Annotated in this window: 125 protein-coding genes and 1 tRNA gene (2 of these 126 running past the window's edge); 52 read left to right on the top strand and 74 right to left on the bottom strand. The window is 56.9% G+C overall.

Annotated elements, in window-relative coordinates:
• Positions 1–514: the 3' end of a carbamoyl-phosphate synthase large subunit gene (gene carB / locus ERE07_RS02905; protein WP_130007298.1), read on the top strand. The gene continues 2,729 nt to the left of window position 1, outside the view; only the last 514 of its 3,243 coding nucleotides appear in the window; the start codon falls outside the window, past its left edge; its stop codon occupies positions 512–514.
• A gap of 13 nt (positions 515–527) precedes the next feature.
• Positions 528–1,313: an SDR family oxidoreductase gene (locus ERE07_RS02900; protein WP_130007297.1), complete on the top strand. Its 786-nt coding sequence runs from the start codon at positions 528–530 to the stop codon at positions 1,311–1,313.
• A gap of 57 nt (positions 1,314–1,370) precedes the next feature.
• Here ERE07_RS02900 and ERE07_RS02895 read toward each other — a convergent pair whose 3' ends face one another.
• The 8 genes from ERE07_RS02895 to ERE07_RS02860 all read right to left on the bottom strand — a co-directional run bounded on the left by ERE07_RS02895 (position 1,371) and on the right by ERE07_RS02860 (position 9,752).
• A complete protein-coding gene (locus tag ERE07_RS02895; RefSeq protein WP_130007296.1) occupies positions 1,371–2,885 on the bottom strand; it encodes a M81 family metallopeptidase in 1,515 nt (504 codons plus the stop codon).
• Positions 2,882–4,156: a Zn-dependent hydrolase gene (locus ERE07_RS02890; protein WP_130007295.1), complete on the bottom strand. Its 1,275-nt coding sequence runs from the start codon at positions 4,154–4,156 to the stop codon at positions 2,882–2,884. Before ERE07_RS02890 ends, ERE07_RS02895 begins: the two co-directional genes overlap by 4 nt.
• A gap of 24 nt (positions 4,157–4,180) precedes the next feature.
• On the bottom strand, positions 4,181–4,885 hold the full coding sequence (locus tag ERE07_RS02885; RefSeq protein WP_130007294.1) for an ABC transporter ATP-binding protein: 705 nt from the start codon (positions 4,883–4,885) through the stop codon (positions 4,181–4,183).
• The gene (locus ERE07_RS02880) at positions 4,885–5,649 is read right to left on the bottom strand and encodes an ABC transporter ATP-binding protein (protein ID WP_130007293.1); all 765 of its coding nucleotides are present in this window, start codon (positions 5,647–5,649) and stop codon (positions 4,885–4,887) included. The genes ERE07_RS02885 and ERE07_RS02880 overlap by 1 nt, the downstream gene beginning before the upstream one ends.
• Positions 5,646–6,635 (bottom strand): branched-chain amino acid ABC transporter permease, encoded by a 990-nt coding sequence (locus ERE07_RS02875; protein ID WP_130007292.1) that lies wholly within the window; start codon positions 6,633–6,635, stop codon positions 5,646–5,648. Before ERE07_RS02875 ends, ERE07_RS02880 begins: the two co-directional genes overlap by 4 nt.
• The gene (locus ERE07_RS02870) at positions 6,632–7,492 is read right to left on the bottom strand and encodes a branched-chain amino acid ABC transporter permease (RefSeq protein ID WP_130007291.1); all 861 of its coding nucleotides are present in this window, start codon (positions 7,490–7,492) and stop codon (positions 6,632–6,634) included. Before ERE07_RS02870 ends, ERE07_RS02875 begins: the two co-directional genes overlap by 4 nt.
• A gap of 112 nt (positions 7,493–7,604) precedes the next feature.
• Positions 7,605–8,807, bottom strand: coding sequence for an ABC transporter substrate-binding protein (locus tag ERE07_RS02865; RefSeq protein WP_130007290.1), 1,203 nt, complete (start codon positions 8,805–8,807; stop codon positions 7,605–7,607).
• Between the two features lie 303 nt (positions 8,808–9,110).
• Positions 9,111–9,752, bottom strand: a complete 642-nt coding sequence (locus tag ERE07_RS02860; RefSeq protein WP_130007289.1) for a histidine phosphatase family protein — start codon at positions 9,750–9,752, stop codon at positions 9,111–9,113.
• 245 nt (positions 9,753–9,997) lie between these two features.
• Here ERE07_RS02860 and ERE07_RS02855 point away from each other — a divergent pair, with 245 nt between their 5' ends.
• Positions 9,998–11,320, top strand: a complete 1,323-nt coding sequence (locus ERE07_RS02855) for a solute carrier family 23 protein (RefSeq protein ID WP_130007288.1) — start codon at positions 9,998–10,000, stop codon at positions 11,318–11,320.
• A 266-nt stretch (positions 11,321–11,586) separates the two neighbouring features.
• A complete protein-coding gene (greA, locus tag ERE07_RS02850) occupies positions 11,587–12,063 on the top strand; it encodes a transcription elongation factor GreA (protein WP_130007287.1) in 477 nt (158 codons plus the stop codon).
• A 164-nt stretch (positions 12,064–12,227) separates the two neighbouring features.
• Here the strand turns inward: greA and ERE07_RS02845 are convergent, their stop codons facing one another.
• Positions 12,228–12,803: a YhbY family RNA-binding protein gene (locus ERE07_RS02845; protein ID WP_130007286.1), complete on the bottom strand. Its 576-nt coding sequence runs from the start codon at positions 12,801–12,803 to the stop codon at positions 12,228–12,230.
• A 17-nt stretch (positions 12,804–12,820) separates the two neighbouring features.
• On the opposite strand from ERE07_RS02845, the gene ERE07_RS02840 reads away from it, so the two are divergent.
• From ERE07_RS02840 to ERE07_RS02820, 5 genes are all read left to right on the top strand, one after another.
• The gene (locus ERE07_RS02840) at positions 12,821–13,456 is read left to right on the top strand and encodes an RlmE family RNA methyltransferase (RefSeq protein ID WP_130007285.1); all 636 of its coding nucleotides are present in this window, start codon (positions 12,821–12,823) and stop codon (positions 13,454–13,456) included.
• A 125-nt stretch (positions 13,457–13,581) separates the two neighbouring features.
• The gene (gene ftsH, locus ERE07_RS02835) at positions 13,582–15,477 is read left to right on the top strand and encodes an ATP-dependent zinc metalloprotease FtsH (protein ID WP_130007284.1); all 1,896 of its coding nucleotides are present in this window, start codon (positions 13,582–13,584) and stop codon (positions 15,475–15,477) included.
• Positions 15,478–15,496: 19 nt separating this feature from the next.
• Positions 15,497–16,336 carry a dihydropteroate synthase gene (folP, locus tag ERE07_RS02830; protein ID WP_130007283.1) on the top strand — a complete coding sequence of 280 codons (840 nt, stop codon included), beginning with the start codon at positions 15,497–15,499 and terminating at the stop codon, positions 16,334–16,336.
• Positions 16,333–17,682 (top strand): phosphoglucosamine mutase, encoded by a 1,350-nt coding sequence (glmM, locus tag ERE07_RS02825; RefSeq protein WP_130007282.1) that lies wholly within the window; start codon positions 16,333–16,335, stop codon positions 17,680–17,682. The genes folP and glmM overlap by 4 nt, the downstream gene beginning before the upstream one ends.
• Before the next feature lie 65 nt (positions 17,683–17,747).
• Positions 17,748–18,539, top strand: a complete 792-nt coding sequence (locus tag ERE07_RS02820; protein ID WP_130007281.1) for a GNAT family N-acetyltransferase — start codon at positions 17,748–17,750, stop codon at positions 18,537–18,539.
• Here ERE07_RS02820 and ERE07_RS02815 read toward each other — a convergent pair.
• Positions 18,536–20,026, bottom strand: a complete 1,491-nt coding sequence (locus tag ERE07_RS02815) for a Ppx/GppA phosphatase family protein (RefSeq protein WP_130007280.1) — start codon at positions 20,024–20,026, stop codon at positions 18,536–18,538. The genes ERE07_RS02820 and ERE07_RS02815 overlap by 4 nt on opposite strands.
• A gap of 205 nt (positions 20,027–20,231) precedes the next feature.
• On the opposite strand from ERE07_RS02815, the gene ppk1 reads away from it, so the two are divergent.
• The 5 genes from ppk1 to pstB all read left to right on the top strand — a co-directional run bounded on the left by ppk1 (position 20,232) and on the right by pstB (position 26,292).
• On the top strand, positions 20,232–22,301 hold the full coding sequence (gene ppk1, locus ERE07_RS02810; RefSeq protein ID WP_130007279.1) for a polyphosphate kinase 1: 2,070 nt from the start codon (positions 20,232–20,234) through the stop codon (positions 22,299–22,301).
• A 167-nt stretch (positions 22,302–22,468) separates the two neighbouring features.
• Entirely contained in the window at positions 22,469–23,512 is a 1,044-nt protein-coding gene (pstS, locus tag ERE07_RS02805; RefSeq protein ID WP_130007278.1) for a phosphate ABC transporter substrate-binding protein PstS, read from the top strand.
• A gap of 149 nt (positions 23,513–23,661) precedes the next feature.
• Positions 23,662–24,600, top strand: a complete 939-nt coding sequence (gene pstC / locus ERE07_RS02800; protein ID WP_130007277.1) for a phosphate ABC transporter permease subunit PstC — start codon at positions 23,662–23,664, stop codon at positions 24,598–24,600.
• 15 nt (positions 24,601–24,615) lie between these two features.
• Positions 24,616–25,476 carry a phosphate ABC transporter permease PstA gene (gene pstA, locus ERE07_RS02795; protein WP_130007276.1) on the top strand — a complete coding sequence of 287 codons (861 nt, stop codon included), beginning with the start codon at positions 24,616–24,618 and terminating at the stop codon, positions 25,474–25,476.
• A gap of 39 nt (positions 25,477–25,515) precedes the next feature.
• Positions 25,516–26,292: a phosphate ABC transporter ATP-binding protein PstB gene (gene pstB, locus ERE07_RS02790; RefSeq protein WP_130007275.1), complete on the top strand. Its 777-nt coding sequence runs from the start codon at positions 25,516–25,518 to the stop codon at positions 26,290–26,292.
• A gap of 76 nt (positions 26,293–26,368) precedes the next feature.
• Here pstB and ERE07_RS02785 read toward each other — a convergent pair whose 3' ends face one another.
• The 7 genes from ERE07_RS02785 to ERE07_RS02755 form a co-directional block, all read right to left on the bottom strand.
• On the bottom strand, positions 26,369–28,168 hold the full coding sequence (locus ERE07_RS02785) for a gamma-glutamyltransferase family protein (protein ID WP_130007274.1): 1,800 nt from the start codon (positions 28,166–28,168) through the stop codon (positions 26,369–26,371).
• A complete protein-coding gene (locus ERE07_RS02780) occupies positions 28,168–29,670 on the bottom strand; it encodes an ABC transporter substrate-binding protein (RefSeq protein ID WP_130007273.1) in 1,503 nt (500 codons plus the stop codon). The genes ERE07_RS02785 and ERE07_RS02780 overlap by 1 nt, the downstream gene beginning before the upstream one ends.
• Before the next feature lie 63 nt (positions 29,671–29,733).
• Complete coding sequence (locus tag ERE07_RS02775) at positions 29,734–31,674, bottom strand: dipeptide ABC transporter ATP-binding protein (protein WP_425330953.1); 1,941 nt, start codon at positions 31,672–31,674, stop codon at positions 29,734–29,736.
• A 13-nt stretch (positions 31,675–31,687) separates the two neighbouring features.
• A complete protein-coding gene (locus tag ERE07_RS02770; RefSeq protein ID WP_130007272.1) occupies positions 31,688–32,566 on the bottom strand; it encodes an ABC transporter permease in 879 nt (292 codons plus the stop codon).
• Positions 32,563–33,507: an ABC transporter permease gene (locus ERE07_RS02765; RefSeq protein WP_130007271.1), complete on the bottom strand. Its 945-nt coding sequence runs from the start codon at positions 33,505–33,507 to the stop codon at positions 32,563–32,565. The genes ERE07_RS02770 and ERE07_RS02765 overlap by 4 nt, the downstream gene beginning before the upstream one ends.
• Before the next feature lie 28 nt (positions 33,508–33,535).
• Positions 33,536–35,044 carry an ABC transporter substrate-binding protein gene (locus ERE07_RS02760; protein ID WP_130007270.1) on the bottom strand — a complete coding sequence of 503 codons (1,509 nt, stop codon included), beginning with the start codon at positions 35,042–35,044 and terminating at the stop codon, positions 33,536–33,538.
• A gap of 24 nt (positions 35,045–35,068) precedes the next feature.
• Complete coding sequence (locus tag ERE07_RS02755; protein ID WP_130007269.1) at positions 35,069–36,697, bottom strand: gamma-glutamyltransferase family protein; 1,629 nt, start codon at positions 36,695–36,697, stop codon at positions 35,069–35,071.
• A gap of 94 nt (positions 36,698–36,791) precedes the next feature.
• Between ERE07_RS02755 and ERE07_RS02750 the strand changes: the two genes are divergently transcribed.
• Positions 36,792–37,688: a LysR substrate-binding domain-containing protein gene (locus ERE07_RS02750; protein WP_130007268.1), complete on the top strand. Its 897-nt coding sequence runs from the start codon at positions 36,792–36,794 to the stop codon at positions 37,686–37,688.
• 118 nt (positions 37,689–37,806) lie between these two features.
• Here ERE07_RS02750 and ERE07_RS02745 read toward each other — a convergent pair whose 3' ends face one another.
• From ERE07_RS02745 to ERE07_RS02735, 3 genes are all read right to left on the bottom strand, one after another.
• Positions 37,807–38,217: a DoxX family protein gene (locus tag ERE07_RS02745; protein ID WP_130007267.1), complete on the bottom strand. Its 411-nt coding sequence runs from the start codon at positions 38,215–38,217 to the stop codon at positions 37,807–37,809.
• 34 nt (positions 38,218–38,251) lie between these two features.
• Positions 38,252–38,680, bottom strand: a complete 429-nt coding sequence (locus tag ERE07_RS02740; RefSeq protein ID WP_130007266.1) for an AMP-binding protein — start codon at positions 38,678–38,680, stop codon at positions 38,252–38,254.
• A gap of 100 nt (positions 38,681–38,780) precedes the next feature.
• Entirely contained in the window at positions 38,781–39,212 is a 432-nt protein-coding gene (locus tag ERE07_RS02735) for a hypothetical protein (RefSeq protein WP_130007265.1), read from the bottom strand.
• 47 nt (positions 39,213–39,259) lie between these two features.
• On the opposite strand from ERE07_RS02735, the gene ERE07_RS02730 reads away from it, so the two are divergent.
• Genes ERE07_RS02730 through ERE07_RS02720 form a run of 3 tightly spaced genes read left to right on the top strand, consistent with a single transcriptional unit; the run spans position 39,260 to position 42,654 of the window.
• A complete protein-coding gene (locus ERE07_RS02730) occupies positions 39,260–40,183 on the top strand; it encodes a LysR substrate-binding domain-containing protein (RefSeq protein ID WP_130007264.1) in 924 nt (307 codons plus the stop codon).
• Positions 40,183–40,953, top strand: coding sequence for a 5'-methylthioadenosine/adenosylhomocysteine nucleosidase (locus tag ERE07_RS02725; protein ID WP_130007263.1), 771 nt, complete (start codon positions 40,183–40,185; stop codon positions 40,951–40,953). The genes ERE07_RS02730 and ERE07_RS02725 overlap by 1 nt, the downstream gene beginning before the upstream one ends.
• A 51-nt stretch (positions 40,954–41,004) precedes the next feature.
• Positions 41,005–42,654, top strand: a complete 1,650-nt coding sequence (locus ERE07_RS02720; protein WP_130007262.1) for an acyl-CoA synthetase — start codon at positions 41,005–41,007, stop codon at positions 42,652–42,654.
• A gap of 21 nt (positions 42,655–42,675) precedes the next feature.
• Here the strand turns inward: ERE07_RS02720 and ERE07_RS02715 are convergent, their stop codons facing one another.
• From ERE07_RS02715 to ERE07_RS02705, 3 genes are read right to left on the bottom strand one after another with little or no spacing between them, the layout of a single operon-like run.
• Complete coding sequence (locus ERE07_RS02715) at positions 42,676–43,680, bottom strand: extracellular solute-binding protein (protein WP_130007261.1); 1,005 nt, start codon at positions 43,678–43,680, stop codon at positions 42,676–42,678.
• A 23-nt stretch (positions 43,681–43,703) separates the two neighbouring features.
• Positions 43,704–45,365, bottom strand: a complete 1,662-nt coding sequence (locus ERE07_RS02710) for an ABC transporter permease (RefSeq protein ID WP_130007260.1) — start codon at positions 45,363–45,365, stop codon at positions 43,704–43,706.
• Positions 45,366–45,379: 14 nt separating this feature from the next.
• Entirely contained in the window at positions 45,380–46,462 is a 1,083-nt protein-coding gene (locus tag ERE07_RS02705; RefSeq protein WP_130007259.1) for an ABC transporter ATP-binding protein, read from the bottom strand.
• A gap of 322 nt (positions 46,463–46,784) precedes the next feature.
• On the opposite strand from ERE07_RS02705, the gene ERE07_RS02700 reads away from it, so the two are divergent.
• The 5 genes from ERE07_RS02700 (at position 46,785) to ERE07_RS02680 (ending at position 51,428) form a co-directional block, all read left to right on the top strand.
• Complete coding sequence (locus tag ERE07_RS02700) at positions 46,785–48,047, top strand: ABC transporter substrate-binding protein (RefSeq protein ID WP_130007258.1); 1,263 nt, start codon at positions 46,785–46,787, stop codon at positions 48,045–48,047.
• 93 nt (positions 48,048–48,140) lie between these two features.
• Positions 48,141–49,010, top strand: a complete 870-nt coding sequence (locus ERE07_RS02695; protein WP_130007257.1) for a branched-chain amino acid ABC transporter permease — start codon at positions 48,141–48,143, stop codon at positions 49,008–49,010.
• A 56-nt stretch (positions 49,011–49,066) separates the two neighbouring features.
• Positions 49,067–49,957 (top strand): branched-chain amino acid ABC transporter permease, encoded by an 891-nt coding sequence (locus ERE07_RS02690; protein WP_130007679.1) that lies wholly within the window; start codon positions 49,067–49,069, stop codon positions 49,955–49,957.
• Complete coding sequence (locus ERE07_RS02685) at positions 49,954–50,703, top strand: ABC transporter ATP-binding protein (RefSeq protein WP_130007256.1); 750 nt, start codon at positions 49,954–49,956, stop codon at positions 50,701–50,703. Before ERE07_RS02690 ends, ERE07_RS02685 begins: the two co-directional genes overlap by 4 nt.
• A complete protein-coding gene (locus tag ERE07_RS02680; protein WP_130007255.1) occupies positions 50,700–51,428 on the top strand; it encodes an ABC transporter ATP-binding protein in 729 nt (242 codons plus the stop codon). The genes ERE07_RS02685 and ERE07_RS02680 overlap by 4 nt, the downstream gene beginning before the upstream one ends.
• Here ERE07_RS02680 and ERE07_RS02675 read toward each other — a convergent pair.
• The 3 genes from ERE07_RS02675 to ERE07_RS02665 form a co-directional block, all read right to left on the bottom strand.
• Complete coding sequence (locus ERE07_RS02675) at positions 51,425–51,631, bottom strand: hypothetical protein (RefSeq protein WP_130007254.1); 207 nt, start codon at positions 51,629–51,631, stop codon at positions 51,425–51,427. The two genes, ERE07_RS02680 and ERE07_RS02675, sit on opposite strands and share 4 nt — an antisense overlap.
• 224 nt (positions 51,632–51,855) lie before the next feature.
• Complete coding sequence (locus ERE07_RS02670) at positions 51,856–53,172, bottom strand: MFS transporter (RefSeq protein ID WP_130007253.1); 1,317 nt, start codon at positions 53,170–53,172, stop codon at positions 51,856–51,858.
• A 164-nt stretch (positions 53,173–53,336) separates the two neighbouring features.
• Positions 53,337–54,992, bottom strand: a complete 1,656-nt coding sequence (locus ERE07_RS02665; RefSeq protein WP_130007678.1) for a GMC family oxidoreductase — start codon at positions 54,990–54,992, stop codon at positions 53,337–53,339.
• A 157-nt stretch (positions 54,993–55,149) separates the two neighbouring features.
• On the opposite strand from ERE07_RS02665, the gene ERE07_RS02660 reads away from it, so the two are divergent.
• Positions 55,150–55,929: an IclR family transcriptional regulator gene (locus ERE07_RS02660; protein ID WP_130007252.1), complete on the top strand. Its 780-nt coding sequence runs from the start codon at positions 55,150–55,152 to the stop codon at positions 55,927–55,929.
• Here ERE07_RS02660 and ERE07_RS02655 read toward each other — a convergent pair.
• Complete coding sequence (locus ERE07_RS02655; RefSeq protein ID WP_130007251.1) at positions 55,926–56,561, bottom strand: LysE/ArgO family amino acid transporter; 636 nt, start codon at positions 56,559–56,561, stop codon at positions 55,926–55,928. The two genes, ERE07_RS02660 and ERE07_RS02655, sit on opposite strands and share 4 nt — an antisense overlap.
• A gap of 194 nt (positions 56,562–56,755) precedes the next feature.
• On the opposite strand from ERE07_RS02655, the gene ERE07_RS02650 reads away from it, so the two are divergent.
• A complete protein-coding gene (locus ERE07_RS02650) occupies positions 56,756–57,655 on the top strand; it encodes a LysR family transcriptional regulator ArgP (RefSeq protein WP_130007250.1) in 900 nt (299 codons plus the stop codon).
• On the opposite strand, the gene ERE07_RS02645 is transcribed toward ERE07_RS02650, so the two are convergent.
• On the bottom strand, positions 57,652–57,882 hold the full coding sequence (locus ERE07_RS02645) for a hypothetical protein (protein ID WP_130007249.1): 231 nt from the start codon (positions 57,880–57,882) through the stop codon (positions 57,652–57,654). The genes ERE07_RS02650 and ERE07_RS02645 overlap by 4 nt on opposite strands.
• A 360-nt stretch (positions 57,883–58,242) precedes the next feature.
• On the opposite strand from ERE07_RS02645, the gene ERE07_RS02640 reads away from it, so the two are divergent.
• Positions 58,243–58,686: a hemerythrin domain-containing protein gene (locus ERE07_RS02640; RefSeq protein WP_130007248.1), complete on the top strand. Its 444-nt coding sequence runs from the start codon at positions 58,243–58,245 to the stop codon at positions 58,684–58,686.
• Between the two features lie 84 nt (positions 58,687–58,770).
• Here ERE07_RS02640 and ERE07_RS02635 read toward each other — a convergent pair whose 3' ends face one another.
• Complete coding sequence (locus tag ERE07_RS02635) at positions 58,771–58,998, bottom strand: hypothetical protein (protein WP_130007247.1); 228 nt, start codon at positions 58,996–58,998, stop codon at positions 58,771–58,773.
• A 402-nt stretch (positions 58,999–59,400) separates the two neighbouring features.
• Here ERE07_RS02635 and ERE07_RS02630 point away from each other — a divergent pair, with 402 nt between their 5' ends.
• From ERE07_RS02630 to ERE07_RS02620, 3 genes are all read left to right on the top strand, one after another.
• A complete protein-coding gene (locus ERE07_RS02630; protein WP_209021065.1) occupies positions 59,401–59,553 on the top strand; it encodes a hypothetical protein in 153 nt (50 codons plus the stop codon).
• Between the two features lie 19 nt (positions 59,554–59,572).
• A complete protein-coding gene (locus ERE07_RS02625; protein WP_130007246.1) occupies positions 59,573–60,019 on the top strand; it encodes a hypothetical protein in 447 nt (148 codons plus the stop codon).
• A gap of 418 nt (positions 60,020–60,437) precedes the next feature.
• Positions 60,438–61,292, top strand: coding sequence for a hypothetical protein (locus ERE07_RS02620; protein ID WP_130007245.1), 855 nt, complete (start codon positions 60,438–60,440; stop codon positions 61,290–61,292).
• Between the two features lie 132 nt (positions 61,293–61,424).
• Here the strand turns inward: ERE07_RS02620 and ERE07_RS02615 are convergent, their stop codons facing one another.
• The 30 genes from ERE07_RS02615 to ERE07_RS22155 all read right to left on the bottom strand — a co-directional run bounded on the left by ERE07_RS02615 (position 61,425) and on the right by ERE07_RS22155 (position 85,533).
• On the bottom strand, positions 61,425–61,691 hold the full coding sequence (locus ERE07_RS02615; protein WP_130007244.1) for a hypothetical protein: 267 nt from the start codon (positions 61,689–61,691) through the stop codon (positions 61,425–61,427).
• Positions 61,672–62,250, bottom strand: a complete 579-nt coding sequence (locus ERE07_RS02610; RefSeq protein ID WP_342366232.1) for a glycoside hydrolase family 108 protein — start codon at positions 62,248–62,250, stop codon at positions 61,672–61,674. The genes ERE07_RS02615 and ERE07_RS02610 overlap by 20 nt, the downstream gene beginning before the upstream one ends.
• Positions 62,247–62,510: a phage holin family protein gene (locus ERE07_RS02605; protein ID WP_130007242.1), complete on the bottom strand. Its 264-nt coding sequence runs from the start codon at positions 62,508–62,510 to the stop codon at positions 62,247–62,249. Before ERE07_RS02605 ends, ERE07_RS02610 begins: the two co-directional genes overlap by 4 nt.
• Before the next feature lie 5 nt (positions 62,511–62,515).
• Positions 62,516–62,860 carry a putative holin gene (locus ERE07_RS02600; RefSeq protein WP_130007241.1) on the bottom strand — a complete coding sequence of 115 codons (345 nt, stop codon included), beginning with the start codon at positions 62,858–62,860 and terminating at the stop codon, positions 62,516–62,518.
• A gap of 238 nt (positions 62,861–63,098) precedes the next feature.
• A complete protein-coding gene (locus tag ERE07_RS02595) occupies positions 63,099–66,851 on the bottom strand; it encodes a hypothetical protein (protein WP_130007240.1) in 3,753 nt (1,250 codons plus the stop codon).
• A 24-nt stretch (positions 66,852–66,875) separates the two neighbouring features.
• Positions 66,876–67,070, bottom strand: coding sequence for a hypothetical protein (locus tag ERE07_RS02590; protein ID WP_130007239.1), 195 nt, complete (start codon positions 67,068–67,070; stop codon positions 66,876–66,878).
• Entirely contained in the window at positions 67,051–67,416 is a 366-nt protein-coding gene (locus ERE07_RS02585) for a hypothetical protein (RefSeq protein ID WP_130007238.1), read from the bottom strand. The genes ERE07_RS02590 and ERE07_RS02585 overlap by 20 nt, the downstream gene beginning before the upstream one ends.
• Positions 67,417–67,418: 2 nt before the next feature.
• The gene (locus ERE07_RS02580) at positions 67,419–71,120 is read right to left on the bottom strand and encodes a TipJ family phage tail tip protein (protein ID WP_130007237.1); all 3,702 of its coding nucleotides are present in this window, start codon (positions 71,118–71,120) and stop codon (positions 67,419–67,421) included.
• Entirely contained in the window at positions 71,120–71,779 is a 660-nt protein-coding gene (locus tag ERE07_RS02575) for a tail assembly protein (RefSeq protein ID WP_245153364.1), read from the bottom strand. Before ERE07_RS02575 ends, ERE07_RS02580 begins: the two co-directional genes overlap by 1 nt.
• Positions 71,776–72,546, bottom strand: a complete 771-nt coding sequence (locus tag ERE07_RS02570) for a C40 family peptidase (protein WP_130007236.1) — start codon at positions 72,544–72,546, stop codon at positions 71,776–71,778. Before ERE07_RS02570 ends, ERE07_RS02575 begins: the two co-directional genes overlap by 4 nt.
• Positions 72,546–73,277 carry a phage minor tail protein L gene (locus ERE07_RS02565; RefSeq protein WP_130007235.1) on the bottom strand — a complete coding sequence of 244 codons (732 nt, stop codon included), beginning with the start codon at positions 73,275–73,277 and terminating at the stop codon, positions 72,546–72,548. The genes ERE07_RS02570 and ERE07_RS02565 overlap by 1 nt, the downstream gene beginning before the upstream one ends.
• Positions 73,274–73,609, bottom strand: coding sequence for a phage tail protein (locus tag ERE07_RS02560; RefSeq protein ID WP_130007234.1), 336 nt, complete (start codon positions 73,607–73,609; stop codon positions 73,274–73,276). The genes ERE07_RS02565 and ERE07_RS02560 overlap by 4 nt, the downstream gene beginning before the upstream one ends.
• Positions 73,609–75,708: a phage tail length tape measure family protein gene (locus tag ERE07_RS02555; protein ID WP_209021064.1), complete on the bottom strand. Its 2,100-nt coding sequence runs from the start codon at positions 75,706–75,708 to the stop codon at positions 73,609–73,611. Before ERE07_RS02555 ends, ERE07_RS02560 begins: the two co-directional genes overlap by 1 nt.
• 33 nt (positions 75,709–75,741) lie before the next feature.
• Positions 75,742–76,137, bottom strand: coding sequence for a hypothetical protein (locus ERE07_RS02550; RefSeq protein ID WP_130007233.1), 396 nt, complete (start codon positions 76,135–76,137; stop codon positions 75,742–75,744).
• A 43-nt stretch (positions 76,138–76,180) separates the two neighbouring features.
• Entirely contained in the window at positions 76,181–76,438 is a 258-nt protein-coding gene (locus ERE07_RS02545; protein ID WP_130007232.1) for a phage tail assembly protein T, read from the bottom strand.
• Positions 76,439–76,455: 17 nt separating this feature from the next.
• Positions 76,456–76,752, bottom strand: a complete 297-nt coding sequence (locus ERE07_RS02540; protein ID WP_130007231.1) for a hypothetical protein — start codon at positions 76,750–76,752, stop codon at positions 76,456–76,458.
• Between the two features lie 9 nt (positions 76,753–76,761).
• The gene (locus ERE07_RS02535) at positions 76,762–77,421 is read right to left on the bottom strand and encodes a hypothetical protein (protein ID WP_130007230.1); all 660 of its coding nucleotides are present in this window, start codon (positions 77,419–77,421) and stop codon (positions 76,762–76,764) included.
• 45 nt (positions 77,422–77,466) lie between these two features.
• Positions 77,467–77,841, bottom strand: a complete 375-nt coding sequence (gene gp17, locus ERE07_RS02530) for a tail completion protein gp17 (protein ID WP_130007229.1) — start codon at positions 77,839–77,841, stop codon at positions 77,467–77,469.
• Positions 77,838–78,350: an HK97-gp10 family putative phage morphogenesis protein gene (locus ERE07_RS02525; RefSeq protein ID WP_130007228.1), complete on the bottom strand. Its 513-nt coding sequence runs from the start codon at positions 78,348–78,350 to the stop codon at positions 77,838–77,840. The genes gp17 and ERE07_RS02525 overlap by 4 nt, the downstream gene beginning before the upstream one ends.
• Positions 78,347–78,676 carry a phage head closure protein gene (locus ERE07_RS02520; protein ID WP_130007227.1) on the bottom strand — a complete coding sequence of 110 codons (330 nt, stop codon included), beginning with the start codon at positions 78,674–78,676 and terminating at the stop codon, positions 78,347–78,349. Before ERE07_RS02520 ends, ERE07_RS02525 begins: the two co-directional genes overlap by 4 nt.
• Positions 78,673–79,152 carry a head-tail connector protein gene (locus ERE07_RS02515; protein WP_130007226.1) on the bottom strand — a complete coding sequence of 160 codons (480 nt, stop codon included), beginning with the start codon at positions 79,150–79,152 and terminating at the stop codon, positions 78,673–78,675. Before ERE07_RS02515 ends, ERE07_RS02520 begins: the two co-directional genes overlap by 4 nt.
• Positions 79,133–79,306 (bottom strand): hypothetical protein, encoded by a 174-nt coding sequence (locus ERE07_RS21605; protein ID WP_167670706.1) that lies wholly within the window; start codon positions 79,304–79,306, stop codon positions 79,133–79,135. The genes ERE07_RS02515 and ERE07_RS21605 overlap by 20 nt, the downstream gene beginning before the upstream one ends.
• A gap of 43 nt (positions 79,307–79,349) precedes the next feature.
• A complete protein-coding gene (locus ERE07_RS02510) occupies positions 79,350–80,570 on the bottom strand; it encodes a phage major capsid protein (protein ID WP_130007225.1) in 1,221 nt (406 codons plus the stop codon).
• Position 80,571: 1 nt separating this feature from the next.
• Positions 80,572–81,411 (bottom strand): head maturation protease, ClpP-related, encoded by an 840-nt coding sequence (locus ERE07_RS02505; RefSeq protein WP_130007224.1) that lies wholly within the window; start codon positions 81,409–81,411, stop codon positions 80,572–80,574.
• Positions 81,383–82,624, bottom strand: coding sequence for a phage portal protein (locus ERE07_RS02500; RefSeq protein WP_130007223.1), 1,242 nt, complete (start codon positions 82,622–82,624; stop codon positions 81,383–81,385). The genes ERE07_RS02505 and ERE07_RS02500 overlap by 29 nt, the downstream gene beginning before the upstream one ends.
• Positions 82,625–82,631: 7 nt before the next feature.
• On the bottom strand, positions 82,632–84,308 hold the full coding sequence (locus ERE07_RS02495) for a terminase large subunit (RefSeq protein WP_130007222.1): 1,677 nt from the start codon (positions 84,306–84,308) through the stop codon (positions 82,632–82,634).
• 3 nt (positions 84,309–84,311) lie between these two features.
• The gene (locus ERE07_RS02490; RefSeq protein WP_130007221.1) at positions 84,312–84,812 is read right to left on the bottom strand and encodes a terminase small subunit; all 501 of its coding nucleotides are present in this window, start codon (positions 84,810–84,812) and stop codon (positions 84,312–84,314) included.
• 108 nt (positions 84,813–84,920) lie between these two features.
• Entirely contained in the window at positions 84,921–85,070 is a 150-nt protein-coding gene (locus tag ERE07_RS21600) for a hypothetical protein (RefSeq protein ID WP_167670682.1), read from the bottom strand.
• Positions 85,071–85,084: 14 nt separating this feature from the next.
• A complete protein-coding gene (locus tag ERE07_RS02485) occupies positions 85,085–85,411 on the bottom strand; it encodes an HNH endonuclease signature motif containing protein (protein ID WP_130007220.1) in 327 nt (108 codons plus the stop codon).
• Positions 85,411–85,533, bottom strand: a complete 123-nt coding sequence (locus tag ERE07_RS22155; protein ID WP_280634347.1) for a hypothetical protein — start codon at positions 85,531–85,533, stop codon at positions 85,411–85,413. Before ERE07_RS22155 ends, ERE07_RS02485 begins: the two co-directional genes overlap by 1 nt.
• Before the next feature lie 143 nt (positions 85,534–85,676).
• Between ERE07_RS22155 and ERE07_RS02480 the strand changes: the two genes are divergently transcribed.
• Positions 85,677–85,928 (top strand): hypothetical protein, encoded by a 252-nt coding sequence (locus ERE07_RS02480; protein WP_130007219.1) that lies wholly within the window; start codon positions 85,677–85,679, stop codon positions 85,926–85,928.
• Positions 85,929–86,051: 123 nt separating this feature from the next.
• Here the strand turns inward: ERE07_RS02480 and ERE07_RS02475 are convergent, their stop codons facing one another.
• From ERE07_RS02475 to ERE07_RS02430, 10 genes are all read right to left on the bottom strand, one after another.
• Positions 86,052–86,375: a hypothetical protein gene (locus tag ERE07_RS02475; RefSeq protein WP_130007218.1), complete on the bottom strand. Its 324-nt coding sequence runs from the start codon at positions 86,373–86,375 to the stop codon at positions 86,052–86,054.
• Between the two features lie 299 nt (positions 86,376–86,674).
• Positions 86,675–87,067, bottom strand: a complete 393-nt coding sequence (locus ERE07_RS02470; RefSeq protein WP_130007217.1) for a hypothetical protein — start codon at positions 87,065–87,067, stop codon at positions 86,675–86,677.
• Positions 87,068–87,084: 17 nt separating this feature from the next.
• Entirely contained in the window at positions 87,085–87,459 is a 375-nt protein-coding gene (locus ERE07_RS02465; protein WP_245153362.1) for a DUF1064 domain-containing protein, read from the bottom strand.
• Complete coding sequence (locus ERE07_RS02460; RefSeq protein WP_130007216.1) at positions 87,452–87,688, bottom strand: hypothetical protein; 237 nt, start codon at positions 87,686–87,688, stop codon at positions 87,452–87,454. The genes ERE07_RS02465 and ERE07_RS02460 overlap by 8 nt, the downstream gene beginning before the upstream one ends.
• A complete protein-coding gene (locus ERE07_RS02455; RefSeq protein WP_245153360.1) occupies positions 87,685–88,356 on the bottom strand; it encodes an ATP-binding protein in 672 nt (223 codons plus the stop codon). Before ERE07_RS02455 ends, ERE07_RS02460 begins: the two co-directional genes overlap by 4 nt.
• Position 88,357: 1 nt before the next feature.
• Positions 88,358–89,203, bottom strand: coding sequence for a hypothetical protein (locus ERE07_RS21795; RefSeq protein WP_209021063.1), 846 nt, complete (start codon positions 89,201–89,203; stop codon positions 88,358–88,360).
• Entirely contained in the window at positions 89,200–89,934 is a 735-nt protein-coding gene (locus ERE07_RS02445) for a phage antirepressor KilAC domain-containing protein (protein ID WP_245153359.1), read from the bottom strand. Before ERE07_RS02445 ends, ERE07_RS21795 begins: the two co-directional genes overlap by 4 nt.
• 13 nt (positions 89,935–89,947) lie before the next feature.
• Complete coding sequence (locus ERE07_RS02440; protein WP_130007214.1) at positions 89,948–90,337, bottom strand: DUF4406 domain-containing protein; 390 nt, start codon at positions 90,335–90,337, stop codon at positions 89,948–89,950.
• On the bottom strand, positions 90,334–90,699 hold the full coding sequence (locus ERE07_RS02435) for a Ref family recombination enhancement nuclease (protein ID WP_130007213.1): 366 nt from the start codon (positions 90,697–90,699) through the stop codon (positions 90,334–90,336). Before ERE07_RS02435 ends, ERE07_RS02440 begins: the two co-directional genes overlap by 4 nt.
• A complete protein-coding gene (locus ERE07_RS02430; RefSeq protein WP_130007212.1) occupies positions 90,696–91,268 on the bottom strand; it encodes a hypothetical protein in 573 nt (190 codons plus the stop codon). The genes ERE07_RS02435 and ERE07_RS02430 overlap by 4 nt, the downstream gene beginning before the upstream one ends.
• 34 nt (positions 91,269–91,302) lie before the next feature.
• Between ERE07_RS02430 and ERE07_RS02425 the strand changes: the two genes are divergently transcribed.
• Positions 91,303–91,509, top strand: a complete 207-nt coding sequence (locus tag ERE07_RS02425) for a hypothetical protein (protein ID WP_130007211.1) — start codon at positions 91,303–91,305, stop codon at positions 91,507–91,509.
• Between the two features lie 130 nt (positions 91,510–91,639).
• Positions 91,640–91,861: a hypothetical protein gene (locus tag ERE07_RS02420; protein WP_167670705.1), complete on the top strand. Its 222-nt coding sequence runs from the start codon at positions 91,640–91,642 to the stop codon at positions 91,859–91,861.
• Positions 91,862–91,887: 26 nt separating this feature from the next.
• On the opposite strand, the gene ERE07_RS02415 is transcribed toward ERE07_RS02420, so the two are convergent.
• Positions 91,888–92,121 carry a transcriptional regulator gene (locus tag ERE07_RS02415; protein ID WP_130007209.1) on the bottom strand — a complete coding sequence of 78 codons (234 nt, stop codon included), beginning with the start codon at positions 92,119–92,121 and terminating at the stop codon, positions 91,888–91,890.
• Positions 92,122–92,208: 87 nt separating this feature from the next.
• Between ERE07_RS02415 and ERE07_RS02410 the strand changes: the two genes are divergently transcribed.
• From ERE07_RS02410 to ERE07_RS02330, 18 genes are all read left to right on the top strand, one after another.
• The gene (locus ERE07_RS02410; protein ID WP_130007208.1) at positions 92,209–92,607 is read left to right on the top strand and encodes a hypothetical protein; all 399 of its coding nucleotides are present in this window, start codon (positions 92,209–92,211) and stop codon (positions 92,605–92,607) included.
• A gap of 94 nt (positions 92,608–92,701) precedes the next feature.
• Positions 92,702–93,370 carry a BRCT domain-containing protein gene (locus ERE07_RS02405; protein ID WP_130007207.1) on the top strand — a complete coding sequence of 223 codons (669 nt, stop codon included), beginning with the start codon at positions 92,702–92,704 and terminating at the stop codon, positions 93,368–93,370.
• Positions 93,371–93,374: 4 nt separating this feature from the next.
• Positions 93,375–93,734, top strand: a complete 360-nt coding sequence (locus ERE07_RS02400) for a hypothetical protein (protein WP_130007206.1) — start codon at positions 93,375–93,377, stop codon at positions 93,732–93,734.
• 198 nt (positions 93,735–93,932) lie between these two features.
• Positions 93,933–94,367: a superinfection immunity protein gene (locus ERE07_RS02395; RefSeq protein ID WP_130007205.1), complete on the top strand. Its 435-nt coding sequence runs from the start codon at positions 93,933–93,935 to the stop codon at positions 94,365–94,367.
• 103 nt (positions 94,368–94,470) lie between these two features.
• Positions 94,471–94,968 carry a GNAT family N-acetyltransferase gene (locus ERE07_RS02390; RefSeq protein WP_130007204.1) on the top strand — a complete coding sequence of 166 codons (498 nt, stop codon included), beginning with the start codon at positions 94,471–94,473 and terminating at the stop codon, positions 94,966–94,968.
• 137 nt (positions 94,969–95,105) lie between these two features.
• Complete coding sequence (locus tag ERE07_RS02385; RefSeq protein ID WP_130007203.1) at positions 95,106–95,330, top strand: hypothetical protein; 225 nt, start codon at positions 95,106–95,108, stop codon at positions 95,328–95,330.
• Positions 95,331–95,932: 602 nt separating this feature from the next.
• The gene (locus ERE07_RS02380) at positions 95,933–96,115 is read left to right on the top strand and encodes a hypothetical protein (protein ID WP_130007202.1); all 183 of its coding nucleotides are present in this window, start codon (positions 95,933–95,935) and stop codon (positions 96,113–96,115) included.
• A 1,393-nt stretch (positions 96,116–97,508) separates the two neighbouring features.
• Positions 97,509–97,748 carry a hypothetical protein gene (locus tag ERE07_RS02375; protein ID WP_130007201.1) on the top strand — a complete coding sequence of 80 codons (240 nt, stop codon included), beginning with the start codon at positions 97,509–97,511 and terminating at the stop codon, positions 97,746–97,748.
• Positions 97,749–97,828: 80 nt separating this feature from the next.
• On the top strand, positions 97,829–98,035 hold the full coding sequence (locus tag ERE07_RS02370; protein ID WP_130007200.1) for a hypothetical protein: 207 nt from the start codon (positions 97,829–97,831) through the stop codon (positions 98,033–98,035).
• A gap of 174 nt (positions 98,036–98,209) precedes the next feature.
• Positions 98,210–99,100: a recombination-associated protein RdgC gene (locus ERE07_RS02365; protein WP_130007199.1), complete on the top strand. Its 891-nt coding sequence runs from the start codon at positions 98,210–98,212 to the stop codon at positions 99,098–99,100.
• 144 nt (positions 99,101–99,244) lie between these two features.
• On the top strand, positions 99,245–99,415 hold the full coding sequence (locus ERE07_RS21595) for a hypothetical protein (protein WP_167670704.1): 171 nt from the start codon (positions 99,245–99,247) through the stop codon (positions 99,413–99,415).
• Between the two features lie 22 nt (positions 99,416–99,437).
• Positions 99,438–100,097 carry a DNA polymerase III subunit beta family protein gene (locus tag ERE07_RS02360; protein ID WP_130007198.1) on the top strand — a complete coding sequence of 220 codons (660 nt, stop codon included), beginning with the start codon at positions 99,438–99,440 and terminating at the stop codon, positions 100,095–100,097.
• Positions 100,098–100,176: 79 nt separating this feature from the next.
• Entirely contained in the window at positions 100,177–100,455 is a 279-nt protein-coding gene (locus tag ERE07_RS02355) for a hypothetical protein (RefSeq protein WP_130007197.1), read from the top strand.
• 51 nt (positions 100,456–100,506) lie between these two features.
• Positions 100,507–100,914, top strand: a complete 408-nt coding sequence (locus tag ERE07_RS02350) for a hypothetical protein (protein WP_130007196.1) — start codon at positions 100,507–100,509, stop codon at positions 100,912–100,914.
• Positions 100,907–101,290 carry a hypothetical protein gene (locus ERE07_RS02345; RefSeq protein ID WP_130007195.1) on the top strand — a complete coding sequence of 128 codons (384 nt, stop codon included), beginning with the start codon at positions 100,907–100,909 and terminating at the stop codon, positions 101,288–101,290. Before ERE07_RS02350 ends, ERE07_RS02345 begins: the two co-directional genes overlap by 8 nt.
• Positions 101,287–102,486, top strand: a complete 1,200-nt coding sequence (locus ERE07_RS02340; RefSeq protein WP_130007194.1) for a hypothetical protein — start codon at positions 101,287–101,289, stop codon at positions 102,484–102,486. The genes ERE07_RS02345 and ERE07_RS02340 overlap by 4 nt, the downstream gene beginning before the upstream one ends.
• Positions 102,483–102,692 carry a hypothetical protein gene (locus ERE07_RS02335; RefSeq protein WP_130007193.1) on the top strand — a complete coding sequence of 70 codons (210 nt, stop codon included), beginning with the start codon at positions 102,483–102,485 and terminating at the stop codon, positions 102,690–102,692. The genes ERE07_RS02340 and ERE07_RS02335 overlap by 4 nt, the downstream gene beginning before the upstream one ends.
• Before the next feature lie 352 nt (positions 102,693–103,044).
• Positions 103,045–104,226 (top strand): tyrosine-type recombinase/integrase, encoded by a 1,182-nt coding sequence (locus ERE07_RS02330; protein ID WP_130007192.1) that lies wholly within the window; start codon positions 103,045–103,047, stop codon positions 104,224–104,226.
• 34 nt (positions 104,227–104,260) lie between these two features.
• Here ERE07_RS02330 and ERE07_RS02325 read toward each other — a convergent pair.
• The 4 genes from ERE07_RS02325 to ERE07_RS02310 all read right to left on the bottom strand — a co-directional run bounded on the left by ERE07_RS02325 (position 104,261) and on the right by ERE07_RS02310 (position 109,071).
• Positions 104,261–104,337 (bottom strand) — tRNA-Pro (locus tag ERE07_RS02325).
• Positions 104,338–104,436: 99 nt separating this feature from the next.
• Complete coding sequence (locus tag ERE07_RS02320; protein WP_130007191.1) at positions 104,437–105,444, bottom strand: MBL fold metallo-hydrolase; 1,008 nt, start codon at positions 105,442–105,444, stop codon at positions 104,437–104,439.
• Positions 105,444–107,015, bottom strand: coding sequence for a TerC family protein (locus tag ERE07_RS02315; protein WP_130007190.1), 1,572 nt, complete (start codon positions 107,013–107,015; stop codon positions 105,444–105,446). Before ERE07_RS02315 ends, ERE07_RS02320 begins: the two co-directional genes overlap by 1 nt.
• Before the next feature lie 172 nt (positions 107,016–107,187).
• The gene (locus tag ERE07_RS02310; protein WP_130007189.1) at positions 107,188–109,071 is read right to left on the bottom strand and encodes an LTA synthase family protein; all 1,884 of its coding nucleotides are present in this window, start codon (positions 109,069–109,071) and stop codon (positions 107,188–107,190) included.
• 168 nt (positions 109,072–109,239) lie between these two features.
• Between ERE07_RS02310 and ERE07_RS02305 the strand changes: the two genes are divergently transcribed.
• Positions 109,240–110,451 (top strand): ABC transporter substrate-binding protein, encoded by a 1,212-nt coding sequence (locus ERE07_RS02305; protein WP_130007188.1) that lies wholly within the window; start codon positions 109,240–109,242, stop codon positions 110,449–110,451.
• Between the two features lie 95 nt (positions 110,452–110,546).
• Positions 110,547–110,691 carry the 5' end (the start) of an ABC transporter permease gene (locus ERE07_RS02300; protein ID WP_130007187.1) on the top strand. The gene runs 1,736 nt beyond the window's last position, so 145 of the gene's 1,881 nt are visible here — the first part of the coding sequence; it begins with the start codon at positions 110,547–110,549; its stop codon lies beyond the right edge, outside the window.

Here is a 110,691-nt window from a genome sequence, read left to right as displayed (position 1 = left end):
AGAGATGAAGTCCACTGGGGAAGTCATGGGCGTGGGCGAAAGCTTTGGCGAAGCCTTCGTCAAGTCGCAGATCGCTGCTGGCGCCTGGCTGCCTGAGTCAGGCACCGCCTTTATCAGCGTGCGCGGGCAAGATAAGCCGCGTGCGGTGGAGGTGGCGCGCGGCTTGAGCTCCCTGGGCTACAAGATCATCGCCACGCGCGGCACGGCAGCGGCCATTCAGGCTGCCGGCCTTGAGGTGCAGGTGGTCAACAAAGTGACAGAAGGGCGTCCGCATATCGTCGACATGATCAAGAACGGCGAAATATCGCTGGTCATCAATACGGTCGAAGAGCGCCGCAATGCGATTGCCGACTCGCGCACCATACGCACGAACTCCCTGCAAGGGCGGGTCACTTTCTTTACGACCATTGCTGGCGCAAGCGCGGCCGTCGAAGGGCTGCAGTACCTGCGTCATGGCGGCGGCCTGAAGGTATATTCGCTGCAAGACTTGCACGCATCGTTGCCCGTGCAATAAGCGCGGCGCGTCGATGCAACGCGTTTTCATTACCGGAGCGAGCAGCGGCATAGGCGCCGCGCTTGCTCTTTTTTATGCGCGCCAGGGGGCGCAGGTGGCGCTGGTGGGGCGTCGCGAAGACGCTTTGCGGGCGGTTATGCAAAGCCTGCCGCCGCTAGCGGGTCAGGCATCATCAGGCGCCGGACATCGTCTGTATGTGGCCGACGTGCGCGACAGGCAGGCTCTGCATCGCGCAGCGGCCGATTTTATTGAAAGCGGGTCGGTGGATATTGTGATTGCCAGTGCAGGCATCAGCGTGGGCACGCTGACCGAAGCGCTGGAAGATTTCGATGTGTTCAGTGCCGTGCTGGCCACCAATGTGAATGGCACTGTGGCTACCTTTGAACCTTTCATCGCTTCGATGAAACAGCGCGGGCAGGGCACGCTGGTGGGCATCGCCAGCGTTGCGGGCGTGCGAGGCCTGCCGGGCGCGGGTGCCTACAGCGCCTCCAAGGCGGCGGTGCGCTGCTATTGCGAAAGCCTGCGTGTCGAGCTGAAGGGCACTGGCGTCAAGGTGGTGACGATTGCTCCAGGCTTTATCCAGACGCCGATGACGGCGCGCAACCCCTACAAAATGCCATTTCTCATGCCCGTGGAGCGCTTTGCCGATCGTGCGGGCCTGGCGATCAGTCGAGGTGCCAGCTATACCGTCATCCCATGGCAAATGGGTATTGTGGCCAAGCTGCTGCGCCTTGTGCCCAATCGGCTTTATGATTTTTTTGCGGCGGGGCGTAAGCGTAAGCCGAGGCAGATGCCGTAAGGCCCTGGCAACCGGTGGCATCCACGGTGTGCTTGATGGACTATTTTCACGGGCCGCCTAACGCCTTGCGGTGTCTTTGTCCAGGGGGTATACAGGGCGATCCAGGTTCTGGAACGGAAACAGATCATAGTTTGAGCTGGTAGCCCCCACGCTGTCGCACTCCACATAACCTTTTGCGATCGGAAAGAACACTGGCCGACAGTACATTCTGGATTTCAGCAGGACATAGTCGAAGGAGGCCGGATCAAGTCCGACACACGTGAACACACCCAGATCCCACGGCTCATGTGTTCTTTCTGCGACCACAATGCTGACGCCATTAAAAGTCAATAGCGCGGTTCGGCCCATGCTGCATTTCATTCCGTGATATGTCGGGCCAGTGATTACGTATTCTCCAGGACTCAAGCGCATGACGGTGCCGGTTACTTCCATGGGCGTTTTGTGAACACCCATGCTTGCGAGTTCCTTCTTGTTTCCCAGCGGAAGCGTGATCGTGGCACCTTCGCCGGCTTCAAACATTTCGGCTACCGATTCAGGGTCACAGAGTGGACCGGCGACGATATTGGACAGCCCTTGGGCGAGTGCTTCCTGCAATACATCCATGGTGTCACACGTGCCGCCGGACATGCAGTTGTCACTGTGATCCAGCAGCAGTATTGGCCCATCTCGATCGCCACAGCTCGGATGTGCAATGCCCTTTTCTCGGGCCATTTCCTTGGCTTTGGCGATCGACGAATTCAGCGGTTCGCTGACATAAACAAAGCCTTCTCGATTGGACCAGATCTCATCGGCCAATGTATCTGCGGCAGCCTGTGCGGACTGTTGATTCCTGCCGACGACGATGACGCTCAAGCAGGGTGCTGGTATGTCTGCCAACGAAAAACCGGCCATGATGGTTGCAGCATGCACATCTCCGCTTTGCTCCAGCTGAATCGCCTGATTGATGGCGGTCTGCATCGAAGGAGATTGCGTGGCGCTTTTCAATGTGTGTGTCATCAATGGCAAAGGCCGCCACGCCAACGCAACAGTTGTGTCGCCGTTGAGCGTTTCACGCAGAATACGGCCCGCAAGCTCGCCTGCCTCATACATATCTATATGCGGGTAGGTCTTGAAGCCAACCATGATGTCCGCGTTGTCGATCATCTTTTGTGTGACATTGCCATGAAGATCGAGGGCGACAGCAATAGGCACGTGCGGACATTGCGCTTTGAGCCGCTCCAGCAAATCGCCCTCGCCGTCATTTGAATCTTCTACCACCATGGCGCCGTGCAGATCGAGCATGATGGCGTCGCAACCCACGGCCTTATCGAGTATATGCTGGGTCATGATGCGATAGGCCTGCGCATCGACCGGCCCGCTGGGATTGGCTGTTGCAGATAGCGGCGTGACAATTTCCGCACCCATTTGCTCAGCCAGATCGATAAAGGCGCCCATTGCCGTCTTTGCACCTTTGTTGGCTTGATAGGCGTTTTGATCGTAATCAGGTCCGTTTATGCCGAATGCTTCAATAGGCGTGGGAACCGGGGAAAACGTATTGGTCTCGTGATTCAGACGTGCGATCAGAATTTTCATGCCTGCTGCCCATTTCTTGCGTGACCGGCCTGTTCGAGCATCGCTCGCAGCAATACATTACAGCCCGCCTCAATATGTTCTGGCCGGGCATCCTCGATTTCGTTATGGCTAATGCCATCTTTGCAAGGAATGAAAATCATTGCAGTCGGTGTGACGCGGGCGAGGTATACCGCGTCGTGCCCCGCGCCGCTGACGATGTCCAGGGTTGGCAGGCCAAGCGCTTTGCCGGCTCCGCGAACCGAGTCTATCAAGTCGTTGTTGAACGGTTGCGGGGGAAAATAGACAACCTGCTTGATTTCCACGCCGACACGGCCTTCGTCCTGTAACTGCTCCCCAGCGGTTTTCAGCGAGCTATCCATGGTGGTCAGCACTTCATCATCAGCGGCTCTCAAATCTACGCTTAGTCTTACCGTGCCGGGAATGACATTGCGCGAATTGGGAAAACACGCTATCCACCCCACTGTTGCTCTTGCGTGAGGAGCATGATTGAGCGCGATCTCATTCACCCTGGAAATAAGCTGAGCGGCGGCGAGCAGGGCATCTTTGCGCAGCTCCATCGGCGTAGGGCCCGCATGCGCTTCCATTCCGCTGATCACGACGTCGTACCATCGTTGTCCCAACGCACCGGTCACTGCGCCGATGACGGTATCCTTGGCCTCGAGAATGGGCCCTTGCTCTATATGGGCTTCAAAATACGCCTTTATCGGAAAGCTTGAGGCCGGTGTCGTGCCTGCATAGCCAATCCGGCGCAGTTCATCCCCAACGGTTTTGCCATCAATGTCAGTCTGCGCAAGCGTTTCATCGAGTGGAAATGCATTGGCAAAAACCCCAGATCCCATCATCACGGGCACAAAACGCGAGCCTTCTTCATTCGTCCAGACAACGACTTCGATGGGGGCTTGTGTCTGAATTCCTTGATCGTTCAGGCTGCGTACGACCTCAAGACCGGCCAGTACGCCAAAGTTACCGTCAAATTTGCCGCCTGTAGGCTGAGTATCGATATGACTGCCAGTCAACACAGGTGGCAGCGAGTTGTCCAGGCCAGGTCGGCGTGCAAATATATTGCCGATTTCGTCTATCCGTACTTCGCATCCGGCCTCTTTGGCCCATTGAACGAAAAGATCGCGTCCTTGCTTGTCCAGGTCGGTTAATGCCAACCGGCAAACGCCGCCTTTTGGCGTGGCGCCAATCTTCGCCAGGGACATCAACGAGTCCCACAAGCGCTGAGCATTGATGCTTGCCGTGTTTTCCTTGTTAATTACCGCAGCCATGATTAGTCTCCCTCATCTTTGATTCTATTCAACAACGCCCACGCCAAGGTACTTGTCCTTTACATAGGAATCCGCCGTAAAGGCGGCATTGTCATTCTGGTAAACAATTCTTCCACTTTCCAGGATGTAATGCCTGTCGGCCAACTGTGTACATACTTCGAGGTTTTGCTCCACTAGCAGGATGGAAATACCGCTTTGCTTGATCAGTTTGAGCCGTTCTACGATTTCTTCCACAATGACTGGTGCGAGCCCTTCTACAGGCTCGTCCAGGATCAGCAGCTCGGGCGCGTTCATCAGCGCCCGACCAATCGCCAGCATTTGCTGTTCCCCGCCTGACAGCTGCGCCCCGCCATTGCGTCGACGTTCTTTCAGGCGCGGGAATATGTCGTAGATATCGGCCAATGACCACTGCGAAGAAGGATGCGCTGCCAGTTTCAGGTTTTCTTCGACGGTCAGTACACGAAATATCCCGCGATGTTCTGGAACGAAACACAGGTTCCGATTGGATATTCTGTGCGTACGCAAATGGGTAATATCATCGCCCTTGAACGTGATGCTGCCTTTCTGGGCCGGTACTATGCCCATAATACATTTGAGCGTGGTGGACTTGCCTGCCCCGTTTCGACCAAGCAGACAGACCAGCTCGCCGTCTCCGACGTTCATGCTCACATCCTGCAAAATATGGCTTTGCCCGTAATAGGCGTTCACGCCCTCGAGACTGAGCAGCATTAGCCACCTCCTGTAATCATATTACCCAGATAGGCTTGGCGCACGGCGGGATCCGCCTTTACCTCATTTGGCTGTCCTTCAGATAACACCTTGCCCAAATGCATAACAGTGATCGTGTCGGAGATGTCCATGACGATGTCCATGTTGTGTTCTATGAGCACGACAGTCAGTTCGTCACGCAGGCTGCGAACAATATTTTTCATGCCTCCAATATCGTTGATGCCCATCCCCGAGGTAGGTTCATCCAAAAAGATAATGGTCGGTCGCGCTGCAAGTGCCATTCCTACCTCTAACCGCCGCTGCTGTCCGTGTGACAATTGCGCACTGGTTCGGTCCAGAAGGTGATCCAGCTCCACGCGTCGCGCTACCGCGAGAATCACGTCTTCATGGGCGTCTTGCAGCAACGCTTTGGACCAGAAATGCAAGGCTTGCCCAGGCTGTACGCCCTGTGCAGCGATTCTCAGGTTCTCCCGCACTGTCAGGGTAGGGAACAAAGACGTTACCTGAAATGATCTGGCCATGCCTAGCTGCACACGCTGATAGTCCGCCAGCGCGCCAATCTCTCTTCCATCCAGCAGGACGGAGCCGGAGGTCAGAGGCACTGTGCCCGTCAGAGAGTGAAAAAGGGTTGTCTTGCCGGCGCCGTTCGGACCAATAACAGAGTGTATGGTGTTGGGTTGAACGCTCAGGCTTACATCCGATACCGCCCTGAACTTGCCGTAGCACTTGACGATATTTTTCGCATGAAGAATAGGCGGCTTCATAAGGGCTCCTTGCGTACCTGGGCGGAGCGTTTGCCAGACCGGAAAATCCTGCGGCCGATAATGCGGCAAGCGCCCCACAGACCGCCTTGCATATACAGGCTGATGCCCATTAACAGCAATCCAAACAGCAATAGCCACCGCGGCCACAGATCTGACAGCCAGTCAGAGACAATGACGTAGAATGCGGCACCCAGCACGGATGCGATGAGTTTGCCAGTGCCTCCCAGCACCGTCACAAGCAGAATGATTTCGCTCATGTGGTAGTTGATGCTGGTCAGTGGGGCAATATTGGTCATCATGGCGTAAAGCGCACCTGCCAGCGCCGTGACGGCGCCCGATAACATGAATACAACGAGCTTGAAGTGGATGATGTTGTAGCCCAGCGCTGTTGCCCTTGCAGCGTTATCCCTGATTGCCAGCAGTGTCCGGCCGAAAACAGACTCGACCACCCGTTGCAGCGCGCAATACACCAGTAGAAAAATAACAGCAACGAAGCTGTAGTACTGCCAGGCAGACTGGTTGGGAAACACGGTAAAACCGAACACCGTCAGGGGCAGTGTGGGAATATCGAGCAGGCCATTGTCTCCACCTGTCCATTGAGGCGTTGAATAGGCCAGAAAATAAAACATTTGAGTGAGCGCAAGCGTAAGCATCACGAAATAGACGCCTTTCTGCCGGATGGCGAGCCAGCCAACAATGCCGGCCACGAGCGCGCCGAGTACACTTGCCGCCGCCAGGACAACGGGCATGGGCAAGCCGGTACGCGTGAGCAGGATGCCAAGCGCATAACTGCCTACGCCGAAGAATATGCCTTGCCCAAACGAAAGCAGGCCAGCATAGCCGAGCAATAAATTGCACCCAAGTGCGGCGAGCGCGAAAATCAGAACCTCGGACGCCAGCGAGCCTGAATCCAGAATCAAAGGCAATATCAGCACAGCCCCCAGTGCTGCCAGAAAATATCCATGTCTTCTGAGAAAGGTGCTCATTGGCTTCTCCCCATCAACCCATCGGGCCGAAGCAACAGCACCAGCGCCATGGCAACGTAAATCATCAGACTGGCACCCTGCGGCCAAAGCGTGCTCATCACGCTTTGCACAATGCCAACGAGCAGACCCGCCAGCAGCGCTCCGCTGAAGCTCCCCATGCCGCCGACGACCACAACCACGAATGCCACGGCCAGCGCCTCAATCCCCATAAATGGCTCGACCCCGCGCAATGGCGCGGCAAGCACCCCGGCAAGTCCTGCGGTGGCGGCGCCGAGCGCAAACGTCAGGCCGAAGATTCTGTACACATTGATTCGCAGCAAGGTGACCATTTCGGCAGATTCGCTGCCTGCCCGGATGATGCTGCCCAGTCTCGTGCGCTCCAGCAATAGCCACAGCGCGAGCGCCAGGACCATGGAGAAAGCGATCAGAAAAAGCCGGTACTTGGGATAGATGAAGGCGCCCCACATGACAACGCCTTTGAGCGAATCGGGTGGCGCCACATTCACCCCGACGGGGCCCCAGTAAATAATGACCAGCTCCTGGATGGCCCAGGCAAGGCCCAGCGTGAACAGAATGTGAAATTCGTGGGGCAGGTCATACATACGGCGCAATAGCAGCCGTTCTATCAGCCAGGCGCAAAAGCCGACCACGATCGGCCCGATGAGGAGGGCCATCCAAAAGTTGATTCCAAGCTGGATCAACTGGTAACACGCATAGGCGCCAATCAGATAAAAAGCGCCATGAGCGAAGTTCACGAAACGCAGCAGGCCAAACACAATAGACAGGCCGACGGCAAGAAGGAAATAGATCATTCCTATTCCGATGCCGTTGATGACCTGCAATAGGTATAAATTCATATCGTCGGGAACCCTTCAGGGATTGGCGGCGGCGCATACCCGAACCAATCGCAAGCAATTCTGCAGGAATACAAACAGGTGCCGCAGGCCCGGGGGACGGGCCTGCATAGGGTCAGGAGAGTGCCTTACAACCAGCCGCTTCAGGCGTCAGGAAGGATTGCCCGCCTTGAATGATGTCCGCGTAATCATCGGCGTCCTTCATATCTGCCTTTGCTTTGCCTTTCAGCAAATAGTAGTTCTTGATAACCTGGTGGTCTTCCTTACGGATAGTTTCTTTGCCGGTGAGCCCGTCGTATTCCGTGCCCTCCATGGCGGCGATTACCTTGTCAGGGTCTATGGATTTGGCCTTGACGATGCCATCGGCAATCATTTTGGTGATGATGTAGGCGCCCGCGAGGCTATAGTTGGGATTGATGTTGTACTTCGCTTTTGTTTGTTCGACCAACTGATGATTGAGCGGGGAGTCGATGGTGTGCCAATACTGAACGCCGAAGTAAACATCTGCGCATAGATCTGCGCCCAGTGACTCAAACTGTTCAAGCCCGGACGCCCACGCCATCAAAATGATGGTATTGCTCTTCATGCCGAAACTGACTGCCTGGCGTAATGCTTCGGAGCTTTGCGAGCCAAAATTCAGCAACACCAGAACATCAGGCTTTGAGGCCATGGCATTTGTCAGATAGCCGCTGAACTCGCGCTCATCAAGCGAGTGGTAGCTGTTGCCGACGTGCTCGAGCCCATTCTCCTTCAGAATGTCTTTGGTGGCATTCAGCAAACCTTCGCCGAAAACATATTGAGGGGTGATGGTGTACCAGCGCTTGGCGTCGGGATGCAGTTTGATCAATGGGGCAATGGTTTCCCGCACCGCGCCATAAGTAGGGACTGACCACCGGAACATTGCCCGATTGCAATCAGAGCCTGTAATCTCGTCTGCCCCGGCGGTGGTAACCAGAATGCCACCCAGCTTATCCAGGCTTTTTCCCATGGCAAGCGCCTCGGAGGACAATATGCCGCCAACAAAGAAACGGGCCTTTTTTTGCTCAAACAGGTCCTGAACCTGGCGGATTGCAGTAGCCGGCTTGCCTTGCGTATCGATCACGCTATAAGCAAGGGGTTGATCCAGCAATTGCTTGGTTTCTTCTACAAATAGCCGAACGCCCATTTCGGCAAATTTACCGTTCGCGGCAAAAGGGCCAGACATCGGGTTGGGTACGCCAAACAGTATGGAATCCTGTGCCGCAAAGGCCGAACGTACAGGTAAGGTCATGGAGAGGGCAGAAAAGCCCCCCAGCTTGAGCAAATTTCTTCTATTCATAATGTCTCCGTGTCTCCGCATCTAGTTCTGGTGGGTTTTTATATCTCTATGGGTAAGCGGAACCCGTTGGTCGCCCATTTTTGGCCGATTACAAAAATGCTATCAGAAGCGCTCACGAAAAAACCGATACAGGTGGATTTAAATTTCCAACTGTACAGGTGTATGGTGGGGATACTGTACTGTATCAAGATGCTGAGAATGAGAGGGCCGCCCAAAAGATGAGAGAGGCCGCGGCGGCGCCATAGACAGTTTTGCGGCCAGCCGCTGCTGTGAAAGCAAATGGGTACCGAACGCATAAGGAGACTAAATCACATCATCCAGCGCCGTTTCATCCAGATGGGCGCACCGGCCCCAGTCCAGCAATGTCCAGCGCCCCTGGCCATCGATGCAGAACTGGTTGACACTGGTATTGAGGATGGGGCCGGGGCGGGGCACTTCCAGTCCGACACCGCTGGCTTTGCGCCAGGCCATATCAATGACTCCGCCATGTGAGAAGGCCAGTACGTTCTTGCCTGTATAACGCTGCGCTAGTTCTATGAATGCCTGTTCAATGCGCTGTTGAAACTGAGCCAGGGACTCGCCCTGGTCAATCTGCCAGTCTGCCGCATCAAAATCCACCTTGGCGCCCTTGTCGTTCTCGAGCTTTGCCCAATCTTCGCCTTCGTAAATACCGTAGTTGCGCTCGCGCAGCGAGGCAAAGGTTTCAATCGGCTTTCTGAAGTGTTCGGCTGCGATGCGCGCCGTGTCCGCCGCACGGCTCAAGTCGCTGCTGAGGATAATGTCGATGTCTGCGTCAAAATGCGGGGGCCGCAGTATGGATGCCAGCAGATGGGCCTGCCGCAGGCCAGTTTCATTGAGGGGGATGTCGCGCCAGCCTTGCAGCCGTCTGTCGGCATTCCATTGTGTTTCGCCATGGCGTATCAGCCAGAAGCAGGTTGTACTCATGAGACTCTGTTTTCCATTGAATTCATTGGGTTAACGCGAGTCTATTCTAGCAGCGAGCTTCGTCAGGTTAGGGAAGAGGCAGCATGCAGCCTGTACCACCGAAGCAACCGATCGGGTTATTTCGCCTTTATTTCTCCTTGCCGCCCGCCGCCCGACCGCCGTACACTCTCGCCTCAGGAAATTCCGCAATCCTCCGCATTACGGCAGTTCTCCCGCAGATCAATAACGATAAAGGTTGGTTTCCGATGTCCGATTCTTATTTTCCCCGATGGCGCCGCGTGCCGGCTGGCGCCAATGGCGTGGTTGTGCAGCCCGATGAGCGCATGGGCTGGCCCCAGAACATCGCCATGGGTGCGCAGCACGTGGTGGCCATGTTCGGGTCCACCATTCTGGCGCCGATTCTCATGGGCTTTGATCCCAACGTTGCCATTTTGATGTCGGGCATAGGCACGCTGATTTTCTTTTTCTTTGTGGGCGGCAGGGTGCCCAGCTATTTGGGTTCCAGCTTTGCCTTTATCGGTGGCGTGATTGCGGTGACCGGCTACGCGGGCCCGGGCATGAATGCCAACATCGGCGTCGCGCTCGGCGCCATCATTATCTGCGGGCTGGTCTATACGCTGATCGGTTTGGTGGTGTGGTGGATGGATGCGCGCTCGGGTGGGGCGGCCGTGCGCATCAATGCGCTGATGCCGCCAGTGGTAACGGGCGCGATCGTGGCCGTGATCGGGCTGAATCTGGCGCCTATTGCTGCCAAGGGCGCCATGGGCGGCACCACCTTCGAAGCGCTGATGGCACTCATGACGATACTGAGCGTCGGGGGCATTGCCGTGTATACGCGCGGCGCAGTCCAGCGCCTGCTGATCCTGGTGGGCTTGCTGCTGGCCTGCATCATTTACGGCGTGCTGACCAATGGGCTGGGCTTGGGTACGCCCATCGATTTCAGCGCCGTATCCCAGGCGCCTTGGCTCGGCCTGCCGCATTTTCACGCGCCTGTGTTTGAGTTGCATGCGATCAGCGTCATTGCGCCCGTTGCAATTATTCTCGTTGCGGAAAACCTGGGCCACATCAAGGCGGTGAGCGCCATGACCGGCCGAAATCTGGATATCTACCTTGGCCGGGCGTTTGTGGGCGATGGCGTGGCGACCATGGTCTCGGGGGCGGTGGGCGGCACAGGCGTCACAACGTATGCCGAAAACATTGGCGTGATGACGGTAACCCGTATTTATTCCACACTGGTTTTTGTCATCGCCGCATTCATAGCCATTTTGCTGGGCTTTTCGCCCAAGTTCGGCGCAGTCATCCAGGCGATTCCCGGCCCGGTGCTGGGCGGCATGTCGGTGGTGGTGTTCGGCCTGATTGCGGTGGCGGGTGCGCGAATCTGGGTCGTGAATCAGGTGGATTTCAGCGACAACCGCAATCTGATCGTCGCGGCGGTGACGCTGGTGCTGGGTGCGGGTAATTTCTCCATCCAGATGGGCGCATTCAAGCTTGATGGCATTGGCACCGCCACATTTGGGGCCATACTGCTTTACGCAGCACTTAGTTGTTTTGGCAAAAAAACGGTTTAATTTCAACTTATTGCAAGTGTCTACATGGTTAACCCGCGCCAGTTGGGCGGGGGGCTTGCAATTTTTGCCAAGTTTGCCGACAATGACTACATATCCCCGGTGCACATCCAGGCCGGGGTTTTATTTTGAGCTAAACCCGCTTTGCTAAAGCCATAAAAATCAGCAAGCTCTTTAGTTCGTATCTCAGGGCGGTTTCAGCCCTAGCTACTTGATTGTTCAGGCGCTCCTGCACTGGAGCGTCTTTTTACTTTTGATTCAGGAAAATTATGTCTGCGATACCGTTGACAGCTCGCGGCGCTGAGCGTCTGCAAGCCGAACTACACCGTCTGAAGACGGTCGAGCGACCCGAAATTATCAATGCGATCGCGGAGGCGCGCGCGCAGGGAGACCTCTCCGAAAACGCGGAGTACGACGCCGCGCGCGAGCGTCAGGCTTTTGTGGAAGGGCGCATTCGCGAACTCGAAGGCACGCTCTCCAATGCCCAGATCATAGATCCCAAGACGCTGGACGTTGATGGCAAGGCCGTGTTTGGCGCCACCGTTGAAATCGAAGATCTGGAGTCGGGTGAACGCGTCACGTATCAGATCGTGGGCGACGTAGAAGCCGATATCCGTTCCAATTTGATCTCGGTGTCGAGCCCGGTTGCGCGCGCCCTGATCGGAAAAGCGCAGGGTGATGTGGTCGAGGTCAAAGCGCCGGCCGGTATCCGCGAGTTCGAAGTGCTCAATATCAGCTATCAATAAAGGCTGGCGGCCAGTACCTGTGAGCTCCGCGCGTTGGCGCGGCCTCGGGTCGGAAGCCTCTGCAATGCAAGCCCTGGGTGCGCCCACCAAGATGTGGCGGCTTAGCCCCAGGGCCGTATTTTTTTGTGGCCTGGCGTCAGACAGGCTTTATACTAGCGAGTTGATCAGCGTTTTGTGGATCGCACGCCACGCCGGGCACCGGCACGCAGCGACATCGCGCTGCCCGTACGGCGCGGTATGCCATGTGCCGGGCGTTCTGCGGCTGCGCTGGTACGGCGCGCACGCGGGGCAGCGGCGTCGGGGGCGGGCGCCTTTTCGGCGATGCGGGCTGCCCGGCTGGCTTTTTCGGCCTTGCGGTTGCGGGTAATGCCCTGTGCGGCCTGTTTTTTTGGGGTATGCGGCTCTGAGGGCTTGCGTACCGCGCGAGTAGAGTATTCGGCTTGGGCGCGAGCGCGTTCGGCGGTTTCGTCCGGGCGGTACAGGATCAGCGTTTTGCCCAGATGGTTGACCAGTGCGCACGATAGCGCATCGCAGATGGTTTCCATCATGGCAATGCGGGCTTGGCGATCATCGCCGGCGATGCGCACCTTGATCAGCTGGTGCGCGTTCAGGTTGAGGTCTATTTCTTTTAGCACAGCGTCTGTCAGGCCTCGGTCGCCGATAAGGACCACCGGGCGCAGCGGATGTGCGGTAGCACGCAGGGAACTGCGTTGCTGGGATGTAATGTCGAGTTTAGGCATGGTGGAATTGTACGGGAATGGCCAAGAAAAAATTCTCAAAAGATTGGATTCAGCAACATATTAATGACCCCTACGTCAAAATGGCGCAACAGAAGGGGTATCGTGCCCGTGCAGCCTTCAAGCTGTCCGAAATACTGGATTCCGAAAAACTCATGAAACCGGGCGATGTGGTGGTGGATTTGGGCTCGGCGCCGGGCAGTTGGTCGCAAGTTGCGCGCGAACGCCTGGTTGGACCGGGCGGCGTGGTGCGTGGGCGCATTATTGCGCTGGATCTCCTGCCTATGGAACCTATCGCTGGCGTAGAGTTTCTGCAGGGCGATTTTCGCGAAGAAGACGTACTGCGTCAGCTAGAGGCGACGCTCGATGGCCAGAAAGTTGATCTTGTCATTTCGGACATGGCCCCCAATCTGTCAGGGGTGGAATCAGCGGATTCCGCTAGAATTCAGCATGTTTGTGATCTGGCGCTTGAATTTTCTTGCGAACACCTGAAACCTGAGGGCGCACTCATTGTCAAAGCATTTCACGGCAGTGGGTTTTCGCAGATCGTCGAGACATTTAAACGCCATTTCCAGCGGGTTGTCGAGCGCAAGCCCAAGGCGTCGCGCAACAAGTCGTCGGAAACATTCCTCGTTGCGCAGCGCCTAAAGTCCTAAAAGGCGCCGGGTTGTTACAAAACACGATTCCTTCTATCAGGTAGAATGATTTTATTGACATACTTGTTCAGCTGCCGTATCGCGCGGGGGTTAGGCAAGCCGGGATTACAAGTAGGAGATTGGCTTTGAACAACTCTTTTTCGAAGGTTGCGATCTGGATGGTGATCGCACTCGTTCTTTTTACTGTTTTCAAACAGTTTGACGGACGTGCCGCGACCTCAGACAGCGTTACCTATACACAGTTCATGAACGATGCGCAGGCGGGCCGCATCAACAAAGTGGACATCCAGGGCGATACTTTATACGTCACGCCTGATAGTGGTCGCCCCTATAGCCTGACATCGCCTGGCGATCTCTGGATGGTGCCGGAGCTGGTCAAGTCCGGCGTACAGGTATCGGGCAAGGCGCGCGAAGAGCCTTCCTTCCTGACCAGCCTGTTCATCTCCTGGTTCCCCATGCTGCTGTTGATCGGCGTGTGGATTTTCTTCATGCGGCAAATGCAGGGCGGCGGCAAGGGCGGGGCGTTCAGTTTCGGCAAGTCGCGCGCGCGCATGCTGGATGAGAACACCAACAGCATTACGTTTGCGGATGTGGCAGGTTGCGACGAAGCCAAAGAAGACGTCCAGGAGCTGGTCGACTTCCTGCGCGATCCCACCAAGTTTCAGCGTCTGGGCGGCCGCATTCCCCGCGGTGTCTTGATGGTGGGTTCCCCGGGTACCGGTAAAACCTTGCTGGCCAAAGCCATCGCCGGCGAAGCCAAGGTGCCGTTCTTCAGCATTTCGGGCTCCGACTTTGTCGAAATGTTCGTCGGCGTGGGCGCTGCCCGTGTGCGCGACATGTTCGAAAACGCCAAGAAGCAGGCGCCCTGCATAATCTTCATCGACGAAATCGACGCTGTGGGCCGCCAGCGTGGCGCAGGCCTGGGCGGCGGTAACGACGAGCGCGAGCAAACGCTCAACCAGTTGCTGGTCGAAATGGACGGCTTCGAAACCGGGCAGGGCGTGCTTGTCATCGCCGCCACCAACCGTCCCGATGTGCTCGATCCTGCGCTGCTGCGTCCGGGGCGCTTCGACCGTCAGGTGGTTGTTTCGCTGCCAGATATTCGTGGCCGGGAGCAGATTCTCAAGGTGCATATGCGCAAGGTGCCGCTGGCGACCAACGTCGATCCCTTGGTGCTGGCTCGCGGCACGCCAGGCTTTTCAGGTGCCGATCTGGCCAACCTGGTGAACGAGGCGGCGCTGTTTGCCGCGCGTCGCAGCGGTCGCACCGTGGACATGAGCGACTTCGAAAAGGCCAAGGACAAGATCATCATGGGTGCGGAGCGCCGCTCCATCGTCATGCCCGAAGAAGAGCGTCGCAACACGGCTTACCACGAGTCTGGCCACGCCTTGGTCGCACGCATGCTGCCCAAGACAGATCCGGTACACAAGGTCACCATCATCCCGCGCGGCCGTGCGCTGGGCGTCACGATGCAGCTGCCTGAAGGCGACCGCTACAGCATGGACAAAGAGCGCTTGCTCAACACCATTGCGGTATTGTTCGGCGGCCGTATCGCCGAAGAAGTCTTCATGAACCAGATGACCACGGGGGCCTCGAACGACTTTGAGCGCGCCACGGCCATTGCCCGCGATATCGTCACCCGTTACGGCATGACAGACTCACTCGGCCCTGTGGTGTATGCCGAGAACGAGGGAGAAGTATTCCTGGGCCGCAGCGTCACCAAGACAACGCACGTTTCCGAAGCCACCATGCAAAAGGTGGATCACGAAATCCGCAGCATTATTGATGAGCAGTACACGGTTGCGCGTAACATCATCGAGCAGAATCGCGACAAGATGCACGCCATGGCCAATGCGCTGCTCGAGTGGGAAACCATCGATGCGGATCAAATCCAGGACATCATGGAGGGTCGTCCTCCGCGAGCTCCCCAACCGCCTTCCTCGGGCAACGATACAACAGACAAAACCCCTCCAGCAGGGTTGACGTCTGCGGGCGGCGACGCGGCGGCGACACCCGTCTAAAAAAGCCAATCTGCACCGAATGAGCAACACCGTGCTTTGTGGGCGCTTCGAGCTTGACCTCGGGCGCCCTTTGCTTATGGGGATCGTGAACGTCACTCCCGATTCCTTTTCCGACGGCAACGCCCATGCCGACCCCGACTCTGCCGTCCGCCATGCCCGCGATCTGCTTTCGCAAGGTGCGGACATACTTGATATTGGCGGTGAATCTACCCGCCCCGGTGCCGATCCCGTATCCATCCACGACGAACTTGCGCGCATACTGCCCGTGATCGAGGCCATGCGCGATTGCGGTGTGCCGCTGTCCGTGGATACCTTCAAGCCCGAGGTCATGCGGGCTGCGCTGGATGCCGGCGCCGACATGATTAACGATGTCTACGGTTTTCGCCAACCCGGCGCCCTGGATGCCGTGGCTGCCTCGCGTTGTGGGCTGTGCGTGATGCACATGCAGGGTGAGCCCAAGACCATGCAGCAGGCGCCGCAGTACGGCGACGTGGTGGGCGAGGTGCGGGCGTTTTTGCTTGCGCGCGCGCAGGCTTTGATGGCGTCGGGTGTGGATCGCCATCGTATCGTGCTCGACCCGGGCTTTGGGTTCGGCAAAACCGTTGAACAGAATTACTTGCTGTTGCGCCGGTTGGGCGAGATCGATGTCGAGGGATTCCCCTGGCTGATCGGCCTATCGCGCAAATCCATGATTGGTCACATAGTGGGGCGCGAGCCGCCCGGACGCGTGGCCGGAAGCATTGCCGCGGCGCTTGCAGGCCTTGCGCGCGGCGCAAACATACTTCGCGTTCATGACGTTGCCGCTACTGTCGATGCGGTCAAGGTCTGGCGCACTATCGAATCCGGAGATTCCAGATGACACAGCGTAAATATTTTGGCACCGACGGGGTGCGCGGCGAAGTGGGTGGGGCAACCATCAACGCGGAGTTTGCCCTCAAGCTTGGTTACGCGGCGGGCCGCGTTTTCGCCAAAAATCACCAGAGCGGTCGCGGTCGCCCCGCATTGGTCATCGGCAAGGATACGCGTATCTCCGGTTATATGCTTGAGTCGGCCCTGGAGGCCGGCCTGTCCGCCGCCGGGGTGGATGTCTTGTTGGCTGGTGTGGTGCCTACGCCGGCTGTCGCCTATCTTACGCGTGCGTTGCGTCTGGCGGCCGGTATCGTGATCAGTGCTTCGCACAATCCCTTTCAGGATAACGGTATCAAGTTTTTCTCCGCGCAGGGCATGAAGTTGCCCGATGACATAGAGGCCGACATCGAGAAAGCCATCGACGGGCCGCTCGATTGCGTGGGTTCGGCGGCATTGGGCCGGGCGCGGCGGCTGGAAGATTCCACTGGCCGCTACATCGAGTTCTGCAAGAGCACCTTCCCCAATGAGCTGGACCTTTCCGGGCTGTCCATTGTGGTGGATGGCGCGAATGGCGCGGCCTATCACATTGTGCCGCACGTATTCCGTGAGCTCGGCGCCGAGGTGCATGCCATTGGCTGCCAGCCTGATGGCTTCAATATCAATGATGGCGTGGGCGCCATGCACCCCGAACACCTGGCCGAGGAAGTCAAGGCGCGCGGGGCGGATCTCGGCATTGCGCTGGACGGTGATGCCGATCGGCTGCAAATGGTTGACGACAAGGGGCGTATCTACAACGGAGATGAGTTGCTGTATGTGATCGTGCGCGACCGCATGACGCAGCAGCCGGTTGAAGGCGTGGTGGGTACCCTGATGACCAATTTTGGTTTTGAGAGGCAAATGAAGGCGCTGGGGGTGGGATTCGAGCGCGCCAAAGTGGGCGACCGCTATGTGCTCGAAGGGCTGCAGAGCCGTGGCTGGCTTTATGGCGGCGAGAGTTCCGGCCATCTGCTGTGCATGGATCGCCACACCACCGGAGACGGCATCATCGCCGCCCTGCAGGTGCTGACGGCCATGGCGCGCAGCGGCAAGCGTCTGGATGAACTGCTCGAGGGGCTCAAAATGTATCCCCAGAAAATGGTCAATGTGCCGCTATTGCCGGGGATAGACTGGGAGCATCACGCAGGTTTGCAGGAAGCCCGCCGCAAGGTAGAGCAGCAGTTGGGCGATCGTGGCAGGGTGTTGATACGCGCCTCGGGCACCGAACCCAAGTTGCGGCTTATGGTCGAGGCCGAAGATCGGGCGCTGGCCGAAGATGGGGTACAACAGCTGGTTGCCGTCGATTTAGCAAAGACATAACAAAAGCGACAAATACCTGCAATATAGGGTGTGCACACTGAGGCTCTCATCATGGAGCTTCCAGTATGCTAGAACTTGCTCGTATTTCGTCCAGTACGCCGCGCAGCGCGGCATGGCCCAGCCCCGCTCCGGCGGGCTTGTCGATGGGGCTGGCCCGTAGCCCCGAAGAGCTGGAAGCCATACAGCGCTTGCGCTTTCAGATCTTTACCGAAGAAATGAACGCCGTCTTTCCCGATGCCGTCGATGGGTTGGATGCGGATCGCTATGATCCATGGTGCGAGCATTTCATGGTCAAAGACCTTGCCAGCGATCGGATCGTAGGCACGTACCGCCTGCTCACACCCGCCAATGCCGTCAAAGCGGGCAATTATTACTCTGAATCAGAATTCGATCTGTCCGGTCTGGAGGATATTCGCCAGAACCTGGTCGAGGTCGGGCGATCCTGCATTCATCCTGATTTCCGTACAGGTGCGGTCATTATGCTGCTGTGGTCGGGAATCGCCTGTGTGATGCGAGAAGCGGGGTATCGCTACGCGCTCGGTTGCGCCAGCGTCAGCCTGCGCGACGATGGCGCCACGGCAGCTGAGGTCTGGCGGCGCGCCATGCAAAGCCTGGCGGCGCAGCCTGCGTTGCAGCGCGTGACGCCCCACCATCCCTATCCTGTGGAACGAGCAGGCCAGGCGCTGCCCGCGCGGATGCCGCCACTGATCAAGGGTTATCTCAAGCTGGGCGCTGATATCTGCGGAAAACCAGCCTGGGATCCGGATTTCAATACGGCGGATTTTCCGGTATTGCTCGATATTGAGCGCATGGACGACCGGTACCGCCGGCATTTTGGCATGCAAAGGCCGGTTTAAACCGGCAGCAGTTCGAACCTGAAGCCGATCTTGCCCCACTCTTTTTCCTCGGCATGCAGGGAATATTCAGTCAGGGGCCTGCTGGCGAGCCAGGCTTTGTCCACCTGTACGCGCAGGTGCCTGCCTTTGATCATCAGCCTGACAGGCACGGCCTCCTGGGTTTCACGGCGCCGTGACAGCAGCACAGCCAGGCGCAGGCAGAGCAGTGTCAGCCATTTTGCGCGCGTGGGATCAAGATTGCGCAGTTTCGCCAGCTTGCCTTGGTGTCCCAGCGCCAGGTGGGCCAGCAAGGTCTGATCATCGTTGGAAAACCCCGGCATGTCGGCATGTTCGAGCATGTACGCGCTATGTTTGTGGTAGTCGGCGTGTGTGATACTGATGCCGATCTCATGCAGGTCTGCGGCCCAGGCAAGCGAGCGTTCGAGATCCTGGTTGTCGGGGGTGTCTTCCAGCTTGAGCTGCTTGAAGAAGCTGAGCGCCAGGGCCTTGACGCGTTCGGACTGGCGGGTATCCACATGGTAGCGCTTGATGAATTGGCGCACGGTTTCGTGACGCTTGTCGTGACGGGAATCGCGCCCCAGCAGATCATAGAGCACGCCGACGCGCAGTGCGCCTTCTCCTGGCGCCATGCACTTGATCTTGAGTTCCTGAAATGCCGCCAGCATGATCGCCAGGCCGCCCGCCAGTACAAGCGAACGGTCTGGTTTCAGGCCGGGCAGCTCACTCATGATGACTTTGCCGTCGTGGATCAGTTTGGCTTTGAGCAGCTCAAGCCCTTCGAGCGTGATGCCTTTGCGCGACATTCCGCCTTCCTGCAAGACAGCGATCAAGCCTTTTGCCGTGCCGGATGAGCCGTAGGCCTCCTGCCAGCCGGTGTGGCGGTAGAGCCGCGAAATACGCTCCAGCTCGCGACGGGCTGCCAGTTGCGCCTGCTCCATGCGGTTAGCGGTAATGCACCCGTCTGGAAAGAACTCGCGGGTAAAGCTGACACAGCCCATATACAGAGAAGACAGATGCAGCGGCTGGAAACCCTTGCCGATTATGACTTCGGTGGAGCCGCCGCCGATATCGATCATCAAACGGCGGTTCTCCGAGGGGGGCAGTTCGTTGCTGATGCCCGAGAAAATCAGGCGGGCCTCTTCCTGGCCGGAGATGATCTCGATGGGAAAGCCCAGCGCATCCTGACAGGCTTGCACGACATCGGCAGCGTTGCGGGCGATGCGAAAAGTATTGGTGGCGACGGCGCGCACCCGATTCGGATGAAAGCCCGCCAGCAGTTCGCCAAAGCGCTTTAGCACCGTGACGGCGCGCTCTATGGCAGCGTCATCGAGATTTTTGCGGTCATCCAGCCCGGCGGCCAGCCGGACTGACTCCTTGAGCCTGTCTACGGCGTAGATTTGCGCGGCGCCGTCCTGTTGTACGACTCGTCCTATCGATAACCTGAAACTGTTTGAACCCAGGTCGATGGCGGCAAGTAGTTGGTCCATCCGGTATGGCCTTGAATAAATACCCGGTGATTATAGTTTCAGTTTTGGTCACAATTTGGTGACAGGGGTGGCGCAAGTGACCGTCTGTGGCGAAAAGGTGTGCATTTATATAGTATGAGGTGAAAAACAATCATTCTTGCGCGCTGTCATTTAACTGTCACAAGTTTGCAGTAAAAACAACCGCCTGTCGTGAAACGGAATATATATGTCTGCCGAGTTGCCGGATCCGCTCTTGCTCAATCGTGAATTGTCTCTGCTCAAGTTCAATGAGCGCGTGCTGGCCATGGCCGAAAATCCGGCCACGCCGCTGCTGGAGCGTTTGCGCTATCTTTGTATTGTCAGTTCCAACCTGGACGAGTTCTTCGAAATTCGTATTTCAAGCCTGAAGGAGCAGCAGCGCCAGTCGCCAAATGTGATCGGACAGGATGGCTATACGCCGGGCGAAGCGTTTGAGTGCGTGCAACGTGCCGCCCATGAACTGATCGACCGGCAGAACAGCTTGCTGACCAACGAAGTCTTGCCCAAGCTGCGGACGCAGGGCATCGATCTCATGGAGCCCGCCACCTGGAGCGAAGATCTCTACGAGTGGGCACATGGGCAGTTCAATCGGGAGGTGATGCCTATGCTCACGCCCATTGGACTGGATCCGGCGCATCCGTTTCCGCGGGTGTATAACAAAAGCCTGAACTTTATTGTGTCGCTGGCGGGCCAGGATGCATTCGGCCGTCATGCGGCAATTGCCATCGTGCAGGCGCCAAGAGCGCTGCCACGCTTGATGAAAGTGCCCAACGAAGTCTCGGGCATTCCCCATGGCTATATTCTGCTGTCGGCGCTGATCAACGCGTTTGTTGGCGATATTTTTCCCGGGCTGGATGTCAAGGGTGTATATCAGTGGCGGGTAACACGCAACAGCGACCTGTTCGTGGACGAAGAAGAAATCACCAATCTGCGCCAGGCCTTGCAAGGCGAGCTGTCACAGCGCAATTTCGGGGCTGCGGTGCGGTTGGAAATCGATCACACCATGCCACCCAAGCTCGAGGCTTTCCTGCAACAGGAGTTTCTGCTTCAGCCCCAGGACACCTATCGCGTGAGCGGCCCGGTCAATTTGTCGCGGCTGATGCAGCTGTGCAATGTTGTGGATCGCGCTGAGCTGCTGTTTTCCGATCACAGGCCCGCCATGCCCGCGCCATTTGATCATGCGCTGGACAAGCCTGACGAGCTGTTCGCCGCGATCGCGGAAAAGGATCGCCTGCTGCATCATCCTTACCAGTCCTTCCAGCCCGTGCTCAATTTTCTCACAGCGGCAGCCATGGACCCGTCCGTGGTTGCCATCAAACAGACGATTTATCGTACCGGCGAAGATTCCGAGCTGATGACGCTGTTGCTGGCGGCTGCACGAGCGGGCAAAGAGGTGACGGTGGTCGTGGAGCTGATGGCCCGCTTCGATGAGCAAACCAATATCAACTGGGCGGCTCGCCTTGAAGAGGTGGGGGCGCATGTCAGCTATGGTGTGGTTGGGCACAAGACTCACGCCAAAATGGCGCTGGTGCTTCGGCGCGAAAAAGGATTGATTCGACGCTATGGCCATTTGGGTACGGGCAACTACCATCCGCGCACAGCCAGGCTGTATACCGATTTTGGCTTGCTGACGGCCGAGCCCCAGTTGTGCGCGGATATGGATAAACTGTTTTCGCTGCTGACCGGGCTGGGGGCGAGACGCTCGCTGAAGATGCTGCTTCAGTCGCCTTTCACCTTGCATGAAACCATGATGGCGCTGATTGCCACTGAAGCGGCCAATGCCCAGGCGGGCCGCAAAGCGCGCATTATGGCCAAGATGAACTCGCTGCTCGAACCCGAGATTATCGATGCGTTATACAAGGCCAGCCAGGCGGGCGTGAAGATCGATCTGGTGATACGCGGCGCGTGCGCCCTGCGGGCCAAAGTGCCTGGTCTATCGGACAATATCCGGGTGCGTTCCATTATTGGGCGTTTTCTGGAGCACTCTCGCGTGTTTTACTTTTACGCGGGCGGCGAAGAAAAAGTGTATCTGTCGTCGGCCGACTGGATGGATCGCAACTTCTTCAGGCGTGTTGAGGTTGCTTTCCCGATACTCGATAACGTATTGAAAAAACGGGTTATTTCCGAGTCGTTCACGATGGCGCTGCGGGATAACCAGCTTGCATGGCGGGCGCTGCCCGATGGCACCTATGTAAAGGTCAGCGGTCGGGCCCGTCCGTTCAATCTGCACACAGAACTGGTCAGGAAGCTGGGATAGCAGGCGCTGCGTTGCAAGGTCTTATTTTGGCCAGTGGCCAGGCCGCGATAAACTGTCACGAACATGTCATATTGAATGTCACGAACATGTCATATTCGGCCTTTACTATTTCGTCTGAGCAGGGATAAACCTGTAACAATCAGTTTCCAGTCCAAGAGGATTCCTCCATGTTTAGACGAGTTTTTGTACAAATTTCTGTCGGGATCGCCTTTGGTGCGGCCTCGCTGGCAGCACATGCTGCCGATATCACCGGCGCGGGGGCCTCATTTCCTTACCCCATCTATGCGAAATGGGCGGCCCAATATCAAAAGGATACGGGCCATCGCATCAATTACCAATCCATCGGATCGGGGGGCGGTCAGCAGCAGATCATCGCCAGGACGGTTGATTTTGGCGCATCGGATGATCCCATGAAGGGTGAGGCGCTGGACAAGAATGGTTTGTTCCAGTTTCCGGCCATCATCGGTGGCACGGTGCCGGTGATCAACGTGGCGGGCATCGAGCCGGGCAAGCTCAAGCTGTCAGGCGAGGTGCTGGCGGATATCTTTATGGGCAAGATCACCAAGTGGGACGACAAAGCCATCAAGGCCATGAACCCCGACCAGAATCTGCCTGGCGCTTCGATCATCGTCGTTCATCGCTCGGATGGTTCGGGCACCACGTTCGGATGGACCAACTATCTGTCCAAGGTTTCTTCGTCCTGGAAAGAAAAGGTCGGTGAAGGCAAGGCGGTAAAATGGCCCACCGGTCAAGGTGGCAAGGGCAACGAAGGTGTTGCCGCGTATGTTCGCCAGCTCAAGAATTCCATCGGCTACGTAGAGTACGCTTACGCCAAGCAGAACAATCTGGCCTGGACGCAGCTCCAGAACCTGGATGGCAAGTTTGTGCAGCCTTCGCAAGAAGCTTTTGCCGCCGCGGCTGCCAACGCAGACTGGAAGAGTGTGCCAGGCATGGGTGTGGTGCTGACCAATGAGCCGGGTGCGGAGTCCTGGCCTGTGACGTCGGCCAGCTTCATCCTGGTCCACAAAACACAGGACAAGCCTGAATCGGCGATCGAGGTTCTGAAGTTCTTTGACTGGGCCTTCAAGAATGGTGACAAGATGGCTCAGGAGCTTGATTACGTGCCTATGCCGGATAACGTAACAGCTCAGATCACCGAAGGCTGGAAGCAGGAAATCAAGGCAGCCGACGGCGCCGCGATCTGGAAGTAAACAGGCCGGGCGGCCTTGGGGCCGCCGGTCTCCTGGCGACGGCGCCGCGAACACGGCGCCGTTGTTGTTGTGTGACAATGCGACAGGTTGCCGTAAGGCCGGGGCAACCTGTTTTATAGTAGTGGCCCCTGCGAAAACCAGAAATCCACATGAAAAATGACAGCAACGCGTTCATGGACGCTGTGTTCAGAAACCTGACGCGCACCTTTGCGTTCCTTGTTTTCATCCTGCTGGGTGCGATCATGGTGTCGCTGATATATGGCAGTCGCGAGTCCATCGCTGCCCATGGCCTGGCTTTCCTCTGGACCAATGAATGGGATCCGGTCCAGAATGTATATGGTGCCCTGGTGCCTGTGGTGGGCACGCTGCTTACCTCGGCCATTGCCTTGGTGATCGCGGTGCCGGTCTCGTTCGGCATTGCCATGTTCCTCACCGAGCTCTCTCCCACCTGGCTGCGCCGCCCGCTGGGTACTGCCATCGAGATGCTTGCCGCGATTCCCTCCATTATCTACGGTATGTGGGGGCTGTTTGTCTTTGTGCCGCTGTTCCAGGAATACGTGCAGCCTGGCCTGATCGATCTCTTCGAGGGCGTGCCGGTGCTGGGCACCATTTTTGCCGGCCCTCCGTTTGGCATTGGCGTGTTCACGGCGGGCCTGATTCTGTCCATCATGATCATCCCCTTTATCGCAGCGGTGATGCGCGATGTGTTCGAGCTGGTTCCGTCCATGCTCAAGGAGTCCGCTTACGGCTTGGGCAGCACAACCTGGGAAGTCGTCTGGAAGGTGGTGTTACCTTTCACCAAATCCGGTGTCATTGGGGGCATCATGCTGGGCCTGGGGCGTGCGCTGGGCGAGACCATGGCGGTTACCTTTGTGATCGGCAACGCGTTCAATCTGCCGAATTCCATTTTTTCGCCCTCCAACTCTATTGCGTCCGCCCTGGCCAATGAATTCAATGAAGCGGGCGGCATGCAAAAATCCGCGCTGCTGGAATTGGGCCTGATTCTGTTCCTGATTACCACCGTCGTTCTGGCGCTGTCCAAGCTGTTGCTGCTTAGACTGGGCAAGGGCGAGGGCACAAAAACCTAGACGGAGATTCTGACAATGTTTAATTCCGATTCCGTCGTCAGTCTGCGCAATCCGATCTACCGGCGCCGGCTACGGTTTAACCGCGTGATGCTGGCACTCTCCGGTGGAACCGTGGTGTTCGGTCTGTTCTGGCTGTGCTGGATCATTCTTACGCTGCTGCTCAAGGGGGGCGGGGCATTGTCCCTGACCTTGCTGACAGAAAGCACGCCGCCGCCGGGTGCTGATGGCGGTTTGTTGAATGCCATTTTGGGCAGCATCATGATCGCTGCGATGGGTACGGTCATCGGCACGCCTATCGGCGTGCTGGCGGGCACGTATCTGGCCGAATACGGCCAGCGTGGCTGGCTGGCGCCGGCCACACGATTTCTTAACGACGTGCTGTTGTCGGCGCCGTCCATTGTCATCGGTCTGTTCATCTATGCGGTATATGTGGCGCAGGTTGAGCACTACTCGGGGTGGGCGGGTGCGTTCGCGCTGGCGATACTGGTTATTCCGGTGGTGGTGCGGGCAACCGACAATATGCTTTTGCTGGTGCCCAACAGCCTGCGCGAAGCGGCTGCGGCGCTGGGCTGCCCGCAATGGCGGGTGATCATGTTCATCTGCTACCGTGCCGCACGCTCCGGCATTATCACAGGCATTCTGCTGGCCGTGGCGCGTATTTCGGGTGAAACCGCGCCGCTGCTGTTCACTGCGCTGAACAACCAGTTCATGTCTATGAACATGAACGCACCGCTGGCCAATTTGCCGGTGGTTATTTTCCAGTACGCTGCCAGCCCCTTCGAAGACTGGAACCGCCTGGCGTGGGCAGGCGCCGTGCTGATTACCCTGCTTGTGCTGGGCATCAATATCGCCGCCCGCAGCCTTTTCCGAAAATAAACGCTTAGGCCAAAGCCTAGCTTTGGCCAGGAACCGATCATGCAAACGACTCCTACCGCCGCCCGCAGCAAAATCGAAGTCCGGAACCTCAATTTCTACTATGGCAAGTTTCACGCAATCAAAGATGTGAACCTGTCTATCCAGGAAAACAAGGTCACGGCCTTTATCGGGCCCTCCGGCTGCGGCAAGTCCACCCTGTTGCGTACCTTCAATCGTATGTTCGAGCTATACCCGGGGCAGCGGGCCGAAGGCGAAATCAATCTGGATGGCGAGAACCTGCTGTCATCCAAAATGGATATTTCGCTGATCCGCGCCAAGGTGGGCATGGTCTTTCAGAAGCCCACGCCTTTTCCCATGAGCATCTACGACAACATTGCCTTCGGCGTTCGCCTGTTCGAGCGTCTGAGCAAGGGCGAGATGGACGAGCGGGTCGAATGGGCGCTGAGCAAAGCGGCGTTGTGGAACGAGGTCAAGGACAAGCTCAACCAGAGCGGCAACGGCCTTTCGGGCGGGCAGCAACAGCGTCTTTGCATTGCACGCGGCGTGGCGATCAAGCCAGAAGTGCTGCTGCTCGATGAACCTTGTTCGGCGCTGGATCCGATTTCGACCGCCAAGATCGAAGAGCTGATCGCCGAACTGAAATCCGAGTACACGGTCGTGATCGTGACGCACAACATGCAACAGGCGGCACGCTGTTCTGATTACACCGCCTATATGTACCTGGGCGAACTGATGGAGTTTGGGGAAACGGATCAGATTTTCGTAAAACCCGCGCGCAAGGAAACCGAAGACTACATTACGGGCCGTTTCGGCTGATAGTGTGCGAACAGCAGGCCGCCGACAGCCTTGTTTTGCACAAGGCTGGTTCGGCGGCCTTTTTATTGCGGTGTGATCAGCGGCCCACCGCGTAGGCCTGCAACAGGCGCGGCGAGGCGGCGGCATGCAAGAGGCCATCGGGATCGCGCGATGCCGCCGTCAGACGGCCGATCGTCCACTCGGGGGATTCCTCAATGTCGTGGCCGCGATTGCGCAAGTCCTTGATGACATCCTGGCCGACGGTTGTTTCGATGGTGATGTTGGCCGGCTTGCGGGCCCGCGGATAGAACGAGCTTGGAAAGTGTTGGGTATGGAACAATGGCATATCAATGGCTTCCTGCAGATTCATGCCTTGGTGAAGATGCCGCAAGAACAGGACGAGCTGCCATTGTTCTTGCTGATCGCCGCCCGGCGTGCCAAATACCATATAGGGGTGTTCATCCTTGAACAGAAAGGTGGGGCTGAGGGTGGTGCGAGGCCGTTTGTTCGGTGCCAGCGTGCCAGGCAGGCCTTCTTCCAGCCAGAACATCTGCGCGCGCGTATTCAGCCCGAACCCCAGTTCGGGTATGACAGGCGAAGACTGCAGCCACCCGCCCGACGGCGTCACCGAAATCATATTGCCCCAGCGATCAATGGCGTCTATGTGCGTGGTATCGCCACGTTTTGCGGACAGCAGCGGATTGGAAGTGTCCATTGCGGAGCGCGGCGTGTCCTCCGGGGTTTGCGGTGACAGCCGCTGTAGTACATCCATGATGCGTGCGATCTGCGCTTCGTAGCCGGGCAGGGTGCCGGGACGCAGATCACGAGACGCCTCTTCTCCAATGAGGTGGCTGCGCGTCTGGTTGTAGTCATCGGATAGCAGCGCTTGTATGGGCACGTCGACAAATGCCGGATCGCCGTAATAAGCCTCGCGATCGGCGAAAGCCAGCTTCATGGCTTCGACCAGGAGGTGAATGAAGCGCGGATCGCCAGGCGCAAGACTGGCAATGTCGGTGTGTTTGAGCAAGGCCAGCGTCTGCAGGAAGACCGGGCCCTGGCTCCATGGGCCTGTCTTGGCCACGGTGATGTTGCCGTATTGATAGGTCAGTGGTGTTTCGTAGCTGGCAGACCAGCGCGACAAGTCGTCGCCTGTGACGACTCCCTTGTTGGTCCTGCCGCTTTCGTCCATGACTTCGTTCTGCGCCACAAAACGATCGATCGCTTCGGCGACGAAGCCGGTGTAGAACACCTTTCTGGCCTTTTCGATCTGCTGTTCGCGGTTACTTCCTGCGGACTCCGCTTCGGCCAGGACACGGCGCCAGCAATCGGCCAGGACAGGGTTGCAGAACAGCTTGCCGGCTTGGGGCGCTGCGCCGTCGGGCAGATAGACTTTGGCCGAAGTGGGCCAGTGCGTTTCAAAGAAATCCTTGAGATTGGCAATGGTGTTTGCGACGCGCGGCAGCATGGGATGGCCGTGCGCCGCATAATGGATGGCGGGTTCCAGGACTTCTCTCAGGGTTTTGCTGCCATGGTCGCGCAGCAATATCATCCAGGCATCGAATGCCCCCGGCACGACGGTGGCCAGCAGACCATTGCCGGGGATGAGCGTGAGGCCTTGCGCGCGGTAGTGCGCCAGGGTTGCGCCGGCGGGCGTCGTGCCCTGGCCGCACAGCACTTCTGTGCGGCCGGTTTTTGCAGAATAGAAAATACCGGGCACTTCGCCCGCGGGGCCGACCAGGTGCGGCTCGACCACGTGCAGCATAAAGGCGCTGGCCACGCAGGCGTCGAACGCGTTGCCGCCGCGCTCCAGCATCGCCATGCCAACCGTCGAGGCCAGCCAGTGCGTCGACGTGACGACGCCAAAGGTTCCGGTAATTTCAGGTCGGGTGGTGAACATTACTTTCCTTTGAGGGTAAGGTTTTTTAGGCGAACCAGACCATCGGGATAAGGGATGAAGCCTTCCACGTTTTTTTGAATGCCAAAGGTCCAGGGCAGATAGTAGGTATAGAAAATCGGATGCTTGACCTGCATCTGTGCCATGAACTGGCTATACAACTGCTGGCGCTTGTCGACGTCGAGCTCCTGTCGCGCCTCATTCAGCAAGGTATCCATGTCTTTGTCGCAGAATTTGCCGTCGTTCAGGCTGCCCTTGCATGATACATACTGGAATACATTGCCGCTGGGATCCACGCGGCCCGACCATCCGGCTTGCGCCAATTCGAAATCACCGCGCGCCAGGGTGGACTGCAGTGCCGCGAATTCCATGGGGCGCAGGCTGATATCAAAACCCACTTCGCTGCCCATGGCTTGTATCAGCTCGAACACTTGCTGCATGATGGTGTTGTTGCCATAGGAAATCTCGACTTTCACGCGATCAAGGCCGGCCTCTTTGAGCAACGCACGTGCTTTCTCCACATCGCGTCCTTTACGCTCCACGGACGTGTCGTAGGCAAAACTGGCTGGCGGAAAGGGCTGAAAGGCGGGCTGGTACAGGCCCATGCCGACGATCTGGTTGATGGCATCGCGATCGATGGCCAGGTCGAATGCCTGGCGTACGCGCTCGTCCTTGGCAAGGGGATTGTCTGCGCGTGGGCCATTGGCAAAGTTGACGGAGATTGCCTGAAAGCCCAGGCCGGTGACCGGCATGAACTCAAGATTGGGATCCTCTTTGACGGTTTGCGCATCGCTCGGTGCAATGCGCTCCGCAATATCCAGGTCGCCGGCGCGCAGGCTGTTCAGCCGCACGGTTGCGTCAGGCACAGGCTTGAACACCACTGTGTCAAAGTGATAGCTATCGGCATCCCAGTAGTCGGCAAATTTTTCAAGCGTGATATGGTCGTTCTGAACGCGGTTCGCAAATTGATAGGGGCCCGAACAGACGGGATTTTTGCCCGGATCGCTGTCGAAACTGGCAGGCGATTGCATCATACCGGCGCGATCCGATAGCTGCGACAGCAGAGAGGCATCAGGTTCGCTCAGGTGCAGCACCACCGTAGTGCTATCGGGGGCATCGACGCTTTCGAGCGTTGCCAGTTCACTTTTGCGATTGCTGTCGGGCAGCGTTTTGGCGCGTTCCAGATTGGCCTTGACGGACGCGGCGTCGATGGGCGTGCCGTCGTGATAGACAGCGCCTTCGCGTAGCGTCATTTTTAATGTTTTATTGTCTTCCCACTCCCAGGCGGTGGCCAACTGCGGCGTAAATTCAAGATCTGGCGTAATGTCGACCAGCTTGTCGCACAGCGACGCAAAGACGATTCTGCCCACAAAGGTTCTGGATCGGGCCGGATCCATCTGGTCCGGGTCGTCCTGCAGGCCGATGCGCAAGGTGGTTTGCGCCAATGCGGTGCTGGAGAGCAGCAGGCTCGCCACCAGGGCCAGTTTGAATGCGTGTTTATGCATGAGAGGTCTCCGGTTTGGAAAAACGGTATGCGTATCTGTGAACGGCCCTGCCACGACCTGGGGTCAGTACGCGCCAATAGCGTGTCGGGCGACGAAATGTCCTTCACTGACCTGCACCAAGGGCTGAACCACCGGTTGGTCGTCAACGCTTCTGACAGCGCTTGGAATTTCGTCCACCATCAGCGAGTGTGCGCGGTGGCGATAGCTGGGGTCAGCCACCGGCACGGCGGCCATGAGCCGTTTTGTATAGGGGTGCTGCGGGTTCTCAAAAATAGCGCGACGCGGTCCGATTTCAACCACCTGGCCCAGATACATGACAACAACCCGATGACTGATGCGTTCGACAACGGCCATGTCGTGCGAGATGAACAGAATGGATAGACCCAGTTCGCGCTGAAGGTCCAGCAGCAGGTTGACGATCTGTGCCTGTATGGAGACATCGAGCGCGGAAACGGATTCGTCTGCGATGACGACTTGCGGATTCAGTGCCAGTGCGCGCGCGATACATACGCGCTGACGCTGTCCACCTGAAAACTCATGCGGATAGCGGTCGGCCATTTCTGGCGTGAGACCACACTTGTCCATGAGCCAGTGCACCCGTTCCATGGCCTTTTTGCCTTTGGCCACGCCGTGGATCAGCAGCGGCTCCATGATGGAGTAGCCCACCGTGACGCGAGGGTCGAGCGAGGCGAAGGGATCCTGGAAAATGAACTGAATATGCTTGCGCAGAGCCTGTTTCTGGCTGCGCGACAACTGGCGGAAGTCTTGCCCGCGGAAGGTCACCTTGCCTTCCCGTATGGATTCCAGCTGCGCCAGGGAGCGGCCGGTTGTCGTCTTGCCGCAGCCGGATTCGCCAACAATCGCCAGCGTTTCGCCGGGGTACAGGTCGAAGCTGACTTGCTCGACGGCGTGTATGCGATGGCGAACGCGGCCGAAGATGCCGCTGGCAATATCAAAGCGCGTGACCAGTTTTTCCACCTGCAGGACAGGCGGTTCATCGTAGCGCGCAGTGCTGGCGGTGTGTTCGGCGCCTGCACGCTGAGTTTGTACGCCAGCCGGGGCGGGGTCGGACGGAACAGGGGAAGGGGATATCGTTGACGAAGATGGTGAAGCTGCCGTCAGGGGGGCTTCCAGCGCGTGTTGGCCGGCGTCAATCAGCTGAAACGGCGCGGGCTCGCTGGTGTTCTTCATTGAGCCCAGCTTGGGGACCGCCGCCAGCAGGGCCCGTGTATAGGGATGGCGGGGATTGTTGAATACGGCGTCGGCGTCGTTCTCTTCAACCTTATCGCCCTTGAGCATGACCATAACCCGATCGGCGACTTCCGCCACGACGCCCATATCGTGTGTGATGAAGATTACACCCATCTCCATGTCTTGCTGCAACTGGCGTATGAGTTGCAGGATCTGAGCCTGGATGGTGACGTCGAGCGCGGTTGTTGGCTCATCGGCAATCAGGACCTGAGGCTTGCAGGACAATGCCATGGCGATCATGATGCGCTGGCGCATGCCGCCCGATAACTGATGGGGATAGCGGCTCAGCACGGCACGGGCGTCGGGAATACGCACGACTTCCAGCAGGCGCAGGGCTTCTGCGTTGGCGGCATGATTGTCCATCCCCTGGTGCAACTGCAGGGCTTCGGCAATCTGTCGTCCTGCGGTGAAGCTGGGATTCAGCGATGTCATGGGCTCCTGGAAGATCATGGCAATATCGGCGCCCCGGATTTTGCGCATTTCCAGTTCTGTCGCCTTGGCCAGATCCATCAGCGTGCCGTTGCGTCGGCGCAGCAGCATTTCACCCTGTGCAATATGGCCGCCGCCGAATTCCACCAACCGCATCAGCGAAAGCGATGTGACGGATTTTCCTGAGCCGGACTCTCCCACAATGGCCAGTGTCTCGCCTTTGCTGACATGAAAGGAGAGATTCTTGACGGCCTGCACGGTATGCTCCGGCGTGCTGAATGCAACGCTCAGATTTGAGACCTGGATAACATGTTCGTCTTGCATCGTCTGCATATCGTCAGTGGTCTTGGCGTGGATCCAGCGCATCGCGCAGGCCATCGCCCAACAAGTTGAATCCGAACACTGCGAAAAATATCGCACCGCCGGGAAAAATAGACATCCACGGCGCCTGTGTCATGAAGTTCTTGGCGGTATTGAGCATGGAGCCCCAGGACGGGTTGGGCGGCTGCAGGCCCAGACCCAGAAAGGACAGGCTGGCTTCAGCAATGATGGCGCTGGCGATCATGATGGTCGCCTGCACAATGAGGGCGGGCATAACATTAGGCAGGATGTGGCGCAGGATGATGCGCGTATTGGATGCGCCGAGCGAGCGCGTGCTTTGCACATAGTCTTCGTTCTTGATGGCCAGTACCTGGCCGCGCGACAGCCGTATGAACAGCGGCGCCGCTGACACCCCGATGGCAATCATGGCATTGGTCAGGCTGGGGCCAAGAAAGGCGGCGAGCGCGATGGCCAGAATCAGAAAGGGAATAGACAGCAGCGCTTCGGTGGCACGCGAAATGCAGCCGTCGATCAGGCCGCCAAAGTATCCGGCCAGCAATCCCAGCGGAACGCCCGCCAGCAGGGCGATCAGCACAGAACACATGCCGGCCAGCAGCGATGCCCGGGCGCCGTATAGCATGCGGCTGAAAATGTCGCGGCCCAACTCATCGGTGCCCAGCCAGTGCGTGGCCGAGGGAGCCTTGCGGATGGCCGTGAAACTGACCTGCGCGGGATCGTAGCTGGACAAAAAGGGCGCCAGGATGGCGACCACGATAATGGTCAGCACAATGGCAGCGCCCAGCATGGCCGAGCGGTTGCGCTTGAATTTGCTCCAGGCGCGGTTGCGGCGGCGTTCAGGCAATGCCGGCGCGGCTTCGATGGCGTGCGAACTCATGAGTACCTCAGCCTTGGGTTAACGAGTGTGTACAGCACATCGGCAACGAGCGTAAGTACGATAAAGCCTACTGCAATGCACAGCACCACGCCCTGCACCACGGCGTAGTCGCGATTGAACACGGCATCCACCAGCAGCTTGCCAAAGCCGGGGATACCGAAGATCTGCTCAGTGAGCACCGCGCCGGCAAGCAGTTCGCCAAACAGAATGGTGACCAGCGTGACAATGGGCATGAGCGCATTGCGCAAGGCATGGCGCAGTACGACAATGCGCTCCGACGCGCCCTTGGCCCGTGCAGTGCGCACGTAGTCGGCCCTGAGCGCTTCGAGCATGGCTGAGCGAGTGTGACGCATGAGGTAGGCGCTGATGGCGGTGGCCAGCACGATGGAAGGCATCAGCATGGTCTTGAGCGATAGCCATACATCGGTGCCGAGTGGCACATAGCCTGATGCGGGCAACCATCTGAGCCAGACGGAAATGATCATGATCATGACGATGCCCAGCCAGAAATTGGGGATGGACATGCCCGACAGCGCAAAAAGATTGGCGGCGAATTCCGTTCGCGTGCCTTTGCGCACGGCCGCCAGAATACCGAGCGGTATGCCGACCAGAATCGCAAAGAACATGGCCATGACCGCCAGCTGTATGGTGACAGGCAGTTTGTTGGCAATCAGTGAGGTGACCGGGATGTCGGTGCGCAAAGAGACCCCGAGATTGCCTTGAGAGACTTCTTTCATCCATGCGAAGTACTGCACGGGCAAGGGGTCGTTCAGACGGTATTTTTCTCGCAGAAAATCGAGCACCGCGGGATCCCGCTCTTCGCCTGCCATGGCGAGAACCGGATCCCCTGGCAGAATCTTCTGCAGTCCGAATATAACGATGGAGACGAGAATTAGCGTCGGTATCGCTACGATGACACGACGCAGAATAAGTTTGAACATGCAGGGGTCCCGCTGGGCTAGGGAGCGATCATTTGAACGATACGCCCTTCAGGCGGATCATGCCGTCCGGATAGGGTTCAAATCCTTGTACCTTATTGCTGGTGGCAAATGGCCAGGGCTGATAATAAATGTACATGCTGGGCAGTTCGTCCTGCAGTATGGCCTGCGCTTCGTCGTAGACCGCCTTGCGCTGCGCAACGTCCGACACCGTGCGTGCCTTGTCGAGCAGTTCGTCTACCTTGGGATTGCAGTATTTGCCATCGTTCAGCGTGCCCTTGCAGGTTACGAAGGAATAGATGTTGCCGTCTGGATCGACACGGCCCGACCAGCCACGCATATCTACCTGAAACTTGCCCTGGGCCGATTCGGACAGCATGGCAGCGTACTCGGTAGGCCGCAGGCTGAGCTGAATGCCTGCCTGAGCCGCCATGGCCTGCACCATCTGGGCAGTAGATGACTCAATGGTGTTGTTGGCGAACGTAAGCTCGGCTTGCACGGTTTCTTTGCCTGCTTCTTTGAGCAATGCCTTGGCTTTCTCGATATCCGGATCGCGGGCGGGGAACTTGTCGCTATGGTAAGGGCTGGCCGGCGGGAAGGGCTGCTGCGCGGGCGGGAAGATGCCGCCGCCAATCACCTCGCTGATGGCCTTGCGGTCTATCGTAAGCTGAAAGGCCTGGCGTACGCGTTTGTCGTTGAAAGGATTCGTCTTGGCGCGTTCGCCGTTGCCTACGTTGAACATGAATTGCCGGAAACCGAGGCCTGCGACGGGTTTGAACGCCAGCGTGCTGTCTTCCTTGACTTGCGCGACATCCGTGGGGTTCAACCGCTCAAGGATGTCAATGCCGCCGGAGCGCAGATTGGACAAGCGAACCGTTGAATCGGGAATGGCGACGTACTCGACCTGCTTGAACGCAAAGTCGTCGGCATCGTAGTACTCGTTGAACTTCTCAAGCACGATGCGATCATTCTGCACGCGCTTGACGAATTTATAGGGCCCTGAGCAGACCGGGTCCCGGCCTATCGTGGATTCGCTGTCGGGCGCGTCGAAGTTGGCCGGCGAAAGCATCATGCCAGCACGATCGGACAGTTGCGCCAGCAGCGGAGCGTCGGGCCGCGCAACGGTAATGACAAGCGTCGTGGCATCTGGCGCGTCGACCTGCGTTACCGATGCCAGCTCGCTCTTGCGCTGGCTGGAGGGCAGGGTGATGGCTCGCTCCAGGTTGGCCTTGGCGGCCTGGGCGTCGAACTTTGTGCCGTCGTGAAACACGACATCATCGCGCAGCTTGAAAGTGAGCTTGGTGCTGTCTTCATTCCAGGACCACGAGGTGGCCAGCCTGGGCACAAAATTGAGCTTGGCGTCGATATCCACCAGCTTGTCGCACAGCGAAGTAAAGACAATGCGCGCCGCGTAGGTGCGGGATCGGTGAGGATCCAGCGTATCCGGATCGTCTTGCATGCCCACACGCAATACCTGCGCATGGCTCGCCGCGGCGGCGCCCAACATCAGGCCGCCGAGCAATAGGGTGATTCGTTTCATGAGTTTGTCCCCTCTCTTATCGTATTAGAAGCCGACAGCCTGGCCATCTCTGCGGCCGTCGCTTGCCGCGACATAGCCGGCGTCGGCATCGGTATCCGACAACCGCCAGATGAATTGGCCGGCGCCAAAGTCCATGTACGGGTCGTACACCGAATGGAAGGTATGCCCCAGCCCCTTGAGTCCCTCTACCACATCATTGTTCATGCTTGACTCAATGTCCAGCGTGAAATCCCTGTTGACTTTCCAGCGTGGGGCGCAGCAAGCAGCCTGCGGTTGCTGGTCGTAGTCGATCATGCGTACCAGGGTCTGCAGGTGCCCCTGCGGCTGCATGTCGCCGCCCATGACGCCAAACCCCATGACTGGCTGGCCGTCTTTGCTGAGGAAGCCGGGGATAATGGTGTGGAAAGGGCGTTTTCCGCCTTCGACCACGTTGGGCGATTGCGGGTCCATCGAGAATCCCACTCCTCGATTCTGCATGCTGATGCCGGTGCCCGGCACAACAATCCCGGAACCAAAGCCCATATAGTTCGACTGGATGAAGGAAATCATCATGCCGTTTTCGTCGGCGGCAGAAAGGTAGATGGTGCCTCCGGCTGGCGGACGCCCCGCTGCATAAGAGCCGGCCTGGTCCAGCCTGATGAGTTTGGCACGGCTGTCCAGATAGTTGTCGTCGAGAAGCTGCTCGGGCGCCAGCTTCATGCTGCGCCGGTCTGAAACGTGATGGTACAGATCAGCAAAAGCCAGCTTCATGGCTTCGATCTGGATATGCTGAGACTCGACGGAATCCACCGGGTAATTGCGCAGATCAAAGCGCTCGGCAATGCCCAGGGCGATCAGCGCAGCAATGCCCTGGCCGTTGGGCGGGATCTGGCTCACGGTATAGCCGTGATAGTCCTTGTCGATGAGGTCGACCCATTCGGGCTTGTAGCTGCGCAGGTCGTCCAGGGTCATGGCACCGCCGCACTCGCTGCTGAACGCTGCGATCTTGTCGGCCAGTTCGCCTTCATACATGTCGCGGCCATAACTCTCGGCAATGCGCTTGAGCGTGTTCGCGGCATCGGAGAAGCGGAAGTTTTCGCCTATGCGTGGTGCGCGGCCTTCTGGCATGAAGGCGCGGGCAAAACCGGGCTGGTCCTTGAGTTCGTCGGCAGCCTTGGCCCATTTTCCGGCCACAACGGGTGGGATGATATAGCCGCGTTGGGCAATTTCTATGGCGGGCTCGAACAGCACATCAAAGGGCAGTTTGCCGAAGCGCTCGTGCAGTGCGGCCCATCCGGCCACGACGCCGGGAACCGTAACGGCATCCCAGCCGCGGATGGGACGCTTGGCCAGGCCGTCGTCGCCGACGCCATATTTACGCTTGAAGTATTCAACATTCCACGCAGCGGGCGCCGGGCCGGAGGAGTTCAGGCCGTGCAGCTTCTTGCCGTCCCACAGGATGGCGAAGCAGTCTCCGCCGATACCGCAGGAGACGGGTTCGACCAGGGTAATGGTGGCGGCGGCGGCAAGGGCGGCGTCGATAGCGTTCCCGCCTTTGAGCATCATCCGCAGGCCGGCTTGTGCCGCAAGGGGATGCGAGGTCGCCACGACATTGCGCGCGAACAGCGGCGTACGCGTGGACGGATAGGGATTGGCCCAATTAAAGTTCTTCATGACACAGGTTCCGGCATTTGTCGAACCATATAAGCTACTATCAATCAATCATTACAGCAATTTAAATTGTTGAATCAATCCACAAGTTTTTCTTATGAGCAATCTCAGATTCATGCGCACCTTTGTCGCGGTGGCGCGGCTAGGGTCTTTTTCTGAAGCGGCCGAGCATGTCGGCTTGTCGCAGGCGGCCGTCAGCCTGCAGATGCGTGCGTTGGAGCAGGAATTCGGCCGCGAGCTTTTTGATCGGTGCGGCCGGCTTGCTTTGCTCAATACGGCTGGGCAGGAGCTATTGCCCGAGATCAAGAAATTGCTTGAGATGTATGAGCGCATCAAGCAGCCCAATCCTCCGGATGGGCAGTTTCAGGGACAACTGACGATTGGCGCGATTGTCTCCTGCATGAATATCCTGGCGCAGATCGTTTCTCAGTTGAAAACCGAGCATCCGGGGCTGGGCATCCGGCTGGTGTCAGGCAAGTCGAGCGAGCTGGCGCAAAAGCTTGAGCATGGCGATGTCGACGCCGCGTTCGTGGTGAACATGGGTAAGCGTACGGCCAGCGTACGCTGGTCATTGCTGCAGCATGAGCCGGTGCGGTTAATTGTCGCCGCGTCGGTCGAGGGCGACGATCCCAGAGAAATTCTGGCCCATCATCCCTTTTTGCGCTTTGATCGCACGCAGCATACGGGGCGCCAGATTGATCGCGTGTTGCAGAAGCTGGGCGTGACGCCTGACGACTTTCTTGAACTGAACGCTATCGAGCAGATCCTGAGCCTGGTCAGGGATGAAGTCGGCGTTACGATTTTGCCATTGCTGCACACAGTTGACTGGAGCGTCGGCAGTGATCTGCGGGTCCTGGCCTTGCCCGGAAAACTTGGCTCGTTGACCCGCGATGTAGGATTGATCGAGCCTCGCGGCAGTCGGCAGCAGAAAATCACACGCGCCATACTGGAACGATACAAACACAGCTTGGGAATGAAAGGTCTGATTCGCTGAAGGGTGCGATGGAGATGTTGCCCGCAGACGCAAAGGCTGACGCGTCGGCTGCAGAGGTCCTATAGCAAGCCGGCCTCAGGCCAGCTTGCGGGAATGCGGACTAAGCGATGGGGTTGCGTCAGTTACAGGAGCCGGAAGTGCCTGCCACACTGTAGCGACCTGCGCCCAGCAATGCGACCGCCAGGCTGCCAAACAGGAACAAGCCTTGCAGCTCCAGTTGCCAGCCGCCAGTACTGCTGAGCTGATACAGCTGGCTCGAATGCGCCAGCGCAAGCGCAAAAAGCATGTTGATGACAATGAGCAGCCCGCCAATCCGGGTGTATATGCCCACAATGAGAAGAAGCGGTGCGATGACTTCGCCGACATAAACCCCCCACGCGAAAAACGCGGGCAGGCCGTGGGAGGCAAGCATGGATTCTATTCCGCTGACCCCGTTCCTGAGCTTGGAGATGCCATGGAGCAAAATGAGAATGCCGATGGTCAGGCGCAAGACAAGTTTGCCGAGATTTTCCATTGTAGTAGGGGACATATGCCGCTCCGTATATGTGTTTAGGCGCGGTACATTATAGAGGGAGTGGCAGCGAGTGGTCGCGATAAGTTCGTACCAGGCCTTCGAACTGTGAAAACCGGATTTTGAAGTCTTCGTCGCATTGGATTTTGGCATCACCGTGCTCATCAACGATTAGCGTGCTGGGGAGGCTGGCTTCGAGCAGGCTATGCAGGCTCTCCAGGTCGGCCCGGGGGTCCAGCGGCACCACCACCTTGTCTGCCGCCTGAATGGCGAGCACGCTTACCAGATATTCCAGTGAATTTACGGCGCACAGCGCCACTCTGGAGCCTGGCGTAGGATCATTCATGTGGAGGGCGACCGCCAGCGCATTGACCGCGACGGCCAGTTCTTCGTAGCTGACCTGAACGTCGTTTTCATGCAATGCAATCGCGCTCCCGTGTTCTTTGGCAATATTTTTCAGATAATCAAGCGTACGTGTCATGTGTTGATAGTTCCCAGTGCCTAGTCTTGAGGGCTGAGTATAAAGACGACACGCGGGATTTGATCTGCCGGGAGCATAGGGGTTTGCCCTTGCTTCTGTTTCAGCGCCCGATGAGCGATATCAGTCTTTTTGCCTCCTGCGCCTGCTTGTGGGTGGTTTCATTAATAATCCAGGCGGGCGCACCAATATCCTGCAGGATGCGAGCATCCAGATGGGCAATATGTCGCCGCGAACGCGCCCAGGCAGCGTGGGTACGCTGTTTTTTTGTGTCGGCATTCAACGGACTTTCTGGCAGGGAACGCGCAAGCGAAAACAGGCGCCAGGGTAAAAGCACAAGAAACCGGCTTCCCATCACCCATGCGGCTGCAAACCGTTGCCATGGCGTCGGTAAACGCGCGCTGACGTGCGGCGATGTCGTCGTCTGCGCTGTTGTGCCGCCGCAGAGGGCGGAAAGCGTGTTTTGGGCTTGACAGTCGAGGTTCATCACGATGGTCTCCGAGTAGGGAAAGTAGATACTGGTAAGGATAAGCATCCAGTCCTCGGCTGTGAATCAACTTGTTTTGAACAAGCTGGGCAGTTATGCTTACCAGCATGCGCATACCGCTCAGTACGCTTCCTGTTTTTCGTGTCGTCGCAGAACTGCAGAATCTGCGGGCGGCGGCCGATTGCATGCATCTCACGCATAGCGCGGTCAGTCAGCAAATCCGTGTTCTGGAACGCCAACTGGGTTTTCCTTTGTTTGAGCGGCGTGGCCGGCGTGTTGTGCTGAATGCCGCAGGCGCTGCGTTTCTGCGCAGTGTCCAGGCAGCCTTGCTTCAGATTGACGAGGGGGCCCAGGCAGCCGCTGCCGCCGCGTGTGGCGTGGAGCAGCGTTTGCGGGTGACGGTGTTGCCCTCATTTGCCCAGCGTTGGCTGCTCCCCCGGGTAGGGCGCTGGCACGCCCGACATCCAGACATCGCTCTGGAAGTCGACGTAACGCAGGGTCTTGTGGATCTCAAGCGTGAAGGATTTCACGCCGGATTGCGCCAGGGAGTGGGGCCGTGGCCGGGGCTGGTGTCTGAAAAACTGTTCGAAACCCCCACCTCGTTGATTCTGGTGGGCTGCGCCATTGATGCCCGGCGGCTGGTGGATGCGCCGCCCGCCGCTTTTCTGCGCGAACCGCTGTTGGGCGATCGGGCGGTCTGGAAAGCCTGGTTTGCCGCGGCAGGATTGGACGTCGATGTCAATCCGGTCGCTCAGTTCAACGATATGGGTTTGATGCTGCAGGCTGCCGAGCATGGCGTAGGCCTTACCCTGGCACGCGAAGCATTGGCGGCCGATGCCATACGCGACGGCCGTCTGATCCGGCTTTCGCCAGTGACCGTCGAGTACGAAATAGATCAAACTTACCATCTGGTGTATCCTCCCGCGCTGAACGACTGGCCGCCCTTGGTCGCCTTGCGCAACTGGATTGCCGATGAGTTGGCGCAGGCCCGACAAGATATGGAGAAGGACGAGGATTGATGAAACGAATCGGAATCATGGCGGCCCTGCATGGAGAGGTTGCAGGATTGTTGGCGGCAATGGGGGCGGGCGCTGAAGTTCGCCGGATAGGCGGTCGCGACTACTACTCAGGCCAGTTGCTGGGCAGCGAATGCGTAATTGTGTTGGCACGGGTGGGCAAAGTGGCGGCGGCTGCCACAGCCGTGACACTGATCCGAGAATTTAACGCAGGACAGCTTGTCTTTACCGGACTGGCCGGTGCCGTGGCGGATCAACTGCGGGTCGGCGATGTCGTGGTGGCCGAAAGCCTGCTCCAGCACGATATGGATGCCAGCCCCTTGTTCCCACGTTACGAGATCCCGTTGCTGGCATGCAGCAAATTTGCTGCGGACGCGGGCGCCTCTGATTTGCTGGCTCGATGCGCCACGGCCTATTTGCAAGAGGATTTCATGGCGCATGCGGGCCCCGATCTTTGCCGTCGGTTCGGCTTTGAGCAGCCTGCGGTGCACCGGGGCATGATTGTGAGTGGAGATCGTTTTATCAACGACGCGAGCGGCGTTGCTTCGCTGCGGGCGGAATTGCCCGATGCCCTGTGTGTGGAGATGGAAGGCGCTGCCGTCGCCCAGATATGCCACGAGTACGAAGTGCCCTTTGCTGTGGTGCGTACTATTTCTGATCGGGCAGACGACAGCGCCAGCCTGGATTTCAGCGCCTTTCTGGACCAGGTGGCCAGTGTCTATTCTGCGGGCATTCTGCGTCGTTACCTGGAGGCCAGCGCAGTGATCGCCTGACGCCGGGACTATACTCATATTCATAACAAATCATGAATATGAGGAGCCCCCATGTTGCCATCGTCACCTTCCAGCTACCAGGATATCCAGGACCGGTTTGCGTGGAATATTCCGCAGCGGTACAACATCGGGCATGACGCTTGCGGCAAATGGGCGGAGCAGGATGCCGACCGGCGCGCGCTCACGTTCATCGACGGGCAGGGCAAGGCGCATGATTACAGCTTTGGCCAAATGAACGAGGCGTCCAATCGTTTCGGCAAATTGCTGCTGGCGCAGGGCATACAGGTTGGCGATCGCGTGGGCATTTTGCTGCCGCAGGCGCCCGAAACCGCTTTTGCCCACATCGGTTGCTACAAAATCGGGTGTATTGCCATTCCTCTGTTTTCGCTGTTTGGTGCCGAGGCCTTGTTGTATCGCCTGGCAGACAGCGGCGCAACAGTGGTGGTCACCAACGCGGAAGGTGCCGCCAAGCTGGCTGGCATTCGCGATAAACTACCCGCGCTGCAGGTAGTGTTCACCATAGACGGCCCACAACCCGGCACCCTGGATCTGCATCGCGAAATGGCGCGGCACAACGATGATCTCAAGACGGCCGATACTGGCGCAGATGATCCTGCGCTCATTATCTACACGTCAGGCACGACCGGGCAGCCCAAGGGGGCGCTGCACGCGCATCGTGTCTTGCTGGGCCACCTGCCGGGCGTGGAGATTTCTCATAATCTGCTGCCCCAGGAAGACGATTGTTTGTGGACACCGGCCGACTGGGCCTGGATAGGCGGGCTGCTGGATGTGTTATTACCGGCCTGGCACCATGGCATTCCCGTTGTGGCTCACCGTTTTCAGAAGTTCACCCCCGACGCTGCCTTCCAGTTGCTGCAGGATTACAGCGTTCGCAATACCTTTTTGCCGCCGACCGCACTCAAGATGATGCGTACGGTCACGCACCCCGAAAGCCGCTGGTCGTACCGATTGCGTTCCGTGGCCAGTGGGGGCGAAACGCTAGGCAGCGAGCTGCTGGACTGGGGCCGTCGTACCTTTGGGCTGACCATCAATGAGTTCTATGGGCAGACGGAATGCAATATGACGGTGTCTTCGTGCGCTGATCTGATGCCGGTGCGTCCAGGTGCGATTGGCCGCCCCGTGCCAGGGCATCATGTTGCCGTGGTCGACGATGCGGGACAAGTCGTCGGCACGGGTCAGAGCGGCAATATCGCCGTCCGCGGGCCAGACCCCGTCATGTTCCTGCGGTACTGGAACAACGAGAAGGCGACCCAGGAAAAATACATCGGTGATTGGCTGATTACCGGCGATACCGGTCACCTGGATGACGAGGGTTATGTGCATTTTGTGGGCCGCAACGATGATGTGATTACGTCTGCGGGCTATCGCATTGGCCCCGGCGAAATCGAGGACTGCATTTTGCAGCACCCGAGCGTGAAGATGGTGGCGGTGGTCGGTGCGCCCGACGTCCAGCGCACCGAGGTGGTTGCTGCCATTATTGTTCTGCAGGATGGCCATGAAGGGGATGACGCCCTGCGGCGTGCCATTCAGCATCATGTCAAGACGCGGCTTGCGGCACATGAGTATCCGCGCGAAGTTTACTTTGTTCAAGAGCTGCCCATGACAACGACAGGCAAGGTCATACGGCGCGAGCTGCGCCAGTTGGTGGAACAGTGGCGTGCCGAGGCTGCCGGAGCGTGACGCCCAGGCAGCCAGAGGCGTTTACTTCCCAGCCTTATCCAGCGCTTTTTTCCAGGCGCCGATAATCGTGTCGTACTCGGCAGCCGCCTTCAGCGGATCGGTGGCCTCAACCTTGATATCCTTGAGATTGGGCAGTTCGGTCAGGGCAGCCACGTCGATATCGGCGCGGCTGGGGCGGCGGAAGTTATCGGTGAGCTCGGCTTCCTGTACGGCCTTGGACAACAGCACATCGTACAGCTGCTGCGCGGCCTGATCGCCATTCTTGGGGTTCTTGATGATGGCGACCGCCTCGGGCGCAACGAAAGCGCCTTCTTCGGGATAGACAATCCTGACTTCTTTTTGCCCGCCCGCGATATAGGCATATGCTGCGTATTCCATCGTGATGCCTACCGCATACTCGCCATTCGCAACGCTTTTGTACACCTGTGCGGAACTGCGCGAGACGTCCGCATTGGCGACAAGTTTATCGAAACCGTCCTGACCGAAAAGTTGATATAAGCCGTACATCTGATCATAGGTGCTGCCTGATGTGCCCGGATCGCCGACAATCAGCTTGCCTTTCCATTGCGGGTCGAACAGATCCGCCCAGCGCGTTGGGGCTTCCATCCCTTTAAGCTGCTTGTCATTGACCATGATGATCATGACGTGCACGTTGCTGCCGGCCCACAAATTGTCGGGGCCAATGAAGCGCTCGTCCAGATCTTTCATTTCGGGCGAGGCATAAGGCTGGAAGTTCTGCTTGAATGCGGCCATGGTGCCGAAGCCTGCTCCCCACACCACGTCGCCCAGCGGGTTGGCGGCTTCGGCTTCGATCCGCTTCATGAGCGCACCGGTGCCGGAGGTGACCTTCTGTATAGAAAGATCCGACGCCTGCTTGCGGGCGATATCCATCGCGGTGTCTATCGTCTGAACGTTGTTGGAGGTGTATACGACGGCGTCGGCGGCACTGGCTTGCGTGCCAAGCAGCAGGACGGCGCTTGCGAATGAGGCAGTGAGGCAGTGCCGGATAGAGCGTTGGCTGATCATGAGTGTCTCCTGATGTTTTATCGTTAACGGCTTGAGAACAGGTCGAGCTTGAGAAAACGCACGGCCAGGTAAATGGGCACAATGATGACCACCATGAGGATGACGCCATAGGCCGATGCCCGGGCGAGAAACCCCGCGTCAATCTGGCGGAACATCTGAATAGGCATGGTTTCCATGCCACCGTAATACAGGACGATGGTGGCTGAAATCTCCGCCAGCGATGTCACCCACATCAGTATGGCCGCGCCAAGAATCGCGGGCTTCATGACCGGCAGCACCACTTTGAAAAAACTCGCGATGGGCGACACGCCCAGATTGATGGAGGCTTCTTCGATGGAGTCGGGAATACTGTACAGCGAGGCGGAGGCGGAGCGTATCGAAAACGGCACTTTCCGAACGAACAGGGCGGCCGCCATGATGACCCAGGTGCCTGTCAGGATGATTGCTCCGCTGTTGTAGGTGTGAATGAGGGCAATACCCAATACTGTGCCGGAAATCGCCAGCGGCAGCATGACCACATAGTCCAGTATTGTGACGGCCAGCATGCGCTTTTTGACGATGAGGTAGCTTGCGATCGTGGCGAAACAGGTGCCAGCGATGGCCGCCACACTGGCCAACATCAGCGAATTGATGATGGGTTCCGGGGCGGTGCGCAATGCGCGGTCCATGTTTTCCAGCGTCCAGGTGCCGTATTGCATGACGGGGCCGCGCGATTTGGTGAATGCGCCAATCAGCACAATAATGGCCGGAATCATGGAAAAGGCCACAAAAATAATGGCCCAGAGGGTCAGCAATATGGATGACAGGCCTTTTGCCCGCACAGACAGTGGCGCGCGGCCCTGAGGCATTTGGTAGATTTTTCGTTCGACCACGCGTTTTTGCACGAACAGCACAAAACCCACCAGCACTACGGATACCACGCCCAGCACGCTTTGCATGATGGGATTGCCACCCATCTCCGACAGAAACGTCGTGTAAGTGAGCGAAGACAGCACATCCACGCGGCCACCCAATATCATTGGAATGGAAAAATTGTCGACCGCCAGTGTAAACACAATCATCGCATTGATCAGCAGTGCAGGCGCCAGCACGGGAATCGTGACGGTCAGGGTGCGTCTCAGGCTGCTGGCGCCCAGGTTCACCGCGGCTTCCTCAATGGCGCCATCGATGGCCTTGAGGGCGGCGAGCATGCCGATGTACACGTACGTGTAATCGTTCAGGATCAGCACGAATGTCATGCCAAACCAGCCATAGAACGAGGGAAGATCTATGCCGATGCTTTCGAGCGCGTGTCGGGCAATGCCATTGTTGCCCAGCAGCATGAGCCAGGCCTGCGACACCACGATATCCGGCAGAATGATGGTGGCAAGGGGCAACAGGGCCACGATGGTTTTGCCTGGAAACTCAAAGCGCGCCACGATATAGGCCAGTGGGGCGCCCAGCAGCACACAGCCCGCCGTCGACACCGCACCCAGGATGAGGGTGTTGATAAAGGCGTTGACATAGCGCGGGTTCTCAAAAAAAGTGCGAAACCCCGCCAGGCTTGGCTGGCCGGTTTGCGGGTCAATGGCGCTCTGATAAAACATCGATGCCAGCGGCCAGATGACCAGCGCCACGAGCACCAGCAGGCACAAGAGCGCGGGAATCAACCAGGGGGAGCGCAGCCGGGGCAGGGATATATTCATGTCGACCCCTGTGTTCAGGCGCGAACCAGCCGACAGTCGGCGCTGAAGCTCAACGAGACAGGCGATTCCGGCGCGTGGACCGGGTCGCTGGCTGACGGCACATCGACATTGATGGTCGAGCCGTCTGGCAAGCGCAAAGCGTAGGTGGCCTTGAAGCCCAGATAGCGACGGTAAAGCACATGCGCGGCGACGTCTCCCGGTGCCGCGCCGGCCATGCCTGGATGAATAACAATATGCTCGGGGCGCGCAGCAAGTTGCCAGCGCGTACATGCCTCAGACTCGACGCCGGACATATAGCCCGAATCGGGTACGCACACCTGGCCGCCTGCGATATCCACCTGCACATGTTGGCCTTGCCGAGCCAGGCCCTGCACATTGACGAGATTGGCGGCGCCGATGAAATCCGCGGCGTAAGCCGTGGCGGGGCGCGCATAGAGCCCTTCCGGCGTATCTAACTGATCGATCTTGCCCTGGCGCAGCAGTGCGATGCGATCCGACATGGAAAGGGCTTCTTCCTGGTCGTGCGTGACGAAAATGGCGGTAATGTTTGCTTCTTGCTGCAACTGCCGGATCACATCGCGCATCTGTATGCGTAATTTGGCGTCCAGGTTGGACAAAGGCTCATCCATGAGCAGAACGCGCGGCTCGATAACCAGCGCGCGCGCCAGCGCAACACGTTGCCGCTGACCGCCGGAAAGCTCGCCGGGATAGCGATTGGCCAGATGGCCTAACCCGACGCGGTCTAATATCTGGCCCACCTTGTCTCGGATCTGCTGCGCCGCGAATTTTCGTACACGCAGACCATAGGCCACATTGTCAAACACGCTTTTGTCGGGAAACAAGGCGTAATCCTGAAAGACCATGCCGGTTTCACGTTTGTGCGCCGGCAAATGGGTAATATCCTCCTGGTCCAGCAGCAGGCGGCCTTTTTCGGGAACGATGAAGCCCGCAATCATGCGCAACAGCGTGGTCTTTCCACAGCCGCTGGGGCCCAGCAAGGTAAAGAATTCGCCATGCCGGACCTGGAGCGAGAGCCCGTCGATGATGGTGATGTCTCCGTAGCGCTTGGTGACGCTGTCTATCGTTATATCGGCCATTGTTATCCATCATGAATATAAGCATATATGGCCGAAGCATACCTCATAGTCGCCAGGGCGAAATATCGTGGTTTTCACAGGCTGGTCAGGCCAATTGTAAAAAACTGTTGACAGTTTTCGGGCGCGGGCGCACATTAAAAAAAGGGGATCGCAGACTTGGGCCTGCGGGCACTTCTCCACATTCGTACCAGCCAGCACCAACGCCACGATGCCATCGACGGCACCGGAAAAACAGCCTTTCGAAAGGGCGAACAGCGCGGCTGGCAAGCGTGACGATTGCGGGGATAGCCATGCGCAATGGCCGCTTAGAGGAGGCATCCCCATGGAGCAAAAGCATAAGTCATCTGCGATCAGCCGGCGAGCTGTGCTGCAGTTAGCGGCAGCAACAGGGCTGGCGCAGTTGGTTCCTCCCTTAATGATTCAGGCGCGCGGCGAGCAACCTGTCCGGCTCGGGCTGGACAATCCGTTGACGGGCACGTATGCCGCCACGGGAAAGAATGAGTTGAGCGGCTGCCAGCTGGCGGTTGAGCAGATCAACGCCAAGGGCGGCATACTGGGCAGGCCCGCCGAGCTGCTGATAGAAGATTCCACCAGCGGAGACGCGGGTACCGCAGTCCAGAAAGCGCGCAAGCTCATCGATCGGGATAAGGTCAATTTTCTGCTGGGCAACGTGAACTCGGCGCTGTCATTGGCCATGGCGGAAGTAAGCTACGAGAAAGGTGTATTGCATGTCGTGCCGGGCGGTCACACGGACGCAGTGACGGGCGCCAGTTGCCACTGGAATGTGTTCCGCGTTTGCAATACCACCCGCATGCTGACCAACGCTATCGCCAAGACCTTGATGGAAAAGTACGGGAAGAAAATGTACTTTCTGACCTCGGACTATGCGTTTGGCCATACCCTGCAGGACGGCTACGACGCCAATCTCAAGCAATACGATGGCAACAAGCTGGGCGAGGATCTGATCCCGCTGGGCACCACCGACTTTTCTTCTTATCTGATCAAGGCCCAGGCCACCAATCCCGACATCATCGTGTTTCTGATGAATGGCGATGATCTGCTCAATGCGCTTAAACAAGCGGTTCAGTTCGGGCTGGAAAAACGCATACATCTGGCCGGCGCCAATACCGAACTCGAGGTATTGGAAGGCTTGCCGCCAGAAGCGCGCATTGGCGACTGGGTGGCCGAGTGGTACCACGTGCAACCCAATGTGCCACATGTCGATGAGTTCGTCGCCGCCATCAAGAAAAAGACGGGCCGGGTACCCACCGCCCGGACCTGGTTTGGTTACGTAGGCGGCTGGACATGCGCGCTGGCCGCAAACACGGCCAAATCGCTGGACGCTGTAAGCATGGCGCAGGCATTGCAGGGGATGGCGCTGCCGCCCGAAGTCGGTTTGATGCCGGACACGCCTTTTTACCGAAAGGGGCAGAATCAGTTGATTGGCTCTTTGTACGTGGGCCATGCCCAAGCCAAGGGCAGTGCAGACGACGATCTGTTCCATGTGGACACGATTGTGCATGGCAAGGATGTGGCTGGCACTGTGGAAGAGTCCGGGTGCAAGATGACCTGGCCCAAGACCTGAGCGCATTGACCGCCGCGACGGTAAAACCGAAGCGGCCAGTTGGCGATGGCCGTGACCGGTGCTCGTCTCACGATCGCGCATGGTGGAGCAGGAATGACTGAGCTGATTCTTTTCAATGTGTTCAACGGGCTGATCGTCGGCGCCTTCTATGCCCTGATGGCGCTGGGGTTGTCTCTCATTATCAATCTGACCAGTGTCATCAATTTCGCGCACGGCGGCTTTCTCGCGCTGGGCGCCTATATCGCGTATGAGCTGGCGCCTTACCTGGGTTTCTGGGGGGCGTTGATCGTTGCTCCCGTTCTGACGGCCATGCTGGGCTTGCTTGTCGAGCGTTTGATGATACGTCGCCTTTATGGGCGAGACCCGCTTTACAGCCTGCTGCTCACGTTTGGTCTGGCCTATGTTTTCGAGGATGGCCTGCGCTATATCTGGGGCGCGCAAAGTCTGCCTTTCAAAGTACCAGACTGGCTGATGCGCCCGCTCAGCACGTATCTTTTTTTCCTGACCGGCTACCGGGTCTTCATGGTCGTACTGGTGGCCATTGCGGTTGGCGGACTTTTCTTCATACTCACGCGCACGCGCTTGGGCATCCGCATACGTGCAGGGACGTTAGATCTGGAGACCGTGTCCGTGCTTGGCGTGAACGTTCGCATTCTGCGCAACCTGAACTTCGGGCTGGGTATTTATCTGGCGGGGCTGGCTGGCGTACTGGCGGCGGGGCTGTTGGGCCTGCAGCCGACCATGGGCGATGCGCTCATCATGCCGAGCTTTGTCGCCATCATCGTCGGCGGTTTGGGCAGCCTGGTCGGCACGCTGCTGGGCGGGCTGCTCATCGGCGTGGCGGCGGGGTTGGCAACGGTCTATGTGCCCTCCGCATCGGAAGCCATCATCTACGTGATGATGGCCATCGTGCTGCTGGCGCGGCCCAGAGGGCTGCTGGGAGAAGAGGGGATGAATCTGTGAGCGAGCGCAACACAAAAATACTCTGGAACATCGTCCTGTGGCTCGTGCTGCTGACCATGCCGTACTGGATGAGTGCCGTGGGCGGCTACACGGGGCTGGCAACGCGTGTGCTTGTGCTCGGGCTGGCGGCGATGTCGGTCAATTTTCTGCTGGGCTTTACCGGCGTGCTGTCGTTCGGTCATGCCGCCTACTTTGGCCTGGGCGCTTACGGTGTGGGCATGATTCTGAAGTACATCACCCCCAGCACGACGCTGGGCATTCTGGTGGGTGTGCTCGTGGGCGCCATCGCTGCTGCGATTGTTGGCGCGCTGATCGTCAAGTTGCGTGGCATCTACTTCGCCATGGTCACCATCGCCTTTGGACAAATGTTTTATTTCATTGCCTTCAGATGGAATACCGTGACGGGTGGCGACGATGGGCTGAACGGGTGGCGGCGCATGCCGATAGATCTTGGCTTTACCCAGGTCGATATATCCTCCAACGGCAATACCTATTACTACCTGGTGCTTTTCCTGTTCGCGGTGTCGGTTGGCATCATGGCGTTGATACTGCGGTCGCCGTTCGGCCGCACGCTGCTTGCCATACGTGAAAATGAACGGCGCGCCCGGTTCCTGGGCATTCCGGTGGAGCGGCACATACTGATCGCGTTCGTCATTTCGGCGGTCTTTGCCAGCCTGGCCGGCACCTTGTATGCCCTGCTCAACAATTTTGTCGATCCCCGGTCGCTGCATTGGACGCTGTCGGGCAATTTTGTGATCATGGCCGTCGTGGGTGGCATGCGATCATTCTGGGGGCCGTTGATTGGCGCTGCGATATTCGTTGTGTTGCAGGATTACGTATCCAGCTACACGCAGAACTGGATGTTCTTCATTGGCATCTTCTTTGTGCTGATTGTGCTGTTCTTTCCGCGCGGCGTACTCGGCATTATCCGCCGGAGGCTGTCATGAGTTTGCTCGAAGTGCGCAACGTGACGCAGAAATTCGGCAACCTGGTTGCGGTCGATAATGTGTCGCTGTCTGTTGAAAAAGGCGAACTGCGCGCCTTGATCGGCCCCAATGGCGCTGGCAAGACGACGTTCTTCAATCTGATCAGCGGTTTCTTCCGGCCCACGGCCGGGCATATCGTCCTGGACGGCAAGGATATTACGCTAATGCCGCCGCACCAGCGCGTTGCGTTGGGCATGGCCCGTACCTTTCAGGTTACCGAAATATTCCCGGAGCTGTCCGTCAGGCAGAACCTGCGTACGCCGGTAGAGCTGGCGCTGGGGTTGCGATTGCGGCCATGGATGCGTGCAGCCGATGAAAGGCGTGTCCGCGACCGCGTAGATGAACTCCTGGAATTGGGCGGGCTGAAAGCCAATGCCCACAGATTGACGGGCGAGTTGTCACACGGCGATCAGCGAGCCACCGAAATCATGATGACGCTCGCCCTGGAGCCACGCTTGCTGTTGCTGGACGAGCCTACGGCAGGCATGGGCAGCCGCGAAACCTATAGCACGGCGATGTTGATTCGGCGCCTGCATCGCGAGCAGGAGCTCACCATCGTACTGGTCGAACATGACATGCGGGTGATCTTCAATCTTGCGGATCGCATTACCGTTCTGGCGGAGGGCCGCGTACTTGAAGAGGGTGCGCCGGATGACATCGCCGCAAGCGAAACCGTTCAAATCGCCTATCTGGGGCAGGCAGCATGAATGCACTTGAGGTCAGGGACATCCACACTTATTACGGCAAAAGCCACATTCTGGATGGCGTCAGTCTTTACGTTGGCGAAGGCGAACTCGTGACCTTGCTGGGTCGCAACGGCGCGGGAAAATCCACCACGCTGCGCAGCATTATTGGGTTGACGCCGGCACGCAGTGGCGCCATCACCATCCTGGGCGAGCAAACGACCCACTGGCCGCCGTATCGCATCGCCGCCCTGGGGACAGGGTTTGTGCCGGAGGGCAGGCGGATATTCGCCAACCTTACCGTGGATGAAAACCTGAAGGTTCCAGTGGAACGTCCTGGGCCCTGGACCATGCCTCGCATTTATCAGCTTTTTCCGCGACTGGCTGAACGCAGGAACAACAAAGGCCGGCAGCTGTCTGGCGGCGAGCAGGAAATGCTGGCCATTGCCCGGACGTTGCTCCTGAATCCACGTCTGCTGTTATTGGATGAACCGTCGCAGGGGCTGGCGCCGCTGGTGGTGCAAGAAGTGTTTCGTGTCGTCAAGGCGACACGCGACGAAGGAACCTCTGTTTTGCTGATCGAGCAGAACGTGCGTGCCGCCGTTGAAATTGCCGACCGGGCATACGTGCTCGATGATGGCCGGATTGTGTACGAAGGCGCGGCCGCGGAGTTCGGCCAGGATGAAGAGCGGGTGCGGGCGCTGGCTGGCGCCAGCGCGGAAAAATGGAGTGAAGATGCGGTTGATTAGCTGTGCATGACCCGGGCTTTCTTCATCGCTTTATGATCTGCCTTGTTGGCATGATGGTTTTCGCCCGCATGTGTTTTTGCCTGCGATGCCTTTTGAGTTTGGGCATGCGAAGGTGAGGATGTATGGGCAACTGAGGCGTTCGCAAGGCCGAAGGCGAGCGCGGATGTCGACAATACGAGTGCGATACGTGAAGAAGAGTTCATGGATTTACGCTCCAGAAAAATGACGCCAAGGCTTATGCCTTTGGGCAAGGCAGCGCAAGAATCGCTGCCTTGCCAATTCAGAGCGTATGGGCACAGAATAGTTCATGTACGCGCGGGGGTGGCAACCCCGCTTATCGTAAACAATCGATACATGAAAACAAGCTGACATCAGGATTGGCGCGGGCTTGCGGCGGGCCAGCCGACGCGCCCGATGCACATGGTAACTATGCTGAAGATTGGTTGAATGCCGGGGTTCTGGCCTGGCTTATCCTGGCGTTGTTCATCATGGCCGCGCTCACGGCTGAGATGATCCCGACAACAATGGTGTAGCCAACCACCATCCATGGTTTTCCGTCATTGGCATGCAGCAAGGCCGTTGCAATCATGGGTGTGATGCCTGAAGCAAAAATCCCCGAGAACTGATATACAAAAGAGATGCCGGTGTAGCGGACATCCGTATCGAACAGCTCGCAGAACAGCGCTGCCTCAGGACCATAGACCGATGCGTATAGAATGCCGAAAGGAATCACGATGGACAGCCATACCACCATGAGGTTCTCGCTGTGCGTGGTGATCAGCCAGAAGGCGGGCAGGGCAGACAGCCCGGTGATGAGCGATCCCCAGAAATAGACCCGAGTACGCCCCATGCGATCGGATAACGCGCCAAAGAAGGGAATGGAAAAGCACATGACGACCGCGGCTGCCATTACGCCCGTAAGCGCTTCGGTGCGAGTGAGATCAAGGCTGGTTGTCAGATAGCTAATGATGAATACGCCGAATATATTGAAGAACACGCCGTCGATGTACCGTGCTCCCATCCCCTTGAGGATGTTGCCGGGGTAGCGCTTCATCATATCGACGAAAGGAATCTTGCTCTCGGCATTGCGCTCCTTGACCTTTTCGAACTCCGGGCTTTCCTTGATCGTCAGCCGGATATACATGCCCACGAACACCAGCAGCGCAGAGAGCAGAAAGGCGACGCGCCAGCCCCAGGCCAGGAACTGTTCATCGGTCAGCGTGGCTGACAGCAGCGCGACGACTCCGGACGCAAGGCACAAGCCCGTTGCGAGGCCGACCTGCGGCCATGAGGCAAAAAATCCGCGCTTTTCGGGCGGTGCATATTCATAAGCCATCAGCACAGCGCCGCCCCATTCGCCGCCCAGGCCTATGCCTTGAAAAATTCGGCACAACAGCAGCAGGATGGGCGCCCAAACGCCGATCGTGTCGTAAGAAGGAATCAAGCCGATGGCGACGGTCGAAACGCCCATGATGGTCAGGGTGAGCACCAGCATGCTCTTGCGGCCCACCTTGTCGCCAAAATGCCCGAAAATCACCCCGCCCAGAGGGCGGGCGACAAAGCCCACAGCGAATGTCGCATAGGCCAGCAGTGTGCCAACATACGCATCCTCGCTTGGAAAATACAGCTGATTGAATACCAGCCCGGCTACGACACCATAAAGAAAGAAGTCGTACCATTCGATCGTCGCGCCTATCACTGATGCCACGACGACCCGCCGGACTGTTTTGATATCTGCTGCCATCTAGCGTCTCCTGAAATTGAGAGGGGGCTTGTGTTGCCCTTTTGTGTGTTTGCTGCGCAGGTGGCCAACGCCTGATTCGTCTGCGCCTTTTCACGCTACCAGTGCCGTGGTTTACGCGTGTATGAGCGATTGCCTGCTGCGATGCCTGACCAATGCTGGCCGGCTTATGCCGCGAGGCGGGAAGGCTGTGTACGGATCGTCTGAACCGTCTGTTTTTGCGCGTCTTCGAGCATGAACTCCGATGCGCGCTCAGCCACCATCACGATAGGCACGTTGGTGTTGCCGGAGACCAGTGTGGGCATGATGGAGGCGTCGACAATGCGTAAGCCCTCAATACCATGAACACGCAACCTTTCATCCACGACCGCGTACGGATCAGAGGACACGCCCATTTTTGCCGTACCGGTGGGATGGAAAATCGTGGCGCCATATTCGCGGCAGAAATGCAGAATCTCATCATCCGTGCGTACATCGTTGCCAGGACGGAATTCGCGCTTCATCAGGCTTTTCATGGGTTCAGTATCTGCGATACGTCGCGCAAACCTCACGCTCGCGATGGCTGTGCGCTGATCCAGATCGGTGGAAAGATAGTTCGGCTGCATCGACGGTGCCTCGAAAGGGTCCGTGGATTTGATGCGCACATAGCCTCGCGATTCCGGACGCAGTTGGCATACTGAATAGGTGCATCCCGAAAAGTCGTGAACCTGCCCACCGGCAAGATCCGCCGACAGGGTGCCAAAGTGAAACTGGATATCGGGCGTGGGTGATTCATCGGGCAAGGCACGGCAGAAAATCGCCCCCTGATTGATGCCGATGGCCAGCGGGCCGCCACGGAACAGTGCCCATTGCAGGCCCATCTTTGCCTTGCCCCATATTGAGCGCAGTTGGTCATTGTTGGTGATAGGCTTGCTGACTTCGTAAATCAGCCGCAGTTGCAGATGATCCTGCAGGTTTTCGCCAACGCCGGGCATATCCTGCACAACAGGAATACCAAACTCGCGCAATAGCGATGACGGGCCGATACCCGACAGTTGCAGCAGTTGCGGAGACTGGAGCGCGCCTGCGCTGAGCACGACTTCGCGACGCGCCAGAATGCGGCGTAGTTGACCGCCTTTTTTGTATTCGATACCTGTGGCGCGCTTGCCTTCCATGAGAATGCGGGTGGCCTGTGCTTGGGTTTCGATGCGCAGGTTGGCGCGGCTGCGCGCGGGATTCAGATATGCAACCGCCGTAGAGCAGCGCTTACCGCGATGGGTAGTCAATTGATAATAGCCAGCGCCTTCCTGATCGCCGCTGTTGAAATCCGATACGCGAGGAACACCATTGTTGACGGCAGACGCTATGAATGCTTCAACCAGTTCATGTCGTGTCTTGATCGATGTGGCATGGAGTGGACCTTGGGTGCCTCGGGTGGGCCCAGGCCCCAGGTCGTTGCTCTCCAGCTTGCGGAAATAGGGCAGGCACTCTTCCCAGCTCCAACCTCTATTCCCCAGTTCGCCCCAGTGGTCATAATCCTGTTTTTGCCCTCGTACATAGATCAGCCCGTTGATCGAGCTGCAGCCGCCCAGCGTTTTTCCGCGAGGCCAGTAGATCCTGCGGTTCAGCATATGAGGATCGGGGTCGGTATAAAACCCCCAGTTCAGTTTCGGATTGAACATCGTCTTGCCGTAGCCGATCGGAATATGTATCCATATATTCTTGTCTGCGGGGCCCGCTTCCAGCAGGCAGACGGAGTATTTGCCGTTCTCGCTGAGGCGGTTGGCCAATACGCAACCCGCTGAGCCTGCTCCGACCACGACGTAGTCGACTGTTTCGGACATCATCACCACTCACCCTTGTTGTTTGCTTTTACGGTGAGCAAGTTTGTTCCGTTTACTATTTGCCAACTATAGGGTTATCACTATAAAGTTCAATGGCGGAACGATATACACCATAATCATTTCACTGATGGCGCCAGGCTAAAGGAAAAAGCACACAATGGAAGAAGGCAGCTCGCGTCACTTGCGTGTGCTCAATGTGCTGGAGCAACTGGCGAACACCCTTTATCCCCAAACGCTTGCCCAGCTGGCGCAGCGTACTGGCTTACCCAAGACTACCCTGATGCGTATGCTGCAGGCGCTGGAGAGCGCGGCGTACGTGACGCGCATGCCGGGAGATTTGGGCTATGTTCCCGGACCTCGGGCCAGTCAGTTGTCCCTGCATGTTCTGCGCACGCCTCATTTTTTGCGGGCCTGCCGCCATGTGCTGGGAAAGCTGATCACGATCACCGGAGAGGCCTGTAACCTGACAGCTCCCGCGGGCGATGCCGTGCACTATCTGGCGCGCGTAGAAAGCCCAGACCTGCAGCGGCTGCAACTGCACATGGAAATCGGCGCTCATGTTCCACTGCACTGCACGGCGAGCGGCAAGCTTTTTTTGGCCTTTGCACCGGACATTGAGCGTCAGCAGATTTTGAATCGCGTCGCCCTCAAGGCGCTTACGCCGAAAACAATCGTGGACCGGCAGCAACTGGATGCCGAGCTGCGCCACATCCGCAGCCTGGGAATCGGTATTGATAATGAGGAGTTCGTGCGCGGCATGGTGGCGATTGCGGTGCCGGTACACGACGCTCAGGAGCAGGTGATTGCCGCCGTGGCCTGCCATGCTGCGACAGCCCAGAAATCTTTGCAGGAATTGCTTGAATATACCGAACCGATGAGACAGGCCGCAAAGGCAATGACGGCCGTGCTCTCGGCACAGGCGCCACAACCCAGTTAGCCCACGCCGCTTGACGCAAGCAAGACTGCCAGCCCTGCCATGACCATGGCAATCAGGCCATCCAGTACGCGCCATGCGCGCGGATCTGAAAAGAGCGGGGCGAGCAGACGTGATCCCGCGCCCAGCACCGCCAGCCACATCAGGCTGGCGGTAAGCGTACCCGTTGCAAAGGCCAGGCGTGCCTCATTGAAGTTCTGCGCCAGCGATCCGACCACCATCATGTCAAGCCAGAAATGGGGATTGAGCAATGTGAAACCCAGCGCGCCAAGCAGGGCCGCGCGTCGCGATGACAAGCCTTGTCGTGCGGCCTGGATGCCGCCCTTTGGGCGCAGTGCGCGCTGGGCGGATTGAAAGGCGTACCACAGCAGAAAACCGACGCCGAACCAGAGCACAGCGCCGGTCAGCCAGGGGGCCCAGTCCATGATGGCCTGCAGCCCCAGCACGCTGCCGAAAATAAAGCATGCGTCAATGAGCGCGCACAAGGCAAGAATACTGAGCAGATGGGCGCGCATCAGCCCTTGGCGCAGGATGAATGCGCTCTGCGCCCCGACAACGGCAAACAGCCCCAGGCCTGTGGCGATGCCACTGGCCCACGCCGATGCCATGGAAGGAGACAGGAGTAGCGGAAACATACAGGCGTCCAGTACAAAAGGCAGACGCTGCCGGAGCAGCGCCGCGAGATTTGAGGTAGCGGGATGATTGAAGTCATCGTCCGGTGCGAGGCCCAGGTCAGTCGCAGGCCTATATTCTTGCCCAGACAGTGTATAAAATACAGCTAAATAAACTTAATCATATTAAGTAAAACTTAATTGACGGAAGCCCCGATATGAAGATCGACTACGGCAATCTCAGGGCGTTGGCGGCTGTTGTTCGCGAGGGCAGCTTTGAGCGCGCCTCTGCCACGCTCAATGTCACGCCTTCAGCCGTGTCACAACGGGTCAAGGCGCTGGAAGCGCGCATGGGGCGGTTGCTGGTGCGCCGCAGTGTTCCCGCCGTTGCCACAGAAGACGGGCAAGTACTGGTTCATCTTGCCGAGCAGGCCGCATTATTGGAGCATGATGCCCTGAGCCGCCTGGGGCTGGACGACGAGTCCGCCAGCGCCAGCATCGCAGTGGCCGTCAATCACGACAGTCTTGAAACCTGGTTCATGAGGGCCGCCAGTTCATTCTCCGAATACTCGCGCGCCACGCTGGACATGCATTCCGAGGATCAGGATCACACCGCCGCGCTTTTGCGCAATGGCACGGTGCTTGGCGCCGTCACTACGCTGAGCGAACCCGTGCAGGGCTGCCACATGCATGCCCTGGGCAGCATGCGATACGTGGCCAGTTGCTCGCCGGCCTTTCATGCGCGCTATTTTGCGAACGGCGTCAACGCCCACACCCTGGCGGCTGCGCCCGTGCTGGTGTTCAATCGCAAGGATGCCTTGCAGGCCAACTTCGCGCATAAGATCATGCGGCAGGCGCCATGGCAGCCTCCGGTGTGGTGGGTGCCTTCCTCCAGGGCTTTTGTACACGCCACGCTGGACGGGCTGGGCTGGACGATGAACCCCTTGCCATTGGTACAAAAATACCTGGATGACGGGCAGCTGATGTTGCTGCGTGCAAGGGCCTGGCAAGATGTGCCGTTGTACTGGCAATACTGGCGCGTCGACTCTCCAACCATGGACTTGCTGACCAAATCCATACTTCACGCGGCTCGCGCACTTGTGCGCCCAAAAGCCTAGTCTTCTTTCAGCCGAAACTCGGTGACGATGTCGCTGAACAGGCCTGCATAGATTCGGTTCAGGCGGTTGACGTACTCCTGGTCTGATTCGCATACCAGTTTGGGTTGGAACGTAATACCCATCACTGTCAATCGAGACAGCACAGTGCGGTAAGGGTGTACCATGCGTCTGCCCTGGAAAGGGCCTTCCTGATATACCTGTTTGTCTTCTACCAGATACTTGTCCATTGTTCTACTCCAGTGATTTTTCTAGTACATGGGGTAGCGCAATGATAGGGAGTATTGGTAAATCTGACGGGGTGCAAATGACGCGAGTAACTAGTATTTTTATACTGAAAATATAGTTTACCGGCCACGATTGCTTCTGGAATGACCGGAAGGGGCGTCCCGCCGTTGGCTGTCAGCTACAGCGTTGCAGGTCCATATTGCCCGGCGCGTTCGACGCTCGCTGCGCCAATAAAAGTTCGGGAACAGTACTGCGCCAGCGCCGTAAATGCTGCCTATACTGTAGTGATCAACGATTCGCATGCATGGGCATAACGCTTGCTGTATCAATATAGCGCCTTGCGCTTTTTATCAGGAATCACCATGAATATATTTGAAGCACTGCGCGAAAGCCATGAGATTCAAAGGACACTCGCCTTGCAGTTGATCAAAACCAGCGGCGACACGCCGGAACGATCAGCGCTATTCAAGGATCTACGCAAAGAACTCGCCGCCCACGCCCTGGCAGAGGAGCGTCATTTCTACGCCCCGATCATGGATAGCGACATGGGTATCGACGTTTCCCGGCACGCGATCGCCGAGCACCACGAGATTGATGAGCTGATTGAACAAATTGAGGACACCGATGCGTCGAGCCCTGGCTGGCTCAGGCTTGCCAAGCAACTATCCGAAAAAGTGCACCATCATCTGAAAGAAGAAGAACAGGGCTTTTTTCAGCAGGCCGGAAAGATTCTCAGCGATAAAGAAAAGCTGTCGCTGGTCGGCCCGTATCTCACCGACTATGAAAAAGCGCTTTCCGAGGCCTGAGATACAGGCTCAGGGACAATACAACCCACGAAAAGGCCAGTGGTTGATTGATATCTTAATCGTCAGAAGGTGGGCGAAACGATATCAATCCGTAAAGCTGTTTTCCGCCAGGATGTCATTGAATATCTCGCGATATACAGCGTTCAAGCGCTCGACATATTGCCGGTCATTTTCCATGGCTTGTTTCTCTGGGATTGTTACGCCCATGCTCGTTAGCCGGCTTAACACTGTTCGGTACGGCGCTATTTTTGGGCGCCCGATAAAAGGACCATCTTTATATATGTTTGTAGCGCCGGGCAGATAATGGTCCATGTCTCCCTCTAGGATTAAGGTGTTGATGGACTCATAATATACCAAATGATACAAAAAGCAACTGATCGCCAGCGTCAATGCGTGGTCTGTGGTTTGCTCTTGTGTGCAAAGAAAAAGGGCTTACACAGTAATTGTGTAAACCCTTGATTTCCGTTCTGCGAACTATGGTCGGGGCGAAAGGATTCGAACCTTCGACCCTCTGGTCCCAAACCAGCAAATCAAAACTAAGTGATTGATAACTAACAATATTATGTCACGCTCAACTACCGATTTTGCACTGTTTTGAACCGTTTGGGACTGGCGATTTACCGCAAATTTACCGTAGGATTATTGACGCACTGCCGTCGATAAAGTGCCGCTCCTTCCTCGATGTATCGAAGCGGCTTTGGTCTGCTGGAGTGCATGAAAGGTCTTGATGATGAACGGGTATTCACGCTCAATCCTGCTCTGCTGGACACGTACTATCGATCAGGACGTGCCCTGGCAGGCGTCAAAGGGCCTACCTTTCACGACGCCCGCGCGGCCTTTTTTGTGCTACAAATACTGTTCATATAAACAGTATATAGTTGCCATCATGACCACTCCCCGATGTTTTAACTGTGTTCATTTCGCGGGCCGTGGCGAAGGCACCTGGCATTGCATTCAAGGCGAATCATCCAATGCAGTGGCCACCCCTGAGCGTGGCTGTGCATTTTGGACCCACAACCCAAAGGCAGATGAAGGCATCCAGACAGAGTCCGACTGGATCAGGGCCTATGGCCTGCCGGTGGGTCGGTATTCAGATAACGAGAAGCCCTGGCCACCACCGATGGCGCCCAGTGACATCCGCGCCGCCTGGAACAAGCACAAGATTGCCGAAGTGCGGGTGCTGGCCTGGGAGATTGCGCGTCTACGTGATGTGATCGACCGTGCTGCAGCAGCGCTGCTTGATGTGGCCCGTATGTCTATGCCTAATTATCCGCGTGCTTGCCTGGAACGGTTGGCTGAGCTGCTCAAGATTGATAAAGGGCCGGATAAGTAGGGCCAAATCCGACCAGTAACAACTGTTCCACATGGGGAGAGCTTTTTTTGTGTTACAAGGGCTGTACATAAATTCAGCACAAAGCCATGGCCGATATTGGAATCCTCGCTCAAGTACCGGCCCTATATATGGCGACCGCATTACAGTCCATGCCTCACCCGGGGATCGAGCAGGCCGAACAGGTCGTCGAAATGGATGTTGAGCATCTTGGCCGTGTGCGCCTGTATGCGCGCCGCGCACAAGCACGGCACGGCAGACAACCACATTGGTTTTGGTCAGTGTCCGATGACGGAAGGCAGACGCCGCCATCCGCGGCGCATACGTTGGTACACGTCCTGCCTCGGCCTTCAGGCCAAAATAGCATATCCTTACAAAAATCTCCCTAAATGTTACGATGTAAGTCGCCTGGGGCCGAACGATGACCGTCAAGGCATATGCTTGCAACAAACAACAAATAAGAATCGGACAGGGTGAAGACGTTATGGCGAGGTATATCAGCAGGGAAATTCTTTGTGAAGCTTACACTCATTTAGATATCAATCTATACAGCAACAAGCAAGCCCTCCAAGAGCTGGAAAGGAAGCTCAAGCCGTTTTTTGAAGAAAGAGCAAAGTTCCTTCTCGGCGACGACGTCACCGTTGAGATCAAGTTCGAGCCAGGAAGTTTGAAAACCCGCCTCACCGTTCTTGGCTCAGCGGGATTAATAATGCTGAACACTCTGACCTCGTATGGCTCATTTCGCCAAGGCGTCGAGGCACTATCGCGCGATGCCGCATCTCTGGCAGAGTCCGCCAACCTTGAGGTCTTATTTCGCACTAGAACGCCCTATTGCGACCGCATTAATATAGAAAGACGCAAAGGCGTATTTGGGCGCGTAGATGACCATTTAAGCAAGCTCGATGCAATCGGCATTGCAATTTCTTCTTCTGACCTTCCGCGCAACGATCACGATATTCAACAAGCTAACGCCCTTGTTGATCGTCTCGTGGATTGGAATATCCAGGTCTCTAAGCTATTTACCAAGCTGGAAAGCCCAGACACAATTGCCTGTGTAGCTGAAGGCCTTGAATACGAGTTGAATAAATTCACCAAAACTTTTCCTTGGTCAAAGCGACTTCAACAATCTAGTCTGCGGGGGCAGTTGGCAAGGGCCGACCCTGGACATCACGGGAAACTTGTGGCGCTCGCTGCGCGACTGACAACTACCGTCACTTCCATACAGAAAGACATGACAGCCCGGCATCAACAAAGCGGGGCGGATGGAGCGCCGTAGGCTCATCTAGGCTCACGACACAACTGCAGCACCATCTCGTTGTTGCGCACTATCTGGCGGATCACGCGCGTAGGTGTCGCATCCACTTCGGCGGCGCTTTCGAACCATATTGAGCGCGCGACATCGCAGAACTCAACTGGTACTTTTTTTGTTGTTTCGCACCCAGCGCTGAGCACGATTACGGATAGCATCATCGCCCAGCGCATCGATCTGATTATCCACTTCACGGGCTTTCTCCCTGGCCTTAGTGGCCGCTTTGTCTATTTTTTGCTGCGCTTCTTGCTTCCCGGCTGATTTGCCGGACTGGCGAACCGCGAACAGGCCGGCCAGCAGTGCACCGGCCAGCACCAGGTAGCCGCCAAGTTTTTCCCAGATCCCTTTAAGAATCGTCAGCCACATAATTGAGATTCCCTGCAATGCGCCGCGCCCAGCCCTTGCCAAAGGATGGCCAGGTCGACAGGTTGGTGTAGAAGGTGAGGCGCGCGGCATTGAACCGGGCCAACACGTCGGTGACGGACATGGATTTGATTGCCTCCATCGTCACGGGCCCCATGGCGCCATCGTCGGCCACACCTGCCGCGCGCTGTAGAAACCGAATCGCGTTGCCTATGCCGTGGTTCACCGCTGCATCGAATACCTGAAAGGCAATGGCACCGTCATACTCATCGCACCGGGCGCGATCCCAGTACTGGGTTTTGTAGATAGCCTTAGCCTGCTCGCGGGTGAGCTCGCGCATCGATCCGGTGTAGCCGTTTTCCTGTGCGACTCGCTTAGTGATGCCCCACATGGTTTCGCCGCCTGGATCATCAGAATGGTTCGAGTAGCCGCCTTCATGGCCGATCAATCGCTCAAAGGCGGTGGTGAAGGTGACCGTGGTCCCAGGCGCGGGCGGGCTGACGGGTAGTGTTTGCGCCGCAACCGGCGCGGCGAATATTCGTTTAAGTAGCTCAATGATCACGATACGACCCTCACAACACATGCAACATTGCCGCGTGCGCGCAGCACGAGCAGCGCCACGACAGCAGAAAACCCGGCTTGCCAGACAGTGACCGGACTATGGTTGACCAGCACATCGATGACCTGGCCGCCAGAGCAGACAATCAATAGATAGGCCAGTGTGGACATGACAGGTCGGTACCGGGCGCCATGACGTTGGTAGCAGATCAGGCGCGCGGCAGTTAGCACATTGGCGATGATGACAATCAGGGCAATAAGCATGGTTGTTACCCCCTTTTCCAAAGACTGGTGATGTCAAAGGCCTTGATCTTGTCGATACCGGCAAGCGCAGCCGTGACGATAAGCGCCGAAGCACTAAATGCAGCGACAGTGTCACTTTGCAGGCCGGTGTAGCGCATGACCTCAGGCGCTGCCAGATACCCCACAACAAAGGACACGACCATATAGGCCAGGCGCTTTGCGATGGATATATCTTTGGCGTGCAGGGCGAAAACCACTGCCCCGGCAAATGCGCCGACCAGCGCATCACCATTCACCCCTGGCAGCAAGGATGTGAATGCGACTGCGCTCATGGCCGCGCCGGCCGAGACAGCGCTCGATGTTGGTTCCATTGGGGCTCCTTTTAGGGACGAAAAAAACCGCACGCAGCGGGGTGGTTGAGGTCATTGCGGCCTGCATTGATTGGGGCGGAAAGAAGCCCGCTCGAGGCAGGCACACTCGTTAAAAGGATTGGCCGAGACGCTCGACGCTGCGTTGAAGCGCTGCTTCCAGTGGCGCAAAAATGGCAAACGGAAATACCAGTCGCCCAACTTCGGGGCTTGGGTGACAGTCGTCGTTTGCCCACTTGCGTTAAAAGGATTGGCCGAGACGCTCGACGCTGCGTTGAAGCGCTGCTTCCAGTGGCGCAAAAATGGCAAACGGAAATACCAGTCGCCCAACTTCGGGGCTTGGGTGACAGTCGTCGTTTGCCCACTTGCTGGTGTTGTACGACACTACGATTTGCGCGCCCGCCGCTGGTGCATCACTATCGAACACCAAGGTGTAGTCCCGGCCCCACGCCTGCGCGTTCGCAATTGACATCTGCGCTGTGTCGTCGCTCCACCCGGTGGTTCGCCCGCCCTCGATGTGGCAACCACGGTTCAGCCTCTCTATGCCATCGACCTTGACACTGGTAATCATGAGCCGCCAGTATGGTGTCCCCCCACCGATTGGGTTCGGCTTTTGGCCACTGGATAGGTACAGTGGATAGCTGGCATCACCGGTGGATGTTTGCGATTTGGTAGCGTCCAGGTATAGCGTGGCGTTTGTTGGCTGGCTGTAGGCCCACTCCAAGGTTTGTCCGTAGAAATCGGCAAACCCGGCCTTTTGATCCCTGGTCAGGGCATTGACCATTTCCCGATAGCCGACCAAGCGGCGTACATAGTCATTGGGTATACCGCCTGTGCCGTAGATCACCTGCACATCAGGATTTTCCGCCCGCAAACTGGCGGTCAGGTCGCGCATGTGGCCCAAGAAAGTGGGCGCATTACGCACCCGCACTGTCGAGCCAACGAGATCTTGCAGCGACTCGATATAGATAAGATCGCTTTCCTGTAGAGCCTTGCCCCACGACACCACGCCTGTATCAGCGTCCCAGTCCGTGACGATGCGCACGGCCTGGCGCCGATTATCAAGCCGAAAGTCACCAAAGATGATGACGTCACCCGCCTCAATATTGAACGTGCCGCCCGTCATATCCAGCGTGGCAGAGTGTTCTGTGATGGCCGCAACCGGTAGTCGCTCATCCTCCACTGTGTAGTTGTCCGCAGAAACGTAGGTGACCTTTTTCAGGTACTTGGCCGATTCCACTGCGCGCACCCATGCGTCTGTCTGGCCTGTTTTTGTCACCCACGCCTTAGGTAGATGCACACCCGCATTGTCATCATTGGTGCAAAATTCCAACAGCGCTATGTCGGGCCGGAATTTGTTCACGTACTTGATGCTATTCAGATCAGTCGATTGGAGCAGTTCTTTCGCCTCCCACCCGCCAATGCCCGCATTCTGAATGTGATGCATCCGGTTGGTGGCAAAATTGATCCATAAGCGGGGAGTCGCGCCAGTAGCGTGGACCGAAAGCCCCATGATCTTGATCCGAAATGTCCGCTTCTTAGAGCTCGAGAATCGCCACGACTTAACCGCACGATCATCACTTTGCCGAAAGCCTAGGCCGCTAGATAGCGATGAGGGGTTAGCAGGGTCATACGCCACACGGCCATCGCCGTACGGATTTTCAAGCGATGTATCCAGACCTTTGCCAGCATTTCCGAGGAAACTGCGCATGTACTGGATTGATTCGCCAGCACTGAATGTGGCCACAACCTCGCCTACGGGGGCAGCGGCAAACCACAGCACATGATGCACCTGTGGCACGTCGCCAACCATAACCATTTGACGGATAATCGAGTAATCAGAGCCTGAGGGGATACCAGCGCCTGATCCTCCCGTATTGACGCTTCCGGTTTTGGTAACACCGCCAACAGTCACGACATGATCGAACGTCCAGCACTGGCCAAGGTCGAATTTAAGCTGCGAGCCGTCACCAGTAAAGGATTTAACAATGCCCTCTTGGTAGGGAAGTCCGTTGAAAACATCGAACGTATCGAATAAAACATCATCGACATACAGTTCTGCCACGCAGGCATCGGCATTGCCCCGCTCCCGCGGCAGCACCAGTGAACACTCATCCCCTGTCAAATCGAATTGAGCCTGAGAGCCCACACCACTCAGACGTATAGCGCTGCCCTTATAGTGGCTGCTGTTCAAGTGTGGCGCGAAAGACCCTGATAACGTCATGTCTGCAGCATGCACCGTCTGAGCCATCTGGTTGCGCAAAAAGTCCTCGACGCCAAAGACGTAGGAGCCTTGCCCAAGGTAGCCGCTGCCCCATGTAATAGAGGAACCTGCCAGGGCGACACGAATGGCTCGTGGCAATGTTTGCCCAGCTTCACCACCCACTGGCCCCGTCCCGCCCTCCAACGCGCTCACCCGCACTTCTAGTGGGCCAATGTCTGCGAGAGAGGGTGCGTTTCTCCCTGACCAATTGTCTTTCAATACATCATCCAGACCAATGGGCGTCTCCGAGAAGGCCAGCGTATAGCCGCCTATCTGACCCTGTTCGATGCTGGAACGTGCGCCTCCAAGCAGAAAAAATCCTAAATCATCTCGGTCAGGGAAATGACCCGCCTGCCAATAAAGGCGAGTGGTTGCATCAATCTGTATAAAACCATTGGTTCTATTAGTCACGGATGCTGTGACACCAGTATTGCCGTTGGTATATAGAGAAATGCTGAAGGTGGGATACGTAACCCCGTCACCAGATATAACATATGCACTAGTGACAAAATACTTGTTCCCTTGCTGCGGGGTCAGCGGTTCGCGCTTATAGAGGCTTGGATAGGGAGCTGTGGAGCCAATCCCCGCAACCTGCTTGATGCCTTTCGATGCAAGTACGATAGGCGCCGGTAATAGCGAGGGCACCACCGTGACGGTTGCGGTCTGCCGCCAAAGCACTTCGGCGCCCGCCGGATCAAGCGCCCCGTTAATTGCCTTATTTGTTAACAGCCCTCCAACCCCGGTTTCGATACGATTAACGGATGAGTCCAGCCGCTGGATCTGGTCTTTTCCCGCCTTTTCAGCATCCAGTACGCCGAATGAGGTGAAGGGGGCTATAACGAGCGGCGTTACGCCACCGTTGACGACTGTGCCAATGGTGCTTATTTCCCGATAATCAATCCACAGGGTGATCTTTGGCGATGCGCCAAGTTCGCGCTTGGTGACACCGGTTGCGGACACCTCAAACACATCTTGCTGAGCAACCCGCAAGCCGGTCGATAGTGCGTAGATCCAAATTCGATACCCGGTGGTTTCATGCTGATTGGAGAATACGCCGATGCAATACTTTTCCCCCGGTGCAGCGTCCTCGACGGAAACAGCTTTGATCGCTTTTGCCACTTCGATGCGGCTTTGCAGCTGCCAATCGCTAAAGGGTGCGGCCAGCGCGGCCTGGTCCAGCCATGTCACGCCTTGCAGCGCCTTGAGCTGCACCACAGGCTCGGCACTCGGATACTGCACCACCGACTCACTGGTGTTCTCGTCGATCCGCTTATAAAGCTCGGCTGCGACATTTGGATCGGCTGACACGGTCTTGAAATATTCGCCATCGGCAACCGCAGCACGGCCAGTCGCTTCGTCGGGGTACAGATCAGCGCCCACAGTTGCAGCATCCCTTGCCGCTTCGGCCTGGGTGGCGGCGACGCCAGCGCGATCTGCCTCCCCGCTGATGAAGCTGGATAGTTCAGGGTGCGCTGCTGGATCATGATCGTGGGTACTGATCTTCGCGTCGGCATTTCCCGCAGTTTCGATAGCCTTGCCTATCGTGCCTTCCATATATTCCACATCCGGGTCATACGCCACCATCGCCGCCCCCTTGCTTGGATCGGCGAGATCGGCCTTTGTGGCTACCGCATCGAAATTATCGTTAACCTTCTTGAACGCCGCGCGAAGTGGCTCGCCCTGTTTGCCATTTGGTTGGGGCGTATCGGTATCGATCGTTTGAATTGCCATTGCTCAATCCATTAAAAATCCGCCTCAAGGGCGGCTGGGTTTGTACTTGTTCTTCACGGACCGACAGTGGTCTATCCATGCGTTAACGTCGGGCGGCATCTGCATGCCTTGGCTTCTGAGGTGCTCGGCCAGCTTGAAGATCGCGTCGAGCTGATCGCCAAACTTTTGGTATTCAGCCGCGCGCCTTGGCCCGTGCGCCTCACTGTGTCGGATTTTCATAGATGAACTCCGCGTCGAGATAGGGCCATTTGGTTACGACAATTCGGTAGTGGCCGGGGTGTTCGAACTCGAGCTCGGCGTGATCGTCATCGCATTCGTAGGCCGTGTTGTTAATGGTGATCGTGGTGTTAAATGGCAGGCCGACGAGTTGGTTGTCTTGCAATCGTGCACCCAACATTGGCGGGCGAGGCAGCGCCTGGCCGGCGACCCAGTAGTAGTCAGGGCCGAACTCCCCCTCGGCCCATCGCGCACCGACGGTTTCAACCGTTGGCAGGATCACCAGCTCAAGCGGACCATCCAGTGTTTGCAGGAATCTGCCATCAGCATCAAATAGGGTAACTTGCATGGTTATTTCATCGCAGCTAAAACGACAATGCTTACACCGGGAAGGCCGCTGCCGAGTAGGGTGATTTCAGGTTGCCAAATGCTGAAGGTGTTTGAGCCAGCTGACACGGTGGTTCGCACTATGGCAGTCAGCCCTATATAAATGGACCAGTTATCATTGCTTGGGTAAAGAGTTTTCAAGATGCTGCCGTTTCGCCGCACTTGCATATAGGAGTTGTAAGGCGCCGTATCCATGGTGGCCATGATCGTAATATCTGCTGCAGCCGGCAAATTCATCGTGACAGATGTCTCTCGCGCAGGGCCAGTTCCAGCACGTGGACCTGCCGATGCAGAGCCGTGAACGGTCACGGCGTTGTTTCCTATTTTCAAGGTGTTGACCTGCAAGTCGCCAATTTTGGCGGTTGTAATTGCGGCGTTCTGGATTTTCGCGTTGTCCACAGCCAAATTCGCGATCTTGCCATTTGTCACTGCAAGATCCCCGATCTTGGCGGTGGTGATGGCGGCGTTGTCAATATGGCCCGTTTGGATCCACGCCGTCCCGATAAGCGCCTGATTGATGAACGCCTGTCCGCCCTGAATAACGAAAGGAGTCGTGGCAATGCCGTTGATGAGGTTCAGAATGGCAAAGCGGTCGGCCAACACATAGAACGACGATTGCACGGGCTGTCCGGGCTCAGCATAGACCCCGAGCCCCATGCCGGCGGCATACACCTGGCCGTCGACGGTTGCTTCAGCACGCAGGGTGTAAGTGGCTTCCAGTTTGCCATCGAGCTGCACCAACGCAGTTGACGTCTCTTGCACAGCGGTTTGCGTGTCGCCCAACTGTGCGGCGAGTGTCGATTGCTGCTGAGCTAACGCCTCATCCTGGCTCGCGCGCGTAATCGATTCTTCCTTGATCGCGGCGATGTTGTCATCGACCCGGGCGGCCTGATAGTCGATCCGCTGGCTAAGTGCTGTATCAGCCTCGACGATATTGGATATGACCGTGCGCGTGCCGGCATATTCGGTCACGTCGCCCGCGTACTCATCATCCTCGCCCGCTGTGGGGCCGTACATCTCATCGAAGATATGCTCGGCCATTGGGCCTTCAAGATCTTCGCCGATTTCTTGGATTAGCCCTTGCGCGAGCTGGTCTTTGCCGATCAGGCCGTCAAAGTAGTCGAGGTAGTCCGAAGCGCTGGTTTTTGATTCACCCATCACCCCCGCGCCCGCGGGAAACCACGCCCCAGCAGTACCGTTCTTGTCTACCAGGCGCGCCCAGAAATAAAGTCGGGCGCCGGCGGCCAGGTTCAGCAACGTGTGCCTATTGGACGGATAGCTGAAGGCGCCTAGATCTATAGCGTCATTGAAGTTTGAGGTTTGACTGTAGCGCAGCTCCGTCTTTTCGATGATGCTAGGACCGCTGGGAAAGGACCAGCGCAGGTCTATCCCAAAGACTATCCCCGTCGCAGTCAAAGTCGTGACAACAGGCGGCGCACCGATGATGCCGTCGACCTCTGTGAGCTCGCTATACGTCCACAGCGAGGGCACATCGAGCGAGTTCACCGCCCGCACGCGAGCGATGTAGCCGCCTGCATATACATCGAGCACCTCGGCCAAGCGAGTGCCCGTGCGCGGTAATACCACCCAGTCGCCGTTGTCGCGGCGCCACTGCACGTCATACGCCACAGCATGCTCGGCCTTGTCCCAAGATATTTCTATCAGGTGACGTGTGGTGCCCTGGTGAAACGTATGGTGCGAGGTAATCTGTACATTCGTCGGTGCCACCTGTACGCGCGGGGGCACGACGCTAATTGGCAATGGGTCGAGCCTTGCTCCTGTATCGATAGCCGCGTGTTTGTCCGGGTGGTGGGCAACCGCCGAAATGCCGTATTCGATGCCGTCGCCTTCCTTAACCGAGACCACACGAAAGTATTGAGCAACCAGCTCGGTCGAATCAATCGACCAGTTCGCGCCCGTGACTGGCGCACTCGGCAGGGCAGGACTGATGGTCAGTATGTCGTACCCGTCACGATCAGGATCTGATGCGTCCACGCCCGTGATGTTGCGCGACTGCATCGTGCCATCTGGCAGAACAACGGATAGTTTGTCGCCAGTCGATACAACAGTTGGATGATCGAGCATGACAACGCTGGTCGTCGCGGATTTAACCAGTCCGCCCATGCGCCGGCCTGAACGATTTTTGTCGGCAACTCGAATGACGCTGCCGGGCTGTGGAACGACGCCTTCGAGCCCGACCGAGAACGTGACGCCGCCGGTTTCCATGCGGGATGTATACAAGGCATATAGCCCAGCGCGCTGGGCCTGGCCGCGCGATGGGCAGGCAAACGCCTTGATCTCGGTCTTGCGGATCCCGTAACGACGGATGCCATCGTCGTCGTTTACGACCTCGACCTTGGCGCGGTAGAAGTCGGACGGATCATTCCAGGATACAAGCGCCACCGTGCGCCGCGTGGATAGGTCGGCGCCTGTATATTCGAAACGCCCACCGATGACCTTGGCGTTCGAGTAGGTGTACACAGGGTCGCTTGGCATATCTGCCACGGCCACCACCTGACCATTGGCCCAGTAGGCCATCCCACGAAATACGCTGGTCAGATCATTAAGCACCCTTAGCGCATCGGCTTTGGACTGAATATAAGTGTTGCAGACAAATCGCGGCTCTTGCCCGCCTTGGCCATCGGACACCAACTGGTCGCAATACGCACCGATCTGGTATAGGGCGTAGCGGTCGATCATCGAGGCATCGACGCGATCGCCCAGCCCGTAGAGCTTATTTATCAGAATGTCGTAGTAGGTCCAGGCCGGGTTGTTGCTCCAGGCGCGCTTGAACGTGCCATCCCACACCCCTGAATACGTCCGTGTAATGGGGTTGTAGTTGCTAGGCACCCGGATAACCTGGCCGCGCCAGTGGTACGCCCGGGTAGGGATGGACCGAAACTGCTCAGCATCGATCTTGATCCCCACCAGGGCCGACATAGGGTGACGGAACTTGCCATCGATGACTTCGGCATAGGACTGCACGACCATCGTGTCTTGAATGCTGCTGTCCTCGGACTCGGGCGTGATGCGGCGAACGCGCACAGTCCACCCCTCGCCAGTGGATGGCAGCTCAATACGATGAGTGCGCGTGTATCCATTAACCGTCTTGCCGTCTGCAGCAGCTTGCAGCACCTGCTGGAATGACCCGCTTCCAACTGCGAGGTCGATGGCGTACTGGACACGGTGGCCGATTCGGTCGCCCACCTTGTCACCGCTGTCGATCATTTCGAGCAACTGCGGCCAATGCAGGGACACGCGCACGGCCGATAAGTCTGGATTGGTTAGTAGCTGCGTCCACGGCTGGGCGGTCTTGACCTGCACGCCGACCGAAGTCACGCTAGCCGAAGCCGGAAATCCTGGAATATGGGCCTGATCTTGCGTGCCAAAGCGTATGTCCACCTGGACATTGCGAAAATTCAAGGTACCGTCGGCATTCTGAATCGGCGTGCCGTCCAGATAGATATCGCGCAGCGGCGCCGACTTATGGACGGGCCCCTCAGCTTCCCCGTTGCATATGAGGTCGAGCAGCGCAGCGTACGAGGTGTTATGCAAGCTGTCAGGCTGCTCAACGGGCGTGCGCGCACTACCACCACCGCTCTTGCCGCCACCACCCGACCCTCGAATGCAAAGTCCGCCCGCACGGTCCTCAATTACCACAGACATTACTGAATATCCTCGGAGTACATGTCGCCAGAGATAGTGACCGAGCCAACGATGGCTTCGCCGTACAGCACAGGTACGGGATTTCCCTGGGCAGGCACGTTTACGGGGCCATTAAAGTTGTAGGAGGCGCCGTTATCTGGCGACTCCACGCTAGTGAGCCCTTGAGGCTGCTTTGTGAGTAGCTGGGACACACCGCCTAGCACCATGGCCCAACCCAGCATCGGCGCATAGGTCGCAATGGCTGCTGTCAGTCCCGCGTATCCAGCGCCCCAGGCCGCCGCCGCCGCATAGGGTGCGGCAACGATCAGGGCAGCACCCAGAATGATTTGAAAGAACCCGCCGCGACCGGACCCCAGAATCATGGGAGCTATGCGAATATCGTCGCCACCTACGGGGTACTGCAGGCCTTCCTCGCTTATATTTTGGCGGCCGATAAAGCAGGCGTAGCCCAGGCCATGGTCTTTGCTTTCGTAAAGAAATTTTTCGAAGCCAGGGACCATCTGGCATAAAGCATGTACCGCCTCGGCGGTATTGCGGCACACAAACCTATGGACCCTACCAAAGCGGGCACCGAGCTTTCCGTAGAGCCTGATCGTGCGCAGTTTTTCGGGCTCAAAAAAACCCGCCGAAGCGGGTTGATTGATGGCAATAGCGGTCACTTTTTATACCTCACTATCATTCTGGTGATGTCCTGCCAGAACCCTGCATACAGTACGCGTTCAGAAAGCCGCGGCATCGCATGATGTAGCAGGGCGCACGGTACGGGATGCAGGTCGGGCTGCGACTTCAGCGCAGCATCGCCCAGGAATACGCCGCCATGGTTGGTTCGGTCACTGCGATACTGCATCAGGATCACGTCGCCGTAGCGGGGGGCATCGTCAACACGCGCAAAGCCGGCACGCTCGAAATTGTCCAGGTACAGCTCTCCGCCGGACGGATCCTCCCACCAGGCGTCGGGACGCTCGAAATTCTGAATTTCGATGCCCAGTTCAATTTTGTAAAAGTCGCGAATCAAACCATAGCAATCCAGCGTGCCGTGGTGAAATGGCCGTCCCACTAATGGCGCCTGGTAGCCCGATGGTTCAAAGGAGTGCCATCCAAGTATGCGTGGCGCTGGTTCGCCAGCATCCTGCCCAACCGCCACCACGTGCCATGGTAGGCCGGTAGCCTCACACGACACTAGATCAGCGTCCGTGGGCAGGGGATCGCGATCGATATGTGAATGAATGATGCTAAGGACCTGCCCACGGTCTTCTGCCTTGGCATAGTCATCCGCCGCCAGCGCAAAATCCTGGTCATCAGTAGCTATATTGCGGCATGGCACATAAACTTGTTTATCCCCTTGAGCCGTTATCAGGCCGCAACATTCGCGTGGATAGTCGGCCAAGGCGTGGGTTTCTATGGCGCGTCTAATATGTGTGCGCATCACCGGATCCTGTCTGCTGAGGCGAAACCACCGTATGCCAGAGGTTTGTTCTGCCCGAATCGTTTTTTGCAATCGCTGACCCTTCCGCCACATTTGTCTTGAGATGGGTCAGATACTGGGTTGCCGTCTTTGTCGAACCTGGCTGTACCGGTGTATCCGCAGTAAGCGCCGCGATAACCTCCTTCCGGCCCGTCAATGGTCAGCCAGCCGCAGAATCCGGCAATGACATCCCGGCTAGGAAGCTGTCGGCCATCAAACTGCAGGGGCGACGTAAGGACAAAGGTCACGGCTTCAGGCGTTTCGGCCTTTTTCTGACTGATGATCCACTTTTCGTCAGGCAAGTGCTCATTGGGGTCAGCTGAAGGATTGCCTTGTGCGAAGTTGACTGCATCCAGATACTTCTTGAACGTGCGCCGGCGCGTGACCTTGGCACCGACCAGATCGTCCAGCGCCAAACACAAGGCGGTTACCACACCCGCGATTGGCTTACCTTCGGCATCCTGGCCGATGTTGCCGACCGTGATTTCCGGTAGAGGCTGCTGCCCGTTGCCGGTCCGTTCGAAGTCGCGCGCTTCAATGGCCCATGGGTAATACTCATTGCCTTGCCAGGTGATGACGCCATCAGTATGGTTGTGATAGCGCTCGATCAGACCGCCAATACCGGTGCAGTCAATCTCAAAAAGAGTAACCAGATTGCCTGGTGTCAGACTTTGAATGTCGGATTCAATCATGGCGCAGATACCTGCTGGAACATGGCGGTCAAAGTGTATCGGCCAGCTCTGTGTTTGGTCAGGTTGTATTCCTTGACCTCGAATAACATTGGCGTCCCAAGTGGTGGCGTCCACTGAAAAGGGATGAAGCCCTCGTGGTCGTCTAAGAACTGCTTGATTGGCGCGATATACGAGGCTTTACCCTTGAACGATAGTGGCCATGCTTGGACGCGGGTGTTGATGCCGTCGCCCACAGACTGCTTGAATCCATCGCCAAACTGGGCATCAAGGGACCGGAATTTTATTTGACCTTGCGGATCAACAAGTGGACACCATGTAAAGATGCGGGCCATTAATAGCCCCCTTGCCAAAGTTGCCCGCCTTGCATCTTGGCGCGAACAAGCTCTTCTTGCACGGTATTGCGCACCGCATTTGCCAATGTGCGCCCGAATTGGCTGGGGTCCCCTTGGGTTGAGGCTTCGTTCTCGGTTACGTTCACCGTCACATTCACATCGCCGCTCGTCGGCGAGCTCGAGGATGAACCGCCTACCAACCCACCGCTCGCATACCCTTTGTTGATTCGGTCCAATACGCCGACACCAACACGGCGGGTGGCATCCTGATTCAGGACATATTCGCCCTTATGAACGATTCCCGCAGGCTCGGTCCTACCGCCTGGACCGGTGTAGCCGCCAGAGGCAAAGCCTAACAACGAGCCTATGAAACCGCCGATTTTTCCAGAGCTCCCGTAGTCGCCAAAGAGTGATCCGGCAATATTGGCGGCAACGGCCTGCGCAGCCATGTGCGCCAGCATATCGGCAAAGTCAGCTGCGATATTGTCGAACTTGCCAGTTAGCACCTGGTACAAACCATCGCCCAAAGCCGACTCGATGTTGCGCGCCGCCTGGACGGTGAACTGGTCGATGTTGTCCATGGTCTCTTTGCCTTTCGTGGCGATTTCATCCATGTACTTCGCGTATTCATCGGCACTGATCCTGCCAAGACCCAATGCGTCATCCAAGAACCGTTTTTGCTGCTCAACGCGGCGCTTTTCAGTCTCGCCTGAAATATCATCAAGGAACGAGAAATACGCCTGCGTGGCCTCTTGCTGCTCCTTGATGAAGGTGCCCAGTGGATCGGGGTCGACTTTGGTCTTCACCGCTTTCCCCTTCTTGCCACCCGTGCTGCTTGGGCGAACCGATACAGGGGGAAGGACGCCTGAGAATGGATCGCCTCCAGTTTCACCAAACCCTTTATACGATTGGAACAAATCACGCTCGCCACGTTCCAATTGCCGCTGCCAGTACTGTTGCTCTTGCAAAAGAGCGCGCATTCTGCTTGCCCGGCCCTCGCCGCCCAGCGAAGTCGGATCCACGTCAAATATGGAGACCGAGCCATCCTTTATCGAGGAAACAAGACCCTTGGTGTCTTTATTTAGTGTGTCCAGCTCTTTGTTGATGCGTTCCAGTTGCTCTAACGGCGACTTAAATGGATCTGTCAGCCCATACTTAACAAGCGCATCAAAGAATCCATCGGAGTACCTGATCCCTTCGGCGAATTGGTTGGTGAGGTTCAGCACATATTTTGCAGTTTCCGCTAACCAACCTGTAAAGTCTTTGAAGGTTTGTTTCGTGTCCTCCGATCCGAGGGAGTCGGTGAGATCATTCACCGCTCCGGTCAACCCGTTGACGCTACCATCGTCGCCCGTCATTAATGAGTCGATTTGGTTCCGCAACGCAGTCAGCGCGCCGCCAAGAGTGTCGCGGGCCGCTTGGGCTGCACCGCCGTAGGACGATGTCAGCTCATTAAGTATGATTCCCTGGGCTTCTGCGGTGCGCCCGGTGGCTTCCAGACGTTCAGCCAGCTTTTTCTGTTCCTCAGTGAAACGAAAGCCTTGCTTCGATAGAGAGGACAAACCTTTAGATGGAACATCCAGTGCGCGCCCAATCGTCTCAGCAGCCTGAACAACCGACATGCCAGTTCGCGCCGACATATCAATGGCTGCCTGAAGCGCTTGCGTAAACTGGTCGCCAACTATGCCGGTGAACGCGAGCAAGGTTGTCTGCGCCTTATTAATCTCTCCTTCGCTGAATATCCCTGACATGTCAGCGGCCATCTTGTTCAACTCGTCACGCGTATAGCCTGCCGCCTGCCCGGTAGATTTGAGCACTGCCGTTAACTGGGCCTGTTCGTTTTGCGCGTTGATGGTTTCTGTTAGAAACTTGTCATACACCATCTTGACCGAATAGCCAGCGAAAACCGTCCTCAACGTGTTCTGCACTGTGCGCGCCGACGAGGCTATTTGATCGAGCGATTTTCTCGCCTGATACTCCGCACGCCCCATCCCGCGTGTGAATTCGGCGGCGTTCAATCCGAGGATGACATTCAAGCGTCCAAGTGAACCACTAGCCATAATCGTCACCAATAAAAAAGCCACCCCGAAGGTGGCCATGAACACATTTCCGCGTGGAGCGGGCTCATTCGTTCAGCGTAGATGCTTCAAATAAATAAAAGCTAAAGCTGCAATCCCGGCAAGTACGAGGATCCAGTAAAGCGGGTCTTTCGACATCTTCGAAACGTTGCGTCCGACTTCCTCTGACGCCGAAGTGTCTGGATCCAACAATTCGACAGGAAGAGGCTGATATGCTGCATTGAGCGCACTCTGCGTCCTTGTAGCAGGCGCCGCCATGGTCCTATTATCGGGAAGGCCAACCGCAGTGATCAGGGCCAAAGGACCGAAAAGAATTCCCCAGCAGAACCAACAAAATCCGCATCTGTTCTTCTCGCCTGCCAAATGCCCAGCAAAGAGCCCACACGCCAACCAGGCCAGCAGTGCCCACAGGGAAAAGAAGCTGCCGATAAGAGCCATAACGGTGTACATGCCACTCCCTTTATTTCAGATTATTACTGGAATTATAGGGCTGCTAGATCGAAATAGCGCCAGCAATCAATTCGTCAAAAGCCTCTTCGTTCGCTGCCTCTTCGTCGTCAAACCAAAACGGCATCAGGTCCTGCAACTTGCCGCCCGCCATGGACTGGGCGATCCTGGCTGCGTTGTAGTCGGCACGCCATTGACCGAATGGCTGCTTGGCGTAGTACTGCTGGTACAGGCGGAAATCGCTTTCCGACATGTCCCGGAGTTCTTCAAGGGTTTTCCCCAGCGCTAAGCTCAGCTCTATCATGAACTCGCGCTGGGGCGTTAGTTTTTTGCCGCGAGCGCACTTGCCAGTCGGTTAATTTCACGATTGCCAAGGTTCTTGATGATTTCAATGTCCTCAGGGCTATCTGGGTCGAACACTCGTTCGGAGCCGTCCTCGGTGTAGATGGTGAGCGCCACGTTTCTTGCCCTGGCGTCTGTCGTATCGTCCGAGTCCACACTATCCAAATCCCGCAGCGCCAGTTCGCGAATCATCACCTTACCAACGTCATCAATCTCAACGATGGCCGATTTCAGTTTTTTCTTCGCGAAGGCTTCCTTCATTTGCTTGGCATTCATGCCCGCTCCTTATGCCGCTTTGATATGGAAGTATGGTCCCGACAGTTTTAAGGTAACGCCGGATGTGAACTTGGATTCTGTAGCGGACCCGGACATTCCAGGGCCGTTCTGGACGCCGCCGTAATAGGCCATCGTGCCTTGGCTGCGAGGTAGAAGCACCTTGACCCAGAACTTCTCCATCGTGCGTTCATATTCACGCAGTTTTTCCTGTATCGGCACTGCTGGCGCGAAATTGAAGTCCAGTTGCAAAGTGCCTGAATCAATAGACACAGCGTCAAAGTCATCATAGTCACCAGAGCAGATCGTGCTCGCATCATCGTATCTGACCGTAGAGCCAGAGTGATTAAAGCCGGTCAATTCGCAAAACTGCGTTAAAAAATCAAGCTTGGCAACGGTGGCTCCGTCGAATTCTTCAGGCGCCAGTTCATCGCTCCAGTCGGCGTCGGCCAATGTCAGCGTACCCGAAGCGACAGATGCAACAACGTATTGGCCATCGAATCCGGGTAGGCCCGCAATCGTGATGATGTCGCCCTTGGCGGCCGCCGCGCTCGTAGTGACGGTTCCAGGGTTGGTGGCCGTGATGGCTGTGATGGCCGCAGTAGTCTCCGATACCTCCTGCTGCACAAACAGACGGCTTCCGCGAAACGGCGTGGATTTTCCTTTGCTCATTTTTCAAAGCTCCAAAAAGAAACCCGCTTGTGGCGGGCCGGTAGGTTATTCAGCAGAAATGCTGTACTCGATGATCCGACGATGTAATTTCAGGTCGGGATCGTAATCAGTGAGATCATTGATCCGCGCTGCGCTCTCAAACGTCGCCTCGACCGCCGAAAATATTTGTGTGCGCAGCGTAACCAGTTGCCCGTAGGAGGGCGCGTAGGCGTCAATCTGCACGCGGTAGTCCTCAAGGTCTGAGGCGCCGCAAATGGTGTTGTCGGGCGTCACTATTTCAGTGGGCAGCACAATGGCTGACCATCCGGCGCGCGAAGGTGATTCAGCAGTAGGCACCTTGTCCAGTGGAAGTACGCCAAAGTACACCCCGCTGGTGACCAACGGCAGCAGGCACGCTCTGAGGTCCGATTCAAAACTCATTTTTTGTTTGCCTTCCCTATGGTCTGTCCGATCTGCTTTGCTTCCTTGTCGATCCTGTCAGCAAGGTTGGATTTAATCTTTTCAGCGGCTTGGACCTTTTTGGCCCCGAAGGCTGGGCGCATGAACGGTTGCGGCGGTGTCTTGGCCGTACCGAGCTCGACCATCCACCAGTAAAACGGATCATTCGGATTTTGGGAGCTGTTCTGGCCCGTGGCCGTCTTAAACTCCTGCACTTTTTTCTTGCCAATGCCTTTGACCCACACGCGGGCCTCGAATATGCCATTCTTCTTTCGTTCAGCCTTGGAGCGGATCTGCTTCTTGATCGTGCCGCGTTTGCGATTGGATGCAGGCTCCTTCAATAGCGGCGCATTTTGTTTGGCCTGCTTTTGAATGACTCTTGCGCCCGCAGCCACGGCATTGCGACCCATTTTTTTCTGCAACCGGGAGTCCAACTCCTTCATCGCCAGCCCCAACTCGCGCAGACCAGTCATTTGAATAGTGGTTTTCATCCCTGATTGGCTCCGGTCTGGCAAACCAGATCAACAAACTCGCGACCCGATTCATCGGGCAACACCCCGCGAATGTCATACACGGTACTTTTATGTACAACGCGCATGCCTGCGGTAATGTCCTCTCGGTAACGGATCCGGATGCTCGCCTGTACGATGGATACGTCCACGCCAGACTTTACCGTCTCCAGCCCGGATTTATGGGCAATGTTCGCCCAAACGGGGGCCACGTCCACCCAGGCGCCCGGAATAGGCTCGCCGTACTCATCTTCAGCTGTGTCTTGGCGCTGGATGGTTATGCGACGATTGAGTGGGCCAATCCTCATGGCATTTGCACCATTCGATATGGGCGCAGTAATTCTGGTACGCCGGTTGGCAGCATAGCAACGGACGCTCCAACAACATCGGCTTCTCGGTTGACGAAAAGATTACCCAAAGTTAGCAACATAGCGGCGTGGATGGCGCCATTAATCACGATCCCGTCCAGTGTGCGCCTGGCAGCGTTCTGCGCTGCGTGATATTTGATCTGCGCAACGCCGATCATGGTCTCCCTTTGCGCAACATTTTCTACCTGCCTGGCGACACCCAGAGCCGTCTGGTATGCGTCGAACGCGGCCCCTAATGTGCTTGGCAAACTATCCAGAGCATTGTTAAGGGCTTGCTCGCTCTCAAACACCACGCGGTTAAGGTGGGAAATCACGTAGTTTTCAGCCGCTACCATATACGGAAGCAACTGATCGGCCGGGTAGTCCGATTCAACCCGACAATGCGCAATTGCTTGGTCAAGCGTCAGGATTGCCATCGACCTTTGCCTTTCGCTTGGACTGTCCACTTTCCAGAGCATCAGTTGATTTGGCCGCACGCTCAAGCTCAGGTGGACATTCGTCGCCGGCGGCGAACTTGGTGGGGTACACGTCGCCCGCCTTGCAACCATAGAAGGGTTTTACGAATTTCATTTCCTACTCCAAGGGCAGGAGGGCCGCAGCCCTCCTTGTTGGGTTACGCCTGTCCGTCAGTAATCTTCATGCCACGCATAGGCTGCGGGTTGAGCAGCCCGCCGCCAACACGCTTGGTGGTGTAGAACATCACATATGGCTTGTTGGTGTATGGGTCGCGAAGCACCCGCACGCCAACCCGATCAATGATCAGGTAACTGCGCTGGAAGTCGCCAAAAAGCAGCGGCACTGCGTCCGCAGCCACATCCGGCATGTCCGGCACCTCCACAACTGGGAAACCCGACAGTGTCGAGGGCTGGCCCGCCACGTAGGACGGTTGCCACAGATAATTGCCCTGGCCGTCCTTGAGTTTGCGGATAGCGGCGAGCGATTTTCGATTCAGCGCAAATTTTGCATTGCCGGTAAATGCCGATGGCAGGTCATAAACCAGATCGATGATCGCGTCCGAAGTGATGCCCGTATCTGAGCCGGAATTGACCAGCTTGATGGCGCCAAAGGGATGCGCGCTGGCTTTCGCGCCGCCCGTGACGTACTGCAAGATGCCTGTGGGCTTGTTGGTGCCGTCGCCTGACACAAACGCCTTGCCCTCCTGATAGGCGAATTCGATATTGCTTTCCTCAGCCAGCCATGTTTCCAAATTGATCTCTGCATCATCCAGCATCTGCTGTGTCGCAGCCGGATTGGCATAGATCTCGCCATGGGTGAAGCTCAGCGAGGCGAACTCTGGTGTATTGGTTTCTGGGCGCGTCGCCTTCTCACCGACCCACCCAGAAGTCGTTCCGCCCATGTTGAACAGCTTGGAAAAGCCTGCCTTCGAGACGCGTTGTACGCGCGCCAATTGACGCATGGGCGAGACTTCCACCAGCTTATCGGTGATGGTGCGATCCCACTCCACGGGCGCGAGATACCCACCTTCGTCGTCCGCGCCCTTGTTCAGGCTCGCCTGGACCTCGCCCTTTTTCATGTGGGCAAGGAAGGATTCGGTGTACTCCTTGTCGCGAACGCCGACGGTGCCGCCCATTTGACCTGCTGCCAGCTTGACGTTGAAGTCGTCCATGGCGGCCTGCAGGTTGGACAGTTCGGTTTCAAAGCGGATGAGCTTTTCAGTGTGATCGGATGCGGGAAGCCCGGCCTTCACATCGTCCAGTTGCTTTTGGTGCTCAGTTTTGAAGTCTGCAAATGCCTTTTGCAGGGACGCAACCACTTTCGTCACGTCGCCTTCGGCGCGTACCGCGATAAGGCCGCGCTGGATATTGGTAGTCATATCAGTTTCCTTTGATTGTATTCAGGAGGTGTTGCAGCTGAGCTGCGATGTCAGTACCAGCGCGCGGCGTGGCATCTTTTCCGGCAGCGCCCGGCTTGCCAGAAAATAGGTTTTTGAAGACATTCCGGCGCATCGAGCGTGAGTGCCCAGCCTTGGCCATGGAGGCTTCAACCAGAGCCAAGTATTTTTTCTGGCCCTGTGAATTGGTGTCATGTGTGATTTGCGAATCTTCGATCAATCCGGTTGCGAAACCATCCTCTACCGCCTGACTGGCGTTGATCCAAGTCTCTTTGTCCATGAGCGCAGCGGTCTGTTCGCTGGTCATGCCTGATCGGGCCGCGTACACGTCTGCCATGGCAGCGTCGAACGGCGCAAGCTGCGCAGAGGCAGCGGCCATATCGTGCCGGTTGCCAATCGCAATGGCCCAGGCGTTATGGATCATGAGAAATGCTCCATCACCCATAAGTATCTCGTCGCCGGCCATCGCAATAACAGAGGCCGCAGACGCCGCCAGTCCCATTACTTGCACCGTCACCTTGTGCGGATGGGCGCGCAACAGGTTGTAGATCGCTACACCCTCAAAGAAATCACCGCCGGGGGAGTTGACGTTGACCGTCACATCGCGGTCACCGATGGCGCGAAGGGCCGCCGAAATGCGCTTGGCAGTGACGCCGTCGCCCTCCCATGACCAGCCAATCGTGTCGTAGATGGAGATAGACGCATCCTCGCTCGCAGCCGAGCGGATGTCCGGTTGCCAACGTTCCAGCGCATCCGGGCGCGCATCGAACCGTACACGGCTGATCGCGCTGGCGTTAATTTCCGGCAGCTTTATCAGACTCATCGCCTTTTCCTTTCTGTGTCATGGGGTTGCGTAACTGGTTGGCCTGTGGATCATCGAATGCAGGCATATCCAAGTTGTCGCGCACCTCGTTTTGAGTCATCCACGGGGCGATGCCACCAGCGCCTAGCGCCTTGGCAAACCCATCCGACTGATCCTTGAGCGTGCCTCGCAGCAAGGCCTTTTCGTTGAACTTCACATACAGCTGGTCCATTTCCGCATCCGAGAACATGGATCGGGCAATGGCCTGCTCCCAGGCAGTGAACCAATGCTGCAAGCCATATTGAATAAAGAAGATTCCCAACTGCTCTATGCCCGAACCCCAGCTGGTGTCATCCATCATCAGTAGCGGTCGAGGGACCCCAAATGCTCTGGCAACCTCTTCAATCTGAGCGTTGCGATTTTCTATGTGCTGCGATTCTTTAGCGGTGGCGGCGAACTTATTGGCTTTAGCCTGTTCTTCGAGGATCATCCACTTACCGCTGTTCTCCACACCCGAATAATCCTCGCGCAAGGATTTCTGCATACGGGCATAGGCTTGATCTGAAAGTCCTTTGGGCACCTCAATGGCGCCGCCAGCCATATTGCCGGTCTCAAATATCTTGGCTGCGGCTGTCTCGGCGTCCTGCGCGAGCTTGATAGCCCCTCGCGCCAGTCTCATACGGGACAGGCCAGCTACGCCATCCAGGCTCAGATCCCGCAGATGGAAGACATCGCGCTGCTCAAGCGTTATCAATCCGCCGTCCTTGCGCGTGTACTCGTAAACCATTGTCCAGTCGTCGCGCAACTTGGCCTTCACACTCTCGAAAGGCAACGGAACCCACATGACGGGCTTGTTGCGTGACCAAACTATTCGAGCGTAAGCATCGCCATGCATGAGAGCTGATAGCTGCATCTGGCTCTTGAACTCATAGGGCGTTTGCCATGTGTTGGGCCGCAGTTTGAGTAGACGGTAGGACGGATGTTCTTTCGCCAACTGCTTTTCCGGGCCGCTGCGTATAACGTTTGCAGGCAACATGCCTATGGATTCGCATATCAGCGATACACAGCGAAGGGCTGCCATGTTTCGTAGCGCCTCATCACTTTTATGCCCCGCACGTATGTATTCAAGCAAAGCGGGATCATCCATTCCGCTGAACGAATGACCTTGGGCCGATGCCTGAGGGCGAGCACTGGCCTCCGGCTGCTTATGCCGGAATATATTAAAAAGTCCCATAGTCGCCCTAAATGAATCGGATTCCGCGCGTCTCGTAGACCGAGTGACCGGATGCCTCAGGATTCAATGCCATAAGTTGCGATGCGTCCAACATGGCCATCACTGGATCGATTTTTGCTGTGCCACTTGCTTGCTTGGTGATAAGGATTGAGTTCGCACGTTGCTCAATCCGGGCATTACCTACACACCAGGCCATCAGTGGCTGCGCGCAGTGTATAAAGGTGCCCTCGGCCATCTTTCGCTCTACGGTCTTGATCGTCCCGCCAAGCTTGTACCCTTGGCTGATACCAACGAGCAGCTCATCCGGGATCTCTGCGTCAGCAAATGCCTCTTCAAAGCTAATGCCAATCTGGTCCAGACCAATCGCGTTCTTTTCCGGGAACAGGCCACGGTCATAGATCTGTTTAAGGATGCTGGCCAGCTCGCGCACGTCGTCGCCGATGCGCTCTACCATCACCAGGTCCCCGTCATTGGAAAAGTCCAGCAAGCGAGGCGCAGTTTCTTTGCGGCGCTCAAGCACTGAAGGGTGGGCCCAAGCGCGGCCCCAATGAAGCCAGTTGCCCGTATCTTTCTCTCGACCAATGACGCCCGCACCCAGCAAGTCATCCAGGCCGCCCCCGTCAACCCCGGCAGTGACAACCTCCGAACGATCCAGCAGTTCTTCCAGCGTCAGGCCGCGCTGCCCCTGAGGCTCCCAGTGGTCGGCGCCGGCCCAGCGGTCGCTGCGCAGGTTCATGCCGATTTCGATGTTCAGATGCTTGGCCAGGAACTGCTGGAACGAGCCATCCGTTTTGGCTCGATGCTTGCGCAGCTGGTCCTCCAGCCATTCCGAACTGACCGAGCGTCCCATATTGGGGTTAGTAATATGGAAGTTGACCGGCTCCATGTAGGCTTTGGACTTGACCATGTCCTCTGGAAACTCATAGAGCACCGGCAGCGAACGAGGATCATGAATATTGCCGTCGCGCACGTCCCGGTAGTAGTCAAGCTTCTCTTTGAACACGCCAGCCGGAGGTTCATCGCTTTGCGTGGACAGATAGATGACCCATCCCTCATTGCGCGATATCTGACCGCCGGTAGCCTCCAGGAACATCGCAGCCGCATTCGCCTTCTTGCCAAACACCCAAAGCTCATCGACCAGGATGCGACCGGACTTCTTGCCCGATACGGTGTCAGTGTCTGCGGCCACGACCTTGAGCGAGGCGCGTGTGACTCGGTGAGTGATCGTGCGGGTGTAGTCCTGAATGTGGAACATGTCCGAGAGCTCATCGTCGGCGCGGATCATTCCAGCAGCAGGCTTAAAACTGTTATCGGCTACCTCCTTAGTGGGTGCCAGAATCAAGTGTTCCTCTTCCTCTCGCCAGCAGATGATGAGCGCAGTGACCATGATGCCGGCTGCGATGGTCGATTTAGTGTTCTTTTTGCTGATGAGCAGAAAGAACTCTCGGATCAACTGGTTTCCGGTGTCGGCGTCATAAGCACCGAAGATCGCCTTGACGAAGTCGAACACCCATTCGTCGCAGCACTCGCCGAAGGTCGGCTTGCCTGGCAGGTCGACCACCCGGAGCTGCTTGAAGATGCCAAGCGCGTACTCACCCTGCACCGGAAAGATCGGCGCAGGAATGATGGATTGCCCCGCTTTGAGCCGATCAGCCCAATCTGGACAAGCAGTAGTCCATTCCATGGGTTACTTCCCGCCAGGAATCATCCGAAGCGGCGGGGGAGGTGGCGCAAACCTTCCTGCACCCGCCTTCTTGGCGGCATCTGCTCTTGCATCTTTCTTTCCCTGATCCGCCACCTTGGGATGCGTGAAGGGCATCAGCGCTTTGGCGGCGTCCAGGCGCAGCTTAGGATCCTCGAGCTGGTCGTTCATGATCGCGACCAAGACTTTCTTCGGGTCAGACGTCAGCCCAAGTGCGGATAGCCCAATGGCGCCAAGATTCTGGCCTTCGTTGCCAGCGTCAGTATCGTTGGCACTGGCGTCAGTTGCCCCTGACTCCTTGTTGTTAACGTTGTTAACCTTAACGTTGCGAGCAAGCGCAGCCATCACGTCCGGATCTTTCTTGAGCCGGGCCGCTGCCTGTGCTGCGCCGTTTTCGCTATAACCCGCTTGTATTGCGGCCTTTGCGCCAGACAGCCCCGACTGCAACGCAGCGACGAATCGGCGCTTTTTGTCGGTTAATGCCATTAACAACCTCGGTTAACAAAGTTCATGAAGGGGAAAAAATCTACGCGTGAGAGGGGGTGCGGTTTCCAAGCCCGCGCGGCCCTGAACTTTTCATGCCCCCCCCGGGGGTCAGCGCAGCACCTTGATGCTCACCGCTCTGGCCAGCCATCGGCCCACGCGCTGCGGGTCTGGCTGCAAGCCTGTCAGCTGCGCCATGGTCAGAACACCAAACAGGTACCAGCGGAACCACCACGCCACGCGCAGCTTGATTACGATCACCTGCCTGGCCATCCTTACCTCTTGAACCCCAAATCCTGTGCGGTCTTGTCCACGTGGCATCCAGCCTTGCGGTCTGAGTCATCGATGTACACACACAGGATCTGACAGTTTCCGTCGGTGTCAGGCCCACCCTCAAAGAGCGCTACCTTGTGATCAAGCTCAAAGCCATTGGGAAAGAGGGTGAGCCGACCGCAGCCCGCACAGTACGGACTGGCCGACCATATGCGAAGCCGTCTGTCTTGCAGCTTGCGACCGGTCATGCGTGTTGATGGCGCCACCTTGGCCGTGCTGATCGTGCTGACCATTGGCAGCGTGGGCTTGAGCATCCTTAACCGGGCCATCAACGTACCGTGCGAACGACCGCATTCCATACTTCACGGGCCAGGCTGAAACCAGCCACGTACTGGCAAGAGATCTCAGCCAGGCCAGCGCCAGTGACAAAGCCGATGAGGAAAGCAATCATTCGTTACTCCAAAACGAACGCCCCGCCGAACCGTGAGATTCAAGCGGGGCGTGAAAAGCCTCTTGCTAGAGGCCAAGGGTGAGAACGTCTGTCAGTTAGGTGTTATCTTATTAAGCCTACACCACCACGTAGAGGAAAACGATATGGATAATAATGAGATAGACAAAATACTTGACGATGATCAGCAACATAGATTGCGAATCACTGCGCAGGACGACAAAAAAGAATACAGCGTACTCGGATACGAAGACGTTCCTGTGCCGGTTCCTTATGCTGACCTGGAGGATGATTCGCGGCGCCTTGCCGTACTTGAGCGATTGTTACGTAAGGATGTACCATCTAAAACCATCGAAGCCTTCATCGCCCACGCGAAAGCGGACGGCAGATGGAACTGAAGGTCAGAACATAAAACCCGCCTCTCTTTCGATGGGCGGGTTTCTGTAGGCGCAATTACCAACGTGGTAATTGCTATGCATTTTGACAGTGTTTTTTCACGCGGTCAAGAATCGTTGTTCGAGTCACTCTATAAACCCACCCAGCCGCAGCGCTTCCTCGGCGGCTGCGAAAGCAATAGGCTCTTTACCCAAGGGTAAAGCAGAGCGCGCCAACGAATCATTCTTATTTTTTTTGTCAGACTGCCCCTTCGGTCGCAAGAGCCAGTCCAATAACCTTCGTCGCTGATTGGTACAAGTGCCTAGAGACATGCCAAGGTCAGCACCCAAGTCGGTAAGCGCGATTTTCTGCTTTCCATATTCACGAAGCAGAACGGCGGATGCGAATCGATGGTTAGCTCCTTCTCCCATCGTTGCCTGATATATCGCATCAAAGGCAACATAGCTCACTGCCTCTCGCCATGCTGGGTTGGTGCGCCAACCTGAACAACAATCGGACTTGCAGTTGCAACGTAGCCTGACTGGTGCATAGCGGCACGTTAGGATAGCCATTTGCAATGGTGTGAGCCTACCTTTGATCATCGCGGTAGCGCTTGCCGCCGTGGCCGCACCGTCAAGGCCAGACATAATACCCGGCTCGCTGCGGCGCTTGTCGGCCAGGCGCGCCGCCGGAGGGCGATCACAAGTAGTCCTTTCAGGATTGAAAAGATACGTCAAAGCTTCGACCGCGTGACGAAACGGTGGCCGCTCTACCATAGGACTTCCCTCGCAAAATATACTGGCTCAGGGCGGTTCTCGCCTCCCTCTATAGCCATCCAGGCAAGTAGCTTGGCTTTGCCTAGCTCACCGTGATTGGGATTGGCGGCCCAATGCGTAAGCCACCGTTCCTGCTGGTCTGAATTCATACGCAGGATATTGCGCGCCAAGGCGCGGTCTAGTGGCCCCATATCCGAAACTGCAACACCGCTTGCTCTGCATCGCCAGCACCGGCAAATGAATTTAACGGGTTCGATATCTAGCGTACGGTTGCATCTTTGCTTCGCTTCTTTCGCGTTGGGTGCTTCCATCTTCGGATTCTGCCCGGTGGTTTCTTCCCAGAACGCGCCTGAGTATGCTTCATAGGGTGTTGCTGCTGTGTCCATTGCTTTCTCCATCACACCTAGAATTCCTCTACATCCCATCCGCCCCCGTCGCGCTTTGCTTTGGGGTAGACGGCTTTGAAAATGAACGGATACTGATCGGCGGCGATCTTCATCTTTGCCCGGGCGTCATCCGCGAAAATGGCCTTGCTGCCCTTTACGTCCACCATCTCGATCACTTTGTCAGCGCGCATGATGGAGAAGTCCACGGTCAGAAAGGTGTTGTCTGCCAGGCGCAGTTTGATGCCCTCGAAGCGAAACCACAGGATCTCGCCAATGTGCCGGCGCTGCTCGAGCAAGCGGCAGTAGGCGGCTTCGGTTTTGTTCATCGCCCCCGCTTTGAGTCGGCCAAGCGCCTGCAGGCGTTGCATCGAAGTGGCAGGGTACTTACGCATGTCGCATCACCTGTTCGCGTAGCTGCTGTCGCTGGCTTTCAATCCAGCCGCGGCGATCCTGGGCAACGATGGGTGGTGATGGCTCGAAGCCGGCACAGTTGCGGTCATAGCGTGCCACCAAGAATGTCGCCCCCGAATTAAGCAGCCCGCAATGACCGAAACCTTGGTACGCCATACCTTTGGCTTCCCGAAGATGGAAATGACTGCAATCGACGCATTGAACAGTCATGATGGCCTCCGCAACCGGTAGCTTGGCCAGTCGAATACAACCTGTTTGCCACCTCCTTCGCGTAGGCGGTCTATGATTCGTTCGCCTAGGTATTCTTTCAGGCCAGCGAGAGCCAAGTTGCTGATGACGATGGTAGGGCGCATATGCTCGTACCGGCCGTTGATGATTTCGAACAAGATCAATTTCTCAGCATCGCTGCCGAACTGGACGCCCACTTCGTCCAGAATCAGCAAGTCAGGCTTGATCAAAGCCAGGATGGCATCGCTCTCGGATTTACTGCTATCGCGCCGATAGGTTTCCTTCACGCTTCGAACGGCTCCAATCACGGATGAGAACAGCGCGCAATACCCTTGCTCCATCACCGAGTGAGCAATGCCTGTGGCAAGGTGGGTTTTGCCAGCGCCCACCCCACCCACAAAAATCAAACTTCTACCGGTTTCCAACACCCCATCAAAATCGCTGGCATAGCTTCGGGCAATGTTCAATGCTTCGGCTGCGGAATCGCAATGGGCATTGAAGGTGCTTAGCTTTCGAGCTGCAAAGCGGGGCGGAATCGCTGCGCGGCGGAATACATCCTGGGCGATGGATTCGTTCCGTTGCTTAGCGGCCGCATATTGCGCCTTTTTGATCTCGGCACCGATGAGGGCGGCAGCATCTACGGAAGCCACATCAGAATGTCCCATCTGCGGCAACCCCTTCGCGATAATCTTGCTGCTCAAAATTTCCATGTTTAACTCCCGGGTTTCGTGTGCCCGCTAGGCGTTGGCACGTGGCTTTGAGGAACGAGGCTGGATCTGCTGGCCGTTCGAGTACGGCGCTGCGTACCGCTTGCACGACGATGTCGGCGGTGTGATCCTTGACCAGCTTGCCAACGAAGCTTCCGCACTGCGTAGCGGGCATTCCCGCTTCTTTGAGCAAGCTTTTCCCGACTGCCCATAGCTCGTCTTTGGTCATCTGATCGGGCGATTTATCCACAGGCTGTTCAGGCGGCGAGCCGCCCGTTCCGTTAGGAACGGAATAAGAAGATGAAGAAGAAGATGAAGAGCCGTCACCTAAGGGGGGCTTTGGTGAAGGCTTTGGTGCGTCCTTTGGTGCCTTCTTTGATGCAGCATCATTACCCTCACCAAAGCGTGAGGATTCCCCCCGAATGGTGCGGACATATTCATCCTTGACCATGCGACTTGAATACCAAATTGGTCCGGCTTGGGTGTCTACTAAGGTGATGGGTTCACCGTCTCTTCGACCACTGCGAGGTGTGTATATGTAGGCTTCAGAAAGATGTTTGTCATCACCTTTCAGCACCCCTTTGGTGACTAACCCTTTAAGCAGGTTGACTGTGCAACCTACGGCCTGCGCCATTTCCTTAAGCGTCCAGCGCAGTACGCCGTATTGTTCTTGATCATGCATCAGGCACAGAATCTCAAGCCAAACGCCTTTTTCTGCATGCGTGCAGCGTCGAAGATTGCTATTGCCGGTCCAGTCAGACGGGTAGAACTGAAATGATGGCCGCTTCATGACAGCGCCCCCTCTTGTTGCTGAGCAGCCAGATATTTGCCCCACTCACCTGCGACCCAGTTCACGCCCTTCGGTGTGAAGCGCATCTGGGCGAACGCACGGTCATTGGCGTGGGCTATGCCTGTCTTGACTTCGAAGCGGCCCGCGTCAATGTGCTGCTGGAATGGCGTGAGCGTTCCGTCCAGGCGATAGGCAATGCGCTGGTCTAGCAAGAACAGGCGAAAACGGGCCTCGTTGGCCTTCAGGAGCTTGCATACCTGACGAAAGCCTTGGCTCCCATTCGCTGAGGCATAACGGTCAACGAACTCAACCTTGGGCGCTGCTGCCTGTAAGGCTTGTTGCTGGCGCTCAATCTGGTCTGCTTGCTCTGCAGCTAGGCGTAACGCATCGGCGAATGATTGGGGAACGGCGGGCAGGGCACCACGCTCCAGCTGCTGCCAGCGATCAATGATGCGGGCGCGCACCTCATCGCTATATCCGGCTATGACGATGTACACGTCCCGCTCAATCAGGTCATACACCTCGACGGGGCGCCCCCCAGTGGCTTCTATCCTGCTTTTACGACTTGATCGTAAAAGTCCTTTGTTGAATAGCCTCTCTATGGTGGACACGACATCGTTGTGTCGGGCCTCTGCCAGATCAGCTATTTCACGGCTGCTCATGGTCGGTACCGGCGAGGCGGAAAACCCTTGCGTAACGGCCCCCGATGGGCTTATCATGGCTTCGTTCATGTGCACATCTCCGTTAAGTTTGTGCAGTTGAAAGACCCGGCACTGTTCGCGCAGTGGCCGGGTTGTTTGTTTGTGGCACATAGGACGTACGCACGCGTGGGCCCATCAATAGGAATGCCGTCACATCGCCTACGGCCATGCCCAGCTCCAGGGCGATGTAGCGTTCAAGGCGTGCGCCGCGTGATTGCTCCCAGCCTGGCAGCATCGCTACGGCATCGCACTGCACTAGCTGGGCAATATCCAGCCTTAGGCACTCTTCCCATCGTGTGGAAGGATCCTTGACCAGCTCGGCGGGGTTCACGACTTCATATCCACCGGTGCGTAGGTGGGCAGCGTGGCGGTGAAAGGCGGGGAAGTTCAGATCCTGCAGGCCCGTCATTGGGCCGGATAGATAAAGTTTCATGCGGCTTTGCTCCACTCCCCATTTGCGGCGGCACGCGCCTCGGGGACGATGATGTTGTGGCGGGTTTGCAGGATGTCCAGGCACACGTGCAGCAGGAACGGTTGCGGCCCGTATTTCTCTTCGAAGCGAAACTTCCACGGATGCACCGCCAGCAGGCCTTGGCGACCGGTACCGTCTTGGTGATGTCCTGCGCATAGTGGCAGCACCAGCCAATGCGCCCAGGGCTTGGTACGGCCATCAATGTGGTGAACGCTGCAGTAATCATTGAAGTGCCCGTCCAGTAGGCAGGCAATACACCCCACCTGGCGGCACAGTTGGCCGTGGAAGCGCTTTTCAGCAGGGGAGGTGGGGCGACCTTTCACCTTGTCACCTCTGTACTCGCTAACTTCGCCTCGATCATGGCGCGGGTTTTCATGCCGGCATCGATGGCTTCGGATACCTGTTGATGTGCCTCTTCCAGCTCTTTGCGGTCATAGCCATCAATCAAGCCAGTGACGGCTATGCCTGCCTCATTCTGTTCACGCATAAGATTCGTTGCGATGGTGACAGTGAAAGGCATCAGCTTTTCAGGCAGAGCCAGCGCGCGCACGGCAAAGCCCAACGGCATCAGGATCCGGTCCAGAGCGCGGCGGGTGACCTCATCGGGTAGGCCAGCCAGCAGAGACTGCAAAAAGTTGGGCGGCAACAGGTTGCCATCTTTTGTTTCGTCATCCAGCCAACGAAATATCCTGTCCGCATTGACCTTGGTGCGCTCGAAGGCGTCAGTAGTCTTAGGTTCAAACCGTAGACCTGTGATCGCATCCGCCCCCAAGCGCTCATGGGCCTCAACGATTGCTTGGGCGACTGTCTCTCGCGATAGTCGGTTGATCCGTCTGTATTCGCTGATTTCCTCACGCAAGATGCCTATCAGGCTTTGCGACACATTACGCATGACGGATTCTCCTGGGCTGGCGACAATGGCAACCATGAAAGCGAACAAAATTGATAGGGAAGGGGAGACGGCGGTAGCGCTGGTGGAAGCCGCGCTGGTAGAGGCTCGGGACATTGCGCGCCGGGTGCTTGGTCGCGCCCCCGATGCTGTAGTGGCTGCTGTGCTTCGTGAGCTTTGCTATCAGCGCGAGAATCAGCCGCCCCCGTGTGCTGACGCGACGTGGGATCACACGATGCATTGAGATCACGTCGCCCGGACCTATAGGGATACGATCGTCCGCAGGTTCGGGGCGCCAGGGGTTAGGGGAGGTCAATCCAAAACTCGTAGAATCAGGGAACCGACCCCCTATGACTTTGAGTAAAGGATTGACCATGAGCGAGACGGTGCAAGTTTTCCCAGTAACCGCCTGGACGGTGGGCCCTGTTCCGCGCCTTGGGTTTGCGGTAATGAAGTTCAATTTCATTACGAGCCCCATGCAAAAGATTGAGGAATCCAATGAAGGGCCCAACTACGCTTTAACGAGCGCCCAAATGCGCGAACTGATTGAACAAATGCAGATAGCTCTTGATGTACTGGATGACTCTGGCGAATAGTCCGAAGCCAGTCATGTTCATTGAGGTTAAGCATGCTCCGCTCCCTTGAGTTCTGGCCAGATGTCGGCCCAGTCGTTTGGGCGAAGGTCGCGACGTGTAACTTGCCACCCGGTAGCGCGCTCGATAGCGGTGCATCGTTCGATTGGAATAGGCCGACGTCGCAATGCCCATTGCGAAATAAGAATGGGCGGAACACGCAGTTCAGCCGCTAGCCGCTGCCGAAGGCCGCGCCCAGAATTGACGTAAGTAAGCAGGTCCATGCTATTTATATTAAGCGAATCGCTTATTTACAGCAAGGCATTTCGCTCCTTCACTACTTGAGCATATTGCTTTGTAATGTGGACACAATGAAATCAGCCGCAGACCTTCGTCTGGAAAATCTAGAACTGTTGATCGCTGAAGCCGGCACTGCCGAGGCGCTCGCTCGTCTGTGTGACCTATCGCCGGAATACTTAAGTCAGATCCGCAACCGTGCCCTCGATCGAAAAACAGGCCGTCCACGAAATTTGGGCAACCAAGCGGCGCGCAAGCTGGAGCAGGGGACTGGAAAGCAATTGGGGTGGATGGATACCAGCCATGCTGATCGCCAGATAGAGGGGCCTCTGACGCTAGATTGGCCGCTTCGGAAAGTTACCGTTGAGCGTCTACAGGCTCTTACTACGGAGCAGCGACAACGGGCAGATGCGGCCATGGATGATCTGCTGCGGGGTTACGAGGCGGAACGGGCAGCCAAGACGCGCGGATAGGTCTGGAGAATCAACCATTTATGTGTGCCGCGTTGAGTATAAAAAGTAACCAATAATTGATTAGATGTTCTTTTGTAAGTGACGGGAGGCGGGTATGGGATGGTTTTCCGAAACGTTTGGACGCGGCACGCTTGATCAGCATGGCCAACCTTTAAATCGCTTGTATCGTGCTCATGCAGTTGAAGCCAGACAAATTGACGAACTGATCGGATTGGTTAAGGGCGTGCTCGCGGATGGAGCAATTTGCCAGGGCGAAGTGGAGTTTCTGCTTGGCTGGATGAATGCTAACCGCAACGCGCTAAACCAGTGGCCAGCGAAAGTTCTATACCCGCGTATTGCAACTGCGCTTCAGGACGGGTACATGGATGAGCGCGAGGAGCAAGAGATTATGGAGCTCTTGTTAGCGGCTGTGGGTGGAAATGTCGCCCCCTTTAACGGTGACGCGAGTGATAGCACCACGCTCCCGTTTAGCGATCCATTACCCCAGGTGGCGGCGAGTGGTCGTACTTTTTGTTTTACAGGTAAGTTCAATAGCGGCACCAGAGACTGGTGTTGCACGCAGGTAATCGATCGAGGCGGCTTTGCGACCAACAGCATTACAAAGAAGGTGAACTTCCTTGTGATTGGTGAAGTCGGAAGCCGGGATTGGCTGCACTCCACATATGGCACAAAAATACAGAAAGCTATCGATTATCGTGATCAGGGCACATCCCTCCATATCATTGGTGAACAGTATTGGTACGAGCAAGTTATAGGAGCGTAGGGTGATGAAAATCCATCGATCAATCGAAGAGCCGCTGCGCGACGGACTTACCACCAATGAATTGTGGTTTTCTGACGATAGCGGGTTAATTGCTTGCTGGGAGCGAGGTAGGAAGATGGCTACTGAACGTCCTGAGGTTGCGGCTGACGCGGTTGCCGGAGTTCTGATTGAACTCCCGTGGGCCGGCGGCTTGGCCAAGGCCATCAAGACAGGTAAGAAATACGGCAGTTACCGTTACCTTGCGATGTGGCAGGGGCTTCGGGGACAGGATCTGGACGTTGACCCAAGCCGAGATACTCTATTGATTTGTTCTAGGTTCGGGGCGACCGTAACGTTTACAAGCGACCTAGCGCGTTTTGGGTGAGTGGTGCAGCTGCTTTTCTGTATAGACAGCGAAAACGGGTAGCTGCTATTGATGACTTGTTGCTCGGATATGAAGCGGAACGATCCGCGACGAGAAAATGGGTAGGATAGCGGAAGGCCGAAATTCTCTAGACTTCACACGTAACAAAAAGTGTTATAAAAATAAAAATAAATAACGTTATTAAAACAAGGAGTGGCGATGGTTTTTTTGCGTATTTTCGCTTTGGCTGCATTGGTACTATTTTCATTCGCGGTCGGGAGCGGGACAAACCAAATTGCAGCGATAATGACCCCCGTGTTCTTTATTTCCGCAATCGCCTTGTATTTTCTACCGACTATTGAAGGAAACTTGCGCAAGCAGGCGAATATCAATTCAATCGCTTTGGTGAATATTTTTCTTGGCTGGACTCTAGTGGGTTGGGTTGTGGCAATTGCTTGGGCTTGCAAAGAAAAGCATGCGGTGGAAGCTCCTCGAGCAGAAGAAGTAACCTCGCCCCCGAGATCCCCAAACGCCCAAACATACACATCCACGTCCTCAGTGGCCGACCAGTTAACTAAGCTAGCTACTCTCAAAGAAAAAGGCATATTGACCGATGAGGAGTTTGCTTCTCAAAAGGCCAAGCTATTGGCATAGCTAAGGGAACGATTACCACAGGCTCGCAATCGTTTGATACCAGGACAAAAATTACAACCGACCATTATTTCGGCCGGTGTAGTGGAGATAGGAGTTTAGGACTGTGGTTGATGTGCAGATTCGCCGCCTGAGAGTTGTCGATGTGGAGGACTTTCGCGAGATACGACTGACAGCACTTAAGAAAGCGCCAGAGATGTTCGGATCTACCTATGAGGTCGAGGCAAGAAGGCCGCTAGAAGCGTTCGCAGATCGTGTGTCAAATGTCGTGGCATTCGGCGCTTATGTCGATGGCAAAATTGTTGGACTGTCGGTTTTCAAACAAGAGGATGGCCCAAAGGATACTCATAAGGCGCAGATAACGGGAGTTTTCGTGGAGCCCGAGCTGCGTGCCCAAGGGGTAGCCAGTGGGCTGTTGCAGGCGGCGATAGATTACGGACGTGACCACGTGGAGCAGATCATGCTCACCGTTGTAGAAGGGAATGAAGCTGCGATAGCCCTATACAAAAAGCACGGCTTTAAGCCGTACGGTGTCGAGCCGCGCGCAACAAAGATCGGCTCGGAATATCATAACGAGGTTCTGATGGTGCTGTTCCTGCGTTAACTGCATCGATAAGTGGCAAAATTGGCTATCCAACTTGGTAGGTTTTGGATAGCTAGGTAACTAAATAAGAAAATCAATACTGATTATATCGGCACCGAACAGCACAGAAAGCGGTAAACACCGGTGAAAGGAGAGCAATGGCAACGCACCACCCTCAAATTGACGAATCAGAGTTCAACGACCTGCAAAGATGTCATTGGGCAAACGTGCGGGCCATCATGAAGTCAGTGGATTCATTGTTCGCGCTTATGGAGGCCGACGGTGATCCGCCAAAGAAGGAGGTGTTACGAATCGCTCAGGACTTGATTCGAGACATGCGGATCAAGTGGAAGGATGATGACCTGCCAGCTCATACAGCCTAGGCCCGGCTAGTTATGAAAATGCATAGTCCACTTCTGCTTGTTCTTATTGGACTCGGGTGCTTAGCCATTTTGCTGATGGTTGGCATCAAGGAAGCCCGGGAAAAACATCGAAGGAAAAAGGGAAATGGGAGTTCTGATGAACAATAGCCTTCTCTCTGAGATGAATCTAAACATGGGTACTTACTTCATCCTCGCGGGCATTAGCTGCCTGGCACTACTTCTGGCTATCAGGCTCTGGGACGCGTGGCAGAAGCGCAAGTGGAGGAAGAGGTGGCCGTTGTAAGGATGGTCTCTCTTGAGGAGATTTAGGCTGATGCGGGTAGGCTCGGTGGTGTCGTGTGAGAGATAAAGTAGCGACCGTTTGTTAGCGTTGTTCACAAGCGCCGGCAAGACGTTGGCGTTCATCAGTTAATTGACGTATTCACCTAAATGTTATACATTTGTATCACGATGCTAGGCTCCATAGACGAGATCTGTGGGTAAAGTCAGAGCGACGGAAATATGTGTGGATAACCCATCCAAGATGGGATTAATTTTAATGATCATGCTTGCCTAAAGCCAATGATTGTCCACAGTCATAAATCCTGACTTGGAGCATTGTCGTGAGAACCAGTAAAACCAAAACGTCGAAGTGGACTATCGCCCGCCTGATAGCCAGTGGCGCCCTGCTTGGCGTTGCCGTGGCCGGCGTTCTCGGTGTGGATACCTCGTTCCTAAATACGCTATTTGGTGCTTCTGGCGCCGCCGCCGCCGTTTTCGCTCTTAAGGCTGTGCATATTCTGTAATGCTCGCAGTACTCACGGATAGCTTAATAAATGCGACGACGATAGGTGCCGGACTACTTTCGATCACCATACGTCCTGGTCGCCGCTTTCTTCGACGACGCTGTAACGGGCTCGACGGTAATTGTTGGAATGCGCAAAAGGCCATTACAGACTTCTTAAATGGCGCCACGGCCGTACCATTTGCGTGCTTGGTGGCCTCGGCTGTTGACCCTACCATCACGCAGATCGTTCTTGCCAATAAGATTACCATGGCTATTTCAGGCGCTATCGGGCTCATATTTGTCCTGGGGGAAATTTCCACGGCTGGCCGCGACGATTGACGAGCATCCTCAACGCATAGTTGCCTACATTGGCCCGCTGGGGCTTTCGTTGCCTGCAAAAAAAGCCCCAGCGGGGGATGCTGGGGCTAAGTACTTTCTACCCAAAACCACAATAAAGCATGACAATTGAGTGAAAAATGTACACCCATCTGCACAAAAGCCTTAGGGGTGTGGCAAACCTGGCCAGCTCACAGTGCTTCAGGGGTACGCCTACAATTTAACTCATGCCCTTCTAAGAAACCATTCCCCGTAGCCCCTAGGCTTTTGGCGGTAAGAACCGTCTTAGCGGCTATCTCCCTTGCTCCAGGAGATATCCTGCAGCCATAAAAGAAGCCCTGAATCCGGCGACGGATTACTCAGGGCTGCTTGAATCCGATTCTCCCCTCGCATTCAAGCGCCTTCATCGTAGGCTTTTGGCCAGGCGCGGCCACTGGAAAAAGCGCGCATATCTTTGATTCTTACCTAAGAGTTACCCGTAGCTAGCTGCCCCTTCGGAGGCTTTTTTGTTGCCTGCCTAAAAAAGCCCTGAGGCGGGGGTTCGTTCCTCAGGGCTTCAAGTGCGAGTCTCCCTCGCACAGTGGGCATTTACATCATAGCCATTAACCCTCAGCGTTCTTGTGACAGAGGCGCGGATTACTTTGTTTCATCCCTATTGGTTACCCTAGCTGCTTGTAGCATTTTCGGCGAGATTTTGCTTGTATGAATCCTTGTGTCACATCCGTTTTAGCAAAGATGATTCAACCCTAAAATGATAGTAAGTGCTTACTATAAAAGGAGTTTTTGTAAAATTCATTGCTTGACTAGCAACCATGGCAACCGCTAATCTCTGCAACGAAACGTCAATTTGAGCGTAGCTGAACAACGAGTGAAAGTTTAGGAGTTACCCTGTGCTGAATCTCTTTGATACTGTTGTTATATACAGTATTATTTAGCCCTTGGACTGAGAGTTGGCAAGCCTGATCTTTATATTTGATTTCGCAATAGGCTGATCCGTATATTGGTTTATAGGCCCCTCTCGCAGACGCTCGTCAGTGTCGACCGCGAGGGCGGCCGTACCTATAGGAAGTTAGGCCATGTCAATAAATGAACAAGAACCGGAAATGCAGAACAAAGGAAGTTGTTTAGCTCCAAAACTTGACGGTCTCGGATATGAGTCCAAAGTCGCGCTAAAAACACTGCGTGCCCAATTGCTTTGGGCGACTGGCCCATCGCAATCAGGGTTCAGCCGATTGAGTGATCAAGACCAAAAGTACCTTCTCGAATTATGGTATTCGCTTGTGTTAATTGCTGATATCGAGCAAACCTCTGTGTAAACATAAGCAATTCGCTTGACTTAAGTAAAGCATTGCGCTTAACATTCTTATTAAGCAATTCGCTTAATAAGGAGAGCGCAATGCAATCATCCAACTGGCCAGGCGGTATAGACCGCAGCCACTCAAATTACACGCTCAAGTTCCCACGCACCAGCCGCTATGACGGGCAGGGCGGTTGGGCCAAAGACAGCGCAAAAATACCCCTTGTTGATGCAACGCTTTTCGTTGTCGGTACCGCCGCCATCGTATGGGCCACTGTGCGCGTTGCTACTTGGATCTGGGGATAACCGAGAGAACGCCTTCGAACGAGGGCGCTTTGGCAGACACACTGTGGCGCGATCTGCGCAACTCCTAATCAACCTGAGTAGTACTTAAACGCAGTGTGTCTGACCAAAGAGACTCCCACCGGGAGACGGATCCAACCGTAAGGCGTAGTCAAGCCATCAAGGAGCAGGGCAATCATGTGGTTCAAGAATCTGAAAATCTACCGTCTGGCGCCTGAGTTCAAGGCAGACGCACAGGAACTCGAGCAGCAGTTGGCCAAACAAGGCTATCAGGCTATTGGCAGTCGCGACATGCAATCGCTTGGTTGGGTGGAGCCGCGCGCCGGCATGGGCCTGGTGTATTTACAGGGTGGCCAGTATCTGCTGTGCCTGCGCCAGGCAAAAAAACTCTTGCCCGCGTCGGTCATCAACCGCGCAGCCCGGGACCGGGCGGGCGAAATTGAAGAACAACAGGGCTTTAAGCCTGGGCGCAAGCAGATGCGGGAAATCAAGGAATTCATCATTGATGAGTTGCTGCCCCAGGCCTTTCACACCGAGCGAGACATTTCGGTGTGGATCGATACGCGCAACCATTGGTTTGTGATCGATACATCCTCAGGTGCGCGTGCGGATGAGGTGTTGGGTATGTTGGCCAAGGCCATCGATCCGTTTCCCGTGCGCCCCCTGCATGTAGAGAGATCTCCAGCTGCAGCCATGACCGGTTGGCTGGCTGATGACGAAGCGCCCGAAGTGTTTTCAATCGATCAGGATACCGAGCTGTCATCCACCGGCAATAGTGGCTCCAAAGTGCGCTACAGCCGCCAGACCATCGCCCCCGAAGATGCATGCCGACATATCCAGTCCGGCAAGCAATGTACGCGGTTGGCGATGACGTGGGCAGATCGCGTGTCGTTTGTCCTGACTGAAGGATTGGATCTTCGGCGTGTGACAGCGCTGGACGTGCTGAAGGAAGGACAGGGCGCTGATGACACCGAAGCGGAGCGGTTTGCCTCGGACTTCGTGCTTATGACTGGCGAGCTGTCCCGGCTTATCGACGATCTGGTGGATTCCTTTGGTGGGGAGAAATAAATATGGCTGGTTTCTGCGTACTGGGCGTACCCCAGCAAAAGCTTGATGAAATGGCCGACCGGCGTGTCGCTGCTTTAGAACGCCGCCTGAAGCGCCCCCCCCCGTCCCGGCTCTACCGAAGCGCGTCGACGCAAGGTGTTGCTCATGTTGCATGCGAAACCGCCGCGCGAGGTCATTTCTGGCGAGTTCGATGCACCTCAGTTCTGCCACGACTATATCAACCTTGCCGCCAAGCATGGTTACCAGTTTTTGGTTGTAGCACGGCGCGGAGATCGCAAGGCAGGCGAGCGTGCCTGGGAAATATACGAGTCTTAAACAGGGTAGGGGAGTGATAGACATGGCAACAGTACTTGTTGCGGCCCGCATGCTCAAAGCAGCGTTACGTATTTGTCCGAAAGCGGACATCCGGTATTACCTGAACGGTGTGCTTATAGAAGCGACTGCCACCGAAACGATTGCAGTGACTACTGACGGGCATCGTTTACTGGCCGTGCGGCAAGAGGCCCAGAACGAAGTGCAAGAGCCAGTGAGCCTCCTTATGCCCCATTGGGTCGCGAAGCTGTTGACAGCGGGTCGTCCGAACAAATACGTCCATGTATTGGATCTACGTCAGGAGGAAGGCCGGTGGAGTGCGCCTTTACCGCAGGGCGGGCGCGTCATCTTTGAGCCAATTGAGCAGGATGGAGCGCATAGGTTCCCGGCTTGGCGCAGGGTCATTCCCACCGAGTGCACTGGGGTGCCCGCTCAGTTCAACCCGAAATATCTGCTTGATATGACGTTGGCGGCCAAAGATCTAGGCGCAGTGTTCTTCCAAACAGCGAGGCTTACACCCAACGGGGAGCATGCGGCGGGCCTTGTGACTTGCCCACAACTTATGGATTACGAGTTCCTAGGTGCTGTTATGCCGATACGTGATGATAGTGCCCCCAATGAAGTCACTGTCCCTACCTGGGCAGTTCCGCCCACTACCGCAAAAGAGCCGGGTCATGTGGGCTGATATAGGCGAAATGATCGCACGAATACTTGAAGGCATTTTTGGTATCCGCGGCTAAGCCCTGATCGAAGTGAGATAGCAAATGACACAACGAGCACTTAACCCTACCGTCTGGCAACAGATCCGCAATATTCTGCTGCGCGCCCCCGGTGATGGTTGGATGGAGTGGGGCGATCTGTTGCAGGAGATCAAACGCCGCGGCATTGATACTGGCGCACAGCCTGCAGCGGCATGTACCGCAGCGGCGGATTCAGGATGGATCGAGTTTAAAGAAGAGCGGGTACCGGCTGATGATGGATCCGGCAATCTCTGGTCCAAGCGTTGGTATCGCGCTGTACATGGAGGAGGTTCTTATGAATAAGAAAAACAAGCGGCAGGCGGCGCTATCAATTCTGATCGTACAGGAGCAACCATGAGCTTAGATATTCTCCATGGCTTCACAAAGCCGGAAATCATTCAGTGGGTCCGCGAGAAGGCATTTGCACGAGTCCGGAAAAGTGATCTTCTGTTCATCCGCTGGCAAAAGGCATCCAAACTCATAAATCAAGATTATCAGCAAGAGCTGGATCGGTGGGAGGCAAGCAAGCCAGACTTCGTCCAGCGGGACAATCTGGCGCGACAGCATAATGAATGCAAAGATCCGCAGGAGAGGCTGCGGATTCTGGAAAAACTACGGCCGTATGACACAGCACTCCAACAGCACTTAGCCCGATGCAAAAAGCTGGACCAGCGTCAGGACCGAGTTGACCGGCTGTACAAACAGTACGAAAACCAGCGGGGTCTTGATTACGCACAGGAACAGGGAGGGAGTGATGGCTGACTACATCGTCATCAGCGTGCATCACACTCTGCGCTCTCATCGATACATCACCCTTTGGGCACCAAACGATTGCGGCTATCGCTGGAGGCTATCAGGCGCTGGTCGATACCCGCACGACCACGTCATGTCGATGCTGGACTACTACAACTCTGGCAGCAACATTGCTGTGCCCGCCGAGGTCGTCGAGCCACTGGCCCGCCCAGGTGATCCGCATGATTTTGACGGGGTGACGCTGGATATGCCGGTGTCAGATCTACTGGCAGTGCCAAACAATAAGGGGGTCTGGGAAAAGCTTCTGGCGAACGTGATCACCCCAACCAGATATAAGCCGTGCCCGGATTATCCCGGAGCACGTCGAAAAAAGGAATCGACATGACACAAGACACCCAGCGCGCCGCGCTTGAGACGCAAATAGAACTGCCGCCACTACCCCTGACAACGGGCTACGAACCGGACTGCCCTTATCCCGACTGGGTGAATGACCTATTGCAAGATTATGCCCGCGCCGCCATCGAGCATGACCGCAAAGGGCGGGGTGAGCCGGTGGCGGCGTGGCTTCGGGTTAGTGGCGATAGCATAATCGCGAGCCGCAGCAATTGGTTATACCCGCATGCTACTGAAGATGATGCAGGGCCCAGAGACGAGCAACGTTACGCCGCAGTAGGTCGCCGTGATGGGGATATATTGCTGAATACTTTCATCGGCTCGCTGGACCTAAAAGACCTGGAGACTATGTTGTCTTGGCCCGCTGCCCCACAACCCGCCGAGCCGGTGAAGGTGCCGAGTGATGATGACCTGTTCGCCATCCACGACGAGTATTTCCCAGTGATGTTCGCGGGGCATGAAAACTATCTGCGCTTCGCCCGCGACCTCCTTTCCCGCTACGGCAGTGCCACACAGCTAGCCGCCTATAAGGACAGCACTCCGGGCTTGCGCGTCGGGGATTCGTCGTTCGAGGCTTGGTTTTCTGGCTACAACCCCGCAGGTAATGGCGACAAACAGCGTGCCCGTGATGCCTACGCCGCTGGGATGGGAGACCCACTGGTGACTTATGCACAGCCTGCCGCGAGCGCGGAGCCATCCGGAGAGGTGCGGGTCCACGATAACGGCGAGCCTACCTATCTTGACGGGATTGAGTGTCAGTACAGCATCGTAAAGGGTGAGCCATGGCCGAACTGCGAGCCCTTGGCTTACGTTTTTGACCGGAACATTGCTGAGCGCATCGCCGCCGCCCTGAACGCCGCCCCCGTTGCCGCACAGCAGAGCGTGCCGGATAAGAAAACTAATCTTCACCCCCTTGGCAGCACAGATCACTTTGCTCGCGGTATTTACATCGCCGGGTGGAACGATTGTCGTGCCGCCATGCTCGAAGCCACCCCCACCCCACCGGCAACCGGGCAGGCGCAGCAGGAGCGAAACGATAAGGTGGATGCTGAGCGATATCGCTGGTGGCGTGAATATTATTTCAATGATGCGTTTCGCCCCCAGTTTGTGCCCGGCAGCGCGAACACTCCTGAAGAGTTGGATGCCGGACTTGATGCTGCCCGTGCCCAGCAGGAAGGAGAGTCATGAGCACCAGAACGATCATCGAGATCAATCACGACCACCTCACATTGAGTACAGCCGCTGATCTGGTGAGCCTGTTAGGTCATTTGGGCTTATCCACCATCACCGGGCAACTCAATCAAAGCAATGGGAATCCAGTTGATTGGGGCCACATCCGCATCCTGGCCCAGCGCCACCACTCTGAATCATTGACGCTGAAGGTGGAGTCATGAACCTCGGCCCTGACTGGATGATCGCTTTTGACGCCATGAGTCTGGCGTATCTATGGACCTATGTTGTGTGGGGGAAGGATTGACCGACCGAATCAACGAAGTGTTGGCCGTCACGGCTAGAGATTGGAAACTGGAGAACAAAAATGAATAAGCGTTGTTTCAATACCCAGGAGGCAATGGAGTACCTGGGGGTGCGCCGTCGCTTCTTTGATGCGCACATCGCCCCCACGCTGGAGGGCAAGGCGGTGCGCGCCGGCACCTCAGTGGTGTACGAGCGGGTAGATCTGGACGAAGCGTGGGATCGTTATAAACTGGTGGCCGGTAGTGAGCGTGCCATTCAAGGAACAGAAAAATGGGACGTTCAAAGAAAAACAGTATCTACCCGTCGAAAGTCGGGACGTACGATGTCGACACCACTTACAGAAGGCAACGCATTCGCCGCTGTGGTTTCGAGTCTTACAGAGAAGCGGAAGACTTCCTTGTCAGTCAAAAACAACTGATCAAGGCGGAAACCACCGTTGGCCAACGCAGGCCGGTCACGTTGGACGAGGCGGCAGCCAAGTACATCAGCGAACAGGCGGCGAACGGTAAAGTGTCATGGGCAAATGAGGCATCGATGCTCAAGCCCCTGATGGCAACACATAGCTCTTTGACAATCGATCAGATCGATAATGATTCTTTGGCGGATTTCGTCGCCGCGCGCAAGGCGGCTGGGCGAAAGGCCAAAACGATCAACATTACCCTGGGCGCCGTGCGTTCCATCTGCAATCGCGCCGCCACAGCGTGGAAGTTCGAGAACGGTCTCACCTGGCTCGATCGCGCCCCCGAGATTACGCTACTTGATGACAGCGACAAGCGTCCGCCACGTCCACTGGCATGGGGTGAGCAGGAACGGCTGCTACCCTCACTGCCGCAACATCTGCGACAAATGGTGCTCTTCGACCTGAACACCGGCGTGCGGGAAGATGTGGTGTGTAGTCTGCGGTGGGCCTGGGAAGTCCGGGTCAAGATCAGGGCGGATGTGACTGTGACCGTATTCGTGGTGCCCCGCACCCACGTGAAGGGCCGACGGCGCGAGCGGATCATCATCTGCAATTCGGTGGCCCAACGGATCGTGGACCAGCAAAGGGGTTTGAACCCGGAATTTGTCTTTTGCTGGCCAAAGCCGATAGGAAAGAAAGAGGTTGAATATCTGGCTGTTCAACACATCAACAACAATGGCTGGCAAAAAGCGAGGGGCCGGGTGGGCCTAGCGGATTTACGGGTTCACGACTTGCGGCACACCGTTGGCATGAGGTTGCGCGCGGCTGGGGTGTCCAAGCGGACCCAGGATGCCATTCTGTGGCATGAATCCGGCGAGATGACGGACCATTACGCCATCGCCCAGCTGCGAGAAGTCTACGACGCCCTGGAACTCATCACCAAGCCGCAGGAGGATTTCGAAACGATGGACCTGCATGCGCTGATTCGCCAGACGCAAATGCAGCGTTTTACCGAAATTTTACCGCGCAAAGAAAAAAGGGCTTACGCATGATTTACGTAAACCCTTGATCTTCCTACTGAAACTATGGTCGGGGCGAAAGGATTCGAACCTTCGACCCTCTGGTCCCAAACCAGATGCGCTACCAGGCTGCGCTACGCCCCGACTTCGTTGCAGCCAAGCAATATAACATATAAATCTACCCGATGGCGAACCTTAAGCTTGTCGCGGACCGGCCGCTGCAACGACCTCGCTCGTCGCAGGCTAACGCGGTAGGGGCGTATATTCGAGGGGCACCCAGTCATAGGCGCCATCCTGGGTACTTGCGACATGGCCTATGCCGGGGAAGGGCAGGTGGGCACCCGCGATCCACAACTTCTGGCTTGCAGCCTGCTCAAATACTTCTTTTCGGGTCGCTACGGCTTTTTCGGGATCGGTGTCGAACTCGATCGAGACTTCTGGTTTGGAGAACTGCACGGCGTGGCTGTGTACGATGTCGCCCCAGAACAGCAAGTCCTGTCCGTCGGACGAGAACTGATAGCCGCCGTGGCCAGGCGTGTGGCCAGGCAAAGGCCACGACTTGACGCCTTCCATGAGCGTATCGCCGGATTTGAACTGCTTGACCTGGTTCTTTGCGACGTAAGGTGCGATGGATTGCTGTGCCATGGTGAAGAAAGGCTGAGCGGCGTCGGGCGCCTGGGCAGCTGTTTCCTTGTCCAGCCAATAGGCCGCTTCGTCGCTGTCCACATAAACGGTGGCATTGGGGAAAACCGGCGCGCCGTCGTGCGTGATGCCGCAGACATGGTCGCCGTGCAGGTGGGTGAGCAGAACTGTATCGACCTGTGCCGGCTGGTAGCCGGCCGCCTGCATGTTGCCGACAATCGAGCCCATCGTCGGACCAAAGCACGCTGCCGCGCCCGAATCGACCAGAATGAGCTGCTTGCCAGTATTGACAAGAAAAGCATTGACCGCCGTCTGTGCGCCTTGCGGCGTGGTGGGAACAAACATTGCCGCAATCAGCTTGCCAATCTCATCGTCAGGCGCGCCGTGAAGAATGGCTTGGTCGAGCCCGACAAAGCCGTCATACAGCGCGGTGATCTCGAATTGGCCCAGCATCATCCGGTGATAGCCCGGCACCTGGGTGTTCTGCTGGGCGGGCGGAGCGGCTTGCGCATTGGCGGACGTTACGGCGACAGGCGCCGCCAGGCACAGGCTGATGGCCATCGCGGGCAACATGCGTTGAAGGCGAAAAGAGGAAGGTGCGCGTTTCATCAGATATCTCCGGTAGTTCTGGCCTCGACCAGGATTTTGGCGATCCGGCGGCCTTCGCGCTCCAGGATTTCGAAGTGCAAGTCGCCGCGCAGGCTGGGGACGGCGATCTTGTCGCCGGTTTCGGGCAGGCGTCCGAACTGGCTCAACAGGTAGCCTGCCACTGTACTATATTCATCCGAGTCATCCATCAGCCCTTCTGCCTGAATGGCTTGCTCGAACTGGTGCATGTCTGCGGCGCCATCGACGATCCAGCGGTTTTCGCGATCAACGATGATGTCCGGCGTTTCATCTTCGTCGGGGAAGTCGCCGGCGATGGCCTCGAATACGTCGATAGGTGTAACCAGGCCCTCGACCGCGCCGAACTCGTTGATGACGACGACCAATTGTCCGCGCGCCGCCTTCAGGGTTTCCATGAGGTCCAGAATACGCACGGTCTCATGGACGATGATGGGCGGGCGCAATTTACCTTCGTCAAGCCGGCCTTCCATGAGCAGGTCGGCGATCAGGTCTTTGGCGCGGCCGATCCCCACAATATCATCAAGTGATCCGCGGCACACGGGGAAGAACCCGTGTGGGGAATGGCTGATCTCCTTGCGGATCTCGCCGGGGTCGTCGTCCAGGTCTATCCAGGTGATGTCCGTGCGCGGCGTCATGATGGAGTGGATGTTGCGTTCGGCCAGGCGCAATACGCCGCTGACCATGTTGCGTTCTTCCTCGCCAAACGGGGCTTCCGAGGGCGCTGGCGCTGTTGTCACCGTGGCGGTCTCTTCAAGAGCAACGCTTCGTTTGCCCAGCATGCGCAAGATGCCCTCCGCCGTGCGTTCGCGCATCGGTCGCATGGTTTCAAGATTCAGCAGGTTGCGCCGGGCTATCTGGTTCAGTGATTCGATGATCACCGCAAAGCCGATGGCGGCATAGAGATAGCCTTTTGGCACCTTGTAGCCGAAGCCCTCGGCGACGAGCGCGAAACCTATCATCAGCAAAAAACCCAGGCACAGGATCACTACCGTGGGGTAGGCATTGACAAATCGCGTCAGCGGCTTGGAGGCAACCAGCATGACACCGATGGCGATGATGACGGCGGCCATCATGACTTCGAGATGTTCGACCATGCCGACCGCTGTGATGACGGCGTCCAGGGAGAAGACGGCGTCCAGCACGACAATTTGGGTAACCACAATCCCGAAGCTGGCGTAGACAGGCGAGGACGTGCTGGCGTGAGCTTTGCCTTCGACACGCTCATGCATTTCCATGGTGCCTTTGAACACCAGAAAAAAGCCGCCGATAATCAGGATGAGGTCACGTCCGGAGAACGAGGCCGAGCCGATGTTCAGGATGGGCGTTGTCAGCTGGAATACCCAGGAGATGGCGGAAAGCAGGCCAAGCCGCATGATCAGGGCCAGGCTCAAGCCGATGATGCGCGCGCGGTCGCGCTGCGCCGGAGGCAGTTTGTCCGCCAGGATGGCAATGAAAATCAGGTTATCGATCCCGAGGACGATTTCCAGGATGACAAGGGTGAGAAGGCCGACCCAGACAGAGGGATCCAGCAATAAATGTAACAGGCCTTCCATCAGGCCGGTCTCCTTACATGGGGAAAAGAAAATAATAGCCGAGGCGAGCGGGCCAGCACGCAAAATTGCCTGCCCGGCGGTCTTGCGGGGCAGGCATGCAGAACAGAGTGCGTGGCGGTGGCGATACGCCGCGGGTTGGCAGGGACAGGTTTGCCCGGGTCAGGGTCGTCGCTCATGCGCGCAGATGAGGCAGGGTATAGGCGCGCTGGTTGTACACCCAGTTGGGCCAGAGGACATGCGCAAGCGCTTCGCGCGCCAAGTCCGCATCCAGCGGCTGCGGCTCATAGGATTCAGGCGCAGCATAGCGAAACTGGCTGGCGCCCCGGTGCGGTTCAAGCACCACCAGCTGATCGCCCTTCATATAGCCGTAATTGTCCTTGTATTGCATCATGACCCGGTCGCCGCCTTCTTGTGTCATGTCGTGACCAATCATGGGATGCTCAGCCTGGACGCCCATGAGGGAAAGCAGCGTGGTGGGCAGATCGATCTGGCTGACCAGACGGTCGTCGCTGCGCGGCTGTATATCGGCGCCAAGAATAAGTGCGGGAATGTGGAAGTGACGCATGGGGACGAGCGTGGCGCCGGACACCCGCGAGTCGTGGTCGGCCACGATCAGAAATACGGTGTTGTCCCAATAACTGGATTGGCGCGCCTTCTCGAAATACTGGCCGATCGCCCAGTCCGCATAGCGCACTGTGTTCTGCACCGTGCGAGGATCGCCTTCGGGCGTGATGCGGCCCTCGGGGTATTCCCAGGGCGAGTGGTTGCTGACCGAAAACGCCAGGGTGAAGGTCGCTTGATCGGGATCTTGCTGCATCAAATCGTGCAGCTGGTTGAACATGTCTTCGTCGCTGGCGCCCCAGGTGCCGACAAAAGCGGGGTTCTTGAAGGTGGGCAGGTCGAACACCTGATCAAAGCCATTGCCCAGGAAGAAATTCTTCATGTTGTCGAAATGCGCCTCACCCCCGTAGATGAAGCGCGACCGAAAACCTTGCAGTTTGAGCAGTTGGGCCAGCGTGAAAAAATTGCTTTGCGCGCCCGACAGCCGCAGCGCCGCATCGGAAATCGTTGGCGGGAACCCGGCGGAGACGGCTTCGAGCCCACGCACGGAGCGCGTGCCGGTTGCGTAGGCCCGGGTGAAGTTCCAGCCGGTTCTGGCGAGCTCGTCCAGGCAAGGGGTATAGCCTGCCCCGCCAAGATTGCCGACATACTGGGCGCCCAGGCTTTCTTCGACAATCATGACCAGATTGAGCGGACGCGTACGCGAGGCCGAGGGGGTTTGTACATGAAGCGTCGGGATGGTATCGGTACCGGGTTCGATGCCGGCGCAGCGCTGTACGATGGAATTGGTTTCTTCTGGACTGAGGCTGCCATAGACACGCGTGGCCGAGCGTTCGTTCTTCATGCTGTAGATGGCATACGCGAGGCTGTAGAGCGAGTTCAGCGGCAGGGTATTGAGCATGCTGTCGCTGCAATAGGCGACTGTGGAAGGGTTGATGGGGCGATGCTTGAGCGTACCCCGGATGGCCAGAAAGACGACGATGGCCGCTGCCAACGCAAATAGCGGGCGCTGCCACCAGGCCATGGGGCCGTCCGGCAGGCTGGGCTCGAACAGATGGTCCGCCAGCCAGGTAAGGCCGACAATCACGAGTACGCCAAACACCAGCACGTGCTTGTAGCCCTTCCAGAGCATGCCAAAGACTTCGCGCGGGTGCTTCAGGTATTCGACATACAGCCGGTTGGGCCGGGTGTCGTATTCGTCGATGAACTGGGGGGTGGAGACTTCCATCAGCACGAGCAGCACCCAGGCCAGCAGAAACCAGGCCTCGGTGGTTTCAATGGCGAAGTGGTCGCTTCCCAGCCAGGGGGACAGCACCAAGGGTATTCCAGCCAGTGTTGCGATGATGTTGGCATCAATGCGCAACCCTCCGCGCAGGATAGGCCAGAGTCCGCCGGCCTGTTTGACACGCCCCCATTGCCAGGCTGCGAGCAGGCAACGGCTGACTGTCAGCAACAAAAAGCTGGAAACTATAAAAACAAAGGTAAGGTCGCGCATAGGCGGCTGGCAGATATTCTGGAGCGCTAAGTGTAAAGGGTTTGGCGATTCTTTGTGTAAGGAAATACTCGAACCGGGCCAAGGGGCAGCACCGGGCGGCAGCGAAAAGAAGCTGCGATAATAGGGGATCATATATCGGCCTTCCGCTCCCGCACAGGATTATTTCCCATGTATTCACACAGGTTTAATATCAGGCTGCTTGCCGCACTGCTTCTGTCGGCTGTCGGTTTTGCCGCCAGCGCGCAGGATGTCATCCGCATCGGCGAGCTCAACAGCTACAAGACGCAGCCTGCTTTTCTGGGGCCCTATAAAAAAGGCATGGAGCTGGCGCTGGAGCAGATCAACGCGGAGGGCGGCGTAAATGGCAAGCAACTCCAGCTGGTCACCCGCGACGACAACTCCAACCCCGGCGATGCGGTCCGCGCCGCGCAGGAATTGCTTGCACGTGAGAAAGTCGATGTGCTGGCCGGGACTTTTCTTTCGCATATTGGCCTGGCCGTGTCCGACTTCGCCGGCCACAAAAAACAATTCTTCCTGGCCAGCGAGCCGCTGACCGACAAAATCGTCTGGGCCGATGGCAATCCATACACTTTCCGCTTGCGCAATTCCACGTATATGCAAGTGGCCATGCTGATCCCCGCGGCCGTCAAAATGAACAAGAAGCGGTGGGCGCTGGTGTATCCCAATTATGAGTACGGGCAGTCGGCCGTGGCAACGTTCAAGACCCTGCTCAAGCAGGCTCAGCCCGATGTCGAGTTCGTGGCGGAGCAGGCCGCGCCGCTGGGCAAGATCGACGCGGGCAGTGTCGTGCAGGCATTGGCCGACGCCAGGCCCGAAGCCATGTTCAACGTTCTGTTTGCAACCGATCTGTCCAAGTTTGTGCGCGCAGGCACACAGCGCAATTTCTTCAAGAACCTCTCTGTCGTCAGCATGCTCACGGGCGAACCCGAGTACCTCGATCCGTTGGGCGCCGAAACTCCTGAAGGCTGGATCGTCACCGGCTATCCCTGGTACGCCATCGACACGCCCGAGCACAAGGCGTTCCTGGAGGCCTATCAGGCACGCTTCAACGACTATCCCCGCCTCGGTACCGTTGTCGGCTACAACACGATACGCTCGCTGGCCGCAGGTATTGAAAAGGCGGGCTCCACGGATACGGATGCGCTGGTGCAGGCCTTCAAGGGTCTGGAAGTGGATACGCCTTTCGGCCGCATCACCTATCGCGGCATCGATCACCAATCGACCATGGGCGCCTATGTCGGCAAGCTGGCTGTCAAGGATGGCAAGGGCATCATGACTGACTTCGAGTATGTCGACGGCGCCACTGTGCAACCCACAGACGAGCAGGTTCGGCAGTGGCGGCCGGCCGTGGCCGACTGATGGCTAGGCTGGGCGCCCTCGGCAAGCGGGCTGCGGGCATGCTCAAGGTGGCGTTGAGTCGCCTGCCGCTTCGGGTGCGCGGGTAGGCCGGCGGCATGCAGATCACCGGCTTTATTGTCCAGTTCCTGAACGGGCTGGCCGAAGCGTCGTCGTTGTTTCTTGTGGCGGCGGGGTTGTCGCTGATTTTCGGTGTCAGCCGTATCGTCAACTTTGCGCATGGCTCGCTCTATATGCTGGGGC

It is taken from the genome of Allopusillimonas ginsengisoli, from assembly GCF_004153455.1.
In the GTDB taxonomy this organism is placed as follows: Bacteria; Pseudomonadota; Gammaproteobacteria; order Burkholderiales; family Burkholderiaceae_B; genus Allopusillimonas; species Allopusillimonas ginsengisoli.
This window is presented reverse-complemented; position numbering and strand designations above follow the sequence as displayed.

Excerpts from the sequence above, each read along its gene's own strand:
- ERE07_RS02400 (WP_130007206.1), top strand. The coding sequence starts at position 93,375 with ATGAAAATCCATCGATCAATCGAAGAGCCGCTGCGCGACGGACTTACC.
- ERE07_RS02860 (WP_130007289.1), bottom strand. The coding sequence starts at position 9,752 with ATGAGTACAACCTGCTTCTGGCTGATACGCCATGGCGAAACACAATGG.
- ERE07_RS02490 (WP_130007221.1), bottom strand. The coding sequence starts at position 84,812 with ATGGCATTAACCGACAAAAAGCGCCGATTCGTCGCTGCGTTGCAGTCG.
- ERE07_RS02715 (WP_130007261.1), bottom strand. The coding sequence starts at position 43,680 with ATGATCAGCCAACGCTCTATCCGGCACTGCCTCACTGCCTCATTCGCA.
- ERE07_RS02890 (WP_130007295.1), bottom strand. The coding sequence starts at position 4,156 with ATGGCTGCGGTAATTAACAAGGAAAACACGGCAAGCATCAATGCTCAG.
- ERE07_RS02315 (WP_130007190.1), bottom strand. The coding sequence starts at position 107,015 with ATGGAAGGCCTGTTACATTTATTGCTGGATCCCTCTGTCTGGGTCGGC.
- ERE07_RS02740 (WP_130007266.1), bottom strand. The coding sequence starts at position 38,680 with ATGACACGTACGCTTGATTATCTGAAAAATATTGCCAAAGAACACGGG.
- ERE07_RS02425 (WP_130007211.1), top strand. The coding sequence starts at position 91,303 with ATGAAAGCGAACAAAATTGATAGGGAAGGGGAGACGGCGGTAGCGCTG.
- ERE07_RS02430 (WP_130007212.1), bottom strand. The coding sequence starts at position 91,268 with ATGCGTAATGTGTCGCAAAGCCTGATAGGCATCTTGCGTGAGGAAATC.
- ERE07_RS02895 (WP_130007296.1), bottom strand. The coding sequence starts at position 2,885 with ATGAAAATTCTGATCGCACGTCTGAATCACGAGACCAATACGTTTTCC.
- ERE07_RS02480 (WP_130007219.1), top strand. The coding sequence starts at position 85,677 with ATGGATAATAATGAGATAGACAAAATACTTGACGATGATCAGCAACAT.
- ERE07_RS02615 (WP_130007244.1), bottom strand. The coding sequence starts at position 61,691 with ATGTGGCTGACGATTCTTAAAGGGATCTGGGAAAAACTTGGCGGCTAC.
- ERE07_RS02345 (WP_130007195.1), top strand. The coding sequence starts at position 100,907 with ATGGCTGACTACATCGTCATCAGCGTGCATCACACTCTGCGCTCTCAT.
- ERE07_RS02725 (WP_130007263.1), top strand. The coding sequence starts at position 40,183 with ATGAAACGAATCGGAATCATGGCGGCCCTGCATGGAGAGGTTGCAGGA.
- ERE07_RS02555 (WP_209021064.1), bottom strand. The coding sequence starts at position 75,708 with ATGGCCACCTTCGGGGTGGCTTTTTTATTGGTGACGATTATGGCTAGT.
- ERE07_RS02760 (WP_130007270.1), bottom strand. The coding sequence starts at position 35,044 with ATGAAACGAATCACCCTATTGCTCGGCGGCCTGATGTTGGGCGCCGCC.
- ERE07_RS02550 (WP_130007233.1), bottom strand. The coding sequence starts at position 76,137 with ATGTACACCGTTATGGCTCTTATCGGCAGCTTCTTTTCCCTGTGGGCA.
- ERE07_RS02855 (WP_130007288.1), top strand. The coding sequence starts at position 9,998 with ATGTCCGATTCTTATTTTCCCCGATGGCGCCGCGTGCCGGCTGGCGCC.
- glmM (WP_130007282.1), top strand. The coding sequence starts at position 16,333 with ATGACACAGCGTAAATATTTTGGCACCGACGGGGTGCGCGGCGAAGTG.
- ERE07_RS21595 (WP_167670704.1), top strand. The coding sequence starts at position 99,245 with ATGTTGCATGCGAAACCGCCGCGCGAGGTCATTTCTGGCGAGTTCGAT.
- ERE07_RS02470 (WP_130007217.1), bottom strand. The coding sequence starts at position 87,067 with ATGGACACAGCAGCAACACCCTATGAAGCATACTCAGGCGCGTTCTGG.
- ERE07_RS02485 (WP_130007220.1), bottom strand. The coding sequence starts at position 85,411 with ATGGCCCGGTTAAGGATGCTCAAGCCCACGCTGCCAATGGTCAGCACG.
- ERE07_RS02310 (WP_130007189.1), bottom strand. The coding sequence starts at position 109,071 with ATGCGCGACCTTACCTTTGTTTTTATAGTTTCCAGCTTTTTGTTGCTG.
- ERE07_RS02405 (WP_130007207.1), top strand. The coding sequence starts at position 92,702 with ATGGGATGGTTTTCCGAAACGTTTGGACGCGGCACGCTTGATCAGCAT.
- ERE07_RS02520 (WP_130007227.1), bottom strand. The coding sequence starts at position 78,676 with ATGAGGATTGGCCCACTCAATCGTCGCATAACCATCCAGCGCCAAGAC.
- ERE07_RS02445 (WP_245153359.1), bottom strand. The coding sequence starts at position 89,934 with ATGAACGAAGCCATGATAAGCCCATCGGGGGCCGTTACGCAAGGGTTT.
- ERE07_RS02885 (WP_130007294.1), bottom strand. The coding sequence starts at position 4,885 with ATGCTGCTCAGTCTCGAGGGCGTGAACGCCTATTACGGGCAAAGCCAT.
- ERE07_RS02535 (WP_130007230.1), bottom strand. The coding sequence starts at position 77,421 with ATGAGCAAAGGAAAATCCACGCCGTTTCGCGGAAGCCGTCTGTTTGTG.
- ERE07_RS02750 (WP_130007268.1), top strand. The coding sequence starts at position 36,792 with ATGAGCAATCTCAGATTCATGCGCACCTTTGTCGCGGTGGCGCGGCTA.
- ERE07_RS02680 (WP_130007255.1), top strand. The coding sequence starts at position 50,700 with ATGAATGCACTTGAGGTCAGGGACATCCACACTTATTACGGCAAAAGC.
- ERE07_RS02720 (WP_130007262.1), top strand. The coding sequence starts at position 41,005 with ATGTTGCCATCGTCACCTTCCAGCTACCAGGATATCCAGGACCGGTTT.
- folP (WP_130007283.1), top strand. The coding sequence starts at position 15,497 with ATGAGCAACACCGTGCTTTGTGGGCGCTTCGAGCTTGACCTCGGGCGC.
- ERE07_RS22155 (WP_280634347.1), bottom strand. The coding sequence starts at position 85,533 with ATGATTGCTTTCCTCATCGGCTTTGTCACTGGCGCTGGCCTGGCTGAG.
- ERE07_RS02845 (WP_130007286.1), bottom strand. The coding sequence starts at position 12,803 with ATGCCTAAACTCGACATTACATCCCAGCAACGCAGTTCCCTGCGTGCT.
- ERE07_RS02350 (WP_130007196.1), top strand. The coding sequence starts at position 100,507 with ATGAGCTTAGATATTCTCCATGGCTTCACAAAGCCGGAAATCATTCAG.
- ppk1 (WP_130007279.1), top strand. The coding sequence starts at position 20,232 with ATGTCTGCCGAGTTGCCGGATCCGCTCTTGCTCAATCGTGAATTGTCT.
- greA (WP_130007287.1), top strand. The coding sequence starts at position 11,587 with ATGTCTGCGATACCGTTGACAGCTCGCGGCGCTGAGCGTCTGCAAGCC.
- ERE07_RS02695 (WP_130007257.1), top strand. The coding sequence starts at position 48,141 with ATGACTGAGCTGATTCTTTTCAATGTGTTCAACGGGCTGATCGTCGGC.
- ERE07_RS02370 (WP_130007200.1), top strand. The coding sequence starts at position 97,829 with ATGCAATCATCCAACTGGCCAGGCGGTATAGACCGCAGCCACTCAAAT.
- ERE07_RS02565 (WP_130007235.1), bottom strand. The coding sequence starts at position 73,277 with ATGATTGAATCCGACATTCAAAGTCTGACACCAGGCAATCTGGTTACT.
- ERE07_RS02505 (WP_130007224.1), bottom strand. The coding sequence starts at position 81,411 with ATGAGTCTGATAAAGCTGCCGGAAATTAACGCCAGCGCGATCAGCCGT.
- ERE07_RS02420 (WP_167670705.1), top strand. The coding sequence starts at position 91,640 with ATGAGCGAGACGGTGCAAGTTTTCCCAGTAACCGCCTGGACGGTGGGC.
- ERE07_RS02735 (WP_130007265.1), bottom strand. The coding sequence starts at position 39,212 with ATGCTTATCCTTACCAGTATCTACTTTCCCTACTCGGAGACCATCGTG.
- ERE07_RS02770 (WP_130007272.1), bottom strand. The coding sequence starts at position 32,566 with ATGAGTTCGCACGCCATCGAAGCCGCGCCGGCATTGCCTGAACGCCGC.
- ERE07_RS02625 (WP_130007246.1), top strand. The coding sequence starts at position 59,573 with ATGACCACTCCCCGATGTTTTAACTGTGTTCATTTCGCGGGCCGTGGC.
- ERE07_RS02875 (WP_130007292.1), bottom strand. The coding sequence starts at position 6,635 with ATGAGCACCTTTCTCAGAAGACATGGATATTTTCTGGCAGCACTGGGG.
- gp17 (WP_130007229.1), bottom strand. The coding sequence starts at position 77,841 with ATGAGTTTTGAATCGGACCTCAGAGCGTGCCTGCTGCCGTTGGTCACC.
- ERE07_RS02630 (WP_209021065.1), top strand. The coding sequence starts at position 59,401 with ATGAAAGGTCTTGATGATGAACGGGTATTCACGCTCAATCCTGCTCTG.
- ERE07_RS02495 (WP_130007222.1), bottom strand. The coding sequence starts at position 84,308 with ATGGAATGGACTACTGCTTGTCCAGATTGGGCTGATCGGCTCAAAGCG.
- ERE07_RS02515 (WP_130007226.1), bottom strand. The coding sequence starts at position 79,152 with ATGGCAATCCTGACGCTTGACCAAGCAATTGCGCATTGTCGGGTTGAA.
- ERE07_RS02710 (WP_130007260.1), bottom strand. The coding sequence starts at position 45,365 with ATGAATATATCCCTGCCCCGGCTGCGCTCCCCCTGGTTGATTCCCGCG.
- ERE07_RS02525 (WP_130007228.1), bottom strand. The coding sequence starts at position 78,350 with ATGAAAACCACTATTCAAATGACTGGTCTGCGCGAGTTGGGGCTGGCG.
- ERE07_RS02655 (WP_130007251.1), bottom strand. The coding sequence starts at position 56,561 with ATGTTTCCGCTACTCCTGTCTCCTTCCATGGCATCGGCGTGGGCCAGT.
- ERE07_RS02670 (WP_130007253.1), bottom strand. The coding sequence starts at position 53,172 with ATGGCAGCAGATATCAAAACAGTCCGGCGGGTCGTCGTGGCATCAGTG.
- ERE07_RS02410 (WP_130007208.1), top strand. The coding sequence starts at position 92,209 with ATGAAATCAGCCGCAGACCTTCGTCTGGAAAATCTAGAACTGTTGATC.
- ERE07_RS02705 (WP_130007259.1), bottom strand. The coding sequence starts at position 46,462 with ATGGCCGATATAACGATAGACAGCGTCACCAAGCGCTACGGAGACATC.
- ERE07_RS02900 (WP_130007297.1), top strand. The coding sequence starts at position 528 with ATGCAACGCGTTTTCATTACCGGAGCGAGCAGCGGCATAGGCGCCGCG.
- pstC (WP_130007277.1), top strand. The coding sequence starts at position 23,662 with ATGAAAAATGACAGCAACGCGTTCATGGACGCTGTGTTCAGAAACCTG.
- ERE07_RS02385 (WP_130007203.1), top strand. The coding sequence starts at position 95,106 with ATGGCAACGCACCACCCTCAAATTGACGAATCAGAGTTCAACGACCTG.
- ERE07_RS02865 (WP_130007290.1), bottom strand. The coding sequence starts at position 8,807 with ATGAATAGAAGAAATTTGCTCAAGCTGGGGGGCTTTTCTGCCCTCTCC.
- ERE07_RS02375 (WP_130007201.1), top strand. The coding sequence starts at position 97,509 with ATGTCAATAAATGAACAAGAACCGGAAATGCAGAACAAAGGAAGTTGT.
- pstA (WP_130007276.1), top strand. The coding sequence starts at position 24,616 with ATGTTTAATTCCGATTCCGTCGTCAGTCTGCGCAATCCGATCTACCGG.
- ERE07_RS02780 (WP_130007273.1), bottom strand. The coding sequence starts at position 29,670 with ATGCATAAACACGCATTCAAACTGGCCCTGGTGGCGAGCCTGCTGCTC.
- ERE07_RS02815 (WP_130007280.1), bottom strand. The coding sequence starts at position 20,026 with ATGGACCAACTACTTGCCGCCATCGACCTGGGTTCAAACAGTTTCAGG.
- ERE07_RS02820 (WP_130007281.1), top strand. The coding sequence starts at position 17,748 with ATGCTAGAACTTGCTCGTATTTCGTCCAGTACGCCGCGCAGCGCGGCA.
- ERE07_RS21795 (WP_209021063.1), bottom strand. The coding sequence starts at position 89,203 with ATGAAGCGGCCATCATTTCAGTTCTACCCGTCTGACTGGACCGGCAAT.
- ERE07_RS02765 (WP_130007271.1), bottom strand. The coding sequence starts at position 33,507 with ATGTTCAAACTTATTCTGCGTCGTGTCATCGTAGCGATACCGACGCTA.
- ERE07_RS02775 (WP_425330953.1), bottom strand. The coding sequence starts at position 31,674 with ATGCAAGACGAACATGTTATCCAGGTCTCAAATCTGAGCGTTGCATTC.
- ERE07_RS02690 (WP_130007679.1), top strand. The coding sequence starts at position 49,067 with ATGCCGTACTGGATGAGTGCCGTGGGCGGCTACACGGGGCTGGCAACG.
- ERE07_RS21605 (WP_167670706.1), bottom strand. The coding sequence starts at position 79,306 with ATGAAATTCGTAAAACCCTTCTATGGTTGCAAGGCGGGCGACGTGTAC.
- ERE07_RS02590 (WP_130007239.1), bottom strand. The coding sequence starts at position 67,070 with ATGAAAATCCGACACAGTGAGGCGCACGGGCCAAGGCGCGCGGCTGAA.
- ERE07_RS02650 (WP_130007250.1), top strand. The coding sequence starts at position 56,756 with ATGAAGATCGACTACGGCAATCTCAGGGCGTTGGCGGCTGTTGTTCGC.
- ERE07_RS02620 (WP_130007245.1), top strand. The coding sequence starts at position 60,438 with ATGACCGTCAAGGCATATGCTTGCAACAAACAACAAATAAGAATCGGA.
- ERE07_RS02335 (WP_130007193.1), top strand. The coding sequence starts at position 102,483 with ATGAGCACCAGAACGATCATCGAGATCAATCACGACCACCTCACATTG.
- ERE07_RS02700 (WP_130007258.1), top strand. The coding sequence starts at position 46,785 with ATGGAGCAAAAGCATAAGTCATCTGCGATCAGCCGGCGAGCTGTGCTG.
- ERE07_RS02660 (WP_130007252.1), top strand. The coding sequence starts at position 55,150 with ATGGAAGAAGGCAGCTCGCGTCACTTGCGTGTGCTCAATGTGCTGGAG.
- ERE07_RS02395 (WP_130007205.1), top strand. The coding sequence starts at position 93,933 with ATGGTTTTTTTGCGTATTTTCGCTTTGGCTGCATTGGTACTATTTTCA.
- ERE07_RS02510 (WP_130007225.1), bottom strand. The coding sequence starts at position 80,570 with ATGACTACCAATATCCAGCGCGGCCTTATCGCGGTACGCGCCGAAGGC.
- ERE07_RS02870 (WP_130007291.1), bottom strand. The coding sequence starts at position 7,492 with ATGAATTTATACCTATTGCAGGTCATCAACGGCATCGGAATAGGAATG.
- ERE07_RS02635 (WP_130007247.1), bottom strand. The coding sequence starts at position 58,998 with ATGGACCATTATCTGCCCGGCGCTACAAACATATATAAAGATGGTCCT.
- ERE07_RS02785 (WP_130007274.1), bottom strand. The coding sequence starts at position 28,168 with ATGTTCACCACCCGACCTGAAATTACCGGAACCTTTGGCGTCGTCACG.
- ERE07_RS02645 (WP_130007249.1), bottom strand. The coding sequence starts at position 57,882 with ATGGACAAGTATCTGGTAGAAGACAAACAGGTATATCAGGAAGGCCCT.
- ERE07_RS02730 (WP_130007264.1), top strand. The coding sequence starts at position 39,260 with ATGCTTACCAGCATGCGCATACCGCTCAGTACGCTTCCTGTTTTTCGT.
- ERE07_RS02840 (WP_130007285.1), top strand. The coding sequence starts at position 12,821 with ATGGCCAAGAAAAAATTCTCAAAAGATTGGATTCAGCAACATATTAAT.
- ERE07_RS02585 (WP_130007238.1), bottom strand. The coding sequence starts at position 67,416 with ATGCAAGTTACCCTATTTGATGCTGATGGCAGATTCCTGCAAACACTG.
- ERE07_RS02460 (WP_130007216.1), bottom strand. The coding sequence starts at position 87,688 with ATGACTGTTCAATGCGTCGATTGCAGTCATTTCCATCTTCGGGAAGCC.
- ERE07_RS02685 (WP_130007256.1), top strand. The coding sequence starts at position 49,954 with ATGAGTTTGCTCGAAGTGCGCAACGTGACGCAGAAATTCGGCAACCTG.
- ERE07_RS02355 (WP_130007197.1), top strand. The coding sequence starts at position 100,177 with ATGACACAACGAGCACTTAACCCTACCGTCTGGCAACAGATCCGCAAT.
- ERE07_RS02340 (WP_130007194.1), top strand. The coding sequence starts at position 101,287 with ATGACACAAGACACCCAGCGCGCCGCGCTTGAGACGCAAATAGAACTG.
- ERE07_RS02440 (WP_130007214.1), bottom strand. The coding sequence starts at position 90,337 with ATGAAACTTTATCTATCCGGCCCAATGACGGGCCTGCAGGATCTGAAC.
- ERE07_RS02320 (WP_130007191.1), bottom strand. The coding sequence starts at position 105,444 with ATGAAACGCGCACCTTCCTCTTTTCGCCTTCAACGCATGTTGCCCGCG.
- pstB (WP_130007275.1), top strand. The coding sequence starts at position 25,516 with ATGCAAACGACTCCTACCGCCGCCCGCAGCAAAATCGAAGTCCGGAAC.
- ERE07_RS02640 (WP_130007248.1), top strand. The coding sequence starts at position 58,243 with ATGAATATATTTGAAGCACTGCGCGAAAGCCATGAGATTCAAAGGACA.
- ERE07_RS02755 (WP_130007269.1), bottom strand. The coding sequence starts at position 36,697 with ATGAAGAACTTTAATTGGGCCAATCCCTATCCGTCCACGCGTACGCCG.
- ERE07_RS02500 (WP_130007223.1), bottom strand. The coding sequence starts at position 82,624 with ATGGGACTTTTTAATATATTCCGGCATAAGCAGCCGGAGGCCAGTGCT.
- ERE07_RS02880 (WP_130007293.1), bottom strand. The coding sequence starts at position 5,649 with ATGAAGCCGCCTATTCTTCATGCGAAAAATATCGTCAAGTGCTACGGC.
- ERE07_RS02360 (WP_130007198.1), top strand. The coding sequence starts at position 99,438 with ATGGCAACAGTACTTGTTGCGGCCCGCATGCTCAAAGCAGCGTTACGT.
- ERE07_RS02595 (WP_130007240.1), bottom strand. The coding sequence starts at position 66,851 with ATGGCAATTCAAACGATCGATACCGATACGCCCCAACCAAATGGCAAA.
- ERE07_RS02605 (WP_130007242.1), bottom strand. The coding sequence starts at position 62,510 with ATGCTTATTGCCCTGATTGTCATCATCGCCAATGTGCTAACTGCCGCG.
- ERE07_RS02415 (WP_130007209.1), bottom strand. The coding sequence starts at position 92,121 with ATGGACCTGCTTACTTACGTCAATTCTGGGCGCGGCCTTCGGCAGCGG.
- ERE07_RS02465 (WP_245153362.1), bottom strand. The coding sequence starts at position 87,459 with ATGCGTAAGTACCCTGCCACTTCGATGCAACGCCTGCAGGCGCTTGGC.
- ERE07_RS02330 (WP_130007192.1), top strand. The coding sequence starts at position 103,045 with ATGGGACGTTCAAAGAAAAACAGTATCTACCCGTCGAAAGTCGGGACG.
- pstS (WP_130007278.1), top strand. The coding sequence starts at position 22,469 with ATGTTTAGACGAGTTTTTGTACAAATTTCTGTCGGGATCGCCTTTGGT.
- ERE07_RS02560 (WP_130007234.1), bottom strand. The coding sequence starts at position 73,609 with ATGGCCCGCATCTTTACATGGTGTCCACTTGTTGATCCGCAAGGTCAA.
- ERE07_RS02745 (WP_130007267.1), bottom strand. The coding sequence starts at position 38,217 with ATGTCCCCTACTACAATGGAAAATCTCGGCAAACTTGTCTTGCGCCTG.
- ERE07_RS02365 (WP_130007199.1), top strand. The coding sequence starts at position 98,210 with ATGTGGTTCAAGAATCTGAAAATCTACCGTCTGGCGCCTGAGTTCAAG.
- ERE07_RS02665 (WP_130007678.1), bottom strand. The coding sequence starts at position 54,992 with ATGTCCGAAACAGTCGACTACGTCGTGGTCGGAGCAGGCTCAGCGGGT.
- ERE07_RS02675 (WP_130007254.1), bottom strand. The coding sequence starts at position 51,631 with ATGAACTCTTCTTCACGTATCGCACTCGTATTGTCGACATCCGCGCTC.
- ERE07_RS02580 (WP_130007237.1), bottom strand. The coding sequence starts at position 71,120 with ATGTCTGTGGTAATTGAGGACCGTGCGGGCGGACTTTGCATTCGAGGG.
- ERE07_RS02570 (WP_130007236.1), bottom strand. The coding sequence starts at position 72,546 with ATGCGCACACATATTAGACGCGCCATAGAAACCCACGCCTTGGCCGAC.
- ERE07_RS02305 (WP_130007188.1), top strand. The coding sequence starts at position 109,240 with ATGTATTCACACAGGTTTAATATCAGGCTGCTTGCCGCACTGCTTCTG.
- ERE07_RS02540 (WP_130007231.1), bottom strand. The coding sequence starts at position 76,752 with ATGAATGCCAAGCAAATGAAGGAAGCCTTCGCGAAGAAAAAACTGAAA.
- ERE07_RS02545 (WP_130007232.1), bottom strand. The coding sequence starts at position 76,438 with ATGATAGAGCTGAGCTTAGCGCTGGGGAAAACCCTTGAAGAACTCCGG.
- ERE07_RS02600 (WP_130007241.1), bottom strand. The coding sequence starts at position 62,860 with ATGGAACCAACATCGAGCGCTGTCTCGGCCGGCGCGGCCATGAGCGCA.